This is a genomic window from Pseudomonas khavaziana (assembly GCF_036704165.1).
GTDB classification, from domain to species: domain Bacteria; phylum Pseudomonadota; class Gammaproteobacteria; order Pseudomonadales; family Pseudomonadaceae; genus Aquipseudomonas; species Aquipseudomonas khavaziana.
In genome coordinates this window covers 1910830-2024356 of sequence record NZ_CP129946.1, presented here as the reverse complement: position 1 = coordinate 2024356, position 113527 = coordinate 1910830, and the positions used below count along the sequence as shown (strand labels likewise).

The following is a 113527-nucleotide window of genomic DNA, read 5'->3' as shown; positions in this document are numbered from 1 at the left end:
GCCCATGGCCCAGCGCGCCGCCACGGGCATCAGGGTCAGGCCGATGGTGGTGATCACAATGCCGGTCACCAGCGGCGGGAAAAACTTGGTAATTCGCGAGAACACCGGGGTGATCAACAGGCCGATCAACGAAGCGGCCATGACTGCGCCGAGAATCGCCGGGATCCCTCCCGCACCGTCACTGCCGACAATCGCCACCATGGTGGCCACGCCCGCGAACGACACGCCCTGCACCAGCGGCAACTGACAGCCGAAGAACGGCAGGCCAAGGGTTTGCAACAAGGTGGCCAGGCCACCGGCAAACAGCGATGCCGCGATCAACAGGCCGATATCCGCAGGCGACAGCCCGGCTGCCTGGCCGACGATCAACGGCACGGCGACGATGCCGCCGTACATGGTGAGCACATGCTGCAGGCCGTAAGCCATGTTGGCGGCGACGCCCAGATTTTCATCTTCGGGCCGCTGCGGTGACGCCTTCGGGATAGTCATGGTGAGAGGTTCTCTGTTTTTGTTGTGCGCTCACTGTATGCAATGTTAAGACCGTATGTCCATAGAGTTGTATACAATCAATCGAACAAGATACCCTCCCGCGGCGTTACAAAAATAATCCGGCCGTCATGAGCCACAACGCCAAAGGACCAACAATAATGAAAAAGGCACTACAGGGCGCCACCGTCGCATTGACCCTTCTCGGCGGCGGGGAGGCTGTCGCGGTGGAATGGATGAACAACAGCGTAGGTTTTCGCTACGGCCAGCACTTCACCAACCCAAACAACCCCGACGATTTCAGCAAGCGCATCTACAGCTTTACCCACGCCAGCGGCTACCGCTATGGCAGTAACTTCCTCAACCTGGATGTGTTCCTGTCCGACAGCCGCGACACGCGCAAGGGCACCGATCACGGCGGCAGCGAGGTGTACGCCGTGTACCGGCACCAGCTGTATGCCTCGCGGGTGTTCGACCTGCCGCCGGGCACTGGCCTGGTCAAGGATTACGCGCTGACCCTGGGTTTTGACGCCAACCGCAACAACAACTTCGCGTCAGCCAAAAAGCGCGCCCTGGTGATCGGCCCGACCTTGAAGTTCAACACCGTCGGTGTACTGGACCTGAGCCTGATGTACTACAAGGAAAGGAACCACACCGGCATCCCCGGCGCGCAAGAGTCGAACCATACGTTCGACGACAGCTACATGCTCAACCTGACCTGGATGCGCCCTTTCGAGGTAGGCAACCATGCGGCGAAGTTCCAGGGGTTTATCAATTATGTCGGGGAGAAAGGCGAGGATTACCATGGCCGCGATACCGCGCCTGAAGCGCTGATGCGTACGGCGCTGATGGTGGCGGTACGGCCGGGTAAAAGCGTGAAGCCGAACCTGTATCTGGGAGTGGGTTATGAGTACTGGCATAACAAGTTCGGTGTGGACGGGGGGCGGGGTAGCCGTACCTCAACGCCTACGCTGAACATGGAAGTGACGTTCTAACTGAAGAAACTCAGAACCAATGTGGGAGGGGGCTTGCTCCCGATAGCGGTGTGCCAGCCACTGAAGATAGTGACTGATACACCGCTATCGGGAGCAAGCCCCCTCCCACATTTTTGATCACATTGTCACTTCAGATCAGTAGCCAGTTCCGAGCAATCTGCTTTCGGCCGCGCCAGCCAATACCCCAACACCGCCAACGGCGCTGTCGCCAACATCACAATCACCGTAATCATCAGCGGTTGCTCGATCATCGACGACACCAACAAGCTGGCCAGGAAGCACAGCCCCAGTTGCAGGGTGTTTTGCAGTGCCGCCGCCTTGCCTGAGTTTTCTGCAAACGGCATCAGCGCATTCGCTACCACAATCGGGTAGCTGGCGCCGTTGCACAGCGCCATCAGGCAGAACGGGATCAGCAAGGTGGTCAGGGTCGGCACGCTCAGGGTGGCGACCAGGTACAACGCCACCATGCTCAAGCAATACGCAGCCAGCAACCACGGCAACAGGGTTTTGCCCGGCAAACGCTGCAGGGCACTGCGGCAACTATAGCCACCGACAAGAAACGCCAGGGTCGGCAACACGTAGCTGAGGCCGATGTCATTCGGGCTGTAGCCCATGCCGCCCAGGATGAACGGCGAGGCCGTAAGCCAGGCGAAGAAGCTGGCTGAGCAGGCAGCGAAGATCATCACATTGCCGGTAAACACTTTAGAGGTGAGCAACTGCCCATAACCGAGGCGCGTAGGGGCACCCTCCTGTTCAAGACGCTTGGGCAGGCTGCGCAGGAACAGCGTTGGCAACAGCAGCAACAGCGACACCACCAGCAACACGCCGAAGATCGCCTGCCAGCCAAAGTGATTCAACACCAGGGCGCCCAACAATGGCGCGAGGGCCGGTGACAGCGACATCAACGGCATGATGCTGGCGAATACGCGGTGGGCCTTGTCGGCCGGGTAGCGATCGATCACCAAGGCCTGCCAACTTACGGCGGCAGCACATACGCCAATCGCCTGGATAAAGCGCAGGGCCAGCAATTGCGGCGCGGTCTCGACCCAGAACATACCCAGGCACCCAAGCACAAACAGGCTTAGGCCCGCGAGCAGGATCGGCTTGCGCCCGAGGCGATCCGACAACGGCCCCCACACCAACTGCCCCACCGCAAAGCCGGCGAGGAAAATGCTCAAGCTGGCACCCACTGCGCCGGCGCCAATCTGTAACTGCTCGCCCATGGCGCCAAACGCCGGCAAGTACATGTCCATGGCGAGATAACCGAGCATGCTCAGCCCCGCCAGGTACCAGGTAAAACCAAAAGAATTTTTCATCGAAGCCTTGTAGATACTGCCATCAAACTATTTGCTGACTGGCGCCCATTATGAAGCTGACAATATGTGTGTGAAGCGATAATAATTGGACGCTCTTATCAATAATTTTGAAGGCAACTTTCATGTGGTCTGAATACTCCCTGGATGTAGTCGATGCAGTTGCCCGCCACGGCAGCTTCAGCGCCGCCGCCCAGGAACTGCACCGCGTGCCATCGGCCATTAGCTACACGGTACGTCAGCTTGAGGAATGGCTGGCCGTGCCCTTGTTTGTGCGCAGGCATCGCGACGTAGAGTTGACGCCCGCCGGCCGCCTGTTTATCGACGAAGCCCGCGGCGTGATGAAAAAAATGCTTGGCACCCGGCGCTTGTGCCAACAGGTGGCCAATGGCTGGAGCGGCCAATTGAAGGTGGCCGTGGATTCCATCGTCAAACCCCAGCGTTGTCGTCAACTGGTGCTGGACTTCTATCGGCAGTTTCCCGAAGTGGAATTGCTGCTTGAGTACGAGGTGTACAACGGCGTGTGGGATGCGCTGGCCGATGAGCGCACCGACATCGTGATCGGCGCCACCAGCGCGGTGCCGGTGGCCAGCCACTTTAGCTTCCGCGACATGGGCCTGTTGAACTGGCTGTGTGTGGTCAGTGCCCGGCACCCGTTGGCGGCGGTAGAAGGTTTGCTCAGCGATGACCAGCTACGCCCCTTCGCCTCACTCTGCATGACCGACACCTCGCGCAACCTGCCCAAGCGCGACACCTGGACCCTGGATAACCAGCGCCGCCTGGTGGTGCCCAACTGGGCTTCGGCGCTGGATTGCCTGCGCGATGGCCTGTGTGTGGGCATGGCCCCGGCCCATCAGGTGTTGCCGTGGATCGAAAAGGGCGAGTTGGTGGCGCTGCAATTAAGCCGACCGTTCCCGGCCAGCCCGTCGTGTGTGGCCTGGGCGCAGAGCAAGCTTTCGCCGGCCATGGCGTGGTTGCTGGAGTACCTGGGGGATACGCAGACCATGAATCAGGAATGGCTGAATGGCCCCACCCTCTGAACCCTACACAGAACCACTGTGGGAGGGGGCTTGCTCCCGATAGCGGTGTATCAGTCGATATCTTCAGTGGCTGAACCACTGCTATCGGGAGCAAGCCCCCTCCCACACTTTGATCGTATTTCAACCCAATAAGCGGGTGATGGCCCGCACAATCATTTCTACTTCCTGGCGCTGCAAAGTCAGCGGCGGCAACAGGCGAATGATCTTGCCCCGCGTAACGTTAATCAACAACCCATGCTCCTGGGCCGCGCGCTGGGCCAGGTCGCGGTAAGGGCTGGCCAGTTCAATGCCGATCATTAAGCCCTTGCCGCGAATCGCCCGTACCTGCGGGTGCTCGTCCAACTCCATGTGCAACCGCGCCAGCAGGTATTCACCCTGGTGTGTCGCGTTCTGTAGCAAACCTTGCTGTTCAATAATCTCCAGGACGGTACAGCCCACGCGGCAGGCCAGTGGGTTGCCGCCAAAGGTGCTGCCATGGCTGCCTGGCGTGAACAGCTCGGCCACGGCAGTCCGGGCCAGGCACGCGCCGATGGGTACGCCATTGCCGAGGCCTTTGGCCAGGGTCATCACATCCGGCACGATGCCTTCGTGCTGGAAGGCGAACCAGGTGCCGGTACGCCCGATGCCGGTCTGGATTTCGTCGAGCATCATCAACCAGCCGTGGCGCGTGCAGTGGTCGCGCAAGGCTTTGAGGTAACCGGGCGGGGCCACCAGCACGCCACTTTCGCCCTGGATCGGTTCCAGCAGCACCGCGGCGATGCGTGTGCCGTATTGCCTGGTGATCACCTCCAAGGCGGCCATATCGCCAAAGCCAACCTTGATGAAGTCCCCAGGCAGGCGCTGGAACCCCAGGCGCACCGACGGCCCGTCGCTGGCGGCCATGGTGCCAAGCGTCCGGCCATGAAAGGCGTTCTCCATTACCACCACCAGCGGCTGTTCAATGCCTTTTTTCCAGCCATGCAAGCGCGCCAGTTTCAGCGCCGTCTCGTTGGCCTCGGCGCCGGAGTTGTTGAAAAACGCACGGTCCAGCCCGGACAGTTGGGCGAGGCGCAGGGCAAGCCGCTGTTGCCAGTCGATGCTGTAGAGGTTGGACGTGTGCAGCAGCAGGCCGGCCTGCTCACTGATGGCCGCTACCAGCCTGGGGTGGGAATGGCCGACATTGGTCACCGCTACGCCGGCAATTGCATCCAGGTATTCGCGGCCCTGCTGGTCCCACAGGCGTGTGCCCAGGCCACGACTGAAGCTCAGGACCAAGGGTTGATAGGTGCTCATCAGGCAGGCGGCGGTCATGGGGGTGGCTCCAGTGCATCGTTGGGGTGGTTTCAGTATCGTTAACCACCTGAGCTGGATAAACTCTGAATGCCTGCAATGACTTTAAACCAGGAGTTGATAATGGACCTATTCCAGGCAATGTCGGTGTACGTAAAAGTCGTCGAGACCGGCAGCATGACCGCCGCCGCCCACGAATGCGGGATGTCGACCACCATGGTGGGCAACCATTTGCGTGCCCTGGAGCAACGGCTGGGCGTCAGCCTGCTCAAACGCACTACCCGTAAACAGGACCTTACGGAATTTGGCGCGCAGTATTATCAGCGCTGCCTGGAAGTGCTGGGGCTGGTGGCCGACTCCGAGCTAATGGCCGAACAGATCCACAGCGAAACCCCCAAAGGCAGCCTGCGTATCACTGCACCGCCCGTGTTCGGCACCGAACGCCTGGTGCCGGCCTTGAGCGAGTTTTCCCAGCGCTACCCGCTTATCGACCTGTACGTGGTGCTGAGCAATGAGCGGATGGACCTCGTAGACAGCGGCTTCGACGTGGCGATCCGCCTGGGTGAACTGGCAACATCCAGCGTGATCGCCAGGCCCATGCAGCCCTACACCCTGACCCTGTGCGCATCACCTGCGTACCTGGCGCGACGGGGTACGCCGCAGACCCCAGATGATCTGCAGCAGCACGATTGCCTGGCGTTCGCTTACCCCGCGAATGATAACTGGCGCGATACCGATAAACTCTGGCGCATGACCGGGGATGAAGGCCAGGTGGAAGTCACGGTTGGCGGCTCATTGACCATCAACAGCTCGCAAGGCTTGCGCCAGGCGGCCATCAACGGCATGGGCATCATCATGCTGGCCGATGCCCTGGTGCAACCGGACCTGGAGAGCGGCAAGCTGGTGGCCTTGCTGACCACCTATAAACTACCCAGCCGTCCCATGCACCTGCTGTATCGCCAGGACCGCTATCGCCTGCCCAAGCTGCGGGCGTTCGTCGACTTCGCCATGGAGAAGTGGGCGCCCTAGAAGGCCACGCCCAACTCGCGTAGACGCACAGCGGTACGATCGGCCGACACATGGTGGATACCCTGCCAGCCCAAGGCGACAGCCGCGTCAATATTGCCTTCGACATCATCGATAAACACCACTTCACTCGGCTGGATATCCGGCAAATGGGCACGTACCTGTTCAAGGCTGGCGTGGTAGATCGCCGGATCAGGCTTGATCAACTTCAATTCGCCGGACACGACGATGTTGCGGAAACATTGCAGGAACTGATAGTTGGCGCGCGCATAGGGAAAGGTTTCAGCCGACCAGTTGGTGAGCCCGAATAACGGCACTTTGGCTCGGTGCAACGCCTTGAGAACTTCCACGCCCTCAGGCAACTCACCACGCAGCATCTCGTGCCAGCGCGCGTAGTAAGCCTGGATCAAAGATTTGTGTTCTGGGTGTTGGTCAATCAGGGTATCGGTGGCTTCGGCCAGGGTACGACCAGCATCTTGCTCGGTGTTCCAGGCCTGGGTGCAGATATTGTCGAGAAACCACTGCCGCTCTGCATCGTCGGCAATCAGCTTGCGGTACAGGTGCTGCGGGCTCCAGTCGAACAGGACACCGCCGAAATCAAAAACTACTGCACGAATCGTCATCAGATCCTCCGTTAGCGTGACTTGATAGCAGCTGGAGTCTGGCAGATCTGGAAGAGAGAGGCGCGCGCCGGGGCGTAAGAAGTGTCTGAAAAGACTCGGATCAAATGTGGGAGGGGGCTTGCTCCCGATAGCAGGGTGTCAGCCACTGAAGATAGTGACTGATGCACCGCCATCGGGAGCAAGCCCCCTCCCACATTTTGGTCTGGATCAGACCTTAAGCTTGAATCAGGCCGTTGATCTTGACAGTCGGGTTCACGTCCGCGTCGTAATCCACGCCGTCGACTTCAAAGCCGAACAAGCGCAGGAACTCAGCCTTGTAACCGGCAAAATCGCTGATCTCGTTGACGTTATCGTCGGTAACCTGGTTCCACAGCGCAGCCACGGCGTCCTGAACCTTGGGTTCCAGCTCAGCCAGGTCGGCGCGCAGGCGGCCATCGGCGTCGAGCTTAGGCTCTTTACCGTACAGGCTGTCCTTGAACAGACCGTAGACCTGCTCGATGCAACCTTCATGGGTGCCCTGCTCTTTCATCACCTTGAACAGCAGCGACAGGTAAAGCGGCATAATCGGGATCGCCGAGCTGGCCTGGGTGACCACAGCCTTGAGCACCGACACGCGGGCATCGCCCTTGAGCGCTGCAAGATTTTCGCGCAGGGTCAGGACTTTCTTGTCCAGGTCTTTCTTGGCTTCGCCGATGGAACCGTTCCAGTAGATGTCCTGGGTCAGCTTCTCGCCGAGGTAGGTAAACGCAGTGGTCTTGGCGCCTTCGGCCAGTACGTCGGCGTCACGCAGGGCGTCGATCCACAGCTGCCAGTCTTCGCCACCCATGACTTTCACGGTGCCGTCGATTTCTTCCTGGGTTGCAGGCTCAAGGGTGGTGTCGACCACTACGCCCTTGTCGGTGTTGATACCGCGCAGGGTCACGGCCTTGCCGATTGGCTTGAGGGTGGAGTTGTGCACCACGCCTTGCGGGTCGGTACGGCGTGGCGCGGCCAGGCTGTAGACCACCAGGTCGATCTTGCCCAGGTCTTTCTTGATGGTGTCGATGGTCAGGCGCTTGATCTCGTCGGAGAACGCGTCGCCGTTGATGCTCTTGGCGTACAGGCCTTTTTCCACGGCAAACTTCTCGAACGCCGCGCTGTTGTACCAGCCGGCAGAGCTCAGCTTGCCTTCTTCGCCTTCTTTCTCAAAAAACACGCCCAGGGTGTCGGCGCCGCAGCCAAACGCGGCACTGATGCGCGCGGCCAGGCCGTAACCGGTGGAAGCGCCAAGCACCAGCACTTTCTTCGGGCCGCCTTCGATGACGCCATTCTTGGTTACGTAGTCGATCTGCTCTTTGACGTTCGCTTCACAGCCAACAGGGTGAGCGGTCACACAGATAAAGCCACGAACCCGCGGTTTGATGATCATAAAAATTTCTGCCTCTTCCAAGGTGCCGAAGGCCAATGGTGGCCATTCAACTTCAATCGTACCGGTCTATGACGTCCAAAAAACCGAAGCGTCACGATAGTCGCAAATCTTCTGTTCTCAAAATTCAATCCATAAACCGTCGGAGAATGGGCGGCAACGCTTACAAATTGTGCAAGGGCTTCACAATTTCGCCCTATTTAATAACCCCTGGCGGCTCCTCAAAGCCTTATCATGACGATATTGTTTCATTATGTTTCAAAGTTGGAGCCGTTTTTCATGAGCAAAAGTGCTGTCGGCAAAAAGCTGGTGTCCCTGGCCTGGGTAGTTGGCGTTCTGTTGTTGATCGACTGTTTCCCGCGTACCTGCCTGGTATTCCTGCTGCTGGTGGTGCTGTGCGGTATTTATGATTTCCTGCGCAACGGCCTCTATGACCGCGCCACCCTCAAGAAATACTTCATCGGCAACGGCCGCAATACCTGGGTGCTCGCCCCCTTCAACACCCTGCTCGACCTGCTGAGCAGCCGCAACCGCCATGTCTACACGATGCACGACCTGCCACCCGCCTGGCGCGAAGACCTGCAACAGGTGATCGACGACGCCATGGCCCGCAAGGATGAAATCATCGGCTACCTGGACGAGCGCATGGCTGAGAAGAAACGCGGCATGTTGTTTTTCCAGTGGTACGGCCGCCCGATCGAGACCACCCTGGATATTCCGCAACTGCGCAAGAAATTGCCCTTCGTGAAGACCATCGGTGTCTCGGTGTTCAACGAGAACCGGTCCACCTCCTTTCATTTCGGCCCTCTGCGCATGATGTTCCGCGTGCTCTACAACATGGCGCCGGCGCCGCATCACGAGGGCGTGTATATCCAGGTGGGCAAGCACAAGCACTACTGGCACGACGACCCGCTGTTTATCTTCGACGACACCTTGATGCACGCATCCTTCAACAAGAACGACGTCAAACGCTACTGCCTATTCATCGACATTGTGCGGCCGACCCCGCTTCCCTCGGTGCTCAACGCCGTGATCGCGGGCTTTGCCGGCCTGGTCTTTACCCTGCGTCGGGTTTTCTACAAAAACTGGAAGCTGATTGAGTAAGTTCTGCGGCATGATGGTGCTGGACGATGTTTGCGCTTGGCCCCTGGCCTGAGGTAAATAACCGTCTCGTGCGACCGTAAACGGCGCCCACCATTCTCAGGCCATCGCAACTCAGTGGGTGCGGTGGCTATGCTTTCAAGGAATCAGAATGCCCCAACGTCAAGTCATCAACGCCTCCGTCAGCCCCAAGGGCAGCCTCGAAACCCTGTCACAACGTGAAGTCCAGCAACTGAGTGAAGCCGGCAGCGGCAGCATCTACACCCTGTTCCGCCAGTGCGCCCTGGCCATTCTCAACACCGGCGCCCACATCGATAACGCCAAGACCATCCTCGACGCCTACAAAGACTTCGAAGTGCGCATTCACCAGCAGGACCGCGGCGTGCGCCTGGAACTGCTCAACGCCCCGGCCGATGCCTTCGTCGATGGCGAAATGATCGCCAGCACCCGCGAGATGTTGTTCAGCGCCCTGCGCGATATCGTCTACACCGAGAACGAGCTGGACAGCCAGCGCATCGACCTGAGCAACTCCCAGGGCATCACCGACTACGTGTTTCACCTGCTGCGCAACGCCCGCACGCTGCGCCCGGGTGTGGAGCCGAAGATCGTGGTGTGCTGGGGCGGGCACTCGATCAACACCGAAGAATACAAATACACCAAGAAAGTCGGGCACGAACTGGGCCTGCGCAGCCTTGACGTATGCACCGGCTGCGGCCCCGGCGTGATGAAAGGCCCGATGAAGGGCGCGACCATTTCCCACGCCAAACAACGCATCACCAATGGCCGCTACCTGGGCTTGACCGAGCCGGGCATCATCGCTGCCGAAGCGCCGAACCCCATCGTCAATGAGCTGGTGATCCTGCCGGACATCGAAAAACGCCTGGAAGCCTTCGTACGCGTCGGTCACGGCATCATCATCTTCCCGGGCGGCGCCGGCACCGCCGAAGAGTTCCTGTACCTGCTGGGCATCCTGATGCACCCGGACAACCGCGACCTGCCGTTTCCGGTGGTGCTCACCGGACCGAAACACGCCGCACCCTACCTGGAACAGCTGCATGCGTTCGTTGGCGCCACCCTGGGCGAAGCGGCGCAGCAGCACTACCAGATCATCATCGACGACCCGGCCGAAGTGGCGCGCCAGATGACCGTCGGCCTCAAGGCCGTGAAGCAATTCCGCCGCGAGCGTAACGACGCGTTTCACTTCAACTGGCTGCTGAAGATCGACGAAGGCTTCCAGCGCCCGTTCGACCCCACCCACGAAAACATGGCCAGCCTGCAGCTGAACCACAGCCTGCCCCCCCACGAACTGGCGGCCAACCTGCGCCGGGCGTTTTCGGGGATCGTGGCGGGTAACGTCAAGGACAAGGGCATTCGCCTGATCGAGGAGAACGGCCCGTATGAGATCCACGGCGACCCGGCGATCATGAAACCGCTGGATGAGCTATTAAAGGCATTCGTGGCCCAGCACCGCATGAAACTGCCGGGCGGCGCGGCGTATGTGCCGTGTTATCGCGTGGTGCAGTGAGGGAACGGCGGTCGGTCATAGTTTGTATCTGTTTGGGGCGTAGCCAACGGTGTGAGGATCGAGCATTCGGACTAGGGTTTTACTACCGACTGACTCACACCTGCGAGCGACCTATGGACCAACGGATATTGTCCTCTGTCATTCCTTACCCTAAGGTAAGGAATATCACGATGGAGATCTTCACTATGGCTACCGCCACACTCACTTCAAAAGGGCAAATCACCATCCCTGTCCAGGTCAGGACAGCCTTGGGCCTGGAAACAGGCGACCGGGTGGAATTCGTCGAGATGGAAGACGGCAAGTTTTCCATGATCGCCGCCAGCAAAACCGTCAAGGACCTCAAGGGGTTGATCCGCAAACCCGCTCACACCGTGTCTATCGAGGACATGAACCGAGCCATCGCGGCCCAGGGAGCAACCGCTGGATGATTGGCCTGGATACCAACGTGCTGGTGCGTTATGTGACCCAGGATGATCCTGCGCAATCGGCCAAGGCGTCCCAACTGATCGAATCGCTCACCGCCGCCTCACCCGGTTTTGTCAGCCTGGTGACGCTTACGGAGTTGGTGTGGGTGTTGCAGTCCTGCTACCAATCGACCAAAAGCGACGTGGTGACGGTGCTGGAAACCTTGCTGTACACACGGGAACTGACCGTCGAACACGCCGATATCATCTGGCAGGCCCTGCGCAAGTTCACCGCAAGCAAAGCGGACTTTGCCGACTGCCTGATCGAACGCTGTGGCCACGCGGCCGGTTGCGAGTACACCGCAACGTTTGATCTGAACGCGGCCAAGGCAGCGGGGATGAAACGGATCGGCTAGGCCGGCTTTTTTGTAGGAGCGAGCTTGCTCGCGAAAAACGCCAACGATTACGCGAGCACTCAGGGAGCACGCGGTGCCTGTGGTTTTTTCGCGAGCAAGCTCGCTCCTACAATGGAAGATGGCGTTGGGTCAGCGGACCCAGCCACCGATCTGCCAATGGTAGCCATCATTGCGCTGCACCCAGTGCGGGTGTACGTAACGATAACCCTGACGCACCGGTTCCCAATGGCCGTGCACTGCTACATAACGCCCGCCTTCCCAACGCCAGTAACCGCGTGACCAGATATAACCTTCGCGCACCGCCGGCTCGACTTCGATCACCTGCACCGGCGGCGGTTGCGGCGCCACCACATCAACGTACTCGTGTTGTACCGGCCTGCGCTCATGCACAACACGCTCTTGCACACACCCGGAAGCGGCGACCACCATGGCGGCCAATGCTGCATAACGTAGCAACATACAAAACCCTCGGGCGCGTACGCCCACTACCTGCACTGGTAAAAGTCCCCCCTTGTTTCAGCCGCGCTCCTGCTTAGGCATGGGTACTTTTTAACAGGTGGTGTCTGTCAGCTTGCTGAACCCGCCAGCCTCAGGAAGTACAGGCGACAGTCGGTCGCTTCAGACGCACCAACACCAACCCGGCCACGACCACAGCTATGCCCGCGTAGGTCGATGCATGGATCACGTCGCCAAACATCAACGCCGCCCACACCAACGTCACCGGCGGCTCCAGATACACCAGCGTCGCCACATGGGTGGCAGTCATCATCCGCAGCAGCATCCACAGGCTCAAATAGGCGATGAAGGTGGAGAACAGGGTCAACCAGACAATCGAGATCAGTACGTTGGTGTCATGGGGGATACTCAAGGTGTCGGTGTAGATCACGGCCGCAGTAAAACCGATCAGGGTCAACAGCGACTGGATAAACAGCGGCAACACCAACCCGCTGTCCTGGGTCTGCACCGAGCGACGCTCGTACAAGGTCGCCAGTGTCAGCCCCAGTGCCGATACCAGGGGCAACAGGTACATGACCAGCCCGACATCCTGCCCGCCACCACCATACTGCCCGGCAATCACAATCGACACACCGACAAAGCCGATCACCAACCCCACCCATTGCCAGCCGCCACTGCGCTCGGACGCCATGCCCGTCGCCAATGCCGCTGTCATCAATGGCTGCAACGCCGCAATAATCGCCGCGATCCCGGGGGGCAGGCCGTTCTGGATGGCGACGTAGACGCAGCTCAAATAGAGAAACTGCGACAGGAACCCGACAACCGCGTGATGACGGAGTTGCTGCCAGGTCACCTCCAGCAATCGCCTGTTCAGGAACAGCGCCAGGCACAGCGAGACCAGCAGGAAACGCCAGAACAGCAGATTGAACGCTCCACCACCCTGGGTGCCGAGCTTGGCGCCGATAAAGCCTGAACTCCACGACAAAACGAAAACCGCCTGCAACAGCAGCAACCCCAAGGTAGATCGCTTCATATCGCCTCCCATCGCTGTGATTTGACTCAAAGGCTAAAGGCTGCACATGCTTGCGTATATTTGAATTAAACGAACAGTAAATTCGAAAAAACCAAATCATGACTAAACAACTGAATATCGAGCTGCTGCGCACCTTTCACGCCGTCGCGCGCTTTCGGCGCTTCAACGAAGCCGCTGAGCATGTGCACCGCAGCGCGTCCACCGTCACCACGCAGGTCCAGAAGCTGGAAGATCAGGTCGGGCAGCGTCTGTTCAGCCGCAGTAACCAGGGCGTGGAATTGACGTTGTACGGCCAGAAACTGCTGGGCGAAACCACCGAGTTTCTTAAGAGCCATGACCGCCTGCTGATTTCGCTGATGCCCCAGCGCATGCAGGGCAAGATCCGCCTGGGGGTGCCGGATACCTATGCGCCCGCCTTCATCCAGGAATTTTTACCGCGACTGATCGCTGACAACCCCCTGCTGGAACTGGAGATCGAAGCGCGCACCAGCGGTGAGTTACTGAACTTATTCATGGCCAACCAACTGGACCTGGCGATCACCGTCAGCGCGCACCCACTTGCACAAGGTGAACGCCTGGGGGCCGTGCAGCCGCTGTGGGTAGCGACCAAAGGCTTCAACTCGCCGCCGAGCGCGCCATTACCCGTCACTGTACCCATCACTGGCTGCCCCTATCGCGCCGCAGCGCTGCAGTCGTTGAGGGATTATGGGATCTACCACCGGCTACTGCTGGAAAGCCCCAACTCATCGGCGGTCGAAGCTTGTATACGCAGTGGCGTGGCGGTTGGCTTGATGGAGCAAAGCCGCATGGGCGAAGGACTGATCCACATGTCAGAACTGCCACCTCTACCCGCGCAGCATCTGTACCTGATGTGCGATACCAGCAATGCGCTGGCGCTGCATGTGCATGAGCAAATCCGCCACTTCAAGGTCTGAACTGCGCCCACAAAAAAGCCCGCTGACCGTCACCGGTTCAGCGGGCTTTTTCGTGGGTGTTGCTTACAGCGCCAGGTCAGACGCCGGCTTGCTTGGCTCAGCCGCAGGCTTGGCAGCCTCGGTAGCCTGAGGAGCAGCCAGTTGCGGGATCGCTGGCGGTGGTGTCAGTTGCAGCACTCCGGCAGTGTAGGCCCATTCCTTGGCAACCGCTTCAGGGCTGTCGTTCAGCTTGGTGCCGTAGCTTGGTACGATCTGGTGCAGTTTTTCCTGCCAGGCCGGGCTGGCTACCTTGTCCTTGAAGACCTTTTGCAGCACGGTCAGCATGATCGGAGCCGCGGTGGACGCGCCTGGCGATGCGCCCAGCAGGCCGGCAATGGAGTTGTCGGCAGAGCTGACCACTTCGGTACCGAGTTTCAGCACGCCGCCTTGCTCTTCGTCACGCTTGATGATCTGCACACGCTGGCCGGCTTGCCACAGGCGCCAGTCGGATTGCTTGGCGTTCGGGAAGTACTCTTGCAGCGCCTTGAAGCGGTCGTCATCCGACAGCATCAGTTGGCCGGCGAGGTACTCGACCAGTGGGTATTCACGAATACCGACTTTGGTCATGGGCCAGATGTTGTGAGTGGTGGTGCTGGTCAGCAGGTCCAGGTACGAGCCTTCTTTCAGGAACTTGGTCGAGAAGGTCGCGAATGGGCCAAACAGGATCACGCGCTTGCCATCCAGCACGCGGGTGTCCAGGTGCGGCACGGACATCGGTGGCGAACCTACCGAGGCTTTACCGTAGGCCTTGGCCAGGTGCTGCTCGGCAACGGTTGGGTTTTCGGTCACGAGGAACGAACCACCGACCGGGAAGCCTGCGTATTCCTTGGCTTCAGGAATGCCCGACTTCTGCAGCAGGTGCAAGGCACCGCCGCCGGCGCCGATGAACACGAACTTGGCGTCGGTTTCAGTCTTGGTGCCGTCTTTGAGGTTTTTGTAGCTCACGCGCCACGAACCGTCGTCGTTGCGGGTGATGTCCTGCACTTCGCTCGACAGTTTCAAGTCAAACTTCGGCGTGGTTTGCAGGTGAGCGACGAACTGGCGGGTGATCTCGCCGAAGTTCACGTCGGTACCGATCGGGCTCCAGGTGGCCGCGATCTTCTGCTTCGGATCACGCCCTTCCATCATCAGCGGGACCCACTTGGCGATCTGCGCCGGGTCTTCGGAGTACTGCATGCCGGCGAACAACGGGCTGGCCTTCAGGGCTTCGTAGCGCTTTTTCAGGAACTTGATGTTGTCATCGCCCCACACAAAGCTCATGTGCGGTGTGGAGTTGATGAACGAACGCGGGTTCTTCAACACGCCCTGCTGAACCTGCCAGGACCAGAACTGACGGGAGATCTGGAACGCTTCGTTGATCTCGACCGCTTTCGGGATCTCAACGTTGCCGTTCTTGTCTTCCGGGGTGTAGTTCAGCTCAGCCAAAGCAGAGTGACCGGTACCGGCGTTGTTCCAGCCGTTGGAGCTTTCTTCGGCCACGCCATCGAGGCGCTCGACCATCTCCATCGACCAATCCGGTTCCAGCTCATTGAGCCAGACACCCAGGGTCGCACTCATGATGCCGCCGCCGATCAGCAGCACATCGACTTTCTTTGCCTCTTCCGCTTGCGCGGACGTGATCCCCATCGACAAAGCCAGCCCCAGCAGGGCAGTGTTTACTTTTTTAAACATCAGTAGCACCTATGATAAAACGCCATCCGCCCTACCGCCCCCTGTCATGAGTAACCCTCGTTCACGCTACGTCAGGCAACGTACCGCGGGGTCTGCACATTCACATGAAGGCTGCAGGGTGGGCACACAAGGCCGATGGATCGACCTCACTGTTATGTCCCTTCTGCGCTGACTTCTTATCATTATTGGCTCAGCTACCTGGGCAACAGCCAACCGCTGGGACGTATACGGGTGTACGCACCAGGGAAAGCCTAGACCAAGACGGCGCGCAGAATATCACGCTAAACAGCGTTTATGCGCCGTTTGGCCAATTGACAGGCCCAAATCGCGGCTTTTAATGCACGCCTGTCAAGCCTGACAGGCGCGACCTGCGGTCACAGGCCTGGAACTCTCACGCAAATGGCGGTTCTAGACACCTTCGCCGTTGCCTGCGTAGCATCGGCGGTTGTCCTTCGTGCACACCTTCCACATAGAGTTACCCATGACTACCCAGCAAACCCCCGGGCACGTATTGCCCGCGCGCAGCGCCGCGAAAATGGAAGCGGCCATGGCCTTAGGCGCCTTCGCGATCGGCACCGGCGAATTCGCCATCATGGGCCTGATGCCCGACATCGCCCAAAACCTGGGTTTAAGCGAGCCCCAAGTCGGCCACGCCATCAGCGCCTACGCCCTCGGCGTGATGGTCGGCGCCCCACTGCTGGCCATCCTCGGCGCCAAGCTGCTGCGCAAACACATGCTGCTGTTGCTGATGGGCCTGTACGCCCTGGGCAACTTCGCCACCGCCTTCACCCCCACCTTCGGCTCACTGGTGGCCTTCCGCTTTATCAGCGGCCTGCCCCACGGCGCCTACTTCGGCATCGCCGCCGTGGTCGCCTCCAGCATGGTGCCCACCGACAAACGCGCCGGGGCCGTGGCCCGCGTGATGATGGGCCTGACCCTGGCCATGTTGCTCGGCAACCCCATCGCCACCTTCCTCGGCCAACACCTGGGCTGGCGCTCGGCGTTCGCCCTGGTCAGCGTGATCGCCCTGCTCACCATCGCCCTGGTCTGGCAATTCGTGCCCCACCGCCACGACGAACAGCGCAGCGACCCGCGCAAGGAACTGCGCGCCTTCACCAAACCCCAGGTCTGGATGGCCCTGTCCATCGGCGCGATTGGCTTTGCCGGGATGTTCTGCGTATTCAGCTACCTGGCGCCGACCATGCTGGAAGTGACCAAAGTCTCGCCACAATGGATCCCGTTTGGCCTCGCCGCATTCGGCGTCGGCGGGATTATCGGCAACATCGCCGGTGGCAAGCTGTTTGATCGCATGCAGTTCCGGGCGGTGGGCTTGATATTGGTGTGGTCGATGGCCGTGCTGCTGTTCTTCCCCTTCGCCGCCTCGTCGCTGTGGGGCGTGCTGCTGAGCATGGGGTTGGTGGGCACCATGGTCGCATTGGCGGCACCGTTGCAGATTCGCCTGATGGACATCGCCCACGAAGCCCCGAGCCTGGCGGCCGCGTCCAACCATGCGGCGTTCAACCTGGCGAATGCGCTGGGCCCGTGGTTTGGCGGCATGGCCATTACTGCCGGCCTTGGCTGGACCAGCACTGGCTACATCGGTGCTGCCACAGCGCTGGTCGGCCTGGGCCTCTACCTGATCGCCCGGAGCATGAAAGGCGGCCACTAGGCTCTCTGTAGGAGCGAGCTTGCTCGCGAAAATCGCCAACAATAACGCGGGCATCCTGATTCACCACCGCGCCCTCAAGTTTTTCGCGAGCAAGCTCGCTCCTACACGTCACCACTCACGCGGGCTGCACAACAGCCCAGCGCGACATCAATCATCACGCAACAACCCCGCCCCATACTCCCCGCCCGCTACACCAAAAATTCATCTTGGCAGCTTCGCCGGGGCTATAGTCGCCAAACGCCTGACCACTGAAAATCAAACTGTGGGAGGGGGCTTGCTCCCGATAGCAATGGGTCAATCAACACACCACTGCCTGCTTCACCACCCCCATCAATCATCATGCAACAACCCCGAACCATACTCCCCACCCACTGCCACCAAAATTCATCTTGGCAGCTTTGCCGGGGCTATAGTCGCCAAACGCCTGACCACTGAAGATCAAACTGTGGGAGGGGGCTTGCTCCCGATAGCAATGGGGCAATCAACACACCACTGACTGCCTCACCACCCCATCAATCATCATGCAACAGCCCCGAACCATACTCCCCATAACTACTACCCAGCCCACTACCGCCAAAATTCATCTTGGCGGCTTTGCCGGGGCTGTGGTCCCCAAACGCCTGACATCCACCTGAAAAGCACGGGTCACTGCTTACGGCTGGTGAAGATGAACAAGCACTCAACATCAACGTGCCGGTGATCATCACAACTTTGACGAGGTTCGAGATCATGGTTTCAGTTCCCTATGGGCTGGAGGCGCGAGGGTCCTCTCTTGCAGGGAATCGTAGACCTCAACTGCGCAGGGAATTATGAAACTTTGCTGGAGGACAGCATGAGTTCAGGTTGCCGCCTTAGGTAAGGCGGCAGGGATGGTTGTCAGGCTTTGACTGGGGCGGTTACAGGCGCAACCTGCTCCTGGGCCCGGTCAACGAGCAGCGAGCTCAATTCGATTAACTGCTGAATGCCCAGGGCGATGGCGCGCTGGGAATCGTCGAGGTCGAACGCCAAAGTGGCGGCCATTTCGTTGGCGGATGCCAGGTTTTCGGCGGCGTTGGCCAGGAGAGTTTCGGGGTCGATGGTTGGGTTGACGAGGAATAGGTTGTTGCTTGGGCGTTCGGTGGGCGCAGCATCGTCGGATGGGGGCAAGTGATGATTGATTGCGCGGTGGGCTGCGGCTTGAAGCTTGGGATCGGCGGACGATGTACCGTGATCAATAGAAGAATTTCGTGTGTTGTTGTGCATGGCGAAGCTCCAAATATTTACAGGAGTTAAAACGCCTTAGCAATGCGGACTTCCACCTCCGGCCACTGATTTGCAGCGGCTTGAGGAGGTTAGCTAGGGGCGGTCTGAGGGGCAAGCCGAGAAATGTGTAGGAAATACCCTAAAGGCGTATCAAGGACGGGATCTAAAACTCCCGGTCAGCACCATTACCAACTTCGTTACGTCTGCGAGCTGTAAGATGCTTTAAACAACGTCGTATGCGCTCCAGGATGGAGCAACGCCAACGACAGGGGGATGCCCTTGCGACGTTCCATGCCATATCCTGCCAAGCCTGAGCGAGAGATTTGTTGAACAGGCTTAGAGGCAACGAAAATTTAAAGATCGTTAAGTTATAAAACGATCGCAAAATGACAGCCTCAAAGGGTTTATCTTCAGATGCGGCAGACCCGATGACCATCCAAACCCAATCTCCCGCCCCGCTTCTGCAACCAGGCGAAACAGCAGTACTTTTTGACGGCACCTGCAAGCTCTGCAACGGCTGGGCGCGGTTCATTATCCACTATGACCATGCTCATCGAATTCAGCTTGCTGCGGTTCAATCGCCGGAAGGCCAAGCGCTATTACAGTGGGCGGGGCTACCGCAGGACAAATTCAACACCATTGTTCTCATCTCGAATGACAAGGTGTCCGTGCGTTCCGAGGCAATGTTCGAAATCTTGGCACGCCTGAATGCCCCGTGGCGCTGGCTAACGGCTGCCCGCGTCGTCCCAGCGACCATGCGAGATTGGATGTACGACAAAATCGCTATAAATCGTTATAGGTTATTCGGGAAGTACGATTCCACCCGTCTTCCGGAGGCGGATTACGAAGGGCGGTTTTTGAAGGCGCGGAGATAAAGAGCACGGATTTATTTATACCATTGCAGAGACAAAGCTAATCAGCAGGCAGCAAAAAACCGCCTCGGATACCGGGATAAGACCACGACACCCGGCTATGAGTTGGCAGTGGAAAAGTAAACGATTCACTCCCAGACACACCTCGCGACGGCCTGCTGCTTCAACCCGACGCTTCACGGTGTAAGATGCCCCACAACCGTCCACCATCGAGGCCGCCATGACTGGGATATCCCTAAACCTGCCGGAAGACCTATCCAACTCTCTTGCCGACCTGGCCGAAACCAACGGCCAAACAGCGAGCTACCTGGCAATGGACGTTCTTCGAGACTACATCGAGCACGAAAAAACGCTAACCGCTCAGATCGAGCTGGCGGTAAAAGACGCCGACGAAGGCAAATTCGCCACCGATGACCAAGTGGCGGCCATGCGCGCTAGGCGTTGGAGCAGGAATGCGGGTTGAGTGGCTTGAAAAAGCACTCAAAAATCTGGAAGACGAAGCGAACTACATCGCTCTCGAAAATCCAAAAGCCGCTGACGATTTCTCGGATGCCATTTTCGCCAGTGTCGACAGGCTGGCTCAGTTTCCTTCCATGGGGCGCGAAGGTCGGGTGAAACATACCCGCGAATGGGCGGTTCCCAACTGGTCTTATCTGATCCCGTATAGAGTGCGGGGCGATCGACTGCAGATCCTTGGTGTATTCCACACAAGGCAGCGTCCTCGCTCGAAGTGGTAATGCGCGCAAAACTTGCCTCTCCGGCATCCAAGATCCGTTCCTGATAAACTGCGCGCCATTCGCCTCGCTGACTCAGATCCCCCATGTCCCTAGAAACAGCTCCTCTCTCCCGCCGCTTCTCCGTCGCCCCCATGATGGACTGGACCGACCGCCACTGCCGGTTCTTCCTGCGCCTGCTCTCCAAACACGCCCTGCTCTACACCGAGATGGTGACTACCGGCGCGATCCTCCACGGCGACCACGAGCTCTTCCTGCGCCACAACGAAGCCGAGCACCCGCTGGCGCTGCAATTGGGTGGCAGTGTCCCCGCCGATCTGGCCGCCTGTGCCCGTATGGCCGAGGCCGCCGGTTACGACGAAGTGAACCTGAACGTCGGCTGCCCCAGCGACCGGGTGCAGAACAACATGATCGGCGCGATCCTGATGGCGCACCCTGCCCTGGTGGCGGATTGTGTGAAGGCTATGCGCGATGCGGTGTCGATTCCGGTGACGGTAAAGCACCGTATCGGCATCAATGGCCGGGACAGTTATGCCGAGCTGTGTGATTTCGTCGGGACGGTGAAGGATGCCGGTTGCACCAGTTTTACCGTGCATGCGCGGATTGCCATTCTGGAGGGGTTGTCGCCCAAGGAGAACCGGGACATTCCGCCGTTGCGTTATGACGTGGCGGCGCAGTTGAAGCGGGATTTTCCGGAGTTGGAGATTAATCTCAACGGTGGGATCAAGACGTTGGAGCAGTGCCAGGAGCATTTGCAGACGTTTGACGGGGTGATGCTGGGGCGTGAGGCTTATCACAATCCGTATCTGTTGGCGGAGGTGGATCAGCGGTTGTTTGGCAGTGAGGCGCCGGTGATTAGCCGGGCTGAGGCGTTGGCGCAGTTGCGGCCTTATATTGCTGAGCATTTGGCCAGTGGTGGGACGATGCATCACATTACTCGGCATGTGTTGGGGTTGGGTACTGGGTTTCCGGGGGCGCGCAGGTTCAGGCAGTTGTTGTCGGTGGATATTCATAAGGCGGCGGATCCGTTGGCGTTGCTGGATCAGGCTGGGGAGTTGTTGGAAGGGCGGTGACTGGATAGCTGCTGGGCTTTTGTAGGAGCGAGCTCGCGAGAAACCCATAGGCACCGCGTTTATTCAGGAAGCACGCGTTATCGTTGACGTTTTTCGCGAGCAAGCTCGCTCCTACAGTATTGGGTCAGGCCCAGTGGCGATGACCGTGTCATCGGGCAGTTGGATTGAACCTGCCAGCGGTTTTGCCCTCCTATTGAGCACCACTGCCGGTTATTCAAACGGCCGTTTCCAGGTTATTGCCCTCGCAAACGACCTAACGCATTTGCGCCCTTGAGCGCCTGCCAGCGCTCGGGTAATGTCATCAGACCCACAGGACAGAGCACGCCCATGACTTCCAAGCTGGAACAACTCAAGCAATTCACCACCGTCGTAGCCGATACCGGCGATTTTTCTACCCTCGCCAAGCTCAAGCCGCAAGACGCGACCACCAACCCTTCCCTGCTGCTCAAGGCGGCATCGATTCCAGGCTATGCCAAGTTGCTGGATGAGTGTGTACAGGACTGCAACGGCGATGTGGGCCTGGCCAGTGACCGCTTTGCGGTGGCGGTGGGTCAAGAGATTCTTAAAGTAGTGCCGGGCCGTATTTCCACCGAGGTGGACGCCCGTTTGTCGTTCGACGAAGCCGCCATTCTCAAGCGTGCGCACCGTCTGATCGACCTGTACGACAAAGCCGGGGTTGGCCGTGATCGCGTGCTGATCAAAATCGCCTCCACCTGGGAAGGTATCCGCGCCGCCGAGAAGCTGGAAAAAGAAGGCATCCAGACCAACCTGACGCTGCTGTTCTCCTTCGCCCAGGCCGTGGCCTGCGCCGAAGCCGGTGTATTCCTGATTTCGCCGTTCGTGGGCCGTATCTACGATTGGTACAAGAAGGCCAACGGCAACGACTACACCGGTTCCGATGACCCAGGCGTGCAGTCGGTGACGCGCATCTACAATTACTACAAGGCCAATGGCTACAAGACTGTGGTGATGGGTGCGAGCTTCCGTAACCTGAGCCAGATTGAAGAACTGGCCGGGTGTGACCGCCTGACCATCAGCCCCGACCTGCTGGAGAAGCTGGCGGCGGATGAGGGCAAGCTGGAGCGTAAGTTGTCGCCAGGCCATGCCGGTGAGGCACGGGTGCATATGACTGAAGCGCAGTTCCGTTGGGAGTCTAACGAGGATGCGATGGCGACCGAGAAGCTGGCCGAGGGCATTCGCCAGTTTGCTCGGGATCAGGAGAAGCTGGAGGCGTTGTTGTCGGCCAAGCTGTAAAGGCAGATAGCAGCAAAAAGGGCGGCACCTGTGAGGGTGCCGCCCTTTTTTATGCTGCCAATTTCAAGCCAGTCACAGATCAAATGTGGGAGGGGGCTTGCTCCCGATTGCGGACTGTCAGCTGAATATGTGCCGACTGTCACACCGCTATCGGGAGCAAGCCCCCTCCCACATTGGAATGTGTTTCGACAGGGAAGCCGTCAGTGGCGCTCCAGGGCATTGACCAGGTCGTGGAAGGCTTCGCGGTTGGACTCGTTGAGGCCCATGAGGATCTTGTGCGCTTCGAGCACCTTGACCCTTACGATCTCTTCGGACTGGTCTTGCGACGGCAGGTCGGTGAGGCATTCCGGGCAGGGGATCGGGCGGTCGACGATGTTGAACACCTGGTCAAACCCCATGGATTGCAACAGACGGGTGATGTCTTCGTGGGTGGTGACCACGGTCGGCAACAGGCCGACCTTCTGCCGCGACAGAATGGACAACTTGGCCAACAGGCCCAGGGTGGTGCTATCGATGCTGCGCGTTTCGGTCAGGTCAATCACGATCGCCGAGAAGTTCAGCGCTGTGAAGATCCGCTCGATCGTCGCATCCAGGGCCGAACACAAGGTCAGGCGCACTTCACCGACAAACTTCAGGACGAAGGTCCCGTCTTGCTCGGCGAATTGGATTCTTCCGGTACTCATCAAAGATTCCTGCTCAACACCAATAGGGCGATATCATCCGGCATCTCCCCTAGCGTGGCCAATCCAAAAACCTGCCGCAGGCCATCCAGGCTGCCGCCCGCCGACTTGACCTTTTGGGGCAAGGCGGCTTCTTTCTCTTTGAGTGTAGGCTCTGGCAAAAGGTCCAGGATGCCGTCGGACATCAGCGTCAGGCTGAAGGTCGGCGGCAGTTCCAGGATGTGGTCTTCGTAGGTGGCTTCATTGAACAAGCCTACGGGCAGGCCACGCCCTTCCAGGTAGCGCACACTGTCAGGAGTGTACAAAACAGGCATCGGCAGGTGACCGCCAATGCTGTAGGTCAAAAGACCGGTTTCTTCATCGATCACGCCGCCGACCATCGTCACGTGCTTGCCCAGCTTGCAGCTGATCAGGCCCCGGTTGATGTGGCCCAGCACCTCGGAGGGGGTGAACTCCGGCAAGGTGCCATTGCGCTTGGACTCGAACAACAGCCGTGTGGTCATGAACTTCAACAACACGGTCACAAAGGCAGAAGAGGCGCCATGGCCGGAAACGTCGGCCAGGTAGAACGCCACGCGTCGCTCATCGACGCGGAAGTAGTCGACAAAATCACCCGACAGGTACAACGACGGGATGATCTGGTGGGCAAACTTGAACTCGTCGATGCTCCAGGGGCTCACCGGCAGCATGTTCATCTGTACCTGGCGACCGGCGTTCTGGTCTTCCTGGAGCAGGTTCAGGCTGGCTTCGAGCTCGCGGTTGGCGGTCTCGAGCTTTTCGCGGTAGCGCTGGTTTTCCAGGAGCAGGCGGGCACGGTCCAGGGCGCGGCGCACCGAGTGCTCCAGCACGGCCAGGTCTTCCAGGGGCTTGATCAGGTAATCGGCAGCGCCCAGGCGCAGGGCTTCCACGGCATCGTTCATGACCCCGGCACCGGACACGACAATCACCGGCGTCTGCGGGGCAAGCTCGGTCACCTGGCGAATCAGCTCCAGGCCGCCCATCTGGGGCATGCGCAGGTCGCAGATCACAAGGTCGGGCTTGTCGCGCTCGAATACCTGGAGACCCTGTTGGCCATTACTGGCCTGCAGGACGCTGAAGCCACTGTCTTCCAAATAGGCCGCGAGGCTCGCGCGCACTACTTCGTCGTCATCGATTATCAGCAGCGTGGCACTGGTTTTTTGCATGTGGGCAAACGGCGCCAGAATTAGGTTGGCGTAGGCGGCTCGGCAATGGCCGGGCTCGCGTACTGGATTCGCTTTCTAGCCTCTCTGTCCTACAAAGCATTGGGATTTCGCCCATGCACAACGGTAAAGCAGAGGTGCCCTTCTAAGGCGCAGACGGTACTCCCATCCGTGAGGGGTTTCAAGCTCATGCCGATGGTCGCCGGGCGTCTTTACACCGCAAATCACCGGGAGTTATAAGAACTGCCACAACCCCAACGTAAAGTAAGGATGAATGCTGTGAGCGAACACGAGCGCGACTACGCCGAAAAACGCGATTTCATCCGCATGCGGGTGGATGCCAATGTGTCCCTGATCCACGCCGGGCAGGAGATTGAAGGTGTATGCCTGGACCTTTCCAGCTCCGGCATGCAGGTGCAGGCGCCGCGCCAGTTTAACGTGGGCGACCTACTGACCGTGCGCATCGATTCAGAGCACGCAGCACTCAAGGGCCTGGAGGCAGACACTGAAGTCGTGTGGACCAAGGCTGCGGGCGATGAACAGCACTTGGGTCTCAGGATCTTGAAGATGCGCTGAAAAGCGCGCACAAAAAAGGCGACCGTTCGAAGGTCGCCTTTTTCATTTCAAAACGTCACGGCCTAGAAGTCGTCAACGACCTTGCCATCCTTGACCTTGAACTCACGGTTCTGCAGGTAGGCGTTACGAATGAAGGTGTACTTGTCGCCGCTGATCAGCTTCTCGCTGTCGAGTAGGCTGGCGCGCACGTCGACGACGTTCAGGCCGAAGGTGCTGTTACGCCAGCCGATGTCGTTCATGTAGCGGTAGGGTTGGGTGTAGCTGTCGACGTATTTGGACGGCGCATCACGCAAGGTGCTTGGGCCGAGCAACGGGATCATCACATAGGGACCGCTGCCGACACCCCAGTAGCCGAGGGTCTGGCCGAAGTCTTCATCGCTGCGATGCAGCCCCATTTTGGTGCCTACATCGATAAAGCCCAGCACGCCAAACGTGGTGTTGACCAGCAGGCGAGCCGTGTCGACGCCAGCATTGTAGGGCTTGAGTTGCAGCACGTTGTTGGCCAGGTTGCCGACATCGCCGATGTTGCGGAAGAAGTTGTGAACGCCGTCCTGCACGAATTGCGGGGTGACGAACTGATAGCCCTGGGCGATTGGCTTGAGGGCGTAGGTATCAACGGTGTCGTTGAAGGTGAAGATCGGGCGGTTGACGCTTTCCCATGGGTCATCTTCCGATGCGGCATGTACGGCGAAAGGTGCCAACAGCACGGTGGCACACACCGACAGCTGAGCGAAGTAGTGGCTCCAGCGCATAGCTTTTGCTCCTTGAATGGTCTGTCATGGGCGCTATGCCCTGAATAAGGCCGTCAGTATATGACGGAAGTGTGTGTTTAGGCAGCTACAAGGATCCTGTCTTACGAAAAATGCACAAAATTCCTACAAACACCGTCAGTGTCATGGGCTTGTCACGCCACCCCGATAGTGTTGCTGCTATTTCAGGGACGTTCAGATGCCACACGCCGAGATTGCCCTCGCCACAGCCCCCTCGTTGACCGCCGTGTTATTTGGCCTGAGTGGCTGCCTGGTGGATTTTGGTTCCGTGGCGCGTACGGACTCGCCCTGCCCCGGCTCCGTGGCCACACCCGGCGCTTTGAAAAGCCTGCGCAGCCTGAAAGAACTAGGCGTGCCCTGCGCCTGGCTGGATGAACTGCCGCCCTCGGTCACCACGCCCCTGTCCGCCAGCCTGCCGGGCTGGGTCAAGGCCGCCTCGCCCTCCTCCATCCGCTGGCCCGCGCCCCACGCCTGCTGGCAAGCTTTGATGGAGCTGAATATCGAACGCCTGGAAGGCTGCGTATTGGTCAGCGGCGAGCCGCGCCTGCTGCAATCGGGCCTTAATGCCGGGTTGTGGACTGTGGGCCTGGCCTCCTGTGGTTCGCTCTGCGGCCTGTCACCCGAGCAATGGCAGGCACTCACCGCGCAACAACGCGAATACAAGCGCGGCAAGGCGACGGTGGCGCTCTATGGCCTGGGCGTGCACTCGGTGATCGACCACCTCGGCGAGCTCGGCAGTTGCCTGGCAGACATCAACCTGCGCCGGCTCAAAGGCGAGAAGCCCTGACGGAGATCATGCACGGTTGGCCCCAGTGGATTAATCTACAGGTCAGCCCGTAGACCTTTCGCGGCGTGCCGTGGTCTATGCCAGTGACTATCGATAAAAGGAAAGAACGTCATGCCTGATCGCAAAAAGCTGGAAGAACAGGTCGAGATCCTGCGCGGGCAGCTGGAACAGGAGCCACCGCTGTCACCTGAAAAACGTGAAGCGTTGGAGGAATTGATTGCCAAGTTCGAAGTGCAACTTGAATTGGAACCAGCCACCCAGACGCCGAGCATCTCCGACGATGTGAATCAAGCGGCCATAGAGTTCGACGCTGAACACCCGGTCATTTCCGGGACATTGCGCAATATCATGATCACCCTGGGCAATATCGGGATCTAACCCGACCCTAAGCCAAATAAAGAACCAGAATGTGGGAGGGGGCTTGCTCCCGATAGCGGCGTGTCAGTCACAGCATCTGTGTCTGAACTTCTGCTATCGGGAGCAAGCCCCCTCCCACATTTAGTGTTGTGTATAGGCTTATTGACGCGCCAGACGCACGTTCAGGAACTGGGTATTTTCAGTACTGCGATACGGGTTGATATCCAACCCACCCCGGCGCACATACCGCGCATACACGGTCAACTTCTCCGGCTTGAGCAAGCGCTGCAAGTCCAGGAAAATCCGCTCCACGCACTGCTCATGAAAGTCCGAGTGCTGGCGAAAACTCACGATATATTCCAGCAGGCTGGCGTGATCCAGCGCCGCGCCACGGTACTCCACCACCACGCTGCCCCAATCCGGCTGGCTGGTCACCGGGCAGTTGGATTTGAGCAAGTGGCTGTGCACGCTCTCCTCCACCACACGCGAGTCATCGCAACGCAGCAGCTCCGGGCGCGGGTGTTCGTAGTTGCTGACGCTGATATCCAGGCCATCAATGCACGCACCCGGCAACGCCATCACGCCTTCGGCCTCGATGTCGGCCAGGCTGCGGATGCGCACGGTCACCGGCTTGCCGGCAGCAGCGCTGAGGTCGGTGCGCAGCGTGGCTTCAAGGCTTTGCGTATCGGCAAATGCGGTCTGGTTCAGCGAGTTGAGGTACAGCTTGAACGACTTGGACTCGATAATGTTCGGCGAGTCCGCAGGAATGCTGAACTCACCGATGGCCACCACCGGTTTGCCCGACGGCAGCAACCAGGACAATTCGAAGCAGTTCCAGAAATCCACGCCCTTGTACGGCAGGGTGTCGGCACTTAGGCCCAGTTCGGCCCATTTGGCGGCGCGCGGAATCGGGAACAGCAACGAAGGCGTATAGGTAGAGATGTATTCACTGGACTTGCCCAGCGGCGAATGTTCGGCTGCGGGATGCATGGCGGAAACCTGGCTAAATAAACCGCGCCAGTCTACCAGCCTTTACCCCCGCCCTTAACAAACCCCTCACTCAACGGTCAGTTTGCCGACCATGCCCGCCTGATAATGGCCGGGAAGGTTGCAAGCGAACTCCAGGCCCGTGGCCTTGGTGAAGGTCCAGGTCAGCTCGGCGGTCTTGCCCGGCTCCACCAGCACGCTGTTGGGATCGTCGTGCTTCATGCCACCCATATCGCCGTGGCCCATGGCGCTGTGGTCCATTTTGCCCATGCCGGTGGCGGTGAGCATGCCGCTGGCTTGCATTTGCAGCATCTCTTTCTGGTGGGCGGCATGCATCGCTGCGTCGCCCAGGTTGAATTCGTGAAGCAAGCGGCCTTTGTTGACCAGTACAAAACGCACGGTTTCACCGGCCTTTACGTCCAGGGCCTTGGGCTCGAAGGCAATGTCCTGCAGCGTGACTTGTACAGTACGCGTGGCTTTATCCGCCGGTGCCGGCTGGCCGAACGCGTAGGTGTGAGCAGCGTCGGCCAGCGCATTGAAGCTCATCGCCAACAAGCAGCCCGCCAAAAACAGGGGTGTGCGCAACGCCATCTTTCACTCTCCAAAAATAGGTGATCAGCTTGGGCCGCACTATAAGATAGCCCCGCTGCCAGCCAGCTGACTGCTAGATTACAACTTTGTCAGCTTGCGCCCATCCCCGGGAGCCCAGGGTATAAAGGCCGATGTTTTTTTGTAGGAGCGAGCTTGCTCGCGAAGGGCTCCAGCACACCGCGCCGAGCCAGGCCATACGCGTTATCGTTGACGCTTTTCGCGAGCAAGCTCGCTCCTGCATAGCGCCTATTAAGAGCCCGATATGAAACTGCTGATCGTCGAAGACCAACCCAAAACCGGCCACTACCTGCGTCAGGGCCTGGCCGAGGCTGGCTTTACCACCGAACTGGTGGCCGACGGCACGACCGGCCAGCACCTGGCGCTGACGGGCGACTATGACTTGTTGATCCTCGATGTGATGTTGCCGGGCCGCGATGGCTGGCAGATCCTGCAGGCGGTGCGCAGTGCCGGCCTGGATATGCCGGTGCTGTTCCTCACCGCTCGCGATGCCGTGGAAGACCGCGTGCATGGCCTGGAACTGGGCGCCGACGATTACCTGGTCAAGCCCTTTGCTTTTTCCGAGCTGCTGGCCCGGGTGCGCACCTTGTTGCGCCGTGGCAGCAGCACACCGCAGGAAACCACCCTGCAACTGGCCGACCTGAGCCTGGACCTGATCCGCCGCCGGGTCGAGCGCGACGGCCAGCGCATCGACCTCACCGCCAAGGAATTTGCCCTGCTGGAACTGCTGCTACGCCGCCAGGGCGAAGTGCTGCCCAAGACCCTGATCGCTTCCCAGGTCTGGGACATGAACTTCGACAGCGACACCAACATTATCGAAGTGGCGATCCGTCGCCTGCGCCTTAAAGTCGATGACAACTTCCCCAACAAGCTGATCCACACCGTGCGCGGCATGGGCTATGTGCTGGAGGAGCGGTTCACGTGATCAAGCGCCTGTCCCTGGCCAGCCGCCTGGCGCTGCTGTTTGCCGCTTGCACGGCGGTGGTCTCGTTGATTGCCGGGGTGCTGTTCAACCGCGCCAGCGAAGCGCACTTTATCGAGCTGGACCAGCAACTGCTCGACAGCAAGCTGGTGGCCCTGCGCAGCGCCTTGCAGGGCGTCGACTCGCGGGAAGCCTTTGCCCTGAGAGGCCCGCAATGGCGCGCCGAACTTGATCAGCAGCCCGACTTCACCTTGCGTATCACTGCGGCCGACCAACGCTGGGTGGACGGTGCGCCGTACCTCAGCGTGCCCGCAGCTCCCGGCCTGCACAGCCTGCAAAACGCCGGCACCGAGTACCGTGTGTATAACGCGCCGTTGACGCCCGGCCAACCCGGCTCGCCACAGCTGAGCCTGATACTCGACATCACCCACCACCAGCACTTTCTGGAGCGTATGCAGCGTTTGATCTGGCTGACCGTCGGCCTCTCGGCCCTGGCCACCGCCCTGCTCGGCGCCTGGGCTGCGCGCAGCGGGTTGCGACCGTTGCGGCGCATGGGCGAGGTGGCCGCCAGCGTATCCGCCCATTCCCTGACCCAACGCCTGCCCCAGGCGCAAATGCCAGTGGAGCTGGCGGAACTGGCCCAGGCCTTCAATGCCATGCTGGGGCGCCTGGACGATGCGTTCCAGCGTCTATCGGCGTTCTCGGCGGATATCGCCCACGAACTGCGCACACCACTCTCCAACCTGCTGACCCAGACCCAGGTCATTCTCACCCAGCCACGCCCACTGGAGGATTACCGCGAAGCGCTGCACAGCAACCTGGAGGAATTGCAGTGGATGGCACAACTGGTCAACGACATGCTGTACCTGGCCAAGGCCGACCACGGCTTGCTGATGCCCAACCGTGAAGCCCTGAATCTGGGCGATGAGGTCGACGCCCTGTTGGAGTTTTTTACCCTGCTGGCAGAGGATGCGCAGGTCACGCTGGTGCGCGAAGGCACCGCCCATACGCTGGGCGATCGCGGCATGTTGCGCCGGGCCTTGTCGAACTTGCTGGATAACGCGCTGCGGTTTACCCCACCGGGTGGTGAAATAAGGGTGCGGATGGACGAAGGCGTGACACTTGCGGTTGAGAATACCGGGGATGGCATTCCAGCGCAGCTGTTGCCGCGGCTGTTTGACCGGTTCTACCGAGCCGACCCGTCAAGGCGTGCAGGCAGTAGTGAGCATGCAGGGCTGGGGTTGGCGATTACCCAATCGATTGTGCGGGCCCACGGGGGGAGGATTTTTTGTGAGTCGCAGGCGGGGTGGACAAGGTTTGTGATCGAGTTGCCCAAGGGAGATTGATGCAAGCTGGGCCGGCCCCATCGGGGGCAAGCCCCCTCCCACACTGGACCGCGTTTATTCAGGAACAATGAGGTCAAAATGTGGGAGGGGGCTTGCTCCCTATGGCATTCTCAAAGACTACGAATATCTCAAGGCATGCGCCGGCTCAATCTTCGCCGCCCGATACGCCGGGTAAATCGTCGCCAAAAAGCTCAATACAAACCCCGCCGAACAAATCAGCAACACATCCCCACCTTGCAGCTCCGAAGGCAGGTTGCTGACGAAGTACACATCCGAACTGAAGATATGCTGCCCGCTGACCCGCTCCAGCCAGCCCACCAGCTCACTGACGTTCAGCGCTGCGATCACCCCCAGCACCCCGCCAATCAGGGTACCGACCACACCAATCACCGTGCCCTGGACCATGAAGATCGCCATGATCTGCCGGGGCGTGGCGCCGATGGTGCGCAGGATGGCGATGTCCGCGCCCTTGTCGTTCACCACCATGATCAAGGTTGCGATGATGTTGAACGCGGCCACGGCGACGATCATCAGCAACAGCAGGCCGATCATGGTCTTTTCCATTTTCATCGCGCTGAACAGGCTGCCCTGGGTGTGGGTCCAGTCATCCGGCTTGTAAGCCGCGCCCAGGCTGGCAGCGATATCCGCCGAGACTTTGGGCGCCGCGTACAAATCCTTCACCGCCAGGCGCACGCTTTGCACCTGGTTGGGCTGCCAATGCTGGATTTCAGCGGCGTCGGCCATGTGGATCAGGGCCATGGAGCCATCCAGCTCGGCGCCCACCTTGAAGATACCCACCACGTTCAGCCGCTGCATGCGCGGGGTGATACCGCCCGGCGCGCTGCTCAGTTCCGGCACGATCAGGGTCAGCTTGTCGCCCACATTCAGGCGGAAGCGGCGTGCGGTGATATCGCCGACCACCACGCCGAATTCACCGGGTTTCAGGTCGTCCAGCTTGCCGCGCACAATGTGCTGGGTCACGATCGATACCTTGCCTTCCTGGGCCGGGTCGACGCCGCTGATCTCGATCGGCTGCATGGCGCCCTTGTAGGAGAACATACCGTCCATCTGTGTGAAGGGTACGGCGGCGGTGACTTGCGGATTCTTCATCGCCGCGGCGGCCACCGGTTGCCAGTCATCAATCGGCTTTACGCCGACGATGGTGGCGTGGGGCACCATGCCGAGGATGCGCGAGCTCATTTCGCGCTGGAAGCCGTTCATCACCGAAAGCACCACGATCATCGCCAATACGCCCAGGGCGAGGCCGATCATCGAGGTCATCGAGATAAACGAGACAAAACGGTTGCGGCGCTTGGCGCGGGTATAGCGCGTGCCGATGAAAATGGATAACGGTCTGAACATTCGCGTACACCGCCTGAAAAAATGAAAAAGCCCGACGCCAGGCGCCAGGCTTGAAACAGGTCAGATGGCGACCAGGTGACCTTCCTGCAGGTGCAACACGCGGTCCATCTGCCGGGCCATGCTCATGTCATGGGTCACCACCAGGAACGCGGTGCGCATCTGGGTGCTCAGTTCCAGCATCAAATCCTTGATGCCCTGGGCGGTGTGGGAGTCGAGGTTGCCGGTGGGCTCGTCGAGCATCACCAGGCCCGGGTTGTTCACCAGAGCGCGGGCAATCGCCACACGCTGGCGCTCGCCGCCGGACAGCTCGGCCGGCTTGTGCTCCAGGCGATGGCCGAGGCCGACGCGCTCCAGCAAGGCGGTGGCACGCTGGCGCGCTTCGGGGATCGCGGTCTTGCCGATCAACAGCGGCATGCACACGTTTTCCAGGGCGGTGAATTCCGGCAACAGGTGGTGGAACTGGTACACAAAGCCCAACGAACGGTTGCGCAGTTGCCCACGGGCCTTTTCATTCAACGCCGAGAGCTCTTCACCGGCCAGCCACACGCTGCCCTGGGACGGCGTATCGAGGCCGCCCAGCAGGTTGAGCAAGGTACTTTTGCCGGAACCGGAACTGCCGACGATTGCCACGCGCTCGCCCGGGTGCAGTTCAAGTTGCAGGTTGGACAGCACCACCACAGACTCCGGGCCTTCCTCGTAGGATTTGCCCAGGTTGCGGCAGCTCAGGATTGCTTTTTCACTCATGCCCGATTCACTCATAACGTAATGCCTGTGCTGGCTGGGTGCGTGCCGCGCGCCAGGCTGGATACAGGGTGGCAAGGAAGCTCAGGACCAACGCAGCGCCGCCCACCATCAGCACGTCCTGGGTTTGCACCTGGGACGGCAAGTAATCGATGAAGTAGACGTCGGCGTTGAGAAACTTGTGGCCGATCACTTTTTCAAGCAGGGCGATGGCGGCGCTGACGTTCAGCGCGGCCAGAATGCCCACCGCCGTGCCGATCAGGGTGCCGACCACGCCGATCACGGTGCCCTGCACCATGAAGATCGCCATGATCTGCCCCGGCGTGGCGCCCAGGGTGCGCAGGATGGCGATATCGCCCTTCTTGTCGTTCACCACCATCACCAGCGTGGAGATGATGTTGAAGGCGGCAACCGCGACGATCAGCAGCAACAGCAGGCCGATCATGGCTTTTTCCATGCGGATGGCCTGGTACAGGTTGCCGTGGGTACGGGTCCAGTCGCGGGCGTAGTACTGCGACTCGCCCAGGTGCTGGGCGATTTCCCAGGCGCCACGCGGCGCATCGAACAGGTCATTGAACTTCAGGCGCAGGCCCTGCACCTGGTCCGGCTGCCAGCGATGCAGGCGGGCCAGGTCGGTGAGGTTGGTCAGGCCGATGTAACCGTCGATCTCGCCGGCGCCGACATGGAAGGTGCCAACCACGGTAAAGCGCTTCATGCGCGGGAACATGCCGGCCGGAGTCACGGTGACCTCCGGAGCGACGAAGGTCAGCTTGTCGCCAACCCCCACGCCGAGCTTGGCCGCGGCCTTGTCACCGATAACGATGCCGAAACTTCCGGGGGCCAGGTCGTCGAGCTTACCTTGCTGCATGAACTTGTCGATGATCGAGACGTTGCGCTCCTGGGCCGGGTCGATGGCATTGAGCAGGATCTTCTGCACCTTGCCGTCGTTGGTCAGCAACCCCTGCATCTGGGTAAACGGCGCAACGGCCACCACCTTGGGGTTCTGCTTGACCTTGGCGGCCAGGCTTTGCCAATCATCGATGGGCGCATCGCCCTCGATGGTCGCGTGGGGCACCATGCCCAGCACGCGGGTGCGCATCTCATGATCGAAGCCGTTCATCACCGACAGCACCACGATCATCACGACCACGCCCAGGGCGAGACCGATCATCGAGGTCAAGGAAATGAACGACACAAAATGATTGCGACGCTTTGCACGGGTATAACGCGTGCCAATAAATACGAAGAGAGGTCTGAACATGTCGGGGCTTGTTCGGAGGAAAAGAAGACGTCCCGGTGGCGGGGTCTGGTAAGCAGCTTTACACTCAGACCATTACCGTAACCTGGGGTTCGCCATGTCGACATTAGATGAAGAAGAGCGCCGCGAATACTACCGTATCGACGACATGATCGCACTTCAAATCAGCACATTGTCTGGCCCCGAAGCGGCGAGCAAGGAAGTGTTGCTGGATGATTCGCCGTTGTTCAACCTGCTGAGCGAACTGCACCTGAGCGAATTCGAAGCCCAGCACCTGCTGCGCCAGATCAGCGAGAAAGACCGCAGCCTGGCGGCGTTCCTCAAGGTGCAGAACAAACGCCTGGACCTGCTCAGCCAGGTCATGGCCCGCGGCCTGCTGAGTGAAGTGGGCGCGCCGCAACCGGTGATCCTTTCCGAGGGCGGCATCGACTTCCAGCACCCTACCCCGTTGGCGCCCGACACTCACCTGGCGGTCAAGTTGGTGCTGATGCCCCAGGCGCTCGGCCTGTTGCTGCGTGCGCGGGTGACCCATTGCGACCCCAAGGGCGACAGCTTTGATGTGGGCACGGAATTCGAATCCATGACCGATGCCCAACGCCAGTTGCTGGCGCGCTACATCCTGCAAAAGCAGGCGCAGGAACGCCGCCTGGCACGAGAACAAAGCGACGACATCTGAATACCTAGTCATTACGCCAGCGATCCTGGCGCAAAGGAGCAACTGTGACCCTGATCTACGGCCATCGCGGTGCCAAAGGCGAAGCACCGGAAAATACCCTGACCAGTTTTCAGGAATGCCTCAAGCACGGCGTTCGCCGTTGCGAACTGGACCTGCACCTGTCCATGGACGGCGAACTGATGGTCATCCATGACCCGACCCTCAAGCGCACCGCCGACCGGCGCGGCAAAGTCGTCGAGTATTCTGCGGCCGACCTGGTAAAGATGGACGCGCGCAAAGGCGGCCCGGGCTGGGTCAGCCCGTGCCCGATCCCACGCTTGGAGGAGCTGTTCGAAAAGTGTGACTTCGACCACTGGCAACTGGAAGTCAAAAGCGCCTCGCGCACCCGTGCCGCCACCACTGTGCTGGCGATTCGCGAAATGGCTGTGCGCTTTGGCCTGATGGACAAGGTCACGGTGACGTCGAGTTCGCGGGAAGTGCTCAAGGCCGCCGTGGAACTCACCCCGGACCTGTCACGCGGCCTGGTGGCCGAATACGCCTGGCTCGACCCGTTGAAGGTCGCGCAGAACTACGGCTGTGAATACCTGGCGTTGAACTGGACGCTGTGCACCCCTGAGCGGCTGGAAAAAGCCCAGCGCCAGGGTTTGCACGTGTCCGTGTGGACAGTCAACGAACCCGCGCTGATGCGCAGGCTCGCCGACTTCGGCGTAGATAGCCTGATTACAGACTTTCCCGGTTTGGCCACTGCCACCCTCGGGAATTACTGAAATCGGTCTCCCCGGCCGGCTCAGGCCACCGGCCGGAGCCGCTCAAAAAAGCCGGTTGAGGCCGTCGTAGGCGGCCACCCGATAGGCTTCGGCCATGGTCGGGTAGTTGAACGTGGTGTTGACGAAGTACTTGAGGGTGTTGAGATCACCCGGCTGGCTCATGATCGCCTGGCCGATATGCACGATCTCCGACGCCTGGTAGCCGAAGCAATGCACGCCGAGGACTTCCAGGGTTTCCCGGTGGAACAGGATCTTGAGCATGCCTTGCGGCTCACCGGCAATCTGCGCGCGCGCCATGCTCTTGAAGAACGCCTTGCCGACTTCGTAAGGCACCTTGGCCTTGGTCAGTTCGTGCTCGTTCTTGCCGATGGAGCTGATCTCGGGAATGGTGTAGATCCCGGTCGGCACATCGTTCACGTAGCGCCAGCTGCCATTGTCGACAATGCTGCCGGCGGCCGAACGGCCCTGGTCATGGGCGGCGCTGGCCAGGCTCGGCCAGCCGATCACATCACCGGCACCGTAGATGTTGGTCACGCAGGTGCGATAGTTCTCGTCCACTTCGATCTGGCCACGGCTGTTGACCTTGACCCCGATGTTCTCCATGCCCAGCTTGTCGGTGTTGCCGGTACGGCCGTTGCACCACAGCAAGGCGTCGGCCTTGATCTTCTTGCCGGACTTGAGGTGCAGGATCACCCCGTTGTCCAGGCCTTCGACCCGCTCGTACTCTTCGTTGTGACGCACGGTGATGTTGTTGTTGCTGAAGTGGTAGCTCAACGCCTGGGAGATTTCCGAGTCGAGGAAGCTGAGCAACTGGTCACGGTTGTCCACCAGTTCCACCAATACACCCAGGCCGCTGAAGATCGAGGCGTATTCACAGCCGATCACGCCGGCGCCGTAGATGATCAGCTTGCGCGGGGTGTGGCCCAGGCTGAGGATGGTGTCGCTATCGTAGATACGCGGGTGGTGGAAATCGATGTCCGCCGGGCGATACGGGCGCGAACCGGTAGCGATGATGATGTGCTTGGCCACCAGTTTCTCGACCACGCCGTTGGCGCAGACCACTTCGACGGTTTGCTCGTCGGCGAAGCTGCCGGTGCCGAAGAACAGGTCGACGCGGTTACGGGCGTAGTAGCCGGTACGCGAGGCGACTTGCTTGGAGATGACTTTTTCGGCGCTTTTCAACACGTCCGGGAACGAGAACCAGCGCGGCTCGCCAATGGCCCGGAACATCGGGTTGGTGTTGAACTGCATGATCTGGCGCACCGAGTGACGCAACGCCTTGGACGGGATGGTACCCAGGTGGGTGCAGTTGCCGCCGACCTGGCGACGGCTATCGACCATCGCCACCTTGCGCCCTGCTTTGGCAGCGTTCATCGCCGCACCTTCTCCAGCTGGGCCGGAACCCAGTACCACCACGTCATAGTTGTAGACAGCCATGCGTACTCCTCAGAACAGGCCAGGCGTACGGTTGGACGCCGGGCTAAATCATGCCGCGGCCAGCGGTCATGAAGGACAATTTGGCTCAAGTGTGTGAACCGGGGCACAGTCTATAGAAGGCCGAGCGCCGCGAACATTAACCCTTGGTCGCGTCGTAGGCCAGTGTTGCCATACTACAGGACGCAAATCAGCGCCGATTTCAGGATGAGCCATTATGCGACAACTATTTTTTTCTCCGATAGTTTAAGCGACGAGCTCCTCAATCACTGATACACACCCTTCACTGTAGGAGCGAGCTTGCTCGCGAAAAACCTGAGTACCACGCGTTAAACCAGAAGCGCTGCGTTATCGTTGATGGTTTTCGCGAGCAAGCTCGCTCCTACAGGTCCACATATGCCAGACACAAAAACGCCCCGAATAAGTCGGGGCGTTTTCATTCAGCGCTAAGGCTTAGCGCGGAAACGCAGGCGGGTTGACCCCAGCCATGTCTTCCATCACGCGAACCACCTGGCAGCTGTAACCGAACTCGTTGTCGTACCACACGTACAGCACAACGCGGTTGTCCTGGGTGATAGTCGCCTCGGCGTCCACCACACCGGCGTGGCGCGAGCCGACGAAGTCGGTGGAGACCACTTCCTGGGAATTGACGAAGTCGATCTGCTTGTGCAGGTCGGAGTGCAGCGCCATGTAGCGCAGGTACTCGTTCATCTCTTCACGGGTGGCGGCTTTCTCAAGGTTGAGGTTGAGAATGGCCATCGACACGTTTGGCGTCGGTACGCGGATCGCGTTACCGGTCAGCTTGCCGGCCAGCTCAGGCAGGGCCTTGGCGGCAGCAGTGGCAGCACCGGTCTCGGTGATCACCATGTTCAACGCGGCGCTGCGGCCACGGCGATCGCCCTTGTGGAAGTTGTCGATCAGGTTCTGGTCGTTGGTGTACGAGTGAACGGTTTCAACGTGACCGTTGACGATGCCGAACTTGTCATTCACAGCTTTGAGCACCGGCACAATGGCGTTGGTGGTGCAGGAAGCGGCGGACACGATCTTGTCGTCAGCGGTGATTTCAGCGTGGTTGATGCCGTGCACGATGTTCTTGAGCTTGCCTTTGCCAGGCGCAGTCAACACGACACGGTCGATACCCGGGCAAGCCAGGTGCTGGCCCAGGCCCTCGGCATCACGCCATACGCCGGTGTTGTCCACCAGCAGGGCGTCCTGGATGCCGTACTGGGTGTAATCCACCTCAGTCGGGTTCTTCGCGTAGATCACCTGGATCAGGTTACCGTTGGCGGTAATCGTGTTGTTTTCTTCATCGATGGTGATGGTGCCGTTGAACGAACCATGTACCGAATCGCGACGCAGCAGGCTGGCGCGTTTGGTCAGGTCATTCTCGGCGCCTTTGCGCACCACGATGGCACGCAGGCGCAGGCCGTCGCCGCCACCGGTTTTCTCGATCAGGATGCGCGCCAGCAAGCGGCCGATACGCCCGAAGCCGTACAGCACCACGTCGGTGCCCTTGCGAGGTGCGGCGTTTTGCTGGCCAACCACATCGGCCATTTCTTCACGCACGAACTGCTCGGCGCTACGGCCGGCGCCTTCCTTGCGGAACTTGTAGGCCAGCTTGCCCAGGTCTACCGAGGCCGCGCCGAGCTTGAGCTCGCTCATGGCCTTGAGCAGTGGGAATGTTTCGTGGACGGAGAGTTCGCTGTCGTCGGCGGAGCGATGGCGCGCAAAGCGGTGCGCCTTGAGAATCGCGATGACAGACTGGTTGATCAGGCTGCGGCCATAGATCGAGCTCACCACATTGTTATTGCGGTACAGCTGGCCGATAAGCGGAATCATCGCTTCTGCGAGTGCTTCACGGTCGATCCATTCACCAAGACACTGGTCGGGCTTCTGAGTCACGGGAACCTTCCACATGTAGGGGCTGAAAAAAGGGGCTACATTATGTCGCCCGACTGCACGATGAGCAATGCGCGAGGGGCAACAAAAAGCCCTTGCAAAAAAATACCACCACGCTACAGCCCAGGAAATACGCGGGTTCCAGAAGGCCACTAGTAGAGCAGCCGGGGCGACTTGTCCGTAACCCTCCTAAACATTCGCGCTTTTTGGCACTACATATTGAGTCAAAACCCGGCATTGTTTGTCTTAGCCACTACATTTCCTACAAACCGTAATAGGCACAGTCAGCAACTGACAGGCGGCACCTCGGGCCGTTACAATTACCGACTTTGTCGCAACGCTTGGAGCTCAACCTTCCGTGCCCGTTCTGCGTCTACCGCTTCTCCCTGCTGCGGCAGGTAAACAGCACTGGGGCAACCTGCCCGGTGCCGCCCTGAGCCTGGCCATTGCCGAGGCTGCCAGCGCAGCCCAGCGCTTTACCCTGCTGCTTACCGCCGACAGCCAAAGTGCCGAACGGCTGGAGCAGGAGCTGAGCTTCTTCGCCCCGGATTTACCGGTGCTGCATTTTCCCGACTGGGAAACCCTGCCCTACGACCTGTTCTCGCCGCACCAGGACATCATTTCCCAGCGCATCGCCAGCCTGTACCGCCTGCCGGAACTGGCTCACGGCGTGCTGGTGGTGCCGATCACCACGGCCCTGCATCGCCTGGCGCCGACCAAGTTCCTGCTGGGCAGCAGCCTGGTGCTGGATATCGGTCAGAAGCTCGACGTAGAACAAATGCGCACGCGCCTGGAAGCCAGCGGCTACCGCTGCGTCGACACGGTGTACGAACACGGTGAGTTCGCAGTGCGCGGCGCGCTGATCGACCTGTTCCCGATGGGCAGCAAGTTGCCGTATCGCATCGACCTGTTCGATGACGAAATCGAGACTCTGCGCACCTTCGATCCGGAAAACCAGCGTTCCATCGACAAGGTCGACTCGATCAAGCTGCTGCCGGCGCGGGAATTCCCGCTGCAAAAAGACGCGGTCACGCGCTTCAAGGCGCGCTTTCGTGAACGCTTTGACGTGGACTTCCGCCGCTGCCCGATCTTCCAGGACCTGAGCAGCGGGATTACCCCGGCCGGTATCGAGTACTACCTGCCGCTGTTTTTCGACGAAACCTCCACCCTGTTCGATTACCTGCCCCAGGACACCCAGGTGTTCTCGTTGCCGGGCATCGAGCAGGCGGCGGAAAACTTCTGGAACGATGTGCGCAACCGCTACGAAGAGCGCCGCGTCGATCCGTCCCGGCCTTTATTGCCGCCTGCCGAACTGTTCCTGCCGGTGGAAGACTGCTTCGCCCGTCTGAAAAACTGGCCGCGTGTCGTTGCGAGCCAGCAGGATGTGGACGCCGGCAGTGGCCGTGAGCGCTTTCCGGCGGGGATGCTGCCGGACCTGGCGATCCAGGCCAAGGCCACCCAACCGCTGGAAGCCCTGTCCAACTTCCTCGGTGACTTTCCCGGCCGCGTGCTGTTTACCGCCGAGTCCGCCGGGCGCCGCGAAGTGCTGCTGGAGCTGTTGGAACGCCTGAAACTGCGGCCCAAGACAGTCGACAGCTGGCCGGACTTTGTCGCCAGTAAAGAGCGCCTGGCGATCACCATCGCGCCACTGGACGAAGGGCTGCTGCTGGACGACCCGGCGCTCGCGCTGATTGCCGAAAGCCCACTGTTCGGCCAGCGCGTGATGCAGCGCCGTCGCCGTGAGAAGCGCGCAGACGCCAACAATGACGCGGTGATCAAGAACCTCACCGAACTGCGCGAAGGTGCGCCGGTGGTGCATATCGACCACGGAGTCGGCCGCTACCTGGGCTTACAGACCCTGGAGATCGACAACCAGGCCGCCGAATTCCTCACCATGGAATACGCCGAGGGCGCCAAGCTTTATGTGCCGGTGGCCAGCCTGCACCTGATCGCCCGCTACACCGGCAGCGACGATGCCCTTGCACCGTTGCACCGCCTGGGCTCCGAGACCTGGCAGAAAGCCAAGCGCAAGGCCGCCGAACAGGTACGCGACGTGGCCGCCGAACTGCTCGACATCTATGCCCGCCGCGCGGCCCGCGAAGGCTACGCGTTCGCCGACCCGAAAGCCGACTACGCCACCTTCAGCGCCGGCTTCGCCTTCGAAGAAACCCCGGACCAGCAGACCACCATCGAAGCGGTGCGCGCCGACATGCTCGCACCCAAGCCGATGGACCGCCTGGTGTGTGGCGACGTGGGCTTCGGCAAAACCGAAGTGGCGATGCGCGCAGCCTTCATTGCGGTACACGGCGGCAAGCAAGTGGCGATCCTGGTGCCCACTACCCTGCTCGCCCAGCAGCACTACAACAGCTTCCGCGACCGTTTTGCCGACTGGCCAGTGACCGTGGAGGTGATGAGCCGCTTCAAGTCCGCCAAGGAAGTGAACGCCGCCATCGCCGACCTGGCCGAAGGCAAGATCGATATCGTCATCGGCACCCACAAGCTGCTGTCGGACGATGTGAAGATCAAGAACCTGGGCCTGGTGATCATCGACGAAGAGCACCGCTTTGGCGTGCGCCAGAAAGAACAGCTCAAGGCCCTGCGCAGTGAAGTCGACATTCTCACCCTCACCGCTACGCCGATTCCGCGCACGCTGAACATGGCGGTGTCGGGCATGCGCGACCTGTCGATCATCGCTACGCCGCCGGCGCGTCGCCTGTCGGTGCGCACCTTTGTGATGGAACAGAACAAGAGCACGGTCAAGGAAGCACTGCTGCGCGAACTGCTGCGTGGCGGCCAGGTGTACTACCTGCACAACGATGTGAAGACCATCGAGAAATGTGCCGCCGACCTCGCCGAGCTGGTGCCCGAAGCACGCATCGCCATCGGCCACGGGCAGATGCGCGAGCGCGAACTCGAGCAGGTGATGAGCGACTTCTACCACAAGCGCTTCAACGTGCTGATCGCCTCGACCATCATCGAGACCGGCATCGACGTGCCGAGCGCCAACACCATTATCATCGAGCGCGCCGACAAGTTCGGCCTCGCCCAGCTGCACCAGCTGCGCGGGCGCGTCGGGCGCAGTCACCACCAGGCCTATGCCTACCTGCTCACGCCGCCGCGCCAGCAAATTACCGGCGACGCGGAAAAGCGCCTGGAAGCCATCGCCAACACTCAGGACCTCGGCGCCGGCTTCGTGCTGGCCACTAACGACCTGGAAATCCGTGGCGCCGGCGAACTGCTCGGCGACGGCCAGAGCGGGCAGATCCAGGCGGTCGGCTTCACCCTGTATATGGAGATGCTCGAACGCGCAGTGAAAGCCATCCGCAAGGGCGAGCAACCGAACCTCGACCAACCCCTGGGCGGCGGCCCGGAGATCAACCTGCGCTTGCCGGCGCTGATTCCCGAAGACTACCTGCCGGATGTGCATGCACGGCTGATCCTCTACAAGCGCATCGCCTCGGCCACCGACGAAGAAGGTCTCAAGGACCTGCAAGTGGAAATGATCGACCGCTTCGGCCTGTTGCCGGAACCGACCAAGAACCTGGTGCGCCTGACCCTGCTCAAGTTGCAGGCCGAGCAGCTGGGGATCAAGAAGGTCGACGCCGGGCCGCAGGGCGGGCGCATCGAATTCGAAGCGCAGACGCCGGTAGACCCCTTGGTGCTGATCAAGCTGATCCAGGGCCAGCCCAACCGCTACAAGTTCGAAGGGGCTACGCTGTTCAAGTTCATGGTGCCGATGGAACGCGCCGAAGAACGCTTCAATACCCTGGAGGCGCTGTTTGAGCGCCTCATCCCGAAATCCGCTTGAAGGACGCCGCCATGCGCCTGTTCCGCTTTCTGAGCCTGTTGTTGGTGGTACTCGCGCCGTCGGCATTTGCCGACAGCCCGTACCAGGTGGAAATGATCCTGGTGCGCCAGAATGCCGAGCCGGTGATCAACAGTCGCGCCGCGCCGGAAAACTGGGATGAAGGCGCGCCGCGCCTGGGTGAGCGGCTGAGCCCGCCGCGCCTGGGCAACATCGTCGACAAGCTGCGCGCCGATGCCAAATACACGGTGCTCGCCCACAAGGCCTGGGAACAGAACCTGGGCGAGCAGCCGGTCAAAGTCGCGATTACCGACGGTCAGGAGCAATTCGGCCAATTCCCCATCGAAGGTGTGTTGAGCCTGCAATTGGGGCGTTTTACCGATATTGACGCGGATTTCTGGATCAACCAGTTCGACAATAACGGCAGCGTGATTGCCAGCGAACACCTGAGCCAGAAAGACGTGCGCACCAAGAACAACCAGCTCAACTACCTGGACAGCGGGCATCTGGCGCTGCTGATCAAAATCACCTCGCTGACCGCCAAGCCACCCAGCGCACCACCGCCCGAGCTTCAGGACTGATCCTGCGCCATGCCCCTGACGTCGTCACTGACCAAACCCCTGGCCCCTTCGTGGGCCAATCGCTTTAAAGAGCAAAGCCTTGAGCGCGGGCGGCGCTACGCCCTGGAAAACCGCGTGCGCATCGTCGAGTGCGGCGACAGCACCATCACCGCCAGTTGCGAAGGCTCGGGCGGCAACGTTTACCGCCAGACCATCTCACTGCGCGAATCGGCCAAGGGCATGCTGATCCTGGTGGACAGCCGTTGTACGTGCCCGGTGCATACCAACTGCAAACATATCGCAGCGGTGCTGCTCAAGGTCCAGGAAACCCTGGCCTACCCGGCGGCGGCCCAGGATGCAGAGCTGCTCGAGAAACTCCAGGCCGTACTGGATAACCGAGTGGTGTTGCCACAGGTGGTCATGGAGGATGTACAGCCCGTGCCACGCCTGTGGCTGGCCAGTGTGGAATTCAGCGCGTTCGAGCCGCGCAACGGCAAGATGCAGCGCTATATCCAGCACCGTGCGGCGCTGTCGTTCAACTACCTGGGCAATTATGTCAGCGGGCAAAAGAATGCCGACATTATCGTGCGCCAGGAAACCCAGAGCCTGCGCATCAAACGCCATCCCGAGCTGGAACAACCCTATCGCGAGCAACTGCGCCTGCTCGGCTTCAAGATCGCCACGCGCCAGAGCAAGGCCTTGCCGGAAAGTGCCGGCGAGTTGTTCGAGATGGTCAATGACAGCGCCTGGCTGAACTTTACCCTCAATGCATCGCCGACCTTGCGTGCCGAGGGCTGGGAGCTGCAGATCGATGAAGATTTCGGTTTTGACCTGAGCCCCGTCGATGACTGGTATGCCACGGTAGAGGAAGGCCCGGAGCGCGACTGGTTCGATCTGGAGCTGGGCATTATCGTCAACGGCGAACGCTTGAGCCTGCTGCCGATCCTGTTGAACCTGATGCGCTCCCACACCGAGATCCTCAACCCGGAAAAAGTAGCACGGCGCCGTGATGATGAGCTGATCCTGGTGAATATCCCCGGCCTGCCCAACGGCGGCCATGGCCCGCTGCAAGTAGCGCTGCCCTACGGCCGCTTGAAACCGGTACTGGCCACCCTCGGCGAGTTCTATTTGCAGGAGCCCGGTACGACCGCCCTGCGCCTGGCCAAGGCCGACGCAATTCGCCTCAACCCGCTGGAAGACCTGCCGTTGCAATGGGAAGGCGGCGAGAAGATCCGCAACTTCGCCCAACGCCTGCGCGATATCAAGGACTTCACCTGCGTGGCGCCCGAGGGACTGAACGCGACTTTGCGCCCTTATCAGTTGGAAGGCTTGAGCTGGATGCAGTCGCTGCGCCAGCTGGAAGTGGGCGGAATTCTTGCGGACGACATGGGCCTGGGCAAAACCCTGCAAACCCTTGCGCATATTCTTACCGAAAAAATCGCCGGGCGCCTTGATCGGCCGTGCATGGTAGTGATGCCTACCAGCCTGATCCCGAACTGGCTCGATGAGGCTGCGCACTTTACCCCGCAACTCAAGGTATTGGCGCTGTACGGTGCCTCGCGCAAAAAGCACTTCGCCAACCTCCAGGACTACGACCTGCTGCTGACTACCTATGCCTTGCTGCCCAAGGACGTCGAACAGCTTGCCGCCCTACCCTTGCACGTGCTGATCCTCGACGAAGCGCAATACATCAAGAACCCTTCGAGCAAGGCCGCCCAGGCTGCACGCGAGCTGAACGCCCGCCAGCGCCTGTGCCTGAGCGGCACACCGCTGGAAAACCACCTGGGTGAGCTGTGGTCACTGTTCCACTTCCTGTTGCCGGGCTGGCTGGGCGACGTGAAGAGCTTCAACCGTGATTACCGCGTGCCCATTGAAAAGCGCGCCAGTGAGGTACGCTTGCAGCACCTCAACGGTCGGATCAAACCGTTTCTGCTGCGCCGCACCAAGGAACAGGTGGCGACAGAGCTGCCGCCCAAGACTGAAATCATCCACTGGGTCGACCTCAACGAGGCCCAGCGCGACGTGTACGAAACCATGCGCCTGGCCATGGATAAAAAGGTCCGAGATGAGATCACCCGCAAGGGCGTGGCCCGCAGCCAGATCATCATTCTTGAAGCCCTGCTCAAGCTGCGTCAGGTGTGCTGCGACCTGCGCCTGGTCAACGATACCAGCCTGGCGGTGCGTGGCAGCAGCTCGGGCAAGCTCGACAGCCTGATGGAAATGCTCGACGAGCTATTTGCCGAGGGCCGGCGGATCCTGCTGTTCTCACAGTTCACCTCGATGCTGAGCCTGATCGAGATCGAGCTGAAAAAACGCGGGACTGCCTACGCACTGCTGACCGGGCAGACCCGTGACCGGCGTACACCGGTAAAGGACTTCCAGAGCGGCAAGCTGCAGATCTTTCTAATCAGCTTGAAAGCCGGTGGCGTAGGCTTGAACCTGACCGAAGCCGACACTGTGATTCATTACGACCCGTGGTGGAACCCGGCCACGGAAAACCAGGCCACTGACCGTGCGTACCGTATCGGGCAGGAAAAGCCGGTGTTCGTGTACAAGATGATTGCGCGGGGAACGGTGGAAGAAAAAATCCAGCACCTGCAGAAAGAGAAGTCCGACTTGGCAGCGGGTGTGCTGGACGGGCGTACGACTGGGGATTGGCAGTTGGGTAATGAAGAGATTGAAGCGTTGTTTGCGCCGTTGCCTAATAAGCAAGAAAAGCGCTGACTGTTCCATCGCCATCGGGGGCAAGCCCCCTCCCACATTTTGATTTGTGAATAGATTCAAGTGTGGGAGCGGGCTTGCTCGCGAAGGGGCGCCGCGATTTTCAGCCAGGTAAAGGTGCAAACAGCGCCTCAATATCCCGCTGTTCCAGCTTCCAACCCGCACCGGCGCCACCTTCCAGCACGCCATCGGCCAACGCGGCCTTCTCCAACTGCAACGCCTGAATCTTCTCCTCGACCGTGCCCCGGGCAATCATCTTGTACACGAACACCGGCTTTTCCTGGCCTATACGATAAGCTCGGTCAGTAGCCTGGTTCTCCACGGCCGGGTTCCACCACGGGTCGTAATGAATCACCGTATCGGCCGCCGTCAGGTTCAAGCCCGTACCGCCCGCTTTCAGGCTGATCAGGAACAACGGTGTCTTGCCGTCCTGGAAGTTCTTCACTGGCGTACGTCGGTCAAGGGTGTCTCCCGTCAGGATCGAATACTCGACCCCACGCTGCTTGAGCTCTTCTTCAATCAACGCCAGCATCGAGGTGAATTGCGAGAACAACAAAATCCGCCGCCCCTCGCTGAGTAACTCTTCCAGCATTTCCATCAAGCTGCCCAGCTTGCCAGTGCCGGCCTTGGCAGCCTTAGTCAACGGTGCAGACTTGACCAGCCGCAAGTCACAGCACACCTGGCGCAGTTTGAGCAGGGCTTCAAGAATGATGATCTGGCTGCGGGCCACGCCATGACGACTGATTTCGTCGCGCACCTTTTTATCCATCGCCACGCGCACCGTTTCGTAGACATCCCGCTGCGCATCGCTCAGCTCGACCCAGTGCACGATTTCTGTCTTGGGCGGCAATTCCTTCGCGACCTGCTCCTTTTTCCTTCGCAACAAGAACGGTTTGATACGCGCCGTGAGATGTTGCATCCGCTGGGCATTACCGTGCTTCTCGATGGGCGTGCGGTAATCGCGATTAAAGGTCTTGCTATCGCCCAACCAGCCCGGCAACAGGAAGTGAAACAGCGACCACAGCTCGCCCAGATGGTTTTCCAGAGGCGTGCCGCTCAAGCATAAACGCTGACCGGCCTCCAACTGACGAGCTGCCTGGGCCGCCTTGCTGTTGGGGTTCTTGATATTTTGCGCTTCGTCGAGAATCAGCACGCTCCAGCGCTGAGGCTGCAGGACTTCAAGGTCCCGCGGCAACAGCGCATAGGTGGTGAGCACCAGGTCGTAATCGGTCAAGCGCGCGAAGTCAGCCTGACGCTGCGCACCGTGCAGCGCCAGGACTTTGAGCTGTGGCGTGAAGCGTGCAGCTTCGTCCACCCAGTTCGGGATCAAGCTGGTGGGCATTACCGCCAGTGCAGGCGCCTGCAAACGGCCAGACTGCTTTTCGCAGAGCAGATGGGCGAGCGCCTGCAGGGTTTTACCAAGCCCCATGTCGTCACCCAGAATACCGCCGACTTCCAGCTCGCGCAGGGTTTGCATCCAGTTCAACCCTTCGAGCTGATAGCCTCGTAGTTCCGCGTTCAGGCCCCGAGGAGCCGGCACATGAACGTGAATGGAGTCTTTAAGACGCTTGGCGAAATCACGCAGCCGCTCGCCGCCCTGCCACACCAAGGGTAGTGCATCCAGGTTACTGAGCCGTGCCGCATCCGGCGCACTCAGCCGCAGTGCATCGCCTTCCGGTGCACGCAGGTAGAGTTCGCCGAGGGTCGCCATCAGGGGTTTGATACGACCGTAGGGCAGCGCGACTTTGGTTTGAGTGCGGGCGCCCAGACTGACTAATACGCGCTCCTGATCATCACGCTCGGCCATGTAGGCAGCATCAAGCAGCTTGGGTTGACGACGCATCAAGTCAAGTACGATTGGCAGCAGGCTGTGACGCTCGCCGTTGACCTCAATGCCCAGCTCAAGGTCAAACCACTCGTGGCCGGGCGACTCTTCGATGTCCGCGTACCAGCCGTCTACGGCCTCTACATCGTAATAAAACCCCGGATGGATGACGACGTCCCACCCTGCCTCACGCAAAACCGACAGCTCGCTCTCAACAAACGCCAACCAGGCTTCATCATTGGGTAGATCGAACATCTCTCCTGCACCGGCAGGCAGCGCACGGGTTTTGCGATTGGCCGCTTTAAAGCCGATTTTTGTGAGCGTCTTGCGCAGGGCTTTTTCAGCCGCCGGCTTGCGTTGGATGCGCTGGGTTTCGGTGCCGTTGAGAAACAGGATGTCCTCAGTGCCCTTGCCGCTGACCTGGCTGGTGTTGTAGCGGAAAGCCAAGGCAGCGCGGTGTTCCAGGATGGACATCCGCCGATAGTCGGTCTGGCTATAGCCGTAGGATTCATCGCTTCCCAAGGTGAGGCAGCCTTGTGGTTCCAGCGTATCCACGACGAGCTCGGTCAGCTCGCGCGGCGGAGGAATCACCTTGGACGCCGCGCTGATGCGATGACTGAATAACGCGACTTGATCAGCAGGAATCATCGGCAAGTTGCACAGATGCATGGCCAGATTCTCATCCAACCCGTGCTCAACCACCCCGATTGCCATGTTATCGAGGTCAAGATAATGAAGCGGTTTGAGGGGCAACACTTCGTCCAACTCGAGCCCGTCACTGATCCAACTGGGAATGTAATTGCCATCGGGCATCACAGCCCAATCGAAACGAGCGGTGCGGGCCGGGCCAGGGTTAAGCGCCAGTCTTGGGCCCACCTCAAGAAACAAGCGCTGGGTTTTCAGCGCCAATTGGAGAATTTCGACCCCTGGCTCGCCGGCCAGCTGATAACTGGTGCTATAGGAGCCATAAGACCGGCTCAACAACAGCAATCGGCAAATGCGTATATCCAGCTCATGCATATAGGCTGGAGCACGTCGCAATGTCTCATCGATCGAATACAACGGCTTGATATCGCTGTAGTCACCTTTCTTCGTCACGCGAGCCCGATATACCTCCAGTGACCACCTCATTGAATAAGCATCGGGGGCGAGTTGGTACAGCAGACAGGTACCGGTGTTCTTGTGTTGTACCTCATCCGCAGGAGTGGGCTTGGGGATACTCTCAAGCCAGTTTTCGAGCTGCGGGCTCAGACGGTCAGCCACCTGCTTTTTCGGGGCATTCAGCTCGTCATACAGCACGGTCAACGTAAACAAGGTCGCAGCGGCGTGCTTGCAGTTGATCGCCACCGGGCAGGAACACACACACCTGATGCCCGTCCAACGGGATGCTGCACCCTCCAGGGTAATCGCCAGGGTATAGACATTACGGCCAGACCCCTTGCACTGTGCAATCAGTCTGTCCTGTCCGAATTCTTTTATCTCAAGACGATTTTCGCCAGCATACTCAAACCCACGCTCCAGAGAACGAGGGTCGAAGTATTCCTGCCAATCCAACTCGACGATACGTGCAATCAGGTCATTCATGGAACAGAACTCTACAACGGTCAGCAGTGAGATTTAAAGCAGGGCGACTCCTACAAGGCGGTAAGAGATAGCTACAGCCACATTCAGACGCTTCTTACACCAAGCGTCTTTAACAGCACAGGCGCCGCTTACTCAATCAGCTGAGCGTCCCGCAACGCTGTGAGAGCCGTCAACCAGCGCGGATCCTGTTTGTAATCAGTCGACGCAACCGCCTGCCCACGCATACGCGCAATCCGCGCCGACGGCGTGACCTTCATCCGCTGCGCGGCGGTGAGTGCCAGCTCGGCAGCCGCGCGGTCATTGCATACCAGCCCCATATCACAACCCGCCGTCAGCGCCGCCTCGATCCGACTGGCCGCGTCGCCGACCACATGGGCGCCCGCCATGGACAGGTCATCACTGAAAATCACCCCGTCGAACTGCAATTCGCCGCGCAGGATGTCCTGCAACCAGCGGCGCGAGAAGCCGGCGGGCTGGCTGTCCACCTGCGGGTAGATCACGTGCGCGGGCATCACTGCGGCCAATTGCTTGCTCAAGCGTGCGAAAGGCACTAGGTCATTGGCGCGAATCTGTTCCAGGCTACGCTCATCATTGGGAATGGCGACGTGGGAATCGGCCTCGGCCCAACCGTGGCCAGGGAAGTGTTTGCCGGTGGCGGCCATGCCGGCGCTGTTCATACCACGGATGAAGGCGCCAGCGAGGACGGCGGCACGCTCGGGGTCGCCTTCGAATGCACGGGTGCCGACCACGGCGCTGCGTTGATAGTCGAGGTCCAGTACCGGCGCAAAACTCAGGTCAAGGCCCACGGCCAGCACTTCAGTGGCCATGATCCAGCCGCACTGTTCCGCCAGGTATTCAGCGTTGGGGTTATCAGCCAAAGCGCGCATGGCCGGCAGGCGCACGAAGCCTTGGCGCAGGCGCTGTACGCGGCCACCTTCCTGGTCGACCGCCAGCAGCAAGTCCGGGCGCACTGCACGAATCGCCGCGCTCAACTCGCGAACCTGGCGTGGGTGCTCGATATTGCGCGCAAAAATGATCAGGCCGCCCACTTCCGGTTGGCGCAACAGATGGCGATCCTCGGCCGTCAGCCAGGTACCAGCCACGTCGACCATCAAAGAACCTTGCAGGGCAGCAGTCATAAACCTTCCTTAAATAACGCACACAACCCGTCACCCTTACCAGACACGGCAAGCACGACGGGTTGCGAATAGATAGCTGAAATCGGCATGGCGGCTAGCTTAGCGGATGCAAGCGGCCGCGCACACCCGGGGGGCAGTCAAACCTTGGCGGCGGTTGGCACGGTTTTGCTGCGCGGGCGCAGCTGTGCAGAGGCCATGGCCGGGTCGGTGACGCCGGTTTCGGCGCGCATGCCGGCCGCAAGAAACGGCACCATCAGGCGCATCACCTGCTCGATGGAGGTGTTCACCCCGAAATCGGTCTCGGCAATCGCCCGCAAAGCCTTGATACCGGACATGCTGAAAGCCGCGGCGCCGAGCATGAAATGCACGCGCCAGAACAGTTCGATAGGTGGAATACGCGGGGCGGCTTCGTTGACCAGCAACATATAGCGGCGGAACACCTTGCCGTACATGTCTTCCAGGTAACGCCGCAGGTGGCCCTGGCTCTGGCTGAACGCCAGGCCCAGCAGGCGCATGAAGATCGACAGGTCATTGCCGCTGCGTGGCTGCACGACCAACGCTTGCTCAACGAGGATTTCCAGCAGGTCTTCCAGGCTCGGCTTGTGATCGGCCTTGGCCTGACGGCGCTCCAGCTCACGATCAAGACTGGCGCAGAACGGCCCCAGGAAGCGTGAGAATACGGCTTGGATCAGGGCTTTTTTTGAACCGAAATGGTAGTTCACCGCGGCAAGGTTGACCCCCGCCTTGCTGGTGATCAGCCGCAGTGAGGTTTCAGCAAATCCTTTTTCCGCGAACAACTGCTCGGCAGCATCGAGAATGCGTTCAACGGTTTCCGACTGGGCCATGGCTACTCCGCCTGACAAACACTTGTTTGAAACATACGTTTCAGAGTGTGTCTTGTCAAGCCTGCGGGTTCGCTTTCCGGCCGGGCAGTCATCCTGAACATGGCTATTTAACCACATCCCTCTCGCTCTGTAGGCAGCACTATTCCTGGGCTGTAGGAAGGATGACGCATGACCGTCCAGCGGAGTCGGTGAAAAGGATGATTGCCAAGCGCAGTCCACTGTATATAATCCCAGTCACTGTATAAAAAGACAGAGCGATCAACATGCTAAAACTGACGCCACGCCAAGCTGAGATTCTGGCTTTTATCAAGCGCTGCCTTGATGACAATGGTTACCCGCCGACCCGCGCGGAGATTGCCCTGGAATTGGGGTTCAAATCCCCGAATGCCGCAGAAGAACACCTCAAGGCCCTCGCCCGCAAAGGCGCGATCGAGATGACCCCGGGTGCCTCGCGAGGTATTCGCATCCCTGGCTTTGAAGCCAAGGCCGACGAATCGACATTGCCGATCATCGGTCGCGTCGCCGCCGGTGCGCCGATTCTGGCGCAGCAGCACGTCGAGGAATCCTGCAACATCAACCCGACGTTTTTCCATCCTCGCGCCGACTACCTGCTGCGCGTGCACGGCATGAGCATGAAGGACGTGGGCATTTTCGATGGCGACCTGCTGGCCGTCCACACCACCCGAGAAGCCCGTAATGGCCAGATCGTCGTGGCCCGGATCGGCGATGAAGTCACCGTCAAGCGCTTCAAACGTGAAGGCAGCAAGGTCTGGCTCCTGGCCGAGAACCCTGAATTCGCCCCGATTGAAGTGAACCTGAAAGACCAGGACCTGGTGATCGAAGGCTTGAGTGTCGGCGTTATTCGCCGCTAAAGGAGGCATCATGCAGCTCGTGCACACCCCACAACACGCCCAATTGTCGCTGTTCGAGGCCTTCATGGCCCAACCCCTTGCACCCATCCTCAAGGAAACGGTCGAGACTCCCTGGGGCGGCGAGCCCGAGGCATTCAGTGAATTGTCGTTGCGCGGTGCAGCTGAGAGCTGCCTGAACCTGCTGGCTCCCATTCTGCGCGACTTGAGCGAAGACAAGGACGCACGCTGGCTGACGCTGATCGCCCCGCCCGCCAGCCTGACCCAGGCTTGGCTGCGGGAGGCCGGTCTCAACCGTGAGCGTATCCTGTTGCTACAACCACGCGGAACGCAGAGTGCCCAACAGTTGACCTGCGAAGCCTTGCGCCTGGGTCGTAGTCATACGGTGGTGAGTTGGTTGAATCCGCTGAATGCCAGCGCCAAGCAACAGCTGATCAGTGCCGCACGCACAGGTGATGCACAGAGCTTGAATATTCGCTTGGGATAGAAGGGCTTGTCGTGGCGAGCGAGCTTGTTATCTGGGCTCAGTGAAGAACCCGCGGGCCTTCGTCTTTCTCAGGCTCGCCTTCCGCCAGGCGGCCTGCCATCTGCACGCCCACGCTCAACATGGCCTTAGCCACTTCCACATGCTGACCCTGCAGGAACACTTTGGCATCTTCGGAAAAATCCAGAATGACCAGAGAACCTTCGTCCTCAGCTCGGCGCAGTTCAATTCGGCCATCAGGCAGTTCAACAATTTCCAGAAAGGACGTTGGCATAAAAATCTGTTCTCCACGAAAGGCCGGGATTATATCAGTCATCCACCCAGCCTCGCAGGTAACTGGGCAGGTTTCTTTACGGCTTGATGAATGGTGCCGGGCCAATTCGCTTCAAATGTAGGAGCAAGCTTGCTCGCGAAAAACCCACAGGCGCCGCGTTCATTCAGGAAACACGCGTTATCGTTGACGTTTTTCGTGAACAAGCTCGCTCCTGCACAGGGCAATATCGGGCAAGCCCGCTTTAACCCTCAGCACTCGTTCAAACCCTCACGAAACCTCAGCGCCATCTTTTTCAGCTCCTGGCGCCAGCCTTCCAATTCCTCGCGGCTCAAGGGCTTGGGCTCATCCTGTTCCAACGCCACGGCGACGATCAGCGGCTGGGTGACATCCCCCTTAGGCACATGGGGAATACGCGGCGGCTGAAACATATCCGCATGCGCCTTGAGCAGCCGCGCCACCCAACTGTCAGGGCTCTGGGCCATTTCCACCAACTCGGCCAACTCAGGGATGGCCATGGAATCCAGCACTTCACGATTCACGATCATTTCCGCACGGGGCGAACCGGCCTGGGGCAAGCGGTAGAACCCGGCGATTTCATGACACAGCCCCAGCAAGGCACCATACAGATGGAACAAGGCCGCCTCGCGCCCCGCCTGGACCAGCGCGATGGCGTTCATCTCCTTCCCTTCCTCGGCACGGCCAAGGGCCTCCAGGGACAAACCCGCGAAGTAAATTTTCTGATTGGTACGGGTATAGAGTTCGTTGGCCATGACGGCAATCTCCACAACGAATAGGCGTGATGCTGGCTGAACAGTGTCACGGAACGGCCGGGCGTACTGCAAGTGCAAAAAACGAGCGCTCAGAAAGGTCGGGACTTCACTTTCCGGAACAGAGCAGATCCAAATGCGGGAGGGGGCTTGCCCCGATGGCGGTGGGTCAGTTACAGATGTATCAACTGACACTCCCTCATCGGGAGCAAGCCCCCTCCCACATTTGGATCTTCAGCACATGCGATGGATCAAGCGCCCTGGCGCTTGTCCTCGACCTTCCACTTGCCACCGTCGTAGAACGCTTTCCAGCCGGTAGGCTTGCCGTCCACTTCGGTCTGCACGTACTGCTCTTTGGTCTTACGACTGTAGCGGATCACGGCTGGACGACCATCCGGGTCCTTCTTCGGCGCTTCACACAGGAAGTGATACTTGGGATCGATCTCGTCCTTGTGCGGCACGATTTCCATCACCAGCGGTGCACGGGTCTCGCGGTTTTTCGGGAACTGGCTGGCCGCCAGGAACAGGCCCGAAGCACCGTCACGCAGGATGTAGGTGTCGTTGACCTTCTCGCACTTGAGCTCGGGCATCTTCACCGGGTCCATCTTCGGCGGCGCCGCGTCACCGCTTTTCAGCAGTTTGCGGGTGTTTTTGCACGTAGGATTGGTGCAGCCGAAGAACTTGCCGAAACGGCCGGTCTTGAGTTGCATCTCGCTGCCGCACTTGTCGCATTCAAGGCTCGGGCCTTCGTAGCCCTTGATGCGGTAGGTGCCCTCTTCAATCTCGTAGCCATTGCAATCCGGGTTGTTACCGCAGATGTGCAGCTTATGCTTCTCGTCCAGCAGGTAGGCGTCCATCGCCGTGCTGCAGATCGGGCAGCGGTGCTTGCCACGCAATACCAGCGACTCGGATTCGCCCTCGTCATCGGCCGCGATTTCGTCACCCGGCACCAGGTTGACGGTCGCCTTGCAGCGCTCTTTCGGCGGCAGGCTGTAACCTGAGCAACCGAGGAACACGCCGGTGGACGCAGTACGAATCTGCATCGGACGGCCACAGGTCAGGCACGGGATGTCGGTCATCACCGGCTGGTTGGCACGCATGCCGCTCTCAGGGCTTTCAGCCACTTCGAGTTTTTTCTTGAAGTCGCCGTAGAACTCGTCGAGCACGTTTTTCCAGTCGCGCTCGCCCTGGGCCACGTCATCGAGGTTCTCTTCCATGCCGGCAGTGAAGCCGTAGTCCATCAGGTTGGAGAAGCTCTCGGACAGGCGCTCGGTAACGATGTCGCCCATCTTTTCCGAATAGAAACGACGGTTGTGCAGCGCGACGTAGCCACGATCCTGGATGGTGGAAATGATCGCCGCATAGGTCGACGGGCGACCGATACCGCGTTTTTCCATCTCCTTCACCAGGCTGGCTTCCGAGTAACGGGCAGGCGGCTTGGTGAAGTGCTGGGACGGGTCGAGCTTGATCAGCTTCAACGTATCGCCCTGGGCCATGTCCGGCAGCACGTCGTCATCGCCTGGCTTGGCGATTTGCGGCATGACGCGGGTGTAGCCGTCGAACTTGAGAATACGGCCCTTGGCACGCAGCTCGAAGTCGCCAGCGCCCACGCTGACAGTGGTAGACAGGTATTGCGCCGGCAGCATCTGGCAGGCCAGGAACTGGCGCCAGATCAGCTCGTAGAGGCGCTCAGCGTCACGCTCCATGCCGCTCAGCTTGGAGGGCTCGGTGTTGGCATCGGAAGGACGAATCGCTTCGTGAGCCTCCTGGGCGCCCTCTTTGCTGCTGTAGACGTTCGGCTTCTCCGGCAGGTACTTCTTGCCGAATTCGCTTTCAATATAGGTACGCGCCATTGCCACCGCGTCTTGCGACAGGTTGGTGGAGTCGGTACGCATATAAGTGATGTAGCCGGCTTCGTACAGACGCTGGGCCATCATCATGGTTTTCTTCACCCCGAAGCCCAGGCGGTTGCTCGCGGCCTGTTGCAGGGTGGAGGTGATGAACGGCGCCGACGGCTTGCTGCTGGTCGGTTTGTCTTCGCGCTTGACGATGCTGTAGCTGGAAGCCTTGAGCTTTTCCAGCGCAGCCATGGCCTGGGCTTCGTTCAGCGGCTTGAAGGCCTCGCCTTTCTCTCGCGCCACTTCGAAGCGCACATTGGCACCCTTGGCGGTGCCGAGATCGGCGTGGACTTCCCAGTATTCTTCGGGGTTGAACGCACGGATTTCGCGTTCACGCTCTACCACCAGCTTGACCGCTACCGATTGCACACGACCGGCGGACAGGCCACGGGCGATCTTCGCCCATAGCAGTGGCGAGACCATGTAACCCACCACGCGATCGAGGAAACGACGTGCTTGCTGGGCGTTGACGCGGTCAATGTCCAGCTCCCCTGGCTTGGAGAAGGCTTCCTGGATGGCTTTCTTGGTGATTTCGTTGAACACCACACGCTTGTAGCGGCTGTCATCGCCGCCGATGGCTTCGCGCAGGTGCCAGGCAATGGCTTCCCCTTCGCGGTCCAAGTCCGTCGCGAGATAGATGGTGTCAGCATCCTTGGCGAGCCGGCGCAGCTCTTCGATGACCTTTTCCTTGCCCGGAAGGATTTCGTACTTGGCCTTCCAGCCATGGTCCGGGTCCACGCCCATGCGCGAGACCAGCTGCTTGCGCGCTTTCTCTTTAGGGCTGAGCACCGGACCTTCGCCCGCAGCCGCCTTGCCGCGCTTGGCGGCAGGCTCCTTGCTGGCGCTAGCCGAACCGCTGGTGGGCAGGTCTCGGATATGGCCGATACTCGACTTCACCACGTACTCGTTGCCCAAGTACTTGTTGATGGTCTTGGCCTTAGCCGGGGATTCCACAATGACCAGCGATTTGCCCATGGATCGGAAAATTCCTGAATTCGAGAAGTGAAAGGCAGTTGGCGCCTGACGCGGCAACGCTATATATAGTGGCAACAAGGTGAGGTCAAGCGCAGCATTCTGCGCGACCTGCCGTTATTGCCCTGAAAAAAGACTGGGTTCGGCCTGGACCAAAGCAAAGCGCGGGACCTGCTCGCCGTCAACTTCGACGCTCTCAAGGAACATGCTCAAGGGGCGCACCCAAAAGCCGTATTCGCCATACAGTGCTTGGTAGAACACCACTTCTTCTTCGGTTTCGGAGTGCCGTGCCACGCTGAAAACGCGGTACTGCGGCCCCTTATAATGTTGGTAGAGCCCTGGTTCGACTTTCATGCTCTGGCCCCCTTACAAAATTTGTTGAAAAAAAATATTAAAAAGTTTCAAAAAACAAAAACCGGGGCACTGGGCCCCGGCTTCCGTCAACGAAACGCTTAGACGCGTTCGAAGACGGTGGAAATGCCTTGGCCGAGACCAATGCACATGGTTGCAACCCCAAGGTTGCCGCCATTTTGCTTCATCACATTAAGCAAAGTGCCGGAGATACGTGCACCGGAGCAACCGAATGGGTGGCCCAGGGCAATCGCACCGCCGTGCAGGTTAACCTTCTCGTTCATCTTGTCGAGCACTTTCAAATCTTTCAGCACTGGCAGGGCCTGTGCGGCGAAAGCTTCGTTGAGCTCGAAGAAGTCGATGTCGTTGATGGTCAGGCCTGCGCGCTTCAAGGCTTTTTGTGTGGCCGGTACTGGACCATAGCCCATGATTGCCGGGTCCACACCCGCCACTGCCATCGAACGGATCACGGCCAGCGGCTGGATACCCAGGTCCTGGGCACGCTGCGCCGACATCACGATCATGCACGAGGCACCGTCGGTGATTTGCGACGACGTACCCGCGGTCACGGTGCCGCCCTTTGGGTTGAAAGCCGGCTTGAGGGCCGCCAGGCTTTCCAGGGTGGTGTCCGGACGAATGGTTTCGTCGTAATCGAACAGTTTCAGGAAGCCGTTCTCGTCGTAGCCGTTCATCGGGATGATTTCATCCTTGAACTTGCCTTCCACGGTCGCCTTGTGGGCGAGCTGGTGGGAACGCACGCCGAACGCGTCCTGGGCCTCACGGGTGATGCCGTGCATCTTGCCGAGCATTTCTGCGGTCAGGCCCATCATGCCCGAGGCTTTCGCCGCGTACAGCGACATGTGCGGGTTAGGATCGACACCGTGCATCATGCTGACGTGGCCCATGTGTTCCACGCCACCGACCACGAATACATCGCCGTTGCCGGTCATAATCGCCTGGGCAGCGGTGTGCAGCGCGCTCATCGACGAGCCACACAGGCGGCTGACGGTCTGGCCAGCCGCGGTGTGCGGGATCTGGGTCATCAAGGAAGCCATGCGCGCGATGTTCCAGCCCTGCTCCAGGGTCTGGTTTACGCAGCCCCAGATCACGTCTTCGACTTCGTTCGGATCAACCTTGACGTTGCGTTCCAGCAGCTTGCTGATCAGGTGCGCCGACATGTCTTCGGCACGGGTGTTGCGGTGCATGCCGCCCTTGGAGCGGCCCATCGGAGTACGACCGAAGTCGACAATCACGACGTCTCTTGGATTCAAGCTCATAAATATTCTCGCTCTAGTCGTCTGGGCACTTAACCGAAGAAGCTCTGGCCGTTCTTGGCCATTTCACGCAGCTTCGCGGTCGGGTGGTACAGCGGGCCCAAATCAGCGTATTTGTCAGCCAGGGCAACGAACTCAGCCACACCGATCGAATCGATGTAACGCAGCGCACCACCACGGAATGGAGGGAAACCAATACCGTATACCAGGCCCATGTCGGCTTCAGCGGCGGTTTCGACGATGCCATCTTCCAGGCAACGCACGGTTTCCAGGCACAGGGCGATCATCATCCAGTTGATGATGTCCTCGTCGGACACCTCACGCTGTTCGTAGATGACCGGAGCGAGGACTTCGTGCACCGACGGGTCGGCCACTTTCTTCTGCTTGCCCTTCTTGTCGGCCTCGTAGGCGTAGAAACCCTTGCCGTTCTTCTGGCCCAGGCGCTTGGCCTCGTACAAAGCGTCGATCGCCGAGCGGCGGTCGTCTTTCATGCGGTCCGGGAAGCCTTCAGCCATCACATCGCGACCGTGGTGGCCGGTGTCGATGCCGACCACGTCCATCAGGTACGCCGGGCCCATTGGCCAGCCGAATTTTTCCATGACCTTGTCGATGCGCACGAAGTCCACACCGGCGCTGACCAGCTTGGCGAAACCGCCGAAGTAGGGGAACAGTACACGGTTGACCAAAAAGCCCGGGCAGTCATTGACCACGATCGGGTTCTTGCCCATTTTCTTGGCGTAGGCAACGGTGGTGGCAACCGCCAGCTCGCTGGACTTCTCGCCACGGATCACTTCCACCAGGGGCATCATGTGCACCGGGTTGAAGAAGTGCATGCCGACGAAGTTTTCCGGGCGCTTGAGGGCCTTGGCCAGCAGCGAGATGGAAATGGTTGAGGTGTTGGACGCCAGGATGGTGTCGTCCTTGACCTGGGCTTCAACTTCAGCCAATACCGCCTGCTTGACCTTCGGGTTCTCGACAACCGCTTCGACCACCAGGTCGACGTGGCCGAAATCGCCGTAGGACAACGTAGGACGGATACCGTTAAGCACCTCGGCCATTTTTGCCGCGGTCATGCGACCTTTATCAACACGGCCAACCAGCAGCTTGGCGGCTTCCGCCAGGCCCTGCTCGATACCGTGCTCGTTGATGTCTTTCATCAGGATCGGCGTGCCTTTGGACGCCGACTGATAGGCGATGCCGCCGCCCATGATACCGGCGCCGAGTACGGCAGCCTGCTTCACGTCCTTGGCGATTTCGTCGTAGGCCTTGGCCTTTTTCTTCAGTTCCTGATCGTTCAGGAACAAGCCGATCAGGCTCTGGGCCGCCGAGGTCTTCGCCAGTTTGACGAAGCCGGCCGCTTCCACTTCCAGGGCTTTGTCGCGACCGAAGTTCGCGGCCTTCTGGATGGTCTTGATCGCTTCAACCGGCGCCGGGTAGTTCGGGCCGGCCTGGCCAGCCACGAAACCCTTGGCGGTTTCGAACGACATCATTTGTTCGATGGCGTTGAGCTTGAGCTTTTCCAGCTTCGGCTGACGCTTGGCCTTGTAGTCAAATTCGCCGCTGATGGCGCCCTTGATCAGGTTCAGCGCAGCTTCGGCCAGTTTGTCCGGGGCAACTACAGCGTCGACCGCACCGACTTTCAGCGCGTCCTCGGCCTTGTTTTCCTTACCGGCAGCGATCCATTCGATGGCGTTGTCGGCACCGATCAGACGCGGCAGGCGCACGGTACCGCCAAAGCCTGGGTAGATGCCCAGCTTGACTTCCGGCAGGCCGATCTTGGCGGTGGTGGACATGACGCGGAAATCCGCCGCCAGGCACATTTCCAGGCCGCCGCCCAGCGCGATGCCATTGATCGCGGCAACGGTCGGCACGTTGAGGTCTTCGAAATCGCTGAAGATCTTGTTGGCTTCGAGGTTGCCAGCCACCAGCTCGGCATCGGGCAGCTTGAAGTTGTCGACGAATTCGGTGATGTCAGCGCCGACGATAAACACGTCCTTGCCGCTGGAGACGATCACGCCCTTGACCGAAGCATCTGCTTTGATGGTGTCTACGGCCTGACGCAGTTCGTTCAGGGTTAGACGGTTGAACTTGTTGACGGACTCACCCTTGAGGTCGAATTTCAATTCGACGATGCCACTTTCAAGAGCCTTAACCGTGATGGCTTTACCTTCGTAAATCATCAACTGATCTCCACGATATGGAAGCTGAACAGTACACACTGGACGCTGGTCGCTGGTTTGACATTGACAGTTGCATCAATGCTCACGCCAATCAGCCAGGCACACCCGCCAGTGCGATAGTCGGGATTCTGTACGAGTCGTCTGACAGGCAAACGCTCAATTCATACGCCCGTTTGATTTGGGTACGCCACCTTCATCCAATTCCGAGCAATTGTCAATCGCTCCAAAGGCTAGGAAAAACGCGACTTTCCAGTCATTTCAGAACCCAGGCCACGGGCGGGCAATCCGTCAATATTTAAATATTCACAAGATCAATAATAGAAAAGATGTGGGAAAGCCTGTACAGAAATGGATACACCGCTAGGCTAACAGCAACTTGCAGATTTACCGGCCTGCCTGGCCACCTCCAGCCCGATGATGATATCGGGCTTTTTATTGCTTGGCTTTTCTGTAAGAGCGAGCTTGCTCGCGAAAACCTGGAGAGCGCCGCGTACAACCTGATTAGCCGCGTTATCGTTGGCGATTTTCGCGAGCAAGCTCGCTCCTACGATGGCAGGGTCAGGCCAGGGCTTTGAGCAGCGTATCGATGTCCTTCAACACGCTCGCGTCGCCCTTTTCACCCCAATACAAGGCGATCATCTGCTTGTCGGCCTCGACCTTGTAGACGTTCGCCGGCAGCGTTGCAAAATGCGGCAACAACTTTTCATCTACGCACACTTCACGCCATTGATTGACCCATACCCCCGGCTCCAGCTGCCAGTAACTCCAGAGGGCCGGGGTGCTGCCGCGACGTGGTCGACAGTATTGCGCACAGGGGCTCGGCGGCTCCTGCTTGAGCCAATGCGGCCACTCCTGAGGCGCGAGCTGCATGGCCAGGCCGATGCGGCGCGCCTCCATGCGCAGGGCCATGCGCCCGCTCTGCCCACGCGACGGGCGCAACCAGGCCAGGGGGCTTAAAACCACCGCAAGGATTGACACCACTATCCACACCGTCATATGTGTACTCCCGAATTTCTAGATGAGCGGATTTGACCTGACGCAACCCCATCCGCTTGAAAGCAGCCATACTGAACTTATTGCAGTCCCTTGGAGGAACGCCTCATGCCCTACAAACATATTCTGGTCGCTGTCGATCTGACCGAAGAGTGCGATCCGGTGATCAAGCGCGCTCAGGAATCTGCATTGGCCAATGGCGCCATACTGTCGCTGGTGCATATCGTCGAGCCCATGGCCATGGCCTTTGGCGGTGACGTACCGATGGACCTTTCCCAGTTGCAGCAACAACAATTTGACCAGGCCAAGGAGCGCCTGGACCGTTTGATTCTCAAATACCCGCACTTGAAAAAAGAAGACTGCCATCTGACATACGGCCAACCGCGCCAGGAAATCCACCACTTGGCCAAGGAAAAGGCTTGCGACTTGATCGTGGTGGGTAGCCATGGTCGTCACGGTTTGGCGTTGTTGCTGGGTTCTACTGCCAATGATGTACTGCACGGCGCGCCGTGCGATGTACTGGCCGTCAAGCTGGTAAAAAATTCGTAAGACCGATGGAGGCTAATGTGGGAGGGGCTTGCCCCCGAGGGCGGCGGGTCAGTTACAGATGTATCAACTGGCATTCCCTCATCGGGGGCAAGTCGAATCGTCGCACCGCCCTTCCCACATTTTGAATCGCACTTCATATAGAAAACCCGGTGTTCATCAGATGAACACCGGGTTTTTTATTGCCCAGCAATCACTCAGGCATCCAGCTCGGCCCAACGCTCAACCAACGCTTCCAGCTCCTGGTTCAACGTCTCCAGGGAAGCGATGACCTTGGCGGTTTCTGCCGCAGGGCGCAGATAGAAACCGGCGTCAGCCATTTCAGCTTCGACCGCAGCGATCTGCTGTTCCTTGGCGTCGATCTCACCCGGCAAGGCTTCCAGCTCACGCTGCAGCTTGTAGCTGAGTTTCTTCTTGGCCGCCGGTGCAGCTTCCTGGGCCGGTGCAGCCTCTTGCACAGGCGTCACCACCGCAGAGGTCAGGTCGGCCTTGCCGGACTTGCTCTCGGTCACCCCCAGCAGGCGCGGCGAGCCGCCCTGGCGCAGCCAGTCCTGGTAACCACCAACGTATTCGCGCACCTTGCCTTCACCTTCAAAGACCAGGGTACTGGTGACCACGTTGTCGAGGAATTCCCGGTCGTGGCTGACCATCAGCACAGTGCCGTTGAATGTGAGCAGCACTTCTTCGAGCAACTCGAGGGTTTCCACATCGAGGTCGTTGGTCGGTTCGTCGAGCACCAGCAGGTTGGCCGGCTTGCTGAACAGCTTGGCCAGCAGCAGACGCGCACGCTCACCACCGGACAGAGCTTTGACCGGCGTACGCGCACGTTGCGGGCTGAACAGGAAATCGCCCAGGTAGCTGAGCACATGGCGGCTCTGGCCGTCGATGTCGATAAAGTCGCGGCCTTCGGCGACGTTGTCGATCACGGTCTTTTCCAGGTCCAGCTGATGGCGCAACTGGTCAAAGTAGGCCACGTCGATGCGCGTGCCCTCTTCCACCTTGCCACTGGTCGGTTGCAGACCACTGAGCATCAGCTTGAGCAGGGTGGTCTTGCCGGTGCCGTTGGCGCCCAGCAGGCCAATACGGTCGCCGCGCTGCAGGACCATGGAAAAGTCCTTGATCAGGAACGGGCCGTCCGGGTGATGGAAGCTGACGTTCTCCAGCACCATGACTTGTTTGCCCGACTTGTCGGCGGTATCCAGCTGGATATTGGCCTTGCCGGTACGCTCGCGACGTTCGCTACGCTCGACGCGCAAGGCTTTCAAGGCACGTACGCGGCCTTCGTTACGGGTGCGACGGGCCTTGATACCCTGGCGGATCCAGACTTCTTCCTGGGCCAGCTTTTTGTCAAACAGCGCGTTGGCGGTTTCTTCGGCAGCCAGGGCGGCTTCCTTGTGTACCAGGAAGCTGGCGTAGTCGCCGTTCCAGTCGATCAGGCCGCCACGGTCCAGCTCGAGGATGCGCGTAGCCAGGCTCTGCAGGAATGCACGGTCGTGCGTGATAAACAGCACGGCGCCCTGGAAGTCCTTGATGGCTTCTTCAAGCCAGGCGATGGCGCCGATGTCCAGGTGGTTGGTCGGTTCGTCGAGCAGCAGCAGGTCCGGCTCGGACACCAGCGCCTGGGCCAGCAGCACACGGCGACGCCAGCCGCCGGACAACTCGGCGAGGGTCTTGTCGGCCGGCAGTTGCAGGCGGCTCAGGGTGCTGTCCACCAGTTGCTGCAAGCGCCAGCCGTCACGGGCTTCGAGGTCTTGCTGGACGTGCATCAGCTTGTCCAGGTCTTCCTCGGTGACGCAGTTCTGCGCCAGGTGATGGTATTGCGCGAGCAACTCGCCAACGCCGTCCAGGCCTTCGGCAACCACGTCGAACACTGTCCGTCCGTCGGCCACCGGCAATTCTTGCGGCAATTCGCCGATCTTGAGGCCCGGGGCACGCCACACAGAGCCGTCATCGGGCTTCTGGTCGCCTTTTACCAGCTTCATCATGCTGGACTTGCCGGTGCCGTTGCGGCCGATGATGCACACCCGCTCACCACGGGCGATCTGCCAGGACACCTTGTCCAACAACGGCATGGCGCCGAAAGCAAGGGACACATCGCTGAATTTGAGCAGGGTCATACGCTTCTCCAAAAACTGGGCGCGCATTCTACCTGACTTGAGGGTGGGATGCGGTCGGGATTTTCTCTATCGACACGTTCTGTAGGACATTTCCGGCGATCTTCAACCAACCGGCCGGCAAAGCTTTCGCGGGCCGCTGGCAAAAGGCTAAGCTAGGGGCAATCAGTGTCGGCAGTGCCGGTGCTAGTCGTGATTTCTCTGCACGGACGTCTCATGCGCAGTCGCCTTTTCAACTTTTTATCTTGCCTGCTTCTTTCCGCCACTGCCGTTCAATCCGCCCAGGCGGTGGACCTCACTACCCAACGTCAGTATTACGATCAAGCCAAACGCGCCCTGGCCAAGGGCGACAGCGGCCCCTACATGCAATACAGCCAGGCCCTGGCCGACTACCCGCTCACGCCGTACCTGGCGTATGACGAGCTGACCGCACGCCTGAAAACCGCGAGTAACGAGGAAATCGAACAGTTCCTCGCCAAACACGGCGACCTGCCCCAGGCCAACTGGATGAAACTGCGTTGGCTGCGCTGGCTGGCCGAGCGTGGCGATTGGCAGACCTTTGAAAAGTACTACGACGCCAAGCTCAATTTCGTCGAACTCGACTGCCTGCATGGCCAGTACCAGCTCAGCCACAATCTCAAGGCTGAAGGCTACAAGACCGCCGAAAAACTGTGGATGACCGGCAAAACCCAGCCGACCGCCTGTGACGCCACCTTCGGCCAATGGGCCGCTGCCGGCCAACTGACCGAACAGAAGATCTGGGACCGCGCCAAGCTCGCCGCCGAAGCCCGTAACTACGCGCTGGCCAACAGCCTGGTGAAAACCCTGCCAACCCTCGGCGCCCAAGGCCGGCTGATGGTGGATGTGGCGCAGAAGCCCGACATGCTCAGTGACCCGTCACGCTTCATGCCAGCCACCGAGGCGATGTCGGACGCCGTGGGCCTGGGCCTGCGTCGCCTGGCGCGCCAGGATCCAGACAAGGCCATGGCCCTGCTCGACGGTTATGCCAGCAGCATGCACTTCTCCCGTGACGAAAAAGTGTCGATTGCCCGCGAGATCGGCCTGACCCTGGCCAAGCGCTTCGACCCCCGCGCGCTGGAAGTAATGACCAAGTACGACCCGGAACTGCGCGACAACACCGTCTCAGAATGGCGCCTGCGCCTGCTGTTGCGCCTGGCACGCTGGGAAGATGCCTACCAGTTGACCCGCAAGCTCCCACAAGACCTGGCCACCAGCAACCGTTGGCGCTACTGGCAGGCGCGCAGCCTGGAGCTGGCCGAGCCGCAAAACCCGCAGGCGCTGGTGCTCTACAAGAACGTAGCCAAAGAGCGGGACTTCTACGGCTTTCTCGCTGCTGATCGTTCCAAATCCCCCTACCAGTTGAACAATAAGCCGCTGGTGATGAGCCAGGCGCTGGTCAACAAGGTCCGCAATACTCCAGGTGTACGCCGCGCGCTGGAGTTCTATGCCCGCGGCCAGATCGTCGACGGCCGCCGCGAGTGGTATCACGTCAGCCGCCACTTCAACCGTGACGAGATGGTTGCCCAGGCCAAGCTGGCCTACGACATGAAGTGGTACTTCCCTGCGATCCGTACCATCAGCCAGGCGCAGTACTGGGATGACCTGGACATCCGCTTCCCGATGGCCCACCGCGACACCCTGGTGCGAGAAGCCAAGGTACGAGGCCTGCATTCGAGCTGGATATTCGCTATCACGCGCCAGGAAAGTGCCTTTATGGACGACGCTCGCTCCGGCGTGGGCGCCAGCGGCCTGATGCAACTGATGCCTGGTACCGCCAAAGAGACTGCGCGCAAGTTCAGCATCCCCCTGGCCTCCCCTGCCCAGGTGCTGGACCCGGACAAAAACATCCAGCTGGGCGCCGCCTACCTGAGCCAGGTGCACAGCCAGTTCAACGGAAACCGCGTGCTCGCCTCCGCCGCCTACAACGCCGGCCCCGGCCGCGTGCGCCAATGGCTGCGCGGCGCAGACCACCTGAGTTTCGATGTTTGGGTGGAAAGTATCCCCTTCGACGAAACCCGCCAGTATGTGCAGAACGTGCTGTCTTATTCGGTGATCTACGGGCAGAAGCTCAATTCGCCACAGCCGTTGGTGGATTGGCATGAGCGGTATTTTGACGATCAGTGATAAGAGCAGTTTCAAGCGATAAGTTTGAAGCTTTAAGAAAATGCCCGCATTGATAAATGCGGGCATTTTTTTATGGCGCTGCTGGAAGCCCACTTTGTCCAGCTTCGGCCAGCGCCAAGTTCAACGCCTGTAGCATGAACTCAACAAAGGGCGTTGCCTGCGCTTGCTGGTCTGCTGCGGACAGTGCGGCGTAGTAAGCCTCTTGCTGCTCTCGAATCACCGCTTCCACAGGCAGGTAGGCCAGCACCGAGCGCCACTGGCTGAGTATCAAGGTTTGCCAGAGCCGCCCCATCCGCCCATTACCGTCTGCAAATGGATGAATGAATTCGAACTCATAATGGAAGACGCAACTGGCTATCAACGGATGCCAGTCGGAAACCGCCAGCCATTGCAGCAAATCGTCCACCAAGTGAGTTACACGGCTCGCAGGCGGCGCCATATGGACAAGTTGCTCGCCGCGATAGATGCCGACACCTGTCTGTCGAAACCGACCGACATCGTCGATCAATCCAAACATGAGCAGTTCGTGAGCCTTGAGCAGGTCGACACGATCACCTGGATTCCACTGCGGCATGGCCTCGTAAGCAGCAAATGCATTACGCACTTCCTGAATTTCCCGGGGCAAGCCCAGCACCCGCTTACCTTCCAGAACAGCCGTCACCTGCTCGACGCTGAGCGTGTTGTTTTCGATCGCCAGTGAAGCCTGAATGGTGCGAATTCGATTGCCGCGCCTTAACTGAGGCGTCTGGCGGCCATCGTCACCGACTGAAAGCTGACCAATCTGCTCACTGATATCTGCCACAAGGGCCAGCATTTTTGGAGTCAGCGTCAACGGAGGTTGATAACGGCTCATGTCCTCATCCAGATCAATAACGAAAGATCACATGATGCCTCATTGAGCAGAGGTATCGCAGCTTCATTCCGTCTCCCCCCCTTCACTGAACTGCAACGCCGCCAACCGCGCATACAGCGGATTGCTCGCAATCAATTGCCGATGCGTACCCACCGCCACAAGCTTGCCTTGATCCATCACCGCTATCCGATCGGCATTCTTGACGGTCGCCAGGCGGTGAGCAATCACCAGCGTGGTTCTTCCTTGCATCAACTGCGGCAGTGCTTGCTGGATCAGGTGCTCACTCTGCGCGTCTAGAGCACTGGTGGCCTCGTCCAGCAACAGGATCGGCGCGTCGACCAACAAGGCGCGGGCGATGGCAAGGCGTTGGCGCTGGCCGCCGGAGAGGCCCATGCCGCCATCGCCGAGATGGGTCTGGTAGCCGTCGGGCATCTGCAGGATGAAGTCGTGAGCATGGGCGATACGCGCAGCGGCTTCGACCTCGGCCATAGTCGCGGAGGGATTGCCGTAGCGGATGTTTTCCTCGACGCTGCCGAAAAACAGCGCCGGGCTCTGGGACACCAGGGCGAAATGGCGGCGCAGGTCCAGGGGGTCCAGTTCGGTCAGCGGGCGGCCTTCGAGCAGGATGCGCCCTTGCTGGGGATCGTAGAAGCGCAGCAGCAGGTCGAAGATTGTCGACTTGCCCGCGCCTGATGGGCCTACCAGCGCCAGGGTTTCGCCGGGATTGATGGTCAGGTTCAAGCCATCGATGGCGTAGCTGTCAGGCCGTGAGGGGTAGGAGAAGCGCAGGTCTTGCAGCTCCATGTGGCCACTGACCCGCTCAGGCAAACGTACGCTGCCATTGGCCGGCGCCTGGATGTCGTTGCTTGACTGCAACAGTTCGCCAATGCGCTCGGCCGCGCCGGCGGCACGCTGCAACTCGCCGAGCACTTCGCTCAGGGTGCCGACGGCGCTACCGACGATCAGGCTGTAGAACACAAATGCCGCCAGCTCACCGCCGGAAATGCGCCCGCTGATCACGTCCATGCCCCCCACCCAGAGCATCACGCCCACGGCGCCAAGCACCAACATGATCACCAGGGTAATCAGCCAGGAGCGCTGCAAGATGCGTTTACGAGCGGTAGTGAAAGCCTCTTCCACGGTGACGGCGAAACGCTGTTCGTCCTGCACCTGATGGTTGTAGGCCTGCACTGTCTTGATCTGACCGAGGGTTTCAGAGACGTAGCTACCGACATCGGCGATGCGGTCCTGGCTCTGACGCGACAGGCTGCGCACACGGCGACCGAAAATCAGGATCGGTGCCAGCACCAGGGGCAGTGCCACCACCACGATACTGGTGAGCTTGGGGTTGGTGATGAACAGCAGCACGATGCCACCGATGACCATCAGGGCATTGCGCAGGAACAGCGACAGCGAGGAGCCGATCACCGATTGCAACAACGTGGTGTCGGTGGTCAGCCGCGACTGGATTTCCGAGCTGCGGTTGTTCTCGTAGAAGCCCGGGTGCAGATAGATCAGGTGGTTGAACACCTGCCGGCGAATATCCGCCACCACCCGCTCGCCTATCCACGACACCAGGTAAAACCGCGTGAAGGTGCCCACGGCCAGGCCCAGCACCAGCACCATGAACAGACCTATGGACTGGTTGAGCAGGTGCGGAGACTGGGTCATGAAGCCCTGGTCGACCAGCAGGCGTATGCCCTGCCCCATGGACAGGGTGATACCGGCAGTGATGATGAGCGCCAACAGGGCGCCCAGCGCCTGCCAGCGGTAGGGCGCAATAAAGCGGCTGGCCAGGCGAATCGCACGGCGTTGACGGGTCGAGAGCATGGGGACATCACCAATGAGGAGTCTGTATACCTCAACATTGGGGGAACTTGCGTGAATAACAATGAGTCAGGTTAATTATGCCCGCCGACGCAAGCCCATAGAGGCTATCGGTCTAAGACTCATCTGGAAATATGTACCGGTTTCTGGTGGACTGGGTGTTCGAACCGACGATCGCGTAGGGAGTTGTAACAGCGCGTTCACGCGGGGGATTTAGAGTAGGTACACAACCTGATGAGGAGACAGGCCATGACCTTGCAAGATAGCAGCAACGCCAAGATTGAAGTGATCCGCCAGCCGCAGCAACTGCCATGCTCGTACATCGATGCCAAGGGCCGCGAAGTGCAGATTACCGAAGAGATGATCCAGCAAGCCTGCAGCGAGCTGGAACAGCGTCTGGTCAAACCTGCCCAGCAAGGCTGATACGCCCGCGCTCTTTCAAACCCGGCCCAGATGGCCGGGTTTTTTGCTTACATCCCTGTAGGAGCGAGCTTGCTCGCGAAAAGCGTCAATAAAAACCCGGTCATCCTGGATGCACGCGGCGCTCTCGGGTTCTTCGCGAGCAAGCTCGCTCCTACAGTGACAAGCGTTCGGCACCGAGAGCAGTGACGATCTGCGACAGCATCTCCGAATCCCCATTGATGCGCACCTTCAAACCATCGATCTCACGGCGCTGTGGGTAGTGCTTGCGCAGCAGGTCAAACGCCTTGCGCTGTTCTTCCACTGTGCCCACCAGGCTGCGACGAAAATCTGCATCATCACGGCGCGGGTCGTACACACTGCGGCACAGCGTCGCCAGCGCCCAGGCCGGATCGGTAGCAGCGTCAAGGTGCACTTCGGCCAGCCACGGTGCCGGCAATAACTCACTCAACTGAACACTTGGCTCCTGGCCCAGGTGCGCGCAGAACGCCTGGTAGATCTGCGCCGTGCCGCGCTGCTTGCCATCAAGGCTGTAGCCAGCGATGTGCGGCGTGGCCAGCACGCACAGATCAGCCAGGTCGACATCCACCTCGGGCTCACCTTCCCACACATCCAACACGGCTTGCAGGTCTTCACGGGCCAGCAGCACCTCACGCAGGGCGGCGTTATCCACCACTGCACCACGGCTGGCATTGATCAGCCAGGTACCGGGCCTGAGCTGCTCCAGACGCTGACGATCGAACAAGTGCCAGGTGGAGCCATTGCCGGATTTGGTCAGCGGTGTGTGCAAGCTGATCACGTCGCACTGCTCGATGATCTGCTGCAGGCTGACGTAGTCACCGTCTTCGGCGATTTGTCGCGGAGGATCGCAGACCAGCACGTTCCAGCCCAGGCCCTTGAGCACCTTGACCAGCCGCCCGCCGACTTCACCGGCCCCGACCACGCCATAGGTGCGCTGGCCAAGCTCAACCCCTTCGATTTCGGCCAGGGTCTGCAAGCTGCCGAGCACGTAGTCCACGACGCCACGGGCATTGCAGCCCGGCGCGCTGGACCACTGGATACCCGCCTGCTTGAAGTAATCGAGGTCCAAGTGGTCGGTGCCGATGGTGCAGGTGCCGACGAAGCGCACGTTGCTGCCTTCGAGCAAGGCACGGTTGACGTTGGTCACCGAGCGCACCAGCAGCACGTCGGCCTGCGCGACGGTGGCGCGGTCGATGGACCGACCGGGCACACGGCGAATCTCGCCAAACCCTTCGAAGAATGCATCGAGCAGCGGGATATTTTCGTCGGCAACAATCAGCATGGCAGGCTCCTTTGGCGGATCAGCAGTGTACAGGCATGGGATTCAAGTAACACAACAGATCCCTGTGGGAGGGGGCTTGCTCCCGATAGCGGTTGTTCAGTCACAGATGCATCAACTGACACACCGCTATCGGGAGCAAGCCCCCTCCCACCAGGGTCATGGAGTGCCTGCGAGGTTGCATTACAAATCAACAACACAGGTTTTTTCCTGACCGCTGCGTCAAAGCGTAGAATCCGCCGTCCTTGCGACTGCCTTTTGATTGGACACCTGTACGTGAACACTGCCACCGCTACCCTCTCCCGCCCCGCGCGCATCAGCCGGGAAGTGCGCGGCCTGCTGACGCTGGCCTTGCCGATCATGATCGGCCAACTGGCGACCACCGCGATGAGCTTTGTCGATGCGGTGATGGCCGGGCGTGTCAGCCCCCAGGACCTGGCAGCGGTCGGCCTGGGTAACTCGATCTGGATCCCGGTGTACCTGCTGATGACGGGCACCTTGCTGGCCACCACGCCGAAAGTTGCCGAGCGTTATGGCGCGGGCAAACTCACCGAGATCGGGCCGTTGGTGCGCCAATCGTTGTGGTTGGCCGTGGTGGTCGGCCTCTGCGGCGCGCTGTTGTTGCTATGCGCCGAGCCGATCCTGCATGCGATGAAGGTCGAGCCTGACCTGATCGAGCCGTCCATGGGTTACCTGCATGGCATCGCCGCAGGTATGCCGGCGATTGCGCTGTATTACGTGCTGCGCTGTTTCAGTGACGGGCTGGGCCGCACACGGCCGAGCATGGTCATGGGCCTGTGCGGCCTGGCGCTGAATATTCCGTTGAACTACATCTTCATCTACGGCCACTTCGGCGTGCCGGCGATGGGCGGCGTGGGTTGCGGCTGGGCCACGGCGATTGCAATGTGGGTGATGATGCTCGGCCTGGCCGGCTGGACGCGCTGGGGCCCGGTTTACCAGAGCAGCGAATTGTTCAAGCGTTTCGACTGGCCGCAATGGACGGTGATCAAGCGCATATTGGGCATCGGCCTGCCGATTGGTGTGGCGATCTTCGCCGAGTCGAGCATATTCGCGGTGATTGCCCTGTTGCTTGGCAGCCTGGGGGCTACCGTGGTGTCCGGCCATCAGATCGCGCTCAACGTCAGTTCCTTGGTGTTCATGATCCCCTACTCCCTGAGCATGGCCGTGACCGTACGGGTCGGCCAGGCCCTGGGCCGTGGCGAACCCCGCGAAGCGCGCTTCGCTGCGGGGGTCGGCATGGGCACCGCACTGGCCTATGCGTGCCTGTCGTGCAGCCTGATGCTGGTGTTTCGTGAGCAGATCGCCGCGATCTATACACCGGACCCGGTGGTGATCCACCTGGCATCGATGCTGATTGTATTTTCGGCGCTGTTCCAGTTCTCCGACTCGATCCAGGTCACCGCCGCCGGCGCACTGCGCGGCTACCAGGACACCCGGGTGACCATGGTGCTGACATTGTTCGCCTATTGGGGCGTAGGGTTGCCGGTGGGTTACGCCCTGGGGCTGACCGACTGGCTCGGCGAGCCCAGCGGCCCAAGCGGCTTGTGGCAAGGGCTGATTGTCGGCTTGAGCTGTGCGGCGGGGATGTTGCTGGTGCGCCTGGCGCGCAGTGCACGCCGGCGCATTCGCGCAGACAACGCACGCGCCCTGTAGGAGCGAGCTTGCTCGCGAAAAACTTGAGAGCGCCGCGTTAAACCGGAAGTGCTGCGTTATCGTTAGAGTTTTTCGCGAGCAAGCTCGCTCCTACAGGTCAATCGGCTTTCTTGCGGATCCAGTACAGGTAGGTGCCAGCATCTTCCTGTTGATCCACCAGCTCGTGGTCAAGAAACACACAGAACTTGGGGATGTCACGGCGGGTCGACGGGTCGGTGGCGATCACCTTGAGCAAGCCACCCGCAGGCAGGTCACGGATATGCTGGTGCAGCATCATCACCGGCTCCGGGCAATTGAGGCCGGTGGCGTCGAGGGTGCCGTCTACGGGTAAATCAACACTCATACTTCACTCCTGAAACAGGCCCGCTCTTATGTGGGAGTGGGCTTGCCCGCGATGACGTGGGCACATTCAACATAGATTTCGACTGTTATACCGCTATCGCGGGCAAGCCCGCTCCCACATTTGATTTCAGCGGTTTTTGGATTTCTTTACGTCTACCAGACGGCGCAGGTGGCACGTCACTTCCTCGCGGTCGTGGTACAGCTGCTTGCAGCCGATCTCCACACGTATGCCGCGTGCCTTGAAGCCCTCCTCGATGCGTTCGAGCAGGCGCTTCACCTCGGCGTAACGCTGTTTCATCGGTAGCTTGAGGTTGACCACCGCCTCGCGGCAATATCCCTCGCCGATCCAGGTTTCCAGCAGCGCCGCATTACGCGCCGGCTTTTCAACGATATCGCAGACCATCCAGTCCACCGGCTGCTTGGGCACGAAGGTGAAACCGTCGGCCATCAGGTGTTGCACCAGGCCGGTATCCATCAGGCTTTCGGCCATGGGGCCGTTGTCGATGGCGGTCACCAGCATGCCGCGGTTGACCAGTTGCCAGGTCCAGCCACCCGGTGCTGCGCCGAGATCAACGCCGGTCATGTCGCCGTGCAGGCGCTCGTCCCACTGGTCACGGGGGATAAAGTGATGCCAGGCCTCTTCCAGTTTCAGGGTCGAGCGGCTGGGCGCGTCACGTGGGAACTTGAGGCGCGGGATGCCCATGGGCCACATCGCCGAGTTGTTTGACTCGGCCAGGCCCATGAACGCTTCGCGGCCGCTCTTGAAAGTCAGCAGCAGGCGCGGCTTGCTCGGGTCATCCACCAGCCGGCCGGCGCCCAGCAGGGCTTTGCGCAGGTGCACTTCGAATTTCTTGCAGAAGTTTGAGAGTTCCTTGCCGTCATTGGTATCGACCATCTCCAGCCACAGGCTGCCGCACACCGGGAAATCGCGCAGGTGGGTAAGGATCACGCTGATGCGGTCGGTTTCCGGCAGGTCGATAAACACCCCGCGCGCCCACTGCCTTGGGAAGATCAGCTCGGCGAAGCGCTGGCCGTGCATCAGGCGCCGGGCGCCGTCTTCCTCGGTGCAGACAAATTCGGCGCAGGCGCTGCCGGTCTTGGCCTTGGCGTAGCCGGAAACGTTCAGGCGCGCGGCGTGTTCCGCGATCTCGGAACAGACTTCGCCTTCAAAGCCGGGGCGGCAGTGCATAAAAAGGGTGTTCATCAACTCTCCTGGTGAATCAACTGACCTTGCGCTATCGCAATGCCTGTCATGAAAACGCGCGCATGATAGCCGAGTTCGGAACCTTGGGCTCGGCGATAGAGTCCAGTTATTAGCTTGCTATTGAAAACAGCGCTAACGTGATAGCTCTGTTCGTCCCGTCAGGTCCGTAGCCGTGCGGACCATAAGGAGTCATGTAATGTCATCCCTTGATAGCCTGAGAACCCTTAAAACCCTGGAAATAGACAGCAAGACTTACCACTACTTCAGCCTGCCCGAAGCCGCCAAGAGCCTGGGTGACCTGGATAAGCTGCCGATGTCCCTCAAGGTGCTGCTGGAAAACCTGCTGCGCTGGGAAGATGCCAAGACCGTTACCGGCACCGACCTCAAGGCCATCGCCGCCTGGCTCAAAGAACGCCAGTCCGACCGCGAGATCCAGTACCGCCCCGCCCGTGTGCTGATGCAGGACTTTACCGGAGTGCCCGCCGTGGTCGACCTGGCCGCCATGCGCGCCGCCGTGGCCAAAGCCGGTGGCGACCCGCAGCGTATCAACCCGCTGTCGCCGGTGGACCTGGTGATCGACCACTCGGTGATGGTCGACAAATTTGGTACTACCAGCGCCTTCGAGCAAAACGTCGATATCGAAATGCAGCGCAACGGCGAACGCTACGCCTTCCTGCGCTGGGGCCAGAGCGCCTTCGACAACTTCAGCGTGGTCCCGCCGGGCACCGGCATCTGCCACCAGGTCAACCTAGAGTACCTGGGCCGCACTGTGTGGACCAAGGAGGAAGACGGCCGTACCTACGCCTTCCCCGACACCCTGGTCGGCACCGACTCCCACACCACCATGATCAACGGCCTCGGCGTACTCGGCTGGGGCGTGGGCGGGATCGAAGCCGAAGCGGCAATGCTCGGCCAACCGGTATCGATGCTGATCCCGGAAGTGATCGGCTTCAAGCTCACCGGCAAGCTCAGGGAAGGCATCACCGCCACCGACCTGGTGCTGACCGTCACGCAGATGCTGCGCAAGAAAGGCGTGGTGGGTAAATTCGTCGAGTTCTACGGCGACGGCCTGGCCGACCTGCCCCTGGCCGACCGCGCCACCATTGCCAACATGGCTCCGGAATACGGCGCCACCTGCGGCTTTTTCCCGGTCGACGAAGTGACTCTGGACTACCTGCGCCTGTCCGGTCGCCCGGTAGAAACGGTCAAACTGGTGGAGGCCTACACCAAGGCTCAGGGCCTGTGGCGCAACGCCGGCCAGGAGCCGGTGTTCACCGACACCCTGGCCCTGGACATGGGCAGCGTCGAAGCCAGCCTCGCCGGACCCAAGCGCCCGCAGGACCGTGTATCCCTGCCGAATGTCGGCCAAGCGTTCAGTGACTTCCTCGACCTGCAATTCAAACCCACCAGCAAGGAAGAAGGCCGCCTGGAAAGTGAAGGCGGTGGCGGCGTAGCCGTGGGCAATGCTGACCTGGTGGGCGAAACCGATTACGAGTACGACGGCCAGACCTATCGCCTGAAAAACGGCGCGGTGGTCATCGCGGCCATTACCTCCTGCACCAACACTTCCAACCCCAGCGTAATGATGGCAGCCGGGCTGGTGGCGAAAAAAGCCGTGGAAAAAGGCCTGACCCGCAAACCTTGGGTCAAGACCTCGCTGGCCCCGGGCTCCAAAGTGGTCACCGACTACTACAAGGCCGCGGGCCTCACCCAATACCTCGACAAGCTCGGCTTCGACTTGGTGGGCTACGGCTGCACCACCTGTATCGGTAACTCCGGACCGTTGCCCGAGCCTATCGAAAAAGCCATCCAGAAGGCCGACCTCGCCGTGGCCTCGGTGCTTTCGGGTAACCGCAACTTCGAAGGCCGCGTACACCCGCTGGTGAAAACCAACTGGCTGGCCTCGCCCCCCCTGGTAGTCGCCTACGCGTTGGCCGGCACTGTGCGCATCGACATCAGCAGCGAGCCACTGGGTAACGATCAGAACGGAAATCCTGTGTACCTGAAGGACATCTGGCCCAGCAGCCAGGAGATCGCCGACGCGGTGGCCCAGGTCAGTACCAGCATGTTCCACAAGGAGTATGCCGAGGTGTTTGCCGGTGACGAGCAGTGGCAGGCGATTGAAGTGCCACAAGCGGCAACCTACGTGTGGCAGAAGGATTCCACCTATATCCAGCATCCACCGTTCTTCGACGACATTGCCGGCCCGCTGCCGGTGATCAAGGACGTCAAGGGCGCCAACGTGCTGGCTCTGCTGGGGGATTCGGTGACCACCGACCACATCTCCCCTGCCGGTAATATCAAGACCGACAGCCCGGCCGGGCGCTACCTGCGCGAGCAAGGCGTGGAACCACGTGACTTCAACTCCTACGGCTCACGCCGGGGCAACCATGAAGTGATGATGCGCGGCACCTTCGCCAATATCCGCATCCGCAATGAAATGCTCGGCGGTGAGGAAGGCGGCAACACGCTGTATATCCCCACCGGCGAGAAGATGGCGATCTACGATGCGTCGATGAAGTACCAGGCCTCAGGTACGCCGCTGGTGGTGATCGCGGGGCAAGAATACGGCACCGGCTCCAGCCGTGACTGGGCAGCCAAAGGCACCAACCTGCTGGGGGTCAAGGCGGTGATTGCCGAGAGTTTCGAGCGCATCCACCGCTCCAACCTGGTGGGCATGGGTGTATTGCCGTTGCAGTTCAAGCTGGACCAGAACCGCAAGACGCTCAAGCTCACCGGTAAGGAGAAGATCGATATCCTCGGGCTGACGGATGCCGAGATCGAACCGCGGATGAACCTGACACTGGTGATTACCCGGGAAGATGGCAGCAGCGAGAAGGTTGAGGTGCTGTGCCGGATTGATACCTTGAATGAAGTGGAATACTTCAAGGCGGGCGGGATCTTGCACTATGTGCTGCGTCAGTTGATTGCCAGCTAAAGATCGCTGGAGATCAAATGTGGGAGGGGGCTTGCTCCCGATGGCGGTGGATCAGGTACAGATATTTAACCTGACACACCGCTATCGGGAGCAAGCCCCCTCCCACAGTTTTGACCGCATTTCAGATCAGCCGAACAGCCACTTCCAGAGCAGTACCAAGACGACTACCGCCAGCACCGGCCGCGCAATGCGGTAGGCCTTGGGATGCTTGCGCTTCCACTGTTTGACCTGGCCACTGAACTTGTCGCTGAACGTCTTGCTCCAGGCGTAGGCCTGGTTGATGCCGCCCACGCGCTCGTCATCGAGGTTCTGCGGAGCGGTAGCACGGCCCAGCTGCTTGCTGACCCAGCGGTTGATACGGGTCATCAGGCGATTGCTCAATGGGCGCTCGATGTCGCAGAACAGGATCACGCGGGTCTGTTCGGTTTCGTTCTTCACCCAATGCACGTAGGTTTCGTCGAACATCACGTCTTCACCGTCGCGCCAGGCGTAGACCTGGCCGTCGACGAAGATGCGGCAGTCGTCGGAGTTCGGCGTGGACAGCCCCAGGTGATAACGCAGCGACCCGGCAAACGGATCGCGGTGCGGGTTGAGGTGACTGCCGCCCGGCAACAGCGCAAACATCGCGCCCTTGACGTTAGGGATGCTGCTCACCAACGCCACGGTCTTCGGGCACAGCGCCTCGGCCGATGGCAGGGGCTTGTCGTACCACTTGAGGTAGAAGCGTTTCCAGCCCTTCTTGAAGAACGAACCGAAGCCGGCGTCGTTGTTCTTTTCGGCAGCGCGGATGTAGCCCTCGTCGAACAGGTGCATGGCCTCTTCGCGGATCACTTCCCAGTTGTCCTTGAGCACGTCCAGTTCCGGGAACTTGCTGCGGTCCAGGTAGGGCTTGGACGGCACCGCGGAGAACAGGTACATCAGGGCGTTATACGGGGCGAACAGCGCCGAATGGTTGACGAACTGGCGCAACATCGGCAAACGGGCCTTGCCGCGCAGGTGGACATACAGCGTGCTGCCAATAAACAGCAGCAACACCGACAGTTTGGTGGCCAAGGAAAAGGTCATGCAGCAACTCCTGGAAATAAGCGCCTGGCCAGCAAACTTCCGTCAACAGGAAACCAGACGTAATAGCCGGCCATGATAAACACTTGGAGCATTATGCAGAAGGCCCACGCAAACAGACTGACCTGCATCAACACCCCGCCCCCTGTAGGAGCGAGCTTGCTCGCGAAGAACGTCAACGATAACGCGGGCTTACTGATACAACGTGGCGCTCTCAGGTTTTTCGCGAGCAAGCTCGCTCCTACAGTCGGCCGCTGCGCAGCCCAGCGGGAGCAAGCTCCCTCGCCACAGGGTTGATCTTAAGATCAGGCCTGGTTTTCCTGGTCGGTAAACAAATCGCTGAACAACATGCTCGACAGGTAGCGCTCACCGGAGTCCGGCAGGATCACCACGATGGTCTTGCCCTGCATTTCCGGCTTCTCGGCCAGGCGTACCGCCACGGCCATGGCGGCGCCGCAGGAAATACCGCACAAAATGCCCTCTTCCTGCATCAGGCGCAGGGCCATGGCCTTGGATTCTTCGTCGGTCGCCAGTTCCACGCGGTCAACCATCGACAGGTCGAGGTTCTTTGGCACAAAACCGGCGCCGATGCCCTGGATCTTGTGCGGGCTGGGCTTGATCTCTTCACCCGCCAAAGCCTGGGTGATCACCGGCGACACCCTCGGCTCGACGGCCACCGACAGGATCGGCTTGCCCGCCGTGTTCTTGATATAGCGCGACACACCGGTGATGGTGCCGCCGGTCCCTACCCCTGCCACCAGCACGTCCACGGCGCCGTCGGTATCGTTCCAGATTTCCGGGCCGGTGGTTTTCTCGTGGATCGCCGGGTTGGCCGGGTTATCGAACTGGGCCGGCATGAAGTAGGTGGCCGGATCGCTGGCGACGATTTCGCCGGCCTTGTCGATGGCTCCTTTCATGCCTTTGGCCGGCTCGGTCAGCACCAGTTCGGCGCCGAGGGCCTTGAGCACTTTACGGCGCTCAAGGCTCATGGACGCTGGCATGGTCAGCAGCAGCTTATAGCCACGGGCGGCGGCGACAAAGGCCAGGCCGATGCCGGTGTTGCCGGAAGTCGGCTCGACAATGGTCATGCCTGGCTTGAGCTTGCCGCTGCTTTCCGCGTCCCAAATCATGCTCGCGCCAATGCGGCACTTCACCGAATAGCCGGGGTTGCGCCCTTCGATCTTGGCCAGGATGGTCACGCCACGCGGTGCGATGCGGTTGATCTGGACCAGCGGCGTGTTACCGATGGAGTGCGCGTTGTCTGCAAAGATACGGCTCATGACGGGTCCTATTGGCGGCTTTGAAGAAGGCCCCAAGGGTATGCCTCGTACTTCGACGCGTCCAGACGGTGGAACGTTGCGTTCATCAGAACAGTCAATCTCCTACAAGCAAGGAGAACCAACCCATGAAACGTCGCTACAGTTGGCCGTTAGGGACAATCGCCGCTCTGGTGCTGGTCCTGATTGCCTTGAATATCGCGCTGCCCTACCTGGTGCGCAATTACCTGAACGAGAAACTCGCCAACATGGGCGATTACCGCGGGGAAATCGCCGATGTGGACCTGGCCCTGTGGCGCGGCGCCTACCGGATCAACGGCTTGCAAATCGTCAAGGTGGACGGCAAGGTCCCGGTGCCGTTCGTGAAGGCGCCGCTGATCGAGTTCGCCGTGAGCTGGCATTCACTCTGGTACGACCACGCCGTCGTGGCCGAGGGGCATTTTGTGCGTCCGCAGATCAACTTCGTCGATGGCGGTGCCAACAAGCAGGCGTCCCAGACGGGTAAAGGCACCGACTGGCAGGAACAACTGCGCAAGCTGCTACCGATCACCCTCAATGAAGTGCGCATCGAAGACGGCGAGATTGCCTTCCATAACTTCAGCTCCAAGCCCCGGGTAAATATCAACGCCACTGGGGTCAACGCCAGCTTCTACAACCTGACCAATGTGGTGGATGTCAAAGGCAAGCGCGACGCCCGCTTCGAAGGTAAGGCACTGCTGCAAGGCCAGGCGCCTCTGGAGGCCAATGCCACCTTTGATCCGCTGAGCGATTTCGAAGAATTCGAGTTCCGCTTCCGCGCCCGCGACCTGCAACTCAAGCGCATGAACGACTTTGCATCGGCCTATGGCAAGTTCGACTTCAAGGCCGGCACCGGCGACGTGGTGATCGAAGCCCAGGCTGAAAATGGCCGACTCACCGGCTACATCAAGCCGCTGCTGCGTGACGTAGAGGTGTTTGACTGGCAACAAGACGTTGAAAACAAGGACAAGAATATCTTCCGCTCAATCTGGGAGGCCGTGGTCGGAGCCAGCGAGACGGTGCTGAAAAACCAGCGCAAAAACCAGTTCGCCACCCGTGTGGAGCTCAGCGGTAGCGTGCACCAGCAGAATGTCAGTGCGTTTTCTGCGGTGATCGCGATTTTGCGTAATGGGTTTATCCAGGCGTTCAATGCCCGGTATGAACAACCCAAGCCCAGCGCTGATTAACCCTGTGGGTGGGGGCTTGCTTCCGATAGCGGTGTGTCAGATTTATATCTGTACCTGATCCACCGCTATCGGGATGCAAGCCCCCTCCCACATGTCCCTCATTGCTCAGGATATTGATGTGACCCGCCATTCAGAGACTGAATGCCCCGTCTGCGTTCACAGTCGCCAGGGCTGCGCGGTATAGTCGGGACATTGATGAATTCGAGGAATGACCGATGAAGTTCGAAGGCACCCAGGCCTATGTGGCTACCGATGACCTGAAACTGGCCGTCAACGCCGCCATCACCCTGGAACGGCCGTTGCTGGTCAAGGGCGAACCGGGCACCGGCAAGACCATGCTCGCCGAGCAACTGGCCGAATCCTTCGGTGCCCGGCTGATCACCTGGCACATCAAGTCCACCACCAAGGCCCATCAGGGCCTGTACGAGTACGACGCGGTCAGCCGCCTGCGCGACTCGCAACTGGGTGTGGACAAGGTCCACGATGTGCGCAACTACTTGAAGAAGGGCAAGCTCTGGGAAGCCTTCGAGTCCGAAGAGCGGGTGATCCTGCTGATCGATGAAATCGACAAGGCCGACATCGAGTTCCCCAACGACCTGTTGCAGGAACTCGACAAGATGGAGTTCTACGTCTACGAGATCGACGAGACCATCAGGGCCAAGAAGCGCCCGATCATCATCATTACCTCCAACAACGAAAAAGAGCTGCCGGACGCCTTCCTGCGTCGCTGCTTCTTCCACTACATTGCCTTCCCCGACCGCCCTACCCTGCAGAAGATCGTGGACGTGCACTACCCGGACATCAAGAAGGACCTGGTCAGCGAAGCGCTCGATGTGTTCTTCGATGTACGCAAGGTGCCGGGCCTGAAGAAAAAACCGTCCACCTCCGAACTGGTGGACTGGCTCAAGCTGCTGATGGCCGACAATATCGGCGAAGCGGTGCTGCGCGAACGCGACCCGACCAAAGCCATCCCGCCGCTTGCCGGTGCCTTGGTGAAGAACGAGCAAGACGTGCAGCTGCTGGAACGTCTGGCATTCATGAGCCGTCGCGGTAATCGATAATGTTGCTCAACCTGTTCAATGAAATGCGTGCAGCCAAGGTGCCGGTGTCGGTACGCGAGCTGCTGGACCTGATCAACGCGCTGAAACAGCGCGTGACCTTCGCCGACATGGACGAGTTCTACTACTTGGCCCGGGCGATCCTGGTCAAGGACGAGCGGCATTTCGACAAGTTCGACCGCGCCTTCGGCGCTTATTTCAACGGCCTGGAAAAGCTCGACGACCACTTGCAGGCGCTGATCCCCGAAGACTGGCTGCGCAAGGAGTTCGAACGTTCCCTGAGCGATGAAGAACGCGCGCAGATCCAGTCCCTGGGCGGACTCGACAAGTTGATCGAGGAGTTCAAGAAACGCCTGGAAGAACAGAAAGAACGGCATGCCGGCGGCAATAAGTGGATCGGCACTGGCGGCACCAGCCCGTTTGGTTCCGGTGGCTACAACCCGGAAGGCATTCGCGTGGGTGACGCCGGCAAACGCCAGGGCAAGGCAGTGAAAGTCTGGGACCAGCGCGAGTACAAGAACCTCGACGACCAGGTGGAGCTGGGCACGCGCAACATCAAGATCGCCCTGCGCAGGCTGCGCAAGTTCGCACGCCAGGGTGCGGCCGAAGAGCTGGATATCGACGGCACCATCGACCACACCGCCCGCGACGCCGGGTTGCTGAATATCCAGATGCGCCCCGAGCGCCGCAACACCATCAAGCTGTTGTTGTTGTTCGATATCGGCGGTTCGATGGACGCCCATGTGAAGACCTGCGAAGAGCTGTTCTCCGCCTGCAAGACCGAGTTCAAGCACCTGGAGTACTTCTACTTCCACAACTTCGTGTACGAATCGGTATGGAAGAACAACCAGCGCCGCACCTCGGAGCGCACCTCCACCCAGGACCTGCTGCACAAGTACGGCGCCGACTACAAGGTGATCTTCATCGGCGATGCAGCCATGGCGCCCTATGAGATCACCCAGGCCGGCGGCAGCGTCGAGCATTGGAACGAGGAGCCTGGGTATGTGTGGATGCAGCGCTTCATGGCCAAGTACAAGAAGCTGATCTGGATCAACCCATACCCCAAGGACACCTGGGGTTATACGGCATCGACCGCAATCGTGCGGGAGCTGGTGGAGGATCAGATGTATCCGCTGACCTTGCGCGGCCTGGAGGAAGGCATGCGTTTCCTGGCCAAATAAGCCGCCTCGGCAGGCTCTTTACGGCCGATTCAGCACTGGTTTGCAGGGTGGTGTCGACGGCGTGGGCCTGCGCGCATCATGCCAGCCGAACAGCAGGAAGTTACTGGAGAACCGCCGCACCAGTTCTGCATCGACACCATTGACGCGGCCGTCGTTGTTCACGTCCTGGCTGATATGGGCGCCATCGGCGGTGCCCACCTCGTTGGTAAAATAAGCCGCTGTGTAGGCCAGTGACTCATCATCGAGCTGCCCCTCGCCTTGGTGAAAATGCAGGCGCACGGTGTCTGGTATGCCATTGGCATCGAAGTCTACGGCAAACACCATCAGGTATTTATCGGCGGCGCCATCCTGGCTGAACCAGTTGAACTCGAGAAATTGCTGGGCGAACTCCAGCGCCATGGCTGCATCCAGCGTGTCAGTGACACCGTTATGGTTGATGTCGTCAGCCAGCTTCCAATCAAGCCTGCCATCGCCCTTCATATCCACCACTGCAGCCGCCATGGCAAGGGGCTGCGCGAGTGTGTCGTCGTAAAAATCCAGGTAAACCACGTCGGGCCTGGCGTTGTCGGTAATATCGTAAGCACGCAGCATCAAGAATCGCATAATACAAACTCGTAACAAGAAGAACCGACAGGCTCCCATTGCTTCGCCTCGAGGTCGACAGCCTCAAGCCGTCAGGGCAAGTCAGGCAATTCTGGCGTCCCTGTCCGGCCAGGGCAGTGTCTTCGCTGGCCCATGAGGCTCGATTACGGGTTGGCGTATTGCGCCAGAAACCTCAGATGCTGCGCGTGGGCGCCAGGCTGCACCATAGGCGCCAGTTTCAACGTCGCACCGGGCAGGCATTGCGCCAATCGTGCCAGCGACAACGGCGTCAACGCTCCCAGGCGCGGATAGCCGCCAATGGTCTGGCGGTCATTGAGCAACACGATCGGTTGCCCATCCGGCGGCACTTGAATCGCTCCCAGCGGAATACCTTCGGAAATCAACGACGGGCCCTGGTAGTGCAGCGGTGTACCGAGCAAGCGCATGCCCATGCGGTCGGCGCGGCTGTCGAGGGCCCATTCGGTGTTGAACGCATCGAACAGGCTCTGCCCGCTGAACTGGCCGATCTGCGCACCGATGATCACGTCCAGCGATGCAGCGGATGGCAAATCCGGGTTGGCCAGCACTTTCATCGCGCCTCCGGTCCCGGAATAGCTCAACCGCGCGCCTTCAGCCAAGGCTTTGCCGAAACCGTCCACCCCGCCCAACGACTCACGCACCACGGTGGCACAACTGCCGAGCACGGGCGGCGCGTCGAACCCGCCCGGCGCTGCCAGGTAAGCCCGTGCCCCCTTGAATGGCTGGGTAAAGCGTAAACGCTGGCCCTTTTGCAGAATAAAACTGCGCCCCGGGCTAATGGCACGCTCATCGATATAGGCGCCCAGATCCGCACCGGCCAGGGCCAGCAGGCAATAGTCCTCGGCCTGCACGGTGAAGCCGCCGAGGGTGATTTCCACTACCGGCGCATCCAGGGCATTGCCCAAGAGCCAGTTGGCCCAGGACATCGACACCCAATCCAGCGCCCCACCCTGGGTGACGCCCAAATGACGCACGCCGAAACGCCCGGCGTCCTGCAACAGGCACAGCGGCGTGCTGGCCTCGACAATCAAGCGGCTCATGACTGCGCCTCCAATGGCGTGTCATCGCCGCCCAGATTGACGAACTCAGCGTGGCTGACCGCTTCGAAACGCACCGTGTCGCCGGGCTGCATCAGGCTGTAGCCGTCGCGCTCACGGTCGAACAGTTTGGCCGGGGTGCGGCCGATCAGGTTCCAGCCGCCTGGGGACACCACCGGGTACGCGGCGGTTTGCCGCTCGGCGATACCGACACTGCCAGCGGCCACGCGTTTGCGCGGCGTGTGCAGGCGCGGCGTGGCAAGTACCTCGTCCACAAGCCCCATAAAAGCAAATCCTGGGGCAAAACCGAGGGCGAACACCTGGTATTCATGGGCGCTGTGGCGGCGGATCACTTCATCCACCGCCAAGCCGCTACGCTGGGCCAGCAGGGTCAGTTCCGGGCCGACACTCAGGTCGTACCACACCGGCAGCACATGGCACTGGCCGCTACCCTGGACCTGGGGTTGCAGATCGGTAAGGGCCTGGTCGATCAGTTCCCGGGCCTGGGCCGGGGTCAACGCCGTGAGATCGTAATGCACCATCAAGGTGGTGTAGGACGGCACCAGGTCCACCAACGCCGGGCCGAACCCGGCCCGCAGACGCTGGGTGGCGGCGAGCATCCACGGCATATTGGCTTCGGCAATCACCTCAAACAGACGCACCATCAGGCAGTCGATAGCCACCACTTCAATGCGTGGCTTCATGCTGTCTTCAACGCCTCACGGATACGCTGCACCGCAGCCACCGAGCTGGCATTGTCGCCATGCACGCACAAGGTATTGGCCTGCAATACCAGCGCGCTGCCGTCACTGGCGACCAGCGGCTCGCCACGGGAAATGGTCAGGGCCTGCTGCACGATGGTCTCGGAGTCGTGATGCACCGCGCCGGGCAACTGGCGCGAAACCAGGTGGCCCTTGCTGTCATAGGCACGGTCGGCAAAGGCTTCGAACCACAAAGTCACGCCGTATTCATCGCCTAATGCCTGGGAAGCACTGTTGTCGCGGGTGGCCAGCAACATCAGTGGCAGGTCGCCGTAGGCGGCCACGGCCTGGATCACCGCACGCAACTGCTCGGGGTTGGCCATCATGTCGTTGTACATTGCCCCATGGGGCTTCACATAGCTGACGCGACCGCCCTGGGCCCGGCAGATGCCGTCCAGCGCGCCGATCTGGTAGTGCAACAGATCCTGGATTTCCTGGGGCGTGTAGTGCATGGAACGCCGGCCAAAGCCCTGCAGGTCTTGATAGGCCGGATGGGCGCCGACCTGCACGCCATGCTTGAACGCCAGGCTGACAGTCTTGCGCATGATGCTCGGGTCGCCGGCATGAAAGCCGCAGGCCACGTTGGCGCAGTCAATGAACGGCATGACTTCGGCGTCCAGACCCATAGTCCAGTTACCAAAGCTTTCGCCGATGTCGCAGTTCAAAAGCAGGCGGCTCACGGTGGTCGCTCCTGTAGGCTTTGTTTTTTTGTAGTGTGGGATTTATTACACAGAACTGGCAACTTGTCCTGGCACCCCTACGACGCTTATCGTGGAACAGCTCGATTTTTGGCGCTTGCCCGGTGCGACGTCCAACTAATAAAAACCGATCCATGCATAAGAAAAAGTTGATCCCATGAATTTGAAGTTCCTCGAAACCTTCGTCTGGGTGGCCAAGCTCAAGAGCTTTCGCCTGACTGCCGAGAAGCTGTTCACCACCCAGGCCTCGATCTCCAGCCGCATCGCGGTGCTGGAAAGCGAGTTGGGCGTGAAGCTGTTCCTGCGCGACTCCCGTGGCGTTAGCCTGACCCCGGAAGGCTTGAAGGTGCTCGATTACGCCGAACAGATGATGGTGACCATGCAGGGCTTGAAGCAGTCCCTGGAAACCAGCAGCAGCAAGGTCGGACGCATTCGCATCGGCGCGATGGACACGGTGATCCACACTTGGCTGAGCCCGCTGGTCGCGGAGTTGATGGATCATTTCCCCCTGGTGGAAATCGAGTTGGTCGCCGATACCGCGCTTAACCTCAGCGATCAGCTGCAAAAAGGCTTCCTGGACCTGATCCTGCAAACCGACCTGCTGCGCCTGGAAACCGTACGCAGCCTGGAACTGGCCAGCCACCCCATGGCCTGGATCGTCGCCAGCCAATCGATCTACCACCGCGACTACGCCTCCCTGGCCGAATTGGCCCAGGAGCGCATCATCACCTACTCGAAAAACTCCCACCCACATCAGGACGTGCTCAGCCTGATGCAGGCCAACGGCGTGGCCGCGCCACGGATGAACTGTGTGAACTCGGTGTCGGCGATTACCCGGTTGCTGCGTGATGGCTTCGGCATTGGTGCACTGCCGCCGGTACTGGTCAGCGAAGAACTGGCGCGGGGCGAATTGGTGATGCTGCCGATGGCCCAGCGCCTGCCGGACTTGCAGGTGGTGGTGTCATGGCGCGTGGGGGTGGAGTTGGTGGAGGAGATTGTGGGGTTGTGCCAGAAGGTGGTGGCCCGCTATGCCAAGGAGGTCGGCGAAGAACGGATGGTGCTGAGCCACTGACTAAACCGGATCCAAATGTGGGAGGGGGCTTGCTCCCGATAGCAGAGTGTCAGTCGATGAAGATGTTGACTGACCTGCCGCCATCGGGAGCAAGCCCTCTCCCACATTTGGCCGAGTTGAGCGTTAGAGGCCCTTGAGGTCCCGCTCTTCGATGGGCCGGCTCTGGCGCAGGCGCCTGCCGCCCAACACCACCCAATCAATCAGGCGGTACAGGCATTCGATGCCGAACGACAACAGCATCGCCCCGCCCAGGCCCCAACCCATGGCTTCAGGGGTGAGCAAGATCTGGTAGCTGTAGCCATTCCAGGTCTCCTGGCGGATATCCGGGTCAGCAGCCACCGCCACTTGCAGCACGCGGATGTACCACGGGCCCTGCATGGCCTGGAATTGCTTGTCCAACTCGAGCTGGCGATCGAGCATCGCGCCAAGGCTGCTGGCATCGCTCTGGAACACCGGGTCGTCACTGGCGCGGTAATGCGCCACCAGCGCTTGCATATCACCGTTGAAGAACTGCTGCGCGGTGGACTCGAAGCCGCGCAAGCCGGTCTGCGCCTCGATCAAATGGGCTTCTACTCGCTTGGCGTAGTCGTTGATAAACCCCGGCACCTGTACGCCGACCAACAAGCCAATGGCAAACAGCACCAACCGCAGATAGCTAAGCAACATGGTCGATATCCTTACTCGGTAACGCCCTGGCTGACGCATTCACCGCGTCGCCATAGGCTCCATTGGCCCGGTTCGTAGCGGGTCCAGTTTTCGTTGTCGGTCAGGGGCTCGGTGGCGATCACCGTTACCACGTCATTGGGGGTGGTTTCGGCCTGAAAATCGACGATCACGTCGACATCTTTCAAGCGCGCCGGGCCAAAGGGGGCGCGCCGGGTAATCTGCGCCAGTTTGGTCGAGCAGTAGCAGAACAGCCAGTCGCCATCGCTGAGCAGGCAGTTGAACACGCCCTTGCTGCGGTATTCGGTGCAGGCGGTGATCAGGTCCGGCAACACTTGCTCGATGTCTACCGGCTCGGGGAAGGCTTCGCGCACGCGGTTGAGCAGATCGCAAAAGGCCGCTTCGCTGTCGGTATCGCCCACTGGGCGGTAGAAGGTGGCGCGGGGGTTGAAATCCGCCAGCTGGCCGTTGTGGGCGAAACACCAGTTACGGCCCCACAGCTCACGTACGAACGGATGGGTATTGGCCAGGCTCACCTTGCCCACATTGGCCTGGCGGATATGACCGATTACCACTTCACTCTTGATGGGGTAACGCTGCACCAGCAACGCGACTTCCGACTCGCTGCTGGCGGCCGGGTCCTGGAACAGCCGCAGGCCACGGCCCTCATAGAAGGCAATGCCCCACCCGTCGCGGTGCGGGCCGGTACGCCCACCGCGCTGCATCAGCCCGGTAAAGCTGAACACGATATCGGTGGGGACGTTGGCACTCATGCCCAATAATTCACACATGCCAGGGCTCTCGCTGCAGGGCGGACAACGTTAAAGGCGCGGCTCGACCCGCATGCCGCCGACAGGTGCAGGGCGGCGGAACGGTTCATCGTCTTCCGGCTCGGCAGCCAGGGCAGCATCGGTAGCGGCCTTGCGCTCACGCCGGGCGTTGGCCGCACGCTCGATGGGCCAGCGGATCAGCACAAACACGATGTACAGGGCAAACACGATCATGGTGTACATGAACAGATCGGAAATCGCCCGCCAGGCGTTATTGCCGACCTTGAGCACCAGGTCCAGGGCGGTAATCGCCACGGCCGGCGCGAACTGGGTCTTGACCGGGTCGACGATGGTCGGGCTCAGCAATAGCACCGCCATCAGCAATTGCAGTGGCTCGCGCAGCCAGCGCCACATCCAGCGGGTCATGCGCCACCACACCAACAGGCAGCCCAAAGCGGCGAAGGCGTAAAGGCCCCAAGCGGTCAGATAGTCGTTCTCGGTCATGGTGTCCATGGCAAGGTTGGCAAACAGGCGGCTATGATAACGGCTTTTGCGTGTCGCGGCTGCAATGCCTGCCACCTTCCGCCAGACAGAGAGTGATCCATGACGTCATCGACCGCCCCGATTGCCCGCAAGGCCCCAGGCCCAGACCCGTATGCATGGCTGCAAGCGCGGGACACCCCTGAAGTGCTCGACTACCTCAAGGCCGAAAATGCCTGGCAGGAGGCCCAGTTGGCCGACCAGCAGGCGCTGCGCGAGACGCTGTTCGAAGAGATCAAGGGCCGTATCCTTGAAACCGACCTGTCCCTGCCCTCCCCTTGGGGCCCGTTCCTGTACTACACCCGCACCACCGCCGGTGACGAATATGCACGCCATTACCGCTGCCGCCGCCCGGCTGACGACAGCAACCAGGTGGATGACAGCAGCGAAGAGCTGCTGCTGGACCCGAACGTATTGGCCAATGGTGGCTTTTTCTCCCTCGGCGCGTTCAGCATCAGCCCCGACCACCAGCGCCTGGCCTACAGCCTCGACACCAGCGGCGAAGAGATCTACACCCTGTTCGTGAAGGAATTGGCCACAGGCAAAGTCAGCGAACTGGCGTTCGAGAACTGCGACGGCAGCATGACCTGGGCCAATGACAGCCTGACCCTGTTCTTCGGCGAGCTGGACGACACCCATCGCCCGCACAAGCTGTATCGCTATCGCCTGGATGGCACCGCGGCGCAGGAAGTGTTCCACGAGCCCGACGGCCGTTTCTTTCTGCACTGTTACCGTTCCAGCTCCGAGCGCCAGCTGCTGCTGGCCCTGGGCAGCAAGACCACCAGCGAGATCTGGGCGCTGGACGCCAACCTGCCGCACCTGCCTTTCACCTGCCTGGCGCCACGGGTCGATGACCATGAATACGATGTCGACCACGGCAAGCGCAATGGCGAGTGGACCTGGTTTATTCGCAGCAACCGCGATGGGATCAACTACGCGCTGTTCATCGCCGCCGATAACGGCACACCGCCTACCGAGGCCGACTGGCAGAACCTGATCCCCCACAGCGATGAAGTCATGCTCGACGGTGTGAGCCTGAACGCCAGCGCCATGACCTTGAGCTTGCGTATCGGTGGACTGCCGGTCATCGAGGTGCACCCTGAAGACGTACCGGCCTATCGCGTGGAGTTGCCCGACGCGGCCTACAGCCTCTACGTACAAAACAGCCTGGAATTTCACAGCGACAAGATCCGCCTGCGCTATGAGGCCTTGAACCGTCCGGCCCAGGTACGTCAGCTCGAACTGGCGAGCGGCGCCCAAGTGGTGCTCAAGGAAACCCCGGTACTCGGGGTGTTCAACGCCGACGATTACGTCAGCCAACGGTTGTGGGCAACCTCCGCTGACGGCACCCAGGTGCCCATCAGCCTGGTGGTCAAGCGTGACCGGCTCGGCCAGCCGACGCCGCTGTACCTGTATGGCTATGGTGCCTACGGCCAAAGCCTGGATCCGTGGTTCTCCCACGCACGCCTGAGCTTGCTGGACCGCGGGGTGGCGTTTGCCATCGCCCATGTGCGTGGCGGCGGTGAGTTGGGCGAAGCCTGGTATCGCAACGGCAAGCAGGAGCACAAGCAGAACACCTTCAGCGACTTTATCGCCTGCGCCGAACACTTGATTGCCGAGGGCCTGACCACCTCCAAGCAACTGGCGATCAGCGGCGGCAGTGCCGGTGGCCTGTTGATCGGCGCCGTACTCAACCAGCGTCCGGAACTGTTCCAGGCAGCGATTGCCGAAGTGCCGTTCGTCGATGTGCTCAACACCATGCTCGACCCGGAACTGCCGCTGACCATCACCGAGTATGACGAATGGGGCAACCCCGAGGATCCCGAGGTGTATGCACGCATCAAGGCTTACGCGCCGTACGAAAACGTCAGCGCCCAGGCCTATCCGGCCACGCTGGTGATCGCCGGCTACAACGACAGCCGCGTGCAGTACTGGGAAGCGGCCAAGTGGGTGGCCAAGCTGCGCGACACCGCCACCTCCGACAACCTGCTGCTGCTCAAGACCGAGCTGGGCGCCGGCCATGGCGGCATGAGCGGTCGCTACCAGGGATTACGTGACGTAGCGCTCGAATATGCGTTTGTGTTCAAGGCGCTCGGGCTGATTTAGGAACTTACCGGGGCGGCCCTGTCTGAACAGGGGACCGCCCTACCTATTGACGGACCAATACTGCTGCCATGCCAGAAGCCACCTTACTCAATGACGAAATCCGCGACATGCTGATGGACTGCGGGCTGTTTGACCCGCTGCTGCCGGAAGATTTTCATATCGCCGCGGGCTACTTCAATATCAGCAGCATTGCCCAGGGCGAGGTAATTTTCCTCGAGGGCGATGCGGGCACCTTCATGTGCATCCTCCACACTGGCCAGGTGGCCGTGCAGAAAACCAATCACACCGGCCAGCGCCTGACCATCGCCACCCTGCGCAGTGGCCGGGCGTTTGGTGAAATGGCGGTGCTCGACGGCGAGCGGCGCTCGGCCAGTTGCGTCGCAGCCAGTGATTGCGTGCTGCTGAACCTGGGCAAGGATGCCCTGGAAAAAATGCTCAATGAGGCGCCCAGGGTGGCGGCCAAGATAATCCGCGCCATTGCCGTGGCCCTGTCCAAGCGCCTGCGCATGGCCGACGGGCAACTGTTATCTCAACAGTTTTAACCGCCGGGGGGCTTGGGCTTGCTGTCATTCTGTTGCAGGCCGGGGACGGTCTGGTCCTTGGGCGGCGCGGGCAATACGATGGGCACCAGGGGCGGCGAGCCATCGGTCTTGGGCACGACGGGTGGCGTGACCTGCGGGTACAAGGTCGGCGTCGGCGTGCCCGGCGCGCCTGGGGTTGGAGCGGGCGCGACCGGAACGGTTTGCAACTCCTGAGCCTGCGCCACAGCAGATATAAGCGCGCTCAATACAATGACCGTTAGAATGCTGCACTTCATCGATGGCTCCATGGCCTGACCGGAATATCGTAAGGCTACTCCCAACTGCGCAAGAATGCCCTTCCCAATGAGATTTCCATGAAACGTTTCGTTCTGCTGGACACCACCCCGATCCCCGACAATGGCGGTGCCTTGTGCCTGTTCGAATACGGCGAGGACTTTGTCATCAAGATCCAGGGCGGTGACGGCGGCCAGCTGATGAATACACGCATGCACGGCTCCGAAGACGCCCTGGCCGAGATTCCCTGCCGCAAGGTCGCCGGTCGCCCGGGCTCACGGGTGCTGATCGGCGGCTTGGGCATGGGTTTTACCTTGGCCGCCGCCCTCAAGCATTTGGGCAAGAGTGCCGAAGTGGTGGTGGCGGAGTTGGTGCCCGGCGTTGTGGAGTGGAACCGTGGGCCGCTGGGGGAAAAGTCCGGGCGCCCGCTGCTGGACCCGCGCACGGTGATCCGCTTGGAAGACGTGGCCAAGGTGCTGCAGGCCGAGCCCCAGGGCTTCGACGCAATCATGCTCGACGTCGACAACGGCCCCGAGGGTCTGACGCAGAAGGCCAATACCTGGTTGTATTCCGCCGGTGGCCTGGCCGCGTGCGCCAAGGCCCTGCGGCCCAAGGGCGTGCTCGCCGTGTGGTCGGCCAGTGCCGATAAGCTGTTCAGCGACAAACTGCGCAAGGCCGGCTTCAAGGCTGAGGAAGTCCAGGTGTTTGCCCATGGCAACAAGGGCACGCGGCATACCATCTGGATTGCAGAAAAGCTGAAGGGCTGAATCATCATCGATCAAATGTGGGAGGGGGCTTGCTCCCGATAGCGGTGTCTCAGCTAGCCTATCCTTAGCAGACACACTGCTATCGGGAGCAAGCCCCCTCCCACATTTGGTACTGCTTCAGTCTCTGGATTTGCGGTAATCGATTACATACGGCAGTTTTTTATCGAAAGTCTTTTCCAGCTCACTGTGATCCAGCTGGGTGATACCACCCAATTGCCGGGCCGTGAAACCGCTGTCGCCCACCTTTGACCCCGGCGCCAGGCCGACCATGCGCTTGGCCACGGCCTCAATGGCATCCTTGTATCCGCTTTTCTTGTTCAGGTTGTAGCTGCCCAGATCAATTTGCGTGCGCAGCCAGTTGCCCCAGTAGAACTCGAGGAACTCCGGCGCAATTGCACCCTCGGTCGGTTTGCCATAGGCCGCCTTGCGGGTGAAATACACCAGGCTGCGGAAGGTGTCGTCCTGCAGGTTGTTGAAGCCCAAGTGCGCCGGCAATTGCGCAGGTGACAGCGTCTGGCCCCGGTTATCCTTGAGCCAGACCTTGCGCGCAGCCTCCATGCGTTGCCAGAAGGTGGCAACGTTCGGGCTGCTGCTGAAATCGTCGGTGACCTTGACCCACATCTTCAAGCGCGGGCCGGCGCCGGGGGTCTCCCACAGGGTGGTGAAACTGTGATGGCCATCGGTCAGGTACAGCTGGCCGCCGGGGCCGACCACCACGGTTTTCATCTCATCGGGATAGGTGCCCACCGCACGCTTGCAGGTGAAGCTTGCGGGCCGCAGCAGTTCGGCGTTCTTGGGCACCTGAACGGCCTCGCCCTGGCCATTGGTTTCGCAGTATTCATCGAAAGCCTTGACGGGCTTGTCGGCGAACAGCCCCAGGCTGTAGTAGATCTGGTCGAAACCCACCACAGCCTGGGTCGGATGCAATTGTTCCAGGGCGACCTCGATCACCTGCCCCGGTTGTGGCGTCGAAAACGCTTGGGCTTGGGCAGTAAGGGCACAGAGCAAAAGCCCGATAGTCCATGAATGCAGACGCATGAATTTCCATTCCTTCTCAGTCAGTGAAGCAATCCTAGCGGTCATTTACCGCACAAGCGGCTAGAATCCACCTTATCCGTGACCCACCAAATAGCCAGGAGCCATGATGAGCTCGACTAACCCGCCCTCACACACCGCCAAGCTGGACCGCATCCTCGCCGATGCCCAGCGCGACCGCGAAATGGGCTATCGCGACAAAGCCTTGAAGATGTACCCCCACGTCTGCGGCCGTTGCGCCCGTGAATTCGCTGGCAAGCGCCTGAGTGAGCTGACCGTACACCACCGTAACCACAACCATGATGACAATCCCCAGGACGGCTCCAACTGGGAGTTGCTGTGCCTGTATTGCCACGACAACGAACACTCGCGCTACACCGACCAGCAGTACTTCGGCGAAGGCTCCACCAGCAGCCCGAGCATTGCCAAGGCCACGCATAATCCGTTTGCGGCGTTGGCGGGGTTGATGAAGAAAGACGACTGAAGATCGTCCTTGCCTGTACTGGCCTCATCGCAGGCAAGCCAGCTCCCACATTTGGAATGCATTCCCCTGTGGGAGCCGGGCTTGCCCGCGATGGCGATCGCCCAAGCATTGCATCCCCCCAAGCCGTATAATCCCGGCTTTTCCTGCAAGGCACCCTTCCCCGTGGGCAATAAACGCTACAGCTGTATCGGTCTGTATAACCCCAAATCCCCCGAAAACGTCGGCTCGGTAATGCGTGCCGCCGGCTGTTACGGCGTGGCCTCGGTGTTCTACACCGGCGTGCGTTACGAGCGCGCCCGGGATTTCATCACCGACACCAAGAAGGTCCACCACGACATTCCGCTGATCGGCATCGACGACCTGAAAAAGATCCTGCCCCTGGGCTGCACCCCGGTCGCCGTGGAACTGGTGGAAGGCGCCCGCCCGCTGCCCGAATACACCCACCCCGACCGTGCCCTGTATATCTTCGGCCCCGAAGACGGCTCCCTGGACAAGGAAATCCGCGACTGGTGCGAAGATGTGGTGTACATCCCCACCACTGGCTGCATGAACCTGGCGGCCACAGTCAACGTGGTGCTCTACGACCGCCTGGCCAAGGGCAACAACACCCGCTCGGGCCCCAAGTACTGACTTTCCGGGAACATCCGGCACCTGCGCGCAGTCAGCTAGTTACACTTGCCCTTGTTGGAGACAGATCATGAGCGACAGCAAAATCTTACAACCTATCATCGAAGCCACGCCGTTGAAGGCTCAGCCTACCCAGAACGTGCATGGCTGGGAACGCATCGGCTCGGTGGCCGGCGGCGTGATGATGGTCGGCAAAGGCCTGCGCCGGGGTGGGATTTTTGGGTTGATCCAGGTGGCGATTGGCGGCGTGGCCCTGGCCCGTGGCTTTACCGGGCACAGTTCGCTCAAGGACAAGCTGGAGCAGGGCCGTCAGGAAATGAACAGCGTGCGCACCAAGATCGAGCGCGCTGGGGAGGAGCTGAAGAACTTGAAGACCCAGGCCGAAGTGGCGGCAGAGAAGGCAGTAAAACCCAAAGCCTGACCTGAGTATTGGACATGCTGGAGATTCAAATGTGGGAGGGGGCTTGCCCCCGATTGCGGTGGGTCAGCAAAAAGGATGCTGGCTGACACTCTGCTATCGGGGGCAAGCCCCCTCCCACATTTTGAATTGCACAGGGTTTGGGATTAGTGCAGCAACTTGCTATCGAGCACCATCGAAGACTCGCCGATTACACTTTCGGCCAACTGCACAAATTCCTTCGTGTTAACGCTGTCCACCCGCATCACTGCCTGCGCCAGATCATCCAGGGACCGCTTGTTGTGGGTCTTCACCCGGATCTCGCGGTCCAGATCCTGCAATACCAGCACCGCCCGCGCCACGCCGGCACTGCCGATCTGCTCGCCCCTCAGGGTAGTGACCGCCTTGCTCTCTTTGGCCAGCCGCGCCTGGATCGCCGCATAGCGCTCGTCGGTGAGGCCCCCGGCACGCCGCATCAGTTCAATTGCGTAGTACTCGCCCATGCCCTCACTGATCCAGTCACTGCTGTCATGGTCGTTAAAGCGCCCGATAGCCTGCACTACTTCGCGCAGCAACGGGCTGCTGCCGTTTTCGCTGACCAAAGGCGTACGGCTGTTGAGGTAGATCGAATCGCGCAACGAATAGGCGCCACGGCGCATCGGGTCACCGGCGCCGACGATCAACAATTTGCCAGGATGACGCGGGAACGCGGCTTCCACCTGGGGCCAGACGAACGTCAACAAGGTCAGCACGTCCATACGGCGCATGCCCTGCCCCTTGGGCGAGGCCACGGTGATTTCGGTTTCGCCCAGGCGCAGGCGGCGGCTGCCGAGATTACCGGCGAGCATCCAGCCGGTAGGTCGGTCGAACAGGCGGGACACGTTATCGATGCGGAATTTATGCTTGCCAATGCGCGGCCAGGCGGTTTCGACGCTCTTCCAGCCCGTAGGCAACTCGAACGCCAGGCGCGAGACCAACTCAATGCCATCTTGCTGATCGAGACGCGCAGCCGGCACCAGGTCTTCACCGCGCAGTAATGCCCAGCCCGGTGTGACCCGTGTGTCATAGATGCCCGGCTTGCGCGTGTGGCTCAGACGCACTTTGTAGGTCAGGCTGGCCTTGTCGGCGCTGGGTTGCCAAAGCCCACGGTTGCCCGTGACCTGCCATTGGCCGTCGGCCTTGAAGTCGCTGTAATCACCCTCGCGGCCCAGGTCGAAGTCCAGGCTGCGCACTGCCGAGCCTTGGGACAGGCTGACGCGCACCTGCGCCTGATCGCTCTGGGGCAGCAGCTTGACGTGATAGTCCAGGTCAACTTTTTTCGCGCACCAGCCCGGCCCGCTCAACGCCAGCAATACCAGGCCCGCGGCTAACTTGGCTGCCACCTTCATACACACTCCTTGGTTCACCCGGCGCGGAAGATCAGGTAATCCTCCCAATCGTCCTCGGGCACGCTGCCTTCGCTGAGCATGCGCCCGGACTGGGAAATGCGTTCGTGGTGCACCGCGTCACGGTCGCCGCAGACCAGATGGTGCCAGAGCGGCAGATCCTTGCGCTCGCTGACCAGGCGGTAGCCGCAGGTTGGTGGCAACCATTTGAATTGGTCGGCCTGGCCCGGGGTGAGCTGGATACAGTCCGGCACCGATGCGCGGCGGTTGGGGTAATCGGTGCACTGGCAGGTTTTCAGGTCGAGCAGCTTGCAGGCGATACGCGTGTAATAGACGCTGTTGTCGTCTTCATCCTCAAGCTTTTGCAGGCAGCACAGGCCACAGCCGTCGCACAACGACTCCCACTCCTCCTGGTCGAGCTGCTCAAGGGTTTTGCGTATCCAGAAAGGTTCGACTTTGGCGGCCATGGCTCTACATCAGTATCGGAAGCTGAAAAGGCCGCCAGTCTAGTGCCCCAGCCCGCTGGGGCCAAGCGCTTACGACTGGCGGTGTAGCAACGCTTGTCAGCCTAGTGGGCGCGCAGTAGTTTTGAGCACCAAATTGACGATCAGGAACAGTCCATGACACGCGTTGCCGATTACCCGATCCACACCCAATTCACTGAACGCTGGTCGCCCCGCGCCTTTACCGGCGAAAGCATCCCGAAAGAGACCCTGCTGAGTTTCTTCGAAGCCGCACGCTGGGCACCGTCGGCCTACAACTCGCAGCCGTGGCGGTTTCTCTATGCGCGTCGGGACACCCCGGACTGGGAGCGTTTCCTGGGCCTGCTGAATGAATTCAACCGCAACTGGGCGCAGCACGCGTCGGCCCTGGTGATCATCGCCTCGAAAACCGAGTTCATGGCTCCAGGCGCCACCGAAGAAACCCCGGCGCTATGGCACACCTTCGACACCGGCTCAGCCTGGGGCCACCTGGCGCTGCAAGCCAGCCTAAGCGGCTGGCATACTCATGGCATGGCCGGTTTCGATCAGGAGCTGACCCGCAAGGAGCTGAAAATTCCACAAGGCTACGCGCTGCATGCTGCCGTGGCTGTGGGCAAGCTGGGTGACAAGTCGAGCTTGCCGGAATATCTGCAGGGCCGTGAAGCGCCGAGCCCGCGCAAACCGTTGAGCGAGCTGGTGTGCGAAGGTGACTTCAGCCTGTAAGCCTTGCGCAATAATCGCCCTCTGTAGGAGCGAGCTTGCTCGCGAAAAGCTCATAGGCGCCGCGCTTACTTAGAAAGTACGCGTCATCGTTGACGTTCTTCGCGAGCAAGCTCGCTCCTACATAAAGCCATTGGGGCAAGCCTCCTCATGCATGGCCCAGGATCAGTAGCCCCGCTCGAAATCCACTTCCCCGCGCAACGCTTGCTTGGCCTGGTAGGCGCGCACGTTTTGCACAAACAACGCCACCATCATCGACGGCGAGGTGGGTGCCGAACTGTGCCCGGTCAACAGCAAACCCCACGCGGTCCAGAACGGGTGGCGCTGCGGCAGCGGCTCCTGGCGGCACACGTCGATCACTGCACCGGCCAGGTGCCCTTCTTTCAGGGCCTCGACCAGATCGGCATCCACCACCGCCACGCCGCGCCCGACGTTGATAAACAACGCGGTCGGCTTGAATTGCTTGAACAGCGCGGCGTCGTACAGGTCATGGGTGTCCGGTGTGTTGGGCAATAGGTTGATCACGTAATCCACCTCCCCTACCAAGCGGCCCAATTGGTCGAGTTCGGCCACTTCGAGAAACGGCGCCTGCTCCCGGGCTACGCGGGCGATGCCATACAGCGTGACGCCAAACGGCACGAGGAAATCGGCCACGCTCTGGCCAATATCGCCGGTGCCGACAATCAGCACCTTGCGCCCCGCCAGGCTCTGGCCCATGCGGTTGTCCCACTTGCGCTCGACCTGGCTGACCAGGCGCGCCAGCACTTCGCGCTCATGGCCCAGCATGTAGGTGAGGACAAACTCGGCCATGACCTGGCCATAGATACCCACTGCGCGGGTCAGGCGATAGTCGCGGGGCAGGCCATCGGCCAGCAGCGGCGTGATACCGGCCCAGGTCGATTGCAGCCACTGGGGGTGATGGCCCTGGCGCAACAGGGTCGCCAGCAGATCGGGCTGGCCCAGCCAGACCGGGCAATCGGCGGCCAGGCGCGAGAGTTCGGCCGAGTCGCCGCTGGTCAGCACTTCAAGGTCTGGGGCCGCTTGCTTGAGCAATTGGGCGTAGAGCGGGTGATCCTGTTCAGCAATCAGAACACGCATGGTTCAAACCTTTCAAAAACAGTACAGACGGTCGCCCGCATCCTTACGGCCACCGTCCTCTAATACGATTCCATTTAAAGCCTGCGCCCTGATGCGGGCACTGATCGATCACATCGGGTCGTTGCGGCGCAACAGCTCTTCGGGCAAGTGCTCGATGTACTCGTCCTCGGCCGGCGGCATTTGCAGGTGGTAGCCCTGCTTGTCGAGGTTTTCCAGCACCACCGTGATGTCCTCGCGGGACAACTTGCGCTCCGGCGTCAGCACCATGTCGAAGGCGTGATGGGCCTTGCCGAAGGCTTCCATCAAGGGTTCAGGCACGCGCTCCAGGGCGTCGCTTTTGAGCACGTAGAGGTACATGCCGTCTTTTTTCTTGCTGCGATAGATGGAGCAAATACGTTTCAAGGCTGTTCTCCGGCGGTGGCCAGGCTGTCGAGCAGCGCCTGGCCCATCAGCTCGCGACGCCAGCCACGCAGCGAGTCTGGCAATTGATAAGGCCCATCGGGATAGCCGCTTTTAACCAGGGCTTCGAGGGTTTTCTTGCGCAGCATCAGTTCCGGCGCCATGTCCAGGCGCTCGGCGAACGTCTGGCCCAGGGCGCGCAGTTGCTTGATCAGCGTGGCTGCGTCCACCGGCAAAGGCTCGGCGACGGCCGGAGGCCACTGGTCCATCGGCACGCTGCCGGCTCGCTTGATCAGGTCCAGCAGGAATTGGCCGTCCTGGCGCACGGTGCGTGGGTGCATGTCTTCGATCTTGCCCAGCGCTGCCAGGTTATCCGGCTGGGATTTAGCCAGCGGCCACAACGAGTGCTCGCGAATGATGCGGTTGCGCGGCAGGTCACGTGCTCGGGCCTGCTGCTCGCGCCAGGCGCACAGTTCACGCAGCACGGCGAGTTGGGCGCGGGACAGCTTCCATGCCAGCTTGGCATCGCGGTAGACCTCGTAAGGGTCGATCTCACGGCGCAGGTTGGCCACCAGTTCGGCGCCGTCTTCCAGTACCCAGGCGTACTTGTCATCCGATAGCCGGGGGCGCAGGCGGATATACACCTCGGCCAGGTGCACCGCGTCTTCGGCGGCGTAGCTGACCTGCGTCTCCGACAACGGCCGCTGCAGCCAGTCAGAGCGGGTTTCGCCCTTGGGCAGCTCGATATCCAGCACGGCTTGGACCAGGCGCGAGTAGCCCATGGAGAAACCGAGGTTCAGGTAAGCCGCAGCCAATTGGGTGTCGAACAGCGGCACCGGCAGGCTGCCGGTCAGGCGCAGCAGCACTTCCAGATCTTCGCTGCAGGCATGCACCACCTTGATCACCGCCGGGTTTTCCAGCAAGGCGGCCAAGGGTTGCCAATTATCGATAGTCAGCGGATCAATCAGGTACGCGCGGATGCCATCACCAATCTGGATCAGCCCGGCAATGGGATAAAAGGTGTCGACCCGCATGAATTCGGTGTCGAGGGCGACGAATGGCAACTGCTGCCATTCGGCGCAATGCTGGCCGAGGCTATCGTTGTCGCAGATCCAGTGAATATCGATGGCCACACGGCTCTCCCTTGAAGAATGGCGCGCAGTATATATCGCGAAAGGGACTTGCGAGCATCCGTAGTGCACACAGCATCATGAAAACTCCGACAGTGGACGAAGAATAGTCCGACAAATGGAAGTTATCCTCTCTTACGGAGAACGTACACGCACCGCAGCCTGGAGCCCGGCAGGAACTCCTGATAATTCAGAATCTTGAAGCCTGCCCGGCGAAACTCGTCTTCCACCGGTGTTCCTGCGCTGACAGAAACAATGACCGTGTCGCGGCTGACGCGATGAAACTCGCGTAGCAAGATTGATCGCACCTCGCTGCAGCGCACATGCCGAAATAATTCCAGGCAGAAAATGCAGTCCACCGCATTCGCCGACAGGCCAATGGAGAACGCCGAGCCCTGAAATGTCTTTACACGTTTGAGCAGCGTCCCCGGGTGGTGGGTACGAGCATGGTCGAGCATGGGCTGGGAGTGGTCCGAGGCCAGGATCACCCGGTTGACATGCTCTGCCAACACCGGCCAGAAACGCCCCGAACCACACGCCAGGTCAAGGACGAGCCCCGGCTCGCCGGCCACCTTCAGCGCATGGCGCACCAGCCGTGCATCGCGCCAAGCCCCCAGGCGCTGCAACAGCCGGGGTGGGCGCGAGTCACCGCAGACCCTGGCGTGCTCACGGTCACAGCGCTCAGTGAATTCGATCTCGATGGAGGGTGGGGGTTGTGGCAACATCGCGGGCTCATGTGGGTAAAACGGTAGTGAACGATCTTGACCCGCAGCTTAACCACCGCAACGTGAAAAAAAGGTCGAAAGCCTCACTACCGTGAAATCGGTCACGCCTGGTGCAGGTACCAACGCCAATCCTGCTCACCGACCTCGCCCATGAACTGGCGGTATTCCTCGCGTTTAACCGCCAGATAGACGCCGAGGAACTCACCGCCGAACGCATCCCGTGCCCAACTTGACCCCTCAAGTGCGCGCAGAGTGGTCAGCCAATCCGTAGGCAGCAACGCCTTGGCCTGGGCGTAGCCGTTGCCTTCCACCGGGGCACCGGGGTCGCGCTGTTCGCGGATGCCGCGGTGGATGCCGGCAAGAATCGCAGCGGCCGCCAGGTAAGGATTGGCGTCTGCCCCGCAAATGCGATGCTCGATATGCCGGGAATGGGCCGGGCCACCGGGCACGCGCAGGCTGACGGTGCGGTTGTCCACGCCCCAGGTGGCGGCCAGGGGCGCGTAGCTGTTGGTCTGGAAACGCCGATAAGAGTTGGCGTTAGGGCAGAACATCAGCAACGAATCAAGCAAGGTGTCGAGCATGCCGCCCACCGCCTGGCGCAACAGCGGCGTGCCATCAGCCGCCTCGCTGGCGAACAGGTTATGGCCCTGGGCATCGGCCAGGCTGACATGCATATGCATGCCGGTGCCGGCCAGATCATCGAATGGCTTGGCCATGAAACACGCCGTCATCCCATGCTTGTGGGCCACGCCCTTGACCAGGCGTTTGTAGCGCACCGCCTCGTCCATCGCCTGCAACGCGTCAGTGCGATGTTCGAGGGTAATTTCAACCTGGCCCGGAGCGTATTCGGAGATCGCCGTGCGCGCCGGGATACCTTGAAGTTTGCAGGCGCTGTAGAGGTCGGCGAGAAACGGCTCGATCTGTTCCAGTTCGCGCAGGCCGTAGACCTGGGTCGAACGTGGACGCTTGCCGTCCGCGTCCCGCGCCGGTTGCGGGCGGCCGTTGCTGTCGGGCTTCTGGTCGAGCAGGTAGAACTCCAGCTCTGCGGCCATCACCGGGTAATACCCGTCAGCCTTGAGGGCATCGATGACCTTGGCCAGCAGGTGCCGGGGGTCGGCAACGGTGGCGGGTAAACCTTCAGTGGGGTGCATGCTGACTTGCACCGCAGCGGTTGGGATCAAGCGCCAGGGCATGCGCTGCAGACTGCCGCTGATCGGGTAGGCGCGACAGTCGATATCGCCCACGTCCCATACCAGCCCGGAGTCATCTACGTCGTCGCCATTGACGGTCAAGCCGAGGATGGTGCTGGGCAGTGGCCGGCCGGTTTCGTACACCGCCAGCAGCTCGTCGCGGTGCAGCAGCTTGCCGCGTGGTACGCCGTTGTTGTCGAGGATAAACAGCTCGAACAGCTCGATGTCCGGGTTCTGTTCAAGGAACGCCTGGGCTTCGTCCAGGCTGGCAAAATCTTTCATGGGAATTCTCATACGTTTGGGTCAGGCAGATGCGCACAAGTGCGTCATCCTTTGGATAGATCAACGTAGGAAAAAGGTATCGGGTGGGCGTGCGTGTCGGCAGTGAAACAAGGCCCAGAAGGCCAGTTCGCAGGGTAGCGCCTCAATATCGGCCGGGCCGGGCACGGGCAATGTCGCGGGATGAGGGGAAGAACCGTCCATGCGCAAATCACATTGAGGTAGATGCCCGGCACCTTAGCACGCGTTGGTCGCGAGTTAGATCCAGGTTCTATAACGTTTTGTTGCAATGCGGCCAAACATTCGCCGCCCCTTGCTACCTTGGCGCTCTGCTGGAAATAATGGCTGCCCCCCGCATGGCCTCCAAGGATTCGACTCCCATGAAAGTGCCTCTAGCCCTCTGTGTACTGGCGACCCTGGCAAGCACCGCCCAGGCCGACACCACCGCCTCGCGCCTGGATGAAGTACTTCAGCGCGGCACCCTTACCGTCTGCACCACCGGCGACTATAAGCCCTACACCTCGTTGCGTACCGACGGCCGCTATGAAGGCATTGACATTGCCATGGCCGAATCCCTGGCCAAGAGCCTCAACGCCAAGGTCAACTGGGTGCCTACGACCTGGAAAACCCTGATGCCGGACTTCCTTGCCCAACGTTGCGACATCGCCGTGGGCGGTATTTCCGTGTCGCTGGAGCGCCAGAAACAAGCCTTCTTCAGCCAGTCCCTCGGAGTCGACGGCAAGATCCCGCTGGTGCGCTGCGCCGACGTGCAGCGCTACCAGACAGTCGAACAGATCAATCAGCCTCAGGTGCGGGTGATCGAGCCGGCAGGCGGCACCAACGAAGTGTTTGCCCGCACCCACCTGGCCAAAACGCAGATTCGCCTGCATGACAATGTGACGATTTTTGACCAATTGCTGGCAGGCAAGGCCGACGTGATGATCACCGACGCCAGCGAGGCGCGCTACCAGCAGAAGCTCAAGCCTGGGTTGTGTGCGGTCAACCCGGAGCAACCGATGCAATACAGTGAAAAAGCCTTCCTGCTGCCTCGGGATGATGTGGCCTGGAAGAGCTATGTGGATCAGTGGCTGCATCTGAGCGTAGCAACCGGTGTGTATGCGCAAGTGGTCAGTCAGTGGTTGGCTGCGCCTTGATGGCGATCCAACGGGTACACAGCGGTCTAAATGTGGGAGGGGGGCTTGCCCCCGATATAGGTTGCAGTGGCTCAGCTAATAAATCTGCACCTGACACACCGCTATCGGGAGCAAGCCCCCTCCCACATTTTGATTGTCTTACACCAGGTAAATCGCGCTTGCCCCTCCACTCGGCGCCTTGATCGACTCGACGAACGCCCTGCAGGCGGCACTGCGGTAGGCGCCCTTGCGGCTCAATAGTGCGGCAGTACGCTGCGGCAACGGTGGGTCGATGATCACGGCGTGCAAGCCCGTCTGCGCCTCGGCCAGTGCCTGGGGCAGGACGGTTGCCAGTGGCGTATTGCGCACGATTTCGATGATTGCGCTGATGGAGTTGGCTTCCATGGCGATGCGGGGTTTCACACCTTGCCGGCGGCAATAGTCATCGATATGACGGCGGGTGGCGAAGCCCGTATTCAGTAGCACCAGCGGCTGCTCGAGCCAATCGAGGCGATTCAATTCGGAGTGTGTGCTCCCCACGACCACACTCAACTCTTCGACAAATAGCGCCTCACACTCGATGTCTGGCCCATGCTCGCCGGTAAATCCGATGCCGATATCCAGCAGATCCTCGCCCAGGGCGACTTCGATGCGGTCCTGGGTCAGTTCTTCGATGCTCAAAGTAATGCCCGGATACAGCCGGTTGAACCGCGCCAGCAGCGGGCCGATCAGGTAGGCGGTAAAGGTCGGCGTCATCGCCAGGCGCAAATGCCCGCGGCTGAGGTCTTGCACATCGTGAATGGCGCGCTTGCCGGCCTGCAGGTCCTGCAACGCCAGCCGGGCAAAACGCACATAAGCCTGCCCTGCATCGGTCAGGCTGATGCTGCGCCCGGAGCGGTCAAGCAGTGGCGCCCCCAGGCTTTCTTCAAGTTGCTTGATCTGCTGCGACAAGGTCGGTTGCGATACATGCAACGCTTCGGCTGCGCGGGTGAAATTGCGGTGCTCGGCGACGGCCAGCAAATAACGGATATGGCGCAACAGCATCGACAATGCTCCAGCTATAGGAACGACTTATAGAAAGCATAATAAACCGGTCTTGGACGCTATAGCTGAAAACTTCCATCCTTGCCCCACCAGCGACGCAAGGAGAACCACTATGCAGCATCTCATCGACGGCTTTCGCAAATTCCAGGCTGAAGCCTTTACCCAGCGCAGCGACCTGTTCAAACACCTGGCGACCACGCAAAACCCTGGCACCTTGTTCGTGTCCTGCTCCGACAGCCGTGTAGTCCCGGAGCTTTTGATCCAGCAGGAGCCCGGCGATCTGTTCGTCATCCGCAATGCCGGCAACATAGTACCGTCCTACGGGCCGGAGCCGGGCGGCGTGTCAGCCACGGTCGAATATGCGGTCGCGGTACTCGGCGTCAGCGACATTGTGATCTGCGGACATTCGGACTGCGGCGCAATGACCGCGATTTCCACCTGCACATGCCTGGACCACTTGCCGGCCGTGGCCAACTGGTTACGCCATGCCGAGTCGGCCAAGGTGATCAACGCCTCACGCCAGCACGTCTCGGACGCTGCACGCCTGGAGGCATTGGTGCGCGAAAACGTAGTCGCCCAATTGGCTAATCTCAAGACCCACCCCAGCGTAGCCCTGGCCCTGGAACAAGGCCGGATGAACCTGCATGGCTGGGTCTATGACATCGAAACCGGCGGCATCGACGCTTTGGATGGGCGCACCGGGCGCTTCGTCTCCCTGCTCGACCATCCAGCCACCCGTGCCCACGCCGCCTGAACCTGACTTAAACCAAGAGGACGTCACCATGTTGCAATCCCAATTCGCCCAAACCCCACGCCTGGCCCTGGCGGACACCATTATCGACCTCAAGGCGCGCAAGAACCTGTCCTGGCAGGACCTCACCGACGGCACCGGCCTGAGCCTGGCCTTCGTCACGGCCGCCCTGCTCGGCCAGCACCCGCTGCCCAAGGACGCCGCAGACATCGTGTGCGGCAAACTCGGCCTCGACCAGGACGCCAGCCGCCTGCTGCAAAGCGTGCCTCTGCGCGGCAGCTTCCCGAGCGGTGTGCCGACGGATCCGACCATGTACCGTTTCTACGAAATGCTGCAGGTCTACGGCTCCACCCTCAAAGCCTTGGTGCATGAGCAGTTTGGCGACGGCATCATCAGCGCCATCAATTTCAAGCTGGACATCAAGAAAGTCGAAGACCCGGACGGCGGTTCCCGTGCGGTCATCACCCTGGACGGCAAATACCTGCCGACCAAACCCTTCTGATTTCCCGGCAACCGTCTACGCTCTTGGCACATCAACAAGATCGAGGGACGGGTAAATGAACATACTGCTTCGAATCACCTGGCTGCTGCTGTTGTGTTGCAGCCAGGTGCATGCCGACCCGGCTCAAGAAGCGGACGCCCAAGCCGCCAAGGCCCTGCTGGAAAAGGCCTTGGCGTACTACCACCAGCAAGGCGACAAAGCCTTTGCCGCGTTCAGCCGCCAAGGCGAATTCATCGACCAGGACCGCTATGTGTTTGTGGTCGATACCCGGGGCGTACTGCTCGCCAGTGGCGGCCCCTCCTCTGCACTGATCGGTCGCGATGTGTCCGAGGTACTCGGGCCGGATTTGCGTCAGTCATTCAAGGACACGCTCAAGGTGCCCGAAGGCCAGGGCATCCAGCAGGCTGACTATCGTTGGCAGAACTGGAATGACGGCAAGGTCGAACACAAGCACGTGTTTTATCAGCGGGTAGGCGAACGCATCCTCGCGGTGGGCTATTACCTGCCCCGAGCCACACCGGAACAGGCACTGGCACTGCGCAACAGGGCTGTGAATGCGCTGGTGAAGGATGAAACCGGCACGCTCAAGGCGATCAATTCCTTGCGGGGCGGTTTCCTGCAGGATGACCTGTATGTGTTTGTGATCGACCTGGATACCCAGCGTTATGTGGCCCACGGTACCAACCTGCGCCTGGTCAATACCGACTTCGGCAAAATCAAGGATCCGGACGGCAAGCCGGTGGGTGAGCCGATCCTCCAGCTGATGGCCGAGCAAGACCAGGGGGAATACAAGTACCGCTGGAAGAACCCGGTGACCGGCAAGGTCGAGAACAAGCACGCTTATGTGCGCAAGACCGGGCATTTCATGGTGGCGGTGGGTTACTACAGCCCCTGACCTGGAATGCAATTAAAATGTGGGAGCCCCCACCACATCTTCGATGTGACGCTGTCGCGCATCAAACTAGGGAGCTTGCTCCCGTGGCGGCCTGACAGCCGAGCAGGATGTTGGTTTTCGGCCTGGGTACATATCCGTTATTTGGGTAACGGCCACTTATGGTTCCGCTTTTACAGCGGGTCACTTTCGAAAAGCGCGAAAGTAACCAAAGCGCTTTTGCCCCACCACTCGGCACCTCGCCTAGGCTCGGTGTGCCCTCACTCCGGCTTGAATCCGTGGGCCGCCGTCATGGGCCATCCCTGGCCCAGGACGGCTAACCCGGCGTCCTGCCGGGTTACCCACGGCTTCAAGCCTGCGTTCGGCCAGCGTGGTTTAACGGGGCGCCTAAGATCAAAAGCAAGATCAAGAGCGACTCGCTGCGCATCGCAGATACGCCGGCGGCGCTTTTGCTTTTCTGTAGGAGCGAGCTTGCTCGCGAAAAACCTGAGAACGCCGCGTTCTTTCTGGTTTCCCGTGTCATCGCTAACGACCTTCGCGGGCAAGCCCGCTCCCACAGGGGTACGCGCACGCTTCAACGATCAGGTCGGCTATAAGGCCGCCTCGCTGTGTTTTTGATCTCAGGCGCCCCGTTAAACCACGCTGGCCCAAATCCCTATCGGATTACGGGCACACCGAGCCCGGGCGAGGTGCCGAGTGGTGGGGCAAGAGCGTTTTGCTTACTTTGCCGCTTTTGCAAAGTGAGCCGCCGTAAGGGCGGAACCTATAGTGGCCGTTACCTAAGCAACGGATATGTACTCGCCCCAACAACCCAACAACCCGGTCACATCGTCGACGTGGCGCCGTCGCGCAGCAACCCGGGCCGCCGCCAAAATATCCGGCGTTAAGACTAAATTTTAACTCTTTAAAATCAGTAGATTATTTGAAGCTTGATAAGAGGGGGCTTGCTCCCTCCCACATTTTGATCTCCTACATTCAGTTGGACCTAGCGGGCTTTGTCTTCCCGGCCGCGCAGCACCCGGTTCGGCATCGCTATCGCCGCCGCCAACCCGAGCAACGACACCGCCGCGCTCACCATCAGCAAATGCCGGAACGTCACCGCCAACTCGCCACGCAACGCATCCTGGGCCGGGCCTGGGGCGGCATTGAGGCCGTCGAGCAAGACGTTGCCGGAACTGCCTTCGGCCACCAGTGCGCCGCTGGCCAACTGGGCAAAACTGGAATCGTGCAACAGCGCCAGCAGCAGCGCCGACATGCACGCCACCCCGACGGCCCCACCCAGGGAGCGGAACAGGTTGGTGGTGCTGGTGGCGACGCCGATGTCCCGTTGCTCCACCGAGTTCTGCGTGCCTACCAATGAGGTGGGGAACTGCATGCCCGCGGCGATCCCGCACAGCAACATGAACACGGCGGTGATCACCACCGCCTGGGGCGCGCTGTAGGCCATGCCAAGGATGGCCAAGGGGCTCAACAATGCGCCACTGAGGATCATCGGTTTATAGCGGCCGGTCACCGAGGTCATGCGCCCGGCGAAATAAGCCCCCATCGGTAGACCCATCGCCAGCGGCAGCAGGTGCAAAGCCGCACTGTCGGCACCGGAACCGGTCACGGTCTGGTAACGCAGGGGCATCAATACGGTCAGGGAAATCGCCTGGAAGCTGGTGAAAAAAATCGTGCACCAGCACAACACCGCGCTGCGGTTGGCGAACAGGTGCATGGGCAGCAATGGCTCGCGGGCCCGGCGCTCGTGCCACACAAACACGCTCAGCGCCAGCAGTGCGCAGGCCAGCAACCCCAGCACTTCGTCATCGAGCCAATGATGGCCTTGGCCGATTTGCGTGATGCCCAGCAGCAAGGCGGTCAGGCCGATGATCATCAGCACCGTGCCGAGGTAATCGATGATCGGCTTGCGCTGCGGCACCGGCAGCCCCACCAGGGTGCGATGGGCCACGTACCAGGCGCCTGCACCCAATGGCAGGTTGATCAAAAACACCCAGCGCCACGACAGGTACTCGGTCATATAGCCGCCCAGCACCGGCCCGGCCACGCTGGCTACCGCGTACATGCTGCTGAAGTAGCCCTGGTAACGGCCGCGTTCGCGTGGGGGAATGATGTCGCCGATGATTGCCTGGCTGACCGAGATCATCCCGCCGGCACCGATGCCCTGGAGAATCCGCGCCAGCACCAATTGCTCCATGCTCTGCGCCATGCCACAGAACAGCGACGCCAGGGTGAACACGCCCATGCCGATCAGCATCATCGGCCGGCGCCCATACAGGTCGCCGAGCTTGCCGTAGATCGGCACCGCCACGGTCATCGCCACCATGTAGCCGGAGATCACCCAGGCCAGCAGGTTGACGTCATGGAACTGCGCGGAAATGGCCGGCATGGACACCGCGACAATGGTCTGGTCCAAGGCACCCAAGAAGATCGCCATCATCAGCGCAGCAAGGATGCTGCGCACGGCGGGAACGGTTGGAGCGGGCTGATTGGGGTGAGTCACGGCAGAACCTTCGAGCAAGGCCCGCAGGAAAAGGTCGCCCGCGGGAATGCCCGATACGATAGCAGGCTATTCGATAGGCTCGTAAGCAAGCCCGACGTAATTTTCTGCGATGGTTTTGCGCCCGGCCTCGGAGTGAATGAAATAGTCCAGTTCGCTCTCGGCAATACGCTGGCTGAAAGCGTCCGCCTGGGGAAACTGATGCAGCATCGAGGTCATCCACCAGGAAAACCGCTCGGCTTTCCACACCCGGCGCAGGCAGATTGCCGAGTATTTTTCCAGCAAGTCCAGGCGCCCTTCGCGATACACCTTGAGCAGGATCCGGAACAAGCTGCTCACATCGCTGGCCGCCAGGTTCAGGCCCTTGGCGCCGGTGGGCGGGACGATATGCGCGGCGTCGCCGAGCAGGAACAGGCGCCCGTATTGCATGGGCTCCACCACGAAGCTGCGCAGCGGCGCGATGCTCTTTTCAATCGACGGGCCGGTGACCAACTGCTCTGCCAATGCGCTGGGCAGCCGCGCTTTGAGCTCCTCCCAGAAACGTGCATCCGACCATTGCTCCACGACTTCATCCTGCGGCACTTGCAGGTAATAACGGCTGCGCGTCGGTGAACGCATGCTGCACAGGGCAAAGCCCCGTGCGTGTTTGGCGTACACCAGCTCGGCGTGTACCGGCGGTGTGTCGGCGAGCACACCCAGCCAACCGAAGGGGTAGACCCGTTCGAACACCTTCAATGCCTCGGCCGGAATCGACTGACGGGAGATGCCATGGAAGCCATCGCAACCGGCAATGTAGTCGCACTCCAAGCGCCAGGCTTGGCCTTCATGCTCGAACGTCAGCCAGGGCTGCTCACCCTTGAGGTCATGGGGCTGCACATTGGACGCTTCATACAGGGTGGCGGCGCCGGCGGCTGCACGAGCGGCCATCAGGTCGCGGGTGACTTCGGTCTGGCCGTAGATCATCACCGACTGGCCACCGGTCAAGGTCTTGAGGTCGATGGGGAAGAGTCGGCCATTGAGCGCAATGTCAAAACCGTCATGTACCAGCCCCTCGGTGTCCATGCGTTGGCTGACGCCGGCCTCGCGCAGCAGGTCGACCATGCCTTGCTCCAACACGCCGGCACGGATGCGACCTTGCACGTACTCGGCGCTCTGACGCTCTAGGACGAGGGTTTGAATGCCAGCGTTATGCAGCAGTTGGCCGAGCAGCAATCCGGACGGACCGGCACCGATAATGGCAACTTGAGTTTTCAGGGTTTTCATTATTTTTATCGCCTTCACCCTTCATTCGAACGGATCGAGTAAAAGAGTTGTCAGTGGACTTGTGGCTGACATTTTTCACTTGAGTGAGCAGCATAAGAAGGTGAAAACTGCCTCAAAGCCTGCACTTTTCGCCAATCGGGGCGATTACCGAACCACTATCCTGAGTATCGGATTGAAACCATGACCAAAACCGCGATTCCGGTCTTCAAGCTTTACGGGGAAAGCCAGCAGTGGCCGACGCCCGATTTGTTGCACTGCGAAACTATTTCCCGGCGCAGTCGGGAATACCAGTGGGAAATCCAGCCCCACCGGCACGCGGACCTGTGTCAGTTGCTGTATGTGCACAAAGGCCAGGCACAACTGGAAATCGAAGGCCAGCGCACCACCCTCAACGAGTCGAGCCTGCAAGTGCTGCCGCCGCTCTGTGTGCATGGCTTTCGTTTTTCCGAAGATGTACAGGGTTATGTCGTGACCCTCTCGGCGCCGCTGGTCAGCCACTTGCAGGCGCAATTGGGCGACACCATCGATGGTTTGCAAACCCTCGGCAGTTACCCGGCGGGCAAGGACAGCGACTACCTGAACAGGCTGTTTGCCCGTTTGCAGGACGAATACGCCGATGATCAACCGGCCCGGGACATGATGCTGCATGCCCTGGTGAGCGTGCTGCTGGTGTGGGTCAGTCGCCAGGCGATCCAGCGCCGCCATCCCCGGGCACCACGGGGTCGTGAGTATTTCCGCCGCTTCACACAGCTGGTCGAGCAGCATTACCGTGAGCACCCCAAGATTGAAGACTTGGCCCACAAGCTGGGCATCTCGGTCTCACACTTGAATGGCACGTGTCGGGAGTTGGGTGGGCAACCGGCGTTGCAGATCATGCATGATCGCCAGTTGCTGGAAGCCAAGCGCTTGCTGACCTACACCAGCATGACCATCAATGAGATGTCCGAGGTGCTGGGTTTTTCTGACCCGACCAACTTCTCGCGGCTGTTTCGCCGCCGCGTCGGGTTTTCGCCCAAGGCCTTTCGCGAGCAGTTAAAGGCCGAGCAGCCTACCGGAGTGCGCTGAAACTGCCGCTGCGCGGCACGCATTGATCCTGATGGCAACTGATGGCGAACGCCGCCGGCTGCATGCGCGTTTGCTCGACGCGATAGGCGGCAGTGCCATACAGCGCCGTCGCCAATGCGCAGAGGGAGAAAATCGTCAGGTATTTGCGGGTTTTAATACTCATGGCACTGCCCTCCGGACCCGATCTACAGGGTGCTGTTTAAAGCATAGGTCAGCTAGGGCAAGTTGCCATGATTGGTTGCCATTCAGCGCGTTTATAGCGTGTCAGAGCCCGATGTCCCATGCGGGCTCTTCGGGAAACCGCAGCACCAGGAAATCCAGCAGGCTGCGCAGCGCCGAGGGCATGTGCTTGCGCGAGGCATACACCGCATAAATGTTCATCTGCCGCGGCTCAGCTTCTGGTAATAAGCGCACCAGTTCACCACTGCGGATCAAGTCACCGGCCTGGTAACTGGGGAGCATCGCCACCCCTGCCCCGGCCAGGGTGATACGCAATAATGTGCTGGCCTCGTTGGCCGTGATATTGCCGTGCACCGGCACCGACACGTGTTCGCCCCGTTCTTCGAAATGCCACAGGCTCTTGCCGAAATAGGAGTGGGTCAGGCAGTTGTGCCGGGCCAGGTCTTCGACTTTCTGCGGAGCTGGATGCTCGCGCAGATAGCCCGGTGTGGCGCAGACCACCGAGCGGCATACGGTCAAGCGCCGGGCGATCAGGTTCGGGTCCAGGTCATTGCTGGTGCGGATCGCCAGGTCAATGCGCTCATCCACCAGGTTCACCGTGCGATCGAGCATCTGCAGGTCGACCGTCACCAACGGATAGCGTTTGACGTACTCGGCAATGGCCGCGCCCAATTGCGCCTGGCCGAATGAGGTGCTCACACTCAGGCGCAGCAAGCCTCGGGGCGCGTCATCGGGCTCACTGACGGCGGCCTGCATATCACCACACAGTTCCAGCAATTGCCGACAGCGCGGCAGGGTTTCACTGCCGGCGGCGGTGAGGCTGAGCTTGCGTGTGGTGCGGTGCAGCAGCCGCGCGCCGACCCAGTCCTCCAGTTCGGCCAGGTAGCGCGACACCACCGGGCGCGACAGGTCCAGATGATCGGCGGCGGCAGACTGGCTGCCCAGGTCCACCACGGTGACAAACACGCGCATTGCTTGAAGACGATCCATGATTTGCCCGATTTCAGAAACAAACTATGTTCCAGCATCGCATTTTTTGTGGTGTTTTATGCAACTAAGCTCTGTGCATTCCTTACCCATGGCAGGAGCTGCCCGATGTTCTCGACCTTCAAACGCTTGACCCTGGCCACTGCCGCCCTGGCCTTCGCCACCCACGCCGCCGCCGCAGAGCTGAAACTCGACGTCTACAACCCCGGCGAAGCCGCGATCTTCCCGGTCAGTTCGGTGTTGGTCAGCGGCGCCAAAGACGCGATCCTGGTGGATGCGCAATTCGGCAAGGGCCAAGCCGAACAACTGGTGCAAAAGATCCGCGCCAGCGGCAAGCACCTGACCACCATCTACATCAGCCATGGCGACCCGGACTACTACTTCGGCCTCGACACGCTCACCAGCGCCTTCCCCGACGCCAAGGTGCTGGCGCCGCAACCGGTGGTCGACCATATCAACGCCACCGTCGCCGGCAAGCTGGAATTCTGGGGTCCGAAAATGGGCGCCGACAAACCCGCCAGGACCATCGTGCCGCAGGCACTGCAAGGCCACAGCCTGTCTCTTGAAGGGCAACAGCTTGAAGTGATCGGCCTCGACGGCCCGCAGCCGGATCGCAGCTTTGTGTGGATTCCGTCGATCAAGGCCGTGGTCGGTGGCGTGGTCGTCGCAGAAAACATCCACCTGTGGATGGCCGATACCCAGGGCGCGCAGTCCCATAAAGACTGGCTGGCGACCCTCAAGCGTATTGAAGACTTGAAACCGCAGACGGTGATTCCAGGCCATTACCTG

107 protein-coding genes and 1 pseudogene (2 of these 108 running past the window's edge) are annotated in these 113527 nt (G+C 60.3%); 48 read left to right on the top strand and 60 right to left on the bottom strand.

Annotated elements, in window-relative coordinates:
• A protein-coding gene (locus tag QYQ93_RS09005) for a nucleobase:cation symporter-2 family protein (RefSeq protein ID WP_124377003.1) crosses the window boundary here: on the bottom strand, positions 1 to 489 show its 5' end (the start). 1014 nt of this gene lie to the left of the window's left edge; only the first 489 of its 1503 coding nucleotides appear in the window; it begins with the start codon at positions 487 to 489; its stop codon lies beyond the left edge, outside the window.
• Positions 490 to 647: 158 nt separating this feature from the next.
• Here QYQ93_RS09005 and QYQ93_RS09000 point away from each other — a divergent pair, with 158 nt between their 5' ends.
• Positions 648 to 1481 (top strand): nucleoside-binding protein, encoded by an 834-nt coding sequence (locus QYQ93_RS09000; protein ID WP_338476749.1) that lies wholly within the window; start codon positions 648 to 650, stop codon positions 1479 to 1481.
• Positions 1482 to 1606: 125 nt separating this feature from the next.
• Here the strand turns inward: QYQ93_RS09000 and punC are convergent, their stop codons facing one another.
• Positions 1607 to 2797 carry a purine nucleoside transporter PunC gene (gene punC, locus QYQ93_RS08995; protein ID WP_338476748.1) on the bottom strand — a complete coding sequence of 397 codons (1191 nt, stop codon included), beginning with the start codon at positions 2795 to 2797 and terminating at the stop codon, positions 1607 to 1609.
• 122 nt (positions 2798 to 2919) lie between these two features.
• Here punC and punR point away from each other — a divergent pair, with 122 nt between their 5' ends.
• Positions 2920 to 3834: a DNA-binding transcriptional activator PunR gene (gene punR, locus QYQ93_RS08990; protein ID WP_059397007.1), complete on the top strand. Its 915-nt coding sequence runs from the start codon at positions 2920 to 2922 to the stop codon at positions 3832 to 3834.
• Positions 3835 to 3954: 120 nt separating this feature from the next.
• Here punR and QYQ93_RS08985 read toward each other — a convergent pair whose 3' ends face one another.
• Positions 3955 to 5124, bottom strand: coding sequence for an aspartate aminotransferase family protein (locus QYQ93_RS08985; protein WP_043047464.1), 1170 nt, complete (start codon positions 5122 to 5124; stop codon positions 3955 to 3957).
• A gap of 102 nt (positions 5125 to 5226) precedes the next feature.
• Here QYQ93_RS08985 and QYQ93_RS08980 point away from each other — a divergent pair, with 102 nt between their 5' ends.
• Complete coding sequence (locus tag QYQ93_RS08980) at positions 5227 to 6132, top strand: LysR family transcriptional regulator (RefSeq protein WP_043047465.1); 906 nt, start codon at positions 5227 to 5229, stop codon at positions 6130 to 6132.
• Here QYQ93_RS08980 and QYQ93_RS08975 read toward each other — a convergent pair.
• Positions 6129 to 6752: an HAD family phosphatase gene (locus QYQ93_RS08975; RefSeq protein ID WP_338476747.1), complete on the bottom strand. Its 624-nt coding sequence runs from the start codon at positions 6750 to 6752 to the stop codon at positions 6129 to 6131. The two genes, QYQ93_RS08980 and QYQ93_RS08975, sit on opposite strands and share 4 nt — an antisense overlap.
• A gap of 214 nt (positions 6753 to 6966) precedes the next feature.
• Positions 6967 to 8160, bottom strand: coding sequence for an enoyl-ACP reductase FabV (gene fabV, locus QYQ93_RS08970; protein ID WP_032881058.1), 1194 nt, complete (start codon positions 8158 to 8160; stop codon positions 6967 to 6969).
• Positions 8161 to 8436: 276 nt separating this feature from the next.
• On the opposite strand from fabV, the gene QYQ93_RS08965 reads away from it, so the two are divergent.
• The 4 genes from QYQ93_RS08965 (at position 8437) to QYQ93_RS08950 (ending at position 11603) form a co-directional block, all read left to right on the top strand.
• Positions 8437 to 9261 carry an aspartyl/asparaginyl beta-hydroxylase domain-containing protein gene (locus tag QYQ93_RS08965; protein WP_043047467.1) on the top strand — a complete coding sequence of 275 codons (825 nt, stop codon included), beginning with the start codon at positions 8437 to 8439 and terminating at the stop codon, positions 9259 to 9261.
• A gap of 148 nt (positions 9262 to 9409) precedes the next feature.
• A complete protein-coding gene (ppnN, locus tag QYQ93_RS08960) occupies positions 9410 to 10783 on the top strand; it encodes a nucleotide 5'-monophosphate nucleosidase PpnN (protein ID WP_043047468.1) in 1374 nt (457 codons plus the stop codon).
• Between the two features lie 170 nt (positions 10784 to 10953).
• Positions 10954 to 11211, top strand: coding sequence for an AbrB/MazE/SpoVT family DNA-binding domain-containing protein (locus QYQ93_RS08955; protein ID WP_005786256.1), 258 nt, complete (start codon positions 10954 to 10956; stop codon positions 11209 to 11211).
• The gene (locus QYQ93_RS08950; RefSeq protein ID WP_043047469.1) at positions 11208 to 11603 is read left to right on the top strand and encodes a PIN domain-containing protein; all 396 of its coding nucleotides are present in this window, start codon (positions 11208 to 11210) and stop codon (positions 11601 to 11603) included. Before QYQ93_RS08955 ends, QYQ93_RS08950 begins: the two co-directional genes overlap by 4 nt.
• A gap of 129 nt (positions 11604 to 11732) precedes the next feature.
• On the opposite strand, the gene QYQ93_RS08945 is transcribed toward QYQ93_RS08950, so the two are convergent.
• Complete coding sequence (locus tag QYQ93_RS08945; protein WP_005786252.1) at positions 11733 to 12062, bottom strand: YXWGXW repeat-containing protein; 330 nt, start codon at positions 12060 to 12062, stop codon at positions 11733 to 11735.
• 130 nt (positions 12063 to 12192) lie between these two features.
• Positions 12193 to 13092, bottom strand: coding sequence for a DMT family transporter (locus QYQ93_RS08940; protein WP_338476746.1), 900 nt, complete (start codon positions 13090 to 13092; stop codon positions 12193 to 12195).
• 98 nt (positions 13093 to 13190) lie between these two features.
• On the opposite strand from QYQ93_RS08940, the gene QYQ93_RS08935 reads away from it, so the two are divergent.
• Positions 13191 to 14027 carry a LysR family transcriptional regulator gene (locus QYQ93_RS08935; protein WP_338476745.1) on the top strand — a complete coding sequence of 279 codons (837 nt, stop codon included), beginning with the start codon at positions 13191 to 13193 and terminating at the stop codon, positions 14025 to 14027.
• Between the two features lie 63 nt (positions 14028 to 14090).
• Here the strand turns inward: QYQ93_RS08935 and mqo are convergent, their stop codons facing one another.
• On the bottom strand, positions 14091 to 15737 hold the full coding sequence (gene mqo, locus QYQ93_RS08930) for a malate dehydrogenase (quinone) (protein ID WP_338476744.1): 1647 nt from the start codon (positions 15735 to 15737) through the stop codon (positions 14091 to 14093).
• A 481-nt stretch (positions 15738 to 16218) separates the two neighbouring features.
• On the opposite strand from mqo, the gene QYQ93_RS08925 reads away from it, so the two are divergent.
• A complete protein-coding gene (locus QYQ93_RS08925) occupies positions 16219 to 17406 on the top strand; it encodes an MFS transporter (protein ID WP_338476743.1) in 1188 nt (395 codons plus the stop codon).
• Positions 17407 to 17918: 512 nt separating this feature from the next.
• Here the strand turns inward: QYQ93_RS08925 and QYQ93_RS08920 are convergent.
• Both QYQ93_RS08920 and QYQ93_RS08915 read right to left on the bottom strand, forming a co-directional pair.
• Positions 17919 to 18137 (bottom strand): hypothetical protein, encoded by a 219-nt coding sequence (locus QYQ93_RS08920; RefSeq protein ID WP_338476742.1) that lies wholly within the window; start codon positions 18135 to 18137, stop codon positions 17919 to 17921.
• A gap of 145 nt (positions 18138 to 18282) precedes the next feature.
• Complete coding sequence (locus QYQ93_RS08915) at positions 18283 to 18648, bottom strand: DUF6124 family protein (protein ID WP_338476741.1); 366 nt, start codon at positions 18646 to 18648, stop codon at positions 18283 to 18285.
• 428 nt (positions 18649 to 19076) lie between these two features.
• Here QYQ93_RS08915 and QYQ93_RS08910 point away from each other — a divergent pair, with 428 nt between their 5' ends.
• From QYQ93_RS08910 to tal, 5 genes are all read left to right on the top strand, one after another.
• Entirely contained in the window at positions 19077 to 19523 is a 447-nt protein-coding gene (locus QYQ93_RS08910) for a thiol-disulfide oxidoreductase DCC family protein (protein ID WP_043047513.1), read from the top strand.
• Between the two features lie 217 nt (positions 19524 to 19740).
• Positions 19741 to 19983, top strand: coding sequence for a CopG family transcriptional regulator (locus tag QYQ93_RS08905; RefSeq protein WP_338476740.1), 243 nt, complete (start codon positions 19741 to 19743; stop codon positions 19981 to 19983).
• Positions 19973 to 20257: a type II toxin-antitoxin system RelE/ParE family toxin gene (locus QYQ93_RS08900; RefSeq protein WP_043047475.1), complete on the top strand. Its 285-nt coding sequence runs from the start codon at positions 19973 to 19975 to the stop codon at positions 20255 to 20257. Before QYQ93_RS08905 ends, QYQ93_RS08900 begins: the two co-directional genes overlap by 11 nt.
• A gap of 83 nt (positions 20258 to 20340) precedes the next feature.
• Positions 20341 to 21327: a tRNA dihydrouridine(20/20a) synthase DusA gene (gene dusA, locus QYQ93_RS08895; protein WP_338476739.1), complete on the top strand. Its 987-nt coding sequence runs from the start codon at positions 20341 to 20343 to the stop codon at positions 21325 to 21327.
• A 327-nt stretch (positions 21328 to 21654) separates the two neighbouring features.
• Complete coding sequence (gene tal / locus QYQ93_RS08890) at positions 21655 to 22581, top strand: transaldolase (RefSeq protein ID WP_043047477.1); 927 nt, start codon at positions 21655 to 21657, stop codon at positions 22579 to 22581.
• A 200-nt stretch (positions 22582 to 22781) separates the two neighbouring features.
• On the opposite strand, the gene rssC is transcribed toward tal, so the two are convergent.
• A complete protein-coding gene (gene rssC / locus QYQ93_RS08885; RefSeq protein WP_010212025.1) occupies positions 22782 to 23264 on the bottom strand; it encodes an anti-sigma factor antagonist RssC in 483 nt (160 codons plus the stop codon).
• On the bottom strand, positions 23264 to 24445 hold the full coding sequence (rssB, locus tag QYQ93_RS08880; RefSeq protein ID WP_005786210.1) for a two-component system response regulator RssB: 1182 nt from the start codon (positions 24443 to 24445) through the stop codon (positions 23264 to 23266). Before rssB ends, rssC begins: the two co-directional genes overlap by 1 nt.
• A gap of 276 nt (positions 24446 to 24721) precedes the next feature.
• Between rssB and QYQ93_RS08875 the strand changes: the two genes are divergently transcribed.
• A complete protein-coding gene (locus QYQ93_RS08875) occupies positions 24722 to 25018 on the top strand; it encodes a PilZ domain-containing protein (RefSeq protein WP_043047478.1) in 297 nt (98 codons plus the stop codon).
• Positions 25019 to 25080: 62 nt separating this feature from the next.
• Here the strand turns inward: QYQ93_RS08875 and QYQ93_RS08870 are convergent, their stop codons facing one another.
• Entirely contained in the window at positions 25081 to 25770 is a 690-nt protein-coding gene (locus QYQ93_RS08870) for a VacJ family lipoprotein (protein WP_338476738.1), read from the bottom strand.
• A 196-nt stretch (positions 25771 to 25966) separates the two neighbouring features.
• Between QYQ93_RS08870 and QYQ93_RS08865 the strand changes: the two genes are divergently transcribed.
• Entirely contained in the window at positions 25967 to 26575 is a 609-nt protein-coding gene (locus QYQ93_RS08865; RefSeq protein WP_043047480.1) for a hypothetical protein, read from the top strand.
• A 111-nt stretch (positions 26576 to 26686) separates the two neighbouring features.
• The gene (locus QYQ93_RS08860) at positions 26687 to 26953 is read left to right on the top strand and encodes a DUF4404 family protein (RefSeq protein WP_043047481.1); all 267 of its coding nucleotides are present in this window, start codon (positions 26687 to 26689) and stop codon (positions 26951 to 26953) included.
• Positions 26954 to 27091: 138 nt separating this feature from the next.
• Here QYQ93_RS08860 and queF read toward each other — a convergent pair whose 3' ends face one another.
• Both queF and QYQ93_RS08850 read right to left on the bottom strand, forming a co-directional pair.
• Positions 27092 to 27922 (bottom strand): NADPH-dependent 7-cyano-7-deazaguanine reductase QueF, encoded by an 831-nt coding sequence (gene queF / locus QYQ93_RS08855; protein ID WP_338476737.1) that lies wholly within the window; start codon positions 27920 to 27922, stop codon positions 27092 to 27094.
• A gap of 66 nt (positions 27923 to 27988) precedes the next feature.
• Positions 27989 to 28465 (bottom strand): cupredoxin domain-containing protein, encoded by a 477-nt coding sequence (locus QYQ93_RS08850; RefSeq protein ID WP_422394054.1) that lies wholly within the window; start codon positions 28463 to 28465, stop codon positions 27989 to 27991.
• Between the two features lie 307 nt (positions 28466 to 28772).
• On the opposite strand from QYQ93_RS08850, the gene QYQ93_RS08845 reads away from it, so the two are divergent.
• Together QYQ93_RS08845 and QYQ93_RS08840 are read left to right on the top strand one after the other, a co-directional pair.
• A complete protein-coding gene (locus QYQ93_RS08845) occupies positions 28773 to 29453 on the top strand; it encodes a heavy metal response regulator transcription factor (protein ID WP_043047484.1) in 681 nt (226 codons plus the stop codon).
• Positions 29450 to 30796 carry a heavy metal sensor histidine kinase gene (locus tag QYQ93_RS08840; protein WP_338476735.1) on the top strand — a complete coding sequence of 449 codons (1347 nt, stop codon included), beginning with the start codon at positions 29450 to 29452 and terminating at the stop codon, positions 30794 to 30796. Before QYQ93_RS08845 ends, QYQ93_RS08840 begins: the two co-directional genes overlap by 4 nt.
• 117 nt (positions 30797 to 30913) lie before the next feature.
• On the opposite strand, the gene QYQ93_RS08835 is transcribed toward QYQ93_RS08840, so the two are convergent.
• From QYQ93_RS08835 to QYQ93_RS08825, 3 genes are read right to left on the bottom strand one after another with little or no spacing between them, the layout of a single operon-like run.
• Complete coding sequence (locus tag QYQ93_RS08835; RefSeq protein ID WP_005786190.1) at positions 30914 to 32158, bottom strand: lipoprotein-releasing ABC transporter permease subunit; 1245 nt, start codon at positions 32156 to 32158, stop codon at positions 30914 to 30916.
• Positions 32159 to 32218: 60 nt separating this feature from the next.
• The gene (gene lolD / locus QYQ93_RS08830; protein ID WP_019818240.1) at positions 32219 to 32902 is read right to left on the bottom strand and encodes a lipoprotein-releasing ABC transporter ATP-binding protein LolD; all 684 of its coding nucleotides are present in this window, start codon (positions 32900 to 32902) and stop codon (positions 32219 to 32221) included.
• Positions 32903 to 32909: 7 nt separating this feature from the next.
• A complete protein-coding gene (locus tag QYQ93_RS08825) occupies positions 32910 to 34160 on the bottom strand; it encodes a lipoprotein-releasing ABC transporter permease subunit (protein ID WP_043047486.1) in 1251 nt (416 codons plus the stop codon).
• A gap of 94 nt (positions 34161 to 34254) precedes the next feature.
• Here QYQ93_RS08825 and QYQ93_RS08820 point away from each other — a divergent pair, with 94 nt between their 5' ends.
• On the top strand, positions 34255 to 34833 hold the full coding sequence (locus tag QYQ93_RS08820; RefSeq protein ID WP_043047487.1) for a PilZ domain-containing protein: 579 nt from the start codon (positions 34255 to 34257) through the stop codon (positions 34831 to 34833).
• A gap of 44 nt (positions 34834 to 34877) precedes the next feature.
• Positions 34878 to 35600 (top strand): glycerophosphodiester phosphodiesterase, encoded by a 723-nt coding sequence (locus tag QYQ93_RS08815; RefSeq protein ID WP_003172585.1) that lies wholly within the window; start codon positions 34878 to 34880, stop codon positions 35598 to 35600.
• Between the two features lie 42 nt (positions 35601 to 35642).
• On the opposite strand, the gene sthA is transcribed toward QYQ93_RS08815, so the two are convergent.
• Positions 35643 to 37037 (bottom strand): Si-specific NAD(P)(+) transhydrogenase, encoded by a 1395-nt coding sequence (gene sthA / locus QYQ93_RS08810; RefSeq protein ID WP_056847305.1) that lies wholly within the window; start codon positions 37035 to 37037, stop codon positions 35643 to 35645.
• Positions 37038 to 37487: 450 nt separating this feature from the next.
• The gene (locus QYQ93_RS08805) at positions 37488 to 38951 is read right to left on the bottom strand and encodes a glyceraldehyde-3-phosphate dehydrogenase (protein WP_043047491.1); all 1464 of its coding nucleotides are present in this window, start codon (positions 38949 to 38951) and stop codon (positions 37488 to 37490) included.
• 340 nt (positions 38952 to 39291) lie between these two features.
• Between QYQ93_RS08805 and mfd the strand changes: the two genes are divergently transcribed.
• Genes mfd through QYQ93_RS08790 form a run of 3 tightly spaced genes read left to right on the top strand, consistent with a single transcriptional unit; the run spans position 39292 to position 46022 of the window.
• Positions 39292 to 42741 (top strand): transcription-repair coupling factor, encoded by a 3450-nt coding sequence (gene mfd / locus QYQ93_RS08800; protein WP_043047492.1) that lies wholly within the window; start codon positions 39292 to 39294, stop codon positions 42739 to 42741.
• Between the two features lie 11 nt (positions 42742 to 42752).
• Positions 42753 to 43319, top strand: coding sequence for a CsiV family protein (locus QYQ93_RS08795; RefSeq protein ID WP_338476734.1), 567 nt, complete (start codon positions 42753 to 42755; stop codon positions 43317 to 43319).
• A gap of 9 nt (positions 43320 to 43328) precedes the next feature.
• The gene (locus QYQ93_RS08790; protein WP_338476733.1) at positions 43329 to 46022 is read left to right on the top strand and encodes a DEAD/DEAH box helicase; all 2694 of its coding nucleotides are present in this window, start codon (positions 43329 to 43331) and stop codon (positions 46020 to 46022) included.
• A 100-nt stretch (positions 46023 to 46122) separates the two neighbouring features.
• Here the strand turns inward: QYQ93_RS08790 and QYQ93_RS08785 are convergent, their stop codons facing one another.
• The 3 genes from QYQ93_RS08785 to QYQ93_RS08775 all read right to left on the bottom strand — a co-directional run bounded on the left by QYQ93_RS08785 (position 46123) and on the right by QYQ93_RS08775 (position 51412).
• Positions 46123 to 49428: a DEAD/DEAH box helicase gene (locus QYQ93_RS08785; protein ID WP_338476732.1), complete on the bottom strand. Its 3306-nt coding sequence runs from the start codon at positions 49426 to 49428 to the stop codon at positions 46123 to 46125.
• Positions 49429 to 49556: 128 nt separating this feature from the next.
• Positions 49557 to 50567, bottom strand: a complete 1011-nt coding sequence (gene nagZ / locus QYQ93_RS08780) for a beta-N-acetylhexosaminidase (RefSeq protein WP_043047495.1) — start codon at positions 50565 to 50567, stop codon at positions 49557 to 49559.
• A gap of 137 nt (positions 50568 to 50704) precedes the next feature.
• Positions 50705 to 51412: a TetR/AcrR family transcriptional regulator gene (locus tag QYQ93_RS08775; RefSeq protein ID WP_043047496.1), complete on the bottom strand. Its 708-nt coding sequence runs from the start codon at positions 51410 to 51412 to the stop codon at positions 50705 to 50707.
• Positions 51413 to 51675: 263 nt separating this feature from the next.
• Here QYQ93_RS08775 and lexA point away from each other — a divergent pair, with 263 nt between their 5' ends.
• Positions 51676 to 52284 carry a transcriptional repressor LexA gene (gene lexA, locus QYQ93_RS08770; RefSeq protein WP_003172575.1) on the top strand — a complete coding sequence of 203 codons (609 nt, stop codon included), beginning with the start codon at positions 51676 to 51678 and terminating at the stop codon, positions 52282 to 52284.
• Between the two features lie 10 nt (positions 52285 to 52294).
• On the top strand, positions 52295 to 52768 hold the full coding sequence (sulA, locus tag QYQ93_RS08765) for an SOS-induced cell division inhibitor SulA (protein ID WP_043047497.1): 474 nt from the start codon (positions 52295 to 52297) through the stop codon (positions 52766 to 52768).
• Positions 52769 to 52805: 37 nt separating this feature from the next.
• Here the strand turns inward: sulA and QYQ93_RS08760 are convergent, their stop codons facing one another.
• From QYQ93_RS08760 to QYQ93_RS08725, 8 genes are all read right to left on the bottom strand, one after another.
• Positions 52806 to 53039 carry a hypothetical protein gene (locus tag QYQ93_RS08760; protein WP_014717511.1) on the bottom strand — a complete coding sequence of 78 codons (234 nt, stop codon included), beginning with the start codon at positions 53037 to 53039 and terminating at the stop codon, positions 52806 to 52808.
• Between the two features lie 248 nt (positions 53040 to 53287).
• Complete coding sequence (locus QYQ93_RS08755) at positions 53288 to 53809, bottom strand: DUF6586 family protein (RefSeq protein ID WP_043047498.1); 522 nt, start codon at positions 53807 to 53809, stop codon at positions 53288 to 53290.
• A 248-nt stretch (positions 53810 to 54057) separates the two neighbouring features.
• Positions 54058 to 56679, bottom strand: coding sequence for a type I DNA topoisomerase (gene topA / locus QYQ93_RS08750; RefSeq protein ID WP_043047499.1), 2622 nt, complete (start codon positions 56677 to 56679; stop codon positions 54058 to 54060).
• Between the two features lie 114 nt (positions 56680 to 56793).
• Positions 56794 to 57030, bottom strand: a complete 237-nt coding sequence (locus tag QYQ93_RS08745) for a DUF1653 domain-containing protein (RefSeq protein ID WP_003172568.1) — start codon at positions 57028 to 57030, stop codon at positions 56794 to 56796.
• A gap of 98 nt (positions 57031 to 57128) precedes the next feature.
• Positions 57129 to 58304, bottom strand: a complete 1176-nt coding sequence (fadA, locus tag QYQ93_RS08740) for an acetyl-CoA C-acyltransferase FadA (protein ID WP_043047500.1) — start codon at positions 58302 to 58304, stop codon at positions 57129 to 57131.
• Between the two features lie 29 nt (positions 58305 to 58333).
• Positions 58334 to 60481 carry a fatty acid oxidation complex subunit alpha FadB gene (fadB, locus tag QYQ93_RS08735; protein ID WP_043047501.1) on the bottom strand — a complete coding sequence of 716 codons (2148 nt, stop codon included), beginning with the start codon at positions 60479 to 60481 and terminating at the stop codon, positions 58334 to 58336.
• Positions 60482 to 60846: 365 nt separating this feature from the next.
• Positions 60847 to 61017: a hypothetical protein gene (locus QYQ93_RS08730; RefSeq protein WP_235387818.1), complete on the bottom strand. Its 171-nt coding sequence runs from the start codon at positions 61015 to 61017 to the stop codon at positions 60847 to 60849.
• A 22-nt stretch (positions 61018 to 61039) separates the two neighbouring features.
• The gene (locus QYQ93_RS08725) at positions 61040 to 61477 is read right to left on the bottom strand and encodes a hypothetical protein (RefSeq protein WP_043047502.1); all 438 of its coding nucleotides are present in this window, start codon (positions 61475 to 61477) and stop codon (positions 61040 to 61042) included.
• A gap of 105 nt (positions 61478 to 61582) precedes the next feature.
• Here QYQ93_RS08725 and QYQ93_RS08720 point away from each other — a divergent pair, with 105 nt between their 5' ends.
• Positions 61583 to 62023 (top strand): universal stress protein, encoded by a 441-nt coding sequence (locus tag QYQ93_RS08720; protein WP_043047503.1) that lies wholly within the window; start codon positions 61583 to 61585, stop codon positions 62021 to 62023.
• Between the two features lie 194 nt (positions 62024 to 62217).
• Here QYQ93_RS08720 and QYQ93_RS08715 read toward each other — a convergent pair whose 3' ends face one another.
• Positions 62218 to 64137 (bottom strand): ATP-binding cassette domain-containing protein, encoded by a 1920-nt coding sequence (locus tag QYQ93_RS08715; protein WP_032877220.1) that lies wholly within the window; start codon positions 64135 to 64137, stop codon positions 62218 to 62220.
• Between the two features lie 213 nt (positions 64138 to 64350).
• Here QYQ93_RS08715 and QYQ93_RS08710 point away from each other — a divergent pair, with 213 nt between their 5' ends.
• Complete coding sequence (locus QYQ93_RS08710; protein ID WP_043047504.1) at positions 64351 to 66279, top strand: transglycosylase SLT domain-containing protein; 1929 nt, start codon at positions 64351 to 64353, stop codon at positions 66277 to 66279.
• 91 nt (positions 66280 to 66370) lie between these two features.
• Here QYQ93_RS08710 and QYQ93_RS08705 read toward each other — a convergent pair.
• Positions 66371 to 67132: pseudogene (locus tag QYQ93_RS08705) on the bottom strand (Fic family protein); the annotation flags it as partial.
• 63 nt (positions 67133 to 67195) lie between these two features.
• Positions 67196 to 68962: an ABC transporter transmembrane domain-containing protein gene (locus QYQ93_RS08700; protein ID WP_338476731.1), complete on the bottom strand. Its 1767-nt coding sequence runs from the start codon at positions 68960 to 68962 to the stop codon at positions 67196 to 67198.
• Positions 68963 to 69208: 246 nt separating this feature from the next.
• Here QYQ93_RS08700 and QYQ93_RS08695 point away from each other — a divergent pair, with 246 nt between their 5' ends.
• The gene (locus tag QYQ93_RS08695; protein ID WP_043047507.1) at positions 69209 to 69382 is read left to right on the top strand and encodes a PA1571 family protein; all 174 of its coding nucleotides are present in this window, start codon (positions 69209 to 69211) and stop codon (positions 69380 to 69382) included.
• Positions 69383 to 69533: 151 nt separating this feature from the next.
• Here QYQ93_RS08695 and pdxB read toward each other — a convergent pair whose 3' ends face one another.
• Positions 69534 to 70682, bottom strand: coding sequence for a 4-phosphoerythronate dehydrogenase PdxB (pdxB, locus tag QYQ93_RS08690; protein ID WP_338476730.1), 1149 nt, complete (start codon positions 70680 to 70682; stop codon positions 69534 to 69536).
• A gap of 273 nt (positions 70683 to 70955) precedes the next feature.
• Here pdxB and QYQ93_RS08685 point away from each other — a divergent pair, with 273 nt between their 5' ends.
• The gene (locus QYQ93_RS08685; protein WP_043046522.1) at positions 70956 to 72353 is read left to right on the top strand and encodes an MATE family efflux transporter; all 1398 of its coding nucleotides are present in this window, start codon (positions 70956 to 70958) and stop codon (positions 72351 to 72353) included.
• A 97-nt stretch (positions 72354 to 72450) separates the two neighbouring features.
• Here QYQ93_RS08685 and tusA read toward each other — a convergent pair whose 3' ends face one another.
• Both tusA and rlmM read right to left on the bottom strand, forming a co-directional pair.
• Positions 72451 to 72696, bottom strand: coding sequence for a sulfurtransferase TusA (tusA, locus tag QYQ93_RS08680; RefSeq protein ID WP_032877224.1), 246 nt, complete (start codon positions 72694 to 72696; stop codon positions 72451 to 72453).
• A gap of 126 nt (positions 72697 to 72822) precedes the next feature.
• Positions 72823 to 73899, bottom strand: coding sequence for a 23S rRNA (cytidine(2498)-2'-O)-methyltransferase RlmM (rlmM, locus tag QYQ93_RS08675; protein WP_338476729.1), 1077 nt, complete (start codon positions 73897 to 73899; stop codon positions 72823 to 72825).
• 196 nt (positions 73900 to 74095) lie between these two features.
• Between rlmM and acnA the strand changes: the two genes are divergently transcribed.
• Positions 74096 to 76837, top strand: a complete 2742-nt coding sequence (gene acnA, locus QYQ93_RS08670; protein WP_043046519.1) for an aconitate hydratase AcnA — start codon at positions 74096 to 74098, stop codon at positions 76835 to 76837.
• Positions 76838 to 76963: 126 nt separating this feature from the next.
• On the opposite strand, the gene QYQ93_RS08665 is transcribed toward acnA, so the two are convergent.
• Together QYQ93_RS08665 and cysK are read right to left on the bottom strand one after the other, a co-directional pair.
• On the bottom strand, positions 76964 to 77902 hold the full coding sequence (locus tag QYQ93_RS08665) for an aspartyl/asparaginyl beta-hydroxylase domain-containing protein (RefSeq protein WP_043046517.1): 939 nt from the start codon (positions 77900 to 77902) through the stop codon (positions 76964 to 76966).
• A gap of 302 nt (positions 77903 to 78204) precedes the next feature.
• Positions 78205 to 79179, bottom strand: coding sequence for a cysteine synthase A (cysK, locus tag QYQ93_RS08660; RefSeq protein ID WP_043046514.1), 975 nt, complete (start codon positions 79177 to 79179; stop codon positions 78205 to 78207).
• A 125-nt stretch (positions 79180 to 79304) separates the two neighbouring features.
• Here cysK and QYQ93_RS08655 point away from each other — a divergent pair, with 125 nt between their 5' ends.
• From QYQ93_RS08655 to QYQ93_RS08645, 3 genes are all read left to right on the top strand, one after another.
• On the top strand, positions 79305 to 80381 hold the full coding sequence (locus tag QYQ93_RS08655) for a DUF748 domain-containing protein (RefSeq protein ID WP_043046513.1): 1077 nt from the start codon (positions 79305 to 79307) through the stop codon (positions 80379 to 80381).
• Positions 80382 to 80596: 215 nt separating this feature from the next.
• Positions 80597 to 81442 (top strand): AAA family ATPase, encoded by an 846-nt coding sequence (locus QYQ93_RS08650; protein WP_217880502.1) that lies wholly within the window; start codon positions 80597 to 80599, stop codon positions 81440 to 81442.
• Positions 81442 to 82620: a vWA domain-containing protein gene (locus tag QYQ93_RS08645; protein WP_217880501.1), complete on the top strand. Its 1179-nt coding sequence runs from the start codon at positions 81442 to 81444 to the stop codon at positions 82618 to 82620. The genes QYQ93_RS08650 and QYQ93_RS08645 overlap by 1 nt, the downstream gene beginning before the upstream one ends.
• Positions 82621 to 82638: 18 nt before the next feature.
• Here the strand turns inward: QYQ93_RS08645 and QYQ93_RS08640 are convergent, their stop codons facing one another.
• The 4 genes from QYQ93_RS08640 to QYQ93_RS08625 form a co-directional block, all read right to left on the bottom strand.
• A complete protein-coding gene (locus QYQ93_RS08640; RefSeq protein WP_043046510.1) occupies positions 82639 to 83223 on the bottom strand; it encodes a hypothetical protein in 585 nt (194 codons plus the stop codon).
• Positions 83224 to 83366: 143 nt separating this feature from the next.
• Positions 83367 to 84281, bottom strand: coding sequence for a biotin-dependent carboxyltransferase family protein (locus QYQ93_RS08635; protein ID WP_338476728.1), 915 nt, complete (start codon positions 84279 to 84281; stop codon positions 83367 to 83369).
• Positions 84278 to 84982 carry a 5-oxoprolinase subunit PxpB gene (gene pxpB, locus QYQ93_RS08630; protein ID WP_338476727.1) on the bottom strand — a complete coding sequence of 235 codons (705 nt, stop codon included), beginning with the start codon at positions 84980 to 84982 and terminating at the stop codon, positions 84278 to 84280. Before pxpB ends, QYQ93_RS08635 begins: the two co-directional genes overlap by 4 nt.
• Positions 84979 to 85719, bottom strand: coding sequence for a 5-oxoprolinase subunit PxpA (locus QYQ93_RS08625; protein ID WP_043046505.1), 741 nt, complete (start codon positions 85717 to 85719; stop codon positions 84979 to 84981). Before QYQ93_RS08625 ends, pxpB begins: the two co-directional genes overlap by 4 nt.
• Positions 85720 to 85894: 175 nt before the next feature.
• On the opposite strand from QYQ93_RS08625, the gene QYQ93_RS08620 reads away from it, so the two are divergent.
• Positions 85895 to 86809, top strand: a complete 915-nt coding sequence (locus tag QYQ93_RS08620; protein WP_043046502.1) for a LysR family transcriptional regulator — start codon at positions 85895 to 85897, stop codon at positions 86807 to 86809.
• 123 nt (positions 86810 to 86932) lie between these two features.
• On the opposite strand, the gene QYQ93_RS08615 is transcribed toward QYQ93_RS08620, so the two are convergent.
• Genes QYQ93_RS08615 through QYQ93_RS08605 form a run of 3 tightly spaced genes read right to left on the bottom strand, consistent with a single transcriptional unit; the run spans position 86933 to position 88821 of the window.
• Complete coding sequence (locus QYQ93_RS08615; RefSeq protein WP_043046500.1) at positions 86933 to 87475, bottom strand: DUF2937 family protein; 543 nt, start codon at positions 87473 to 87475, stop codon at positions 86933 to 86935.
• An 11-nt stretch (positions 87476 to 87486) separates the two neighbouring features.
• Positions 87487 to 88263 (bottom strand): class II glutamine amidotransferase, encoded by a 777-nt coding sequence (locus QYQ93_RS08610; protein ID WP_043046498.1) that lies wholly within the window; start codon positions 88261 to 88263, stop codon positions 87487 to 87489.
• A 30-nt stretch (positions 88264 to 88293) separates the two neighbouring features.
• Positions 88294 to 88821, bottom strand: coding sequence for a hypothetical protein (locus QYQ93_RS08605; RefSeq protein ID WP_043046496.1), 528 nt, complete (start codon positions 88819 to 88821; stop codon positions 88294 to 88296).
• Positions 88822 to 88845: 24 nt separating this feature from the next.
• Between QYQ93_RS08605 and QYQ93_RS08600 the strand changes: the two genes are divergently transcribed.
• Together QYQ93_RS08600 and QYQ93_RS08595 are read left to right on the top strand one after the other, a co-directional pair.
• Positions 88846 to 90888, top strand: a complete 2043-nt coding sequence (locus tag QYQ93_RS08600; protein WP_338476726.1) for a S9 family peptidase — start codon at positions 88846 to 88848, stop codon at positions 90886 to 90888.
• Positions 90889 to 90956: 68 nt separating this feature from the next.
• Positions 90957 to 91430, top strand: a complete 474-nt coding sequence (locus QYQ93_RS08595; protein WP_338476725.1) for a cyclic nucleotide-binding domain-containing protein — start codon at positions 90957 to 90959, stop codon at positions 91428 to 91430.
• Here QYQ93_RS08595 and QYQ93_RS08590 read toward each other — a convergent pair.
• Positions 91427 to 91705, bottom strand: a complete 279-nt coding sequence (locus tag QYQ93_RS08590) for a hypothetical protein (protein WP_043046491.1) — start codon at positions 91703 to 91705, stop codon at positions 91427 to 91429. The genes QYQ93_RS08595 and QYQ93_RS08590 overlap by 4 nt on opposite strands.
• A 78-nt stretch (positions 91706 to 91783) precedes the next feature.
• On the opposite strand from QYQ93_RS08590, the gene QYQ93_RS08585 reads away from it, so the two are divergent.
• Positions 91784 to 92470, top strand: a complete 687-nt coding sequence (locus tag QYQ93_RS08585; protein WP_043046489.1) for a spermidine synthase — start codon at positions 91784 to 91786, stop codon at positions 92468 to 92470.
• Positions 92471 to 92587: 117 nt separating this feature from the next.
• Here QYQ93_RS08585 and QYQ93_RS08580 read toward each other — a convergent pair whose 3' ends face one another.
• Positions 92588 to 93508, bottom strand: a complete 921-nt coding sequence (locus QYQ93_RS08580; protein WP_338476724.1) for a ParB/Srx family N-terminal domain-containing protein — start codon at positions 93506 to 93508, stop codon at positions 92588 to 92590.
• 106 nt (positions 93509 to 93614) lie between these two features.
• Here QYQ93_RS08580 and QYQ93_RS08575 point away from each other — a divergent pair, with 106 nt between their 5' ends.
• From QYQ93_RS08575 to QYQ93_RS08565, 3 genes are all read left to right on the top strand, one after another.
• Entirely contained in the window at positions 93615 to 93989 is a 375-nt protein-coding gene (locus QYQ93_RS08575) for a YajD family HNH nuclease (RefSeq protein ID WP_005786102.1), read from the top strand.
• Positions 93990 to 94151: 162 nt separating this feature from the next.
• The gene (locus QYQ93_RS08570) at positions 94152 to 94619 is read left to right on the top strand and encodes an RNA methyltransferase (protein WP_043046529.1); all 468 of its coding nucleotides are present in this window, start codon (positions 94152 to 94154) and stop codon (positions 94617 to 94619) included.
• A gap of 67 nt (positions 94620 to 94686) precedes the next feature.
• Entirely contained in the window at positions 94687 to 95037 is a 351-nt protein-coding gene (locus QYQ93_RS08565) for a YgaP family membrane protein (protein WP_043046485.1), read from the top strand.
• A gap of 143 nt (positions 95038 to 95180) precedes the next feature.
• Here the strand turns inward: QYQ93_RS08565 and QYQ93_RS08560 are convergent, their stop codons facing one another.
• Both QYQ93_RS08560 and QYQ93_RS08555 read right to left on the bottom strand, forming a co-directional pair.
• Positions 95181 to 96401 carry a hypothetical protein gene (locus tag QYQ93_RS08560; protein ID WP_338476723.1) on the bottom strand — a complete coding sequence of 407 codons (1221 nt, stop codon included), beginning with the start codon at positions 96399 to 96401 and terminating at the stop codon, positions 95181 to 95183.
• Positions 96402 to 96415: 14 nt separating this feature from the next.
• Entirely contained in the window at positions 96416 to 96865 is a 450-nt protein-coding gene (locus QYQ93_RS08555; protein ID WP_043046481.1) for a YcgN family cysteine cluster protein, read from the bottom strand.
• Between the two features lie 153 nt (positions 96866 to 97018).
• Between QYQ93_RS08555 and QYQ93_RS08550 the strand changes: the two genes are divergently transcribed.
• A complete protein-coding gene (locus tag QYQ93_RS08550) occupies positions 97019 to 97603 on the top strand; it encodes a nitroreductase family protein (protein WP_043046480.1) in 585 nt (194 codons plus the stop codon).
• A 162-nt stretch (positions 97604 to 97765) separates the two neighbouring features.
• Here the strand turns inward: QYQ93_RS08550 and QYQ93_RS08545 are convergent, their stop codons facing one another.
• The 5 genes from QYQ93_RS08545 to QYQ93_RS08525 form a co-directional block, all read right to left on the bottom strand.
• Positions 97766 to 98698 carry a D-2-hydroxyacid dehydrogenase gene (locus QYQ93_RS08545; protein ID WP_043046479.1) on the bottom strand — a complete coding sequence of 311 codons (933 nt, stop codon included), beginning with the start codon at positions 98696 to 98698 and terminating at the stop codon, positions 97766 to 97768.
• A gap of 108 nt (positions 98699 to 98806) precedes the next feature.
• On the bottom strand, positions 98807 to 99100 hold the full coding sequence (locus QYQ93_RS08540) for a YcgL domain-containing protein (RefSeq protein WP_014717482.1): 294 nt from the start codon (positions 99098 to 99100) through the stop codon (positions 98807 to 98809).
• Complete coding sequence (gene rnd / locus QYQ93_RS08535; protein WP_043046477.1) at positions 99097 to 100230, bottom strand: ribonuclease D; 1134 nt, start codon at positions 100228 to 100230, stop codon at positions 99097 to 99099. The genes QYQ93_RS08540 and rnd overlap by 4 nt, the downstream gene beginning before the upstream one ends.
• 122 nt (positions 100231 to 100352) lie before the next feature.
• A complete protein-coding gene (locus tag QYQ93_RS08530; protein ID WP_338476722.1) occupies positions 100353 to 100952 on the bottom strand; it encodes a class I SAM-dependent methyltransferase in 600 nt (199 codons plus the stop codon).
• A gap of 101 nt (positions 100953 to 101053) precedes the next feature.
• On the bottom strand, positions 101054 to 102424 hold the full coding sequence (locus QYQ93_RS08525) for a glutamine synthetase family protein (protein ID WP_338476721.1): 1371 nt from the start codon (positions 102422 to 102424) through the stop codon (positions 101054 to 101056).
• Positions 102425 to 102801: 377 nt separating this feature from the next.
• Between QYQ93_RS08525 and QYQ93_RS08520 the strand changes: the two genes are divergently transcribed.
• Positions 102802 to 103575 carry a transporter substrate-binding domain-containing protein gene (locus tag QYQ93_RS08520; protein ID WP_338476720.1) on the top strand — a complete coding sequence of 258 codons (774 nt, stop codon included), beginning with the start codon at positions 102802 to 102804 and terminating at the stop codon, positions 103573 to 103575.
• Between the two features lie 138 nt (positions 103576 to 103713).
• Here QYQ93_RS08520 and cynR read toward each other — a convergent pair whose 3' ends face one another.
• On the bottom strand, positions 103714 to 104598 hold the full coding sequence (gene cynR / locus QYQ93_RS08515; protein WP_338476719.1) for a transcriptional regulator CynR: 885 nt from the start codon (positions 104596 to 104598) through the stop codon (positions 103714 to 103716).
• 112 nt (positions 104599 to 104710) lie between these two features.
• On the opposite strand from cynR, the gene QYQ93_RS08510 reads away from it, so the two are divergent.
• The 3 genes from QYQ93_RS08510 to QYQ93_RS08500 are packed head-to-tail and all read left to right on the top strand — an operon-like array spanning position 104711 to position 106746.
• On the top strand, positions 104711 to 105352 hold the full coding sequence (locus tag QYQ93_RS08510; RefSeq protein ID WP_338476717.1) for a carbonic anhydrase: 642 nt from the start codon (positions 104711 to 104713) through the stop codon (positions 105350 to 105352).
• Between the two features lie 28 nt (positions 105353 to 105380).
• A complete protein-coding gene (gene cynS, locus QYQ93_RS08505) occupies positions 105381 to 105851 on the top strand; it encodes a cyanase (RefSeq protein WP_043046469.1) in 471 nt (156 codons plus the stop codon).
• Between the two features lie 55 nt (positions 105852 to 105906).
• Complete coding sequence (locus QYQ93_RS08500; protein WP_043046467.1) at positions 105907 to 106746, top strand: cache domain-containing protein; 840 nt, start codon at positions 105907 to 105909, stop codon at positions 106744 to 106746.
• 982 nt (positions 106747 to 107728) lie between these two features.
• On the opposite strand, the gene QYQ93_RS08490 is transcribed toward QYQ93_RS08500, so the two are convergent.
• Positions 107729 to 109246, bottom strand: coding sequence for an MDR family MFS transporter (locus tag QYQ93_RS08490; protein ID WP_043046466.1), 1518 nt, complete (start codon positions 109244 to 109246; stop codon positions 107729 to 107731).
• Positions 109247 to 109312: 66 nt separating this feature from the next.
• Positions 109313 to 110497, bottom strand: a complete 1185-nt coding sequence (gene pobA, locus QYQ93_RS08485) for a 4-hydroxybenzoate 3-monooxygenase (RefSeq protein ID WP_338477243.1) — start codon at positions 110495 to 110497, stop codon at positions 109313 to 109315.
• 189 nt (positions 110498 to 110686) lie between these two features.
• On the opposite strand from pobA, the gene QYQ93_RS08480 reads away from it, so the two are divergent.
• Positions 110687 to 111571, top strand: a complete 885-nt coding sequence (locus QYQ93_RS08480; protein ID WP_043046464.1) for a helix-turn-helix domain-containing protein — start codon at positions 110687 to 110689, stop codon at positions 111569 to 111571.
• On the opposite strand, the gene QYQ93_RS08475 is transcribed toward QYQ93_RS08480, so the two are convergent.
• Complete coding sequence (locus QYQ93_RS08475) at positions 111555 to 111734, bottom strand: hypothetical protein (protein ID WP_043046463.1); 180 nt, start codon at positions 111732 to 111734, stop codon at positions 111555 to 111557. The two genes, QYQ93_RS08480 and QYQ93_RS08475, sit on opposite strands and share 17 nt — an antisense overlap.
• Before the next feature lie 101 nt (positions 111735 to 111835).
• Positions 111836 to 112741 carry a LysR family transcriptional regulator gene (locus QYQ93_RS08470; RefSeq protein WP_043046462.1) on the bottom strand — a complete coding sequence of 302 codons (906 nt, stop codon included), beginning with the start codon at positions 112739 to 112741 and terminating at the stop codon, positions 111836 to 111838.
• A gap of 105 nt (positions 112742 to 112846) precedes the next feature.
• Here QYQ93_RS08470 and QYQ93_RS08465 point away from each other — a divergent pair, with 105 nt between their 5' ends.
• Positions 112847 to 113527, top strand: partial view of an MBL fold metallo-hydrolase gene (locus tag QYQ93_RS08465; protein ID WP_338476715.1) — the 5' portion only. 186 nt of this gene lie beyond the right edge of the window; 681 of the gene's 867 nt are visible here — the first part of the coding sequence; it begins with the start codon at positions 112847 to 112849; its stop codon lies off the right edge, out of view.

Coding starts and splice junctions, on each gene's coding strand:
- QYQ93_RS09000 (WP_338476749.1), top strand. CDS start 648: ATGAAAAAGGCACTACAGGGCGCCACCGTCGCATTGACCCTTCTCGGC.
- punC (WP_338476748.1), bottom strand. CDS start 2,797: ATGAAAAATTCTTTTGGTTTTACCTGGTACCTGGCGGGGCTGAGCATG.
- punR (WP_059397007.1), top strand. CDS start 2,920: ATGTGGTCTGAATACTCCCTGGATGTAGTCGATGCAGTTGCCCGCCAC.
- QYQ93_RS08985 (WP_043047464.1), bottom strand. CDS start 5,124: ATGACCGCCGCCTGCCTGATGAGCACCTATCAACCCTTGGTCCTGAGC.
- QYQ93_RS08980 (WP_043047465.1), top strand. CDS start 5,227: ATGGACCTATTCCAGGCAATGTCGGTGTACGTAAAAGTCGTCGAGACC.
- QYQ93_RS08975 (WP_338476747.1), bottom strand. CDS start 6,752: ATGACGATTCGTGCAGTAGTTTTTGATTTCGGCGGTGTCCTGTTCGAC.
- fabV (WP_032881058.1), bottom strand. CDS start 8,160: ATGATCATCAAACCGCGGGTTCGTGGCTTTATCTGTGTGACCGCTCAC.
- QYQ93_RS08965 (WP_043047467.1), top strand. CDS start 8,437: ATGAGCAAAAGTGCTGTCGGCAAAAAGCTGGTGTCCCTGGCCTGGGTA.
- ppnN (WP_043047468.1), top strand. CDS start 9,410: ATGCCCCAACGTCAAGTCATCAACGCCTCCGTCAGCCCCAAGGGCAGC.
- QYQ93_RS08955 (WP_005786256.1), top strand. CDS start 10,954: ATGGAGATCTTCACTATGGCTACCGCCACACTCACTTCAAAAGGGCAA.
- QYQ93_RS08950 (WP_043047469.1), top strand. CDS start 11,208: ATGATTGGCCTGGATACCAACGTGCTGGTGCGTTATGTGACCCAGGAT.
- QYQ93_RS08945 (WP_005786252.1), bottom strand. CDS start 12,062: ATGTTGCTACGTTATGCAGCATTGGCCGCCATGGTGGTCGCCGCTTCC.
- QYQ93_RS08940 (WP_338476746.1), bottom strand. CDS start 13,092: ATGAAGCGATCTACCTTGGGGTTGCTGCTGTTGCAGGCGGTTTTCGTT.
- QYQ93_RS08935 (WP_338476745.1), top strand. CDS start 13,191: ATGACTAAACAACTGAATATCGAGCTGCTGCGCACCTTTCACGCCGTC.
- mqo (WP_338476744.1), bottom strand. CDS start 15,737: ATGTTTAAAAAAGTAAACACTGCCCTGCTGGGGCTGGCTTTGTCGATG.
- QYQ93_RS08925 (WP_338476743.1), top strand. CDS start 16,219: ATGACTACCCAGCAAACCCCCGGGCACGTATTGCCCGCGCGCAGCGCC.
- QYQ93_RS08920 (WP_338476742.1), bottom strand. CDS start 18,137: ATGATCTCGAACCTCGTCAAAGTTGTGATGATCACCGGCACGTTGATG.
- QYQ93_RS08915 (WP_338476741.1), bottom strand. CDS start 18,648: ATGCACAACAACACACGAAATTCTTCTATTGATCACGGTACATCGTCC.
- QYQ93_RS08910 (WP_043047513.1), top strand. CDS start 19,077: ATGACCATCCAAACCCAATCTCCCGCCCCGCTTCTGCAACCAGGCGAA.
- QYQ93_RS08905 (WP_338476740.1), top strand. CDS start 19,741: ATGACTGGGATATCCCTAAACCTGCCGGAAGACCTATCCAACTCTCTT.
- QYQ93_RS08900 (WP_043047475.1), top strand. CDS start 19,973: ATGCGGGTTGAGTGGCTTGAAAAAGCACTCAAAAATCTGGAAGACGAA.
- dusA (WP_338476739.1), top strand. CDS start 20,341: ATGTCCCTAGAAACAGCTCCTCTCTCCCGCCGCTTCTCCGTCGCCCCC.
- tal (WP_043047477.1), top strand. CDS start 21,655: ATGACTTCCAAGCTGGAACAACTCAAGCAATTCACCACCGTCGTAGCC.
- rssC (WP_010212025.1), bottom strand. CDS start 23,264: ATGAGTACCGGAAGAATCCAATTCGCCGAGCAAGACGGGACCTTCGTC.
- rssB (WP_005786210.1), bottom strand. CDS start 24,445: ATGCAAAAAACCAGTGCCACGCTGCTGATAATCGATGACGACGAAGTA.
- QYQ93_RS08870 (WP_338476738.1), bottom strand. CDS start 25,770: ATGCGCTGGAGCCACTACTTCGCTCAGCTGTCGGTGTGTGCCACCGTG.
- QYQ93_RS08865 (WP_043047480.1), top strand. CDS start 25,967: ATGCCACACGCCGAGATTGCCCTCGCCACAGCCCCCTCGTTGACCGCC.
- QYQ93_RS08860 (WP_043047481.1), top strand. CDS start 26,687: ATGCCTGATCGCAAAAAGCTGGAAGAACAGGTCGAGATCCTGCGCGGG.
- queF (WP_338476737.1), bottom strand. CDS start 27,922: ATGCATCCCGCAGCCGAACATTCGCCGCTGGGCAAGTCCAGTGAATAC.
- QYQ93_RS08850 (WP_422394054.1), bottom strand. CDS start 28,465: ATGAGCTTCAATGCGCTGGCCGACGCTGCTCACACCTACGCGTTCGGC.
- QYQ93_RS08845 (WP_043047484.1), top strand. CDS start 28,773: ATGAAACTGCTGATCGTCGAAGACCAACCCAAAACCGGCCACTACCTG.
- QYQ93_RS08835 (WP_005786190.1), bottom strand. CDS start 32,158: ATGTTCAGACCGTTATCCATTTTCATCGGCACGCGCTATACCCGCGCC.
- lolD (WP_019818240.1), bottom strand. CDS start 32,902: ATGAGTGAAAAAGCAATCCTGAGCTGCCGCAACCTGGGCAAATCCTAC.
- QYQ93_RS08825 (WP_043047486.1), bottom strand. CDS start 34,160: ATGTTCAGACCTCTCTTCGTATTTATTGGCACGCGTTATACCCGTGCA.
- QYQ93_RS08820 (WP_043047487.1), top strand. CDS start 34,255: ATGTCGACATTAGATGAAGAAGAGCGCCGCGAATACTACCGTATCGAC.
- sthA (WP_056847305.1), bottom strand. CDS start 37,037: ATGGCTGTCTACAACTATGACGTGGTGGTACTGGGTTCCGGCCCAGCT.
- QYQ93_RS08805 (WP_043047491.1), bottom strand. CDS start 38,951: ATGTGGAAGGTTCCCGTGACTCAGAAGCCCGACCAGTGTCTTGGTGAA.
- QYQ93_RS08795 (WP_338476734.1), top strand. CDS start 42,753: ATGCGCCTGTTCCGCTTTCTGAGCCTGTTGTTGGTGGTACTCGCGCCG.
- QYQ93_RS08790 (WP_338476733.1), top strand. CDS start 43,329: ATGCCCCTGACGTCGTCACTGACCAAACCCCTGGCCCCTTCGTGGGCC.
- QYQ93_RS08785 (WP_338476732.1), bottom strand. CDS start 49,428: ATGAATGACCTGATTGCACGTATCGTCGAGTTGGATTGGCAGGAATAC.
- nagZ (WP_043047495.1), bottom strand. CDS start 50,567: ATGACTGCTGCCCTGCAAGGTTCTTTGATGGTCGACGTGGCTGGTACC.
- QYQ93_RS08775 (WP_043047496.1), bottom strand. CDS start 51,412: ATGGCCCAGTCGGAAACCGTTGAACGCATTCTCGATGCTGCCGAGCAG.
- lexA (WP_003172575.1), top strand. CDS start 51,676: ATGCTAAAACTGACGCCACGCCAAGCTGAGATTCTGGCTTTTATCAAG.
- sulA (WP_043047497.1), top strand. CDS start 52,295: ATGCAGCTCGTGCACACCCCACAACACGCCCAATTGTCGCTGTTCGAG.
- QYQ93_RS08760 (WP_014717511.1), bottom strand. CDS start 53,039: ATGCCAACGTCCTTTCTGGAAATTGTTGAACTGCCTGATGGCCGAATT.
- QYQ93_RS08755 (WP_043047498.1), bottom strand. CDS start 53,809: ATGGCCAACGAACTCTATACCCGTACCAATCAGAAAATTTACTTCGCG.
- topA (WP_043047499.1), bottom strand. CDS start 56,679: ATGGGCAAATCGCTGGTCATTGTGGAATCCCCGGCTAAGGCCAAGACC.
- QYQ93_RS08745 (WP_003172568.1), bottom strand. CDS start 57,030: ATGAAAGTCGAACCAGGGCTCTACCAACATTATAAGGGGCCGCAGTAC.
- fadA (WP_043047500.1), bottom strand. CDS start 58,304: ATGAGCTTGAATCCAAGAGACGTCGTGATTGTCGACTTCGGTCGTACT.
- fadB (WP_043047501.1), bottom strand. CDS start 60,481: ATGATTTACGAAGGTAAAGCCATCACGGTTAAGGCTCTTGAAAGTGGC.
- QYQ93_RS08725 (WP_043047502.1), bottom strand. CDS start 61,477: ATGACGGTGTGGATAGTGGTGTCAATCCTTGCGGTGGTTTTAAGCCCC.
- QYQ93_RS08720 (WP_043047503.1), top strand. CDS start 61,583: ATGCCCTACAAACATATTCTGGTCGCTGTCGATCTGACCGAAGAGTGC.
- QYQ93_RS08715 (WP_032877220.1), bottom strand. CDS start 64,137: ATGACCCTGCTCAAATTCAGCGATGTGTCCCTTGCTTTCGGCGCCATG.
- QYQ93_RS08710 (WP_043047504.1), top strand. CDS start 64,351: ATGCGCAGTCGCCTTTTCAACTTTTTATCTTGCCTGCTTCTTTCCGCC.
- QYQ93_RS08700 (WP_338476731.1), bottom strand. CDS start 68,962: ATGCTCTCGACCCGTCAACGCCGTGCGATTCGCCTGGCCAGCCGCTTT.
- QYQ93_RS08695 (WP_043047507.1), top strand. CDS start 69,209: ATGACCTTGCAAGATAGCAGCAACGCCAAGATTGAAGTGATCCGCCAG.
- pdxB (WP_338476730.1), bottom strand. CDS start 70,682: ATGCTGATTGTTGCCGACGAAAATATCCCGCTGCTCGATGCATTCTTC.
- tusA (WP_032877224.1), bottom strand. CDS start 72,696: ATGAGTGTTGATTTACCCGTAGACGGCACCCTCGACGCCACCGGCCTC.
- rlmM (WP_338476729.1), bottom strand. CDS start 73,899: ATGAACACCCTTTTTATGCACTGCCGCCCCGGCTTTGAAGGCGAAGTC.
- acnA (WP_043046519.1), top strand. CDS start 74,096: ATGTCATCCCTTGATAGCCTGAGAACCCTTAAAACCCTGGAAATAGAC.
- QYQ93_RS08665 (WP_043046517.1), bottom strand. CDS start 77,902: ATGACCTTTTCCTTGGCCACCAAACTGTCGGTGTTGCTGCTGTTTATT.
- cysK (WP_043046514.1), bottom strand. CDS start 79,179: ATGAGCCGTATCTTTGCAGACAACGCGCACTCCATCGGTAACACGCCG.
- QYQ93_RS08655 (WP_043046513.1), top strand. CDS start 79,305: ATGAAACGTCGCTACAGTTGGCCGTTAGGGACAATCGCCGCTCTGGTG.
- QYQ93_RS08650 (WP_217880502.1), top strand. CDS start 80,597: ATGAAGTTCGAAGGCACCCAGGCCTATGTGGCTACCGATGACCTGAAA.
- QYQ93_RS08645 (WP_217880501.1), top strand. CDS start 81,442: ATGTTGCTCAACCTGTTCAATGAAATGCGTGCAGCCAAGGTGCCGGTG.
- QYQ93_RS08640 (WP_043046510.1), bottom strand. CDS start 83,223: ATGCGATTCTTGATGCTGCGTGCTTACGATATTACCGACAACGCCAGG.
- QYQ93_RS08635 (WP_338476728.1), bottom strand. CDS start 84,281: ATGAGCCGCTTGATTGTCGAGGCCAGCACGCCGCTGTGCCTGTTGCAG.
- pxpB (WP_338476727.1), bottom strand. CDS start 84,982: ATGAAGCCACGCATTGAAGTGGTGGCTATCGACTGCCTGATGGTGCGT.
- QYQ93_RS08620 (WP_043046502.1), top strand. CDS start 85,895: ATGAATTTGAAGTTCCTCGAAACCTTCGTCTGGGTGGCCAAGCTCAAG.
- QYQ93_RS08615 (WP_043046500.1), bottom strand. CDS start 87,475: ATGTTGCTTAGCTATCTGCGGTTGGTGCTGTTTGCCATTGGCTTGTTG.
- QYQ93_RS08610 (WP_043046498.1), bottom strand. CDS start 88,263: ATGTGTGAATTATTGGGCATGAGTGCCAACGTCCCCACCGATATCGTG.
- QYQ93_RS08600 (WP_338476726.1), top strand. CDS start 88,846: ATGACGTCATCGACCGCCCCGATTGCCCGCAAGGCCCCAGGCCCAGAC.
- QYQ93_RS08595 (WP_338476725.1), top strand. CDS start 90,957: ATGCCAGAAGCCACCTTACTCAATGACGAAATCCGCGACATGCTGATG.
- QYQ93_RS08590 (WP_043046491.1), bottom strand. CDS start 91,705: ATGAAGTGCAGCATTCTAACGGTCATTGTATTGAGCGCGCTTATATCT.
- QYQ93_RS08585 (WP_043046489.1), top strand. CDS start 91,784: ATGAAACGTTTCGTTCTGCTGGACACCACCCCGATCCCCGACAATGGC.
- QYQ93_RS08580 (WP_338476724.1), bottom strand. CDS start 93,508: ATGCGTCTGCATTCATGGACTATCGGGCTTTTGCTCTGTGCCCTTACT.
- QYQ93_RS08575 (WP_005786102.1), top strand. CDS start 93,615: ATGAGCTCGACTAACCCGCCCTCACACACCGCCAAGCTGGACCGCATC.
- QYQ93_RS08565 (WP_043046485.1), top strand. CDS start 94,687: ATGAGCGACAGCAAAATCTTACAACCTATCATCGAAGCCACGCCGTTG.
- QYQ93_RS08560 (WP_338476723.1), bottom strand. CDS start 96,401: ATGAAGGTGGCAGCCAAGTTAGCCGCGGGCCTGGTATTGCTGGCGTTG.
- QYQ93_RS08555 (WP_043046481.1), bottom strand. CDS start 96,865: ATGGCCGCCAAAGTCGAACCTTTCTGGATACGCAAAACCCTTGAGCAG.
- QYQ93_RS08550 (WP_043046480.1), top strand. CDS start 97,019: ATGACACGCGTTGCCGATTACCCGATCCACACCCAATTCACTGAACGC.
- QYQ93_RS08545 (WP_043046479.1), bottom strand. CDS start 98,698: ATGCGTGTTCTGATTGCTGAACAGGATCACCCGCTCTACGCCCAATTG.
- QYQ93_RS08530 (WP_338476722.1), bottom strand. CDS start 100,952: ATGTTGCCACAACCCCCACCCTCCATCGAGATCGAATTCACTGAGCGC.
- QYQ93_RS08525 (WP_338476721.1), bottom strand. CDS start 102,424: ATGAAAGATTTTGCCAGCCTGGACGAAGCCCAGGCGTTCCTTGAACAG.
- QYQ93_RS08520 (WP_338476720.1), top strand. CDS start 102,802: ATGAAAGTGCCTCTAGCCCTCTGTGTACTGGCGACCCTGGCAAGCACC.
- cynR (WP_338476719.1), bottom strand. CDS start 104,598: ATGCTGTTGCGCCATATCCGTTATTTGCTGGCCGTCGCCGAGCACCGC.
- QYQ93_RS08510 (WP_338476717.1), top strand. CDS start 104,711: ATGCAGCATCTCATCGACGGCTTTCGCAAATTCCAGGCTGAAGCCTTT.
- cynS (WP_043046469.1), top strand. CDS start 105,381: ATGTTGCAATCCCAATTCGCCCAAACCCCACGCCTGGCCCTGGCGGAC.
- QYQ93_RS08500 (WP_043046467.1), top strand. CDS start 105,907: ATGAACATACTGCTTCGAATCACCTGGCTGCTGCTGTTGTGTTGCAGC.
- QYQ93_RS08480 (WP_043046464.1), top strand. CDS start 110,687: ATGACCAAAACCGCGATTCCGGTCTTCAAGCTTTACGGGGAAAGCCAG.
- QYQ93_RS08475 (WP_043046463.1), bottom strand. CDS start 111,734: ATGAGTATTAAAACCCGCAAATACCTGACGATTTTCTCCCTCTGCGCA.
- QYQ93_RS08470 (WP_043046462.1), bottom strand. CDS start 112,741: ATGGATCGTCTTCAAGCAATGCGCGTGTTTGTCACCGTGGTGGACCTG.